Here is a 93,667-nt window from a genome sequence, read left to right as displayed (position 1 = left end):
TTCCTCCCCAAGCTCGCTTGGGGAGGGGGACCGCTCGCGTCAGCGAGTGGTGGTGGGGCGGATCGGTCGCCAACCTTTCCGTCTTCGCGGAAAGGCCCCTCCCCCACGCCCTGCGGGCGCGGTCCCCCTCCCCATCGGAGATGGGGAGGATTGGGGCACACTTCTTCGCTGAAGGCTACGACGCCATTCCTCCCCAAGCTCGCTTGGGGAGGGGGACCGCTCGCGTCAGCGAGTGGTGGTGGGGCGGATCGGTCGCCAACCTTTCCGTCTTCGCGGAAAGGCCCCTCCACCACGCCCTGCGGGCGCGGTCCCCCTCCCCATCTGCGATGGGGAGGATTGGGAAGTCACGCCTCTTCGGTTTCTTCCTCGTCGGCCAGTTCTTCTTCCAGCGCGGTCAGGATCGCCTTGTTGAAGGCGGGGATGTCATCCGGCTTGCGGCTGGTGATCAGGTTGCCGTCGATCACGACCTCCTCATCGACCACGTCGGCACCCGCATTGGACAGGTCGGTGCGGATCGAGGGATAGCTGGTCAGGCGGCGCCCATCGATCACGTCGGCTTCGGCGAGCAGCCAGGGGCCGTGGCAGATGGCGGCGACGATCTTGTCGTCTTCCATGAACTCGGTGACGATCTCCACCGCACGCTCGTTGAGACGCAGCTTGTCGGGATTGCAGGTGCCGCCCGGGATGACCAGCGCATCATAGTCGTCGGTATCGACCTCATCGACGGTCAGGTCGGGGGTCGCCGTCTCGGCCTTGTTGATATCGCCTTCCATGCCCTGGATGGGATCGGATTTGAGCGAGGCGAGCGTCACCTTCGCGCCCGCTTCCTCCAGCGCCTGGCGGGGCTTGAACAGCTCGACGGTCTCGAAGCCGTCGGCGGCGAGCATCAGGACGCGTGCCTGGGAAAGATCGGCCATGGGGATAACTCCTGTCGGGGGGATGCCTGGGGGATGGCTCGTCCAAAACCCGCGACCGCATCGGCCGTTCCGGAACGAAGCGACCAGCGACGCATTTGCAAAGGTGACCCGAGGGAGTGCGATGGCGACCCGTTTAGTCTATTGCGATGACACCAAGCCCGGCATCACCCGAACCAGGCTTCGCGGCCACTGGGCGTATTGGAATGCCAGGGGCGACCGGATCACCGACCGCGAGGAGATCGATCGCCTGAACCGCATCGGCCTGCCCCCCGCCTATAAGGACGCGTGGTTCTGCCCCCGCGCGAACGGCCATATCCAGGCGGTCGGCTGGGACGAGAAGGGCCGCAAGCAGTATCGCTATCACCCCGATTTCCGCGAAGCGCAGGAAGCAGCGAAATATGAGCGCTGCGCCGCCTTCGGCCACGCCCTCCCCGCCTTGCGCAAACGTGTCGAAGCCGATCTGAAGAAGCGCGGCCTGTGCAAGGAACGCGCGGTCGCCGCCGTCGTCCGGTTGCTCGACAACGGCCATATCCGCGTCGGCAACGAGGCCTATGCCGTCACCAACAAGAGTTTCGGCGCGACGACGCTGCGCAAGCGCCATGGCCAGGTGAAGGGCACGACGCTTCGGCTGCGCTATCGCGGCAAGTCGGGCAAGATGCGCGACATGACCCTGACCGACCGGTCGCTGGCCAGCTTCGTCAAGCGCTGCCAGGATCTGGACGAACAGCATCTCTTCGCCTGGGTGGACGAGAATGGCGAGGCCAACCCGGTCACCTCCTCCGACGTGAACTGCTATATCCGCGAGGCGACCGGGTGCGATTTCACCGCCAAGCATTTCCGCACCTGGGCCGCCAGCGTCGCCGCGTTCGAGGCGCTGGCGCTCGCGGAGGCGGACCTCAGCCTGAAGGCGATGCTGGAGCCCGTCGTCGAAAAGCTGGGCAACACCCCCGCCATCGCGCGCAAATCCTATGTCCACCCCTCGCTGATCGCGCTGGTGAAGGAGGGGCAGGCCGATTTCCGGCAGACGCTTCGCCTGCCGCGCGCCCGTGCCGGGCTGTCCCGCGTGGAGTGCGGGCTGATCGCGTTTCTCGAGGCCGGAACCCCGGCCAGCAAGGCGGCCTGACCGCCCATCCATTCAGGAGTCCCCATGGCGACGAGCAATACCTCGCCCAAGGCACCGATCTTCGACGGCTCGCGCGTACCGGATCAGGTGGGAAACATCATCAACGCGACCTATGACTGGGTCCAGGTCTACTGGCTGAAAGTGCTGATCGCGATCGGCTTCGGCGCGATCATCGTGCTGGCGCTGCTGTGGGTCCGCAGGCTTGGCGACAAGCTTTGCAGCCGTCCGGGCTTCGCGGGCGGCTGGGGCGTAATCCTGGGCCATGCGATCGCGCGGACCAACATGTTCTTCATCGTCACGCTCGCCGCGCAACTCGTCTCGGGCTATGCGGGCACGCCGGGCGAAGTCGCCAAGACGATCAGCTTCTTCTTCACCATCGCCAGCGCGTTCCAGGCGGCGATCTGGGCACGCGAGCTGATCCTCGGCACGATCGAACACCGCACCCAGTCCGAACATTATTCGGGCGAGGCGCTGCTGTCCGCGATGGGGCTGATCCGCCTGCTGGTGACGGCGGTGCTGTTCGCGGTGGCGCTGGTCGTGGTGCTCGACAATCTGGGCGTCAACGTCACCGGGCTGGTCGCCGGCCTGGGCGTCGGCGGCATCGCGATCGGCCTGGCCGCGCAGGGCATATTCGGCGACCTGTTCGCCGCCCTCGCCATCATCTTCGACCGGCCGTTCCGGCGCGGGGACAAGATCAGCTATGGCACGACAAGCGGCGTGATCGAGGCGATCGGGCTGAAGTCGACCCGCATCCGGGCGTTCACCGGCGAGTTGCGGATCATCTCCAACCGCCAGTTGCTCGACAAGGAGATCCAGAACACGACGGTGCGCGACCATGTCCGCCTGTCGTTCACGATCGGCGTCGCCTATGAAACCCCGCCCGATACGCTGGCGCGGGTGCCCCAGCTATTGACCGAGATCGTCGAGGGCGAAGGCGGCAAGGTCGCGCGCGCCGGGTTCGAGACGTTCGGCGCGTCGAGCCTGGACTTCGCACTCCAGTTCGACGTGCCCGGCGACGACTGGGCGACCGCGCACGACCTGCGAAACCGGGTGCTGGTCACGCTGATGAAGCGCTTTGCGGCGGAGGGGATCTCGATCCCCTATCCGACGCAGACCACCTACACCGCCGCGCCGGACGGGTCGCTGGTCATGCCCTATCCGCAGGTCCAGCCAGTGGAGGTGCATCACACCGCCGGGGGCTGATCCTCGGCAGGCCTTTCGGGCGGAGCGTCCTCGAACGTTTCAACCGGCTGCTCTTCCTTCCGGCCGAGCAGCCGCTTGCCCCAGCGGACCACGGCCAATCCGGCGAAAACGATCAGCGCGATGAACTTCTTGCCGAAACCCAGCACGATGGCGAGCAGCCCCAGCTTCTTGGCCGCTGCGACGCCGACACCCGCCGCGACCAGCCCCGCCAGGCCATATTCGGCGGTCTTGTCGGTCGAGGCGTTGTAATCGGCATAGGTCTCCCCCTTGTCGAAACTCGCCGCCCGCCCGAAATCGGCCGCCGCGGCGCGGACCTCGGCCAGATGGCTCATGTCGGACACCATGTTGAGGCTCAGCACGCCGCGCCGCCCCAGCAGTCGCACATCGTAATTCAGCGAGTCCGGCCCCGTGCTGCCGTCAAATTTCAGTTGCCGCGCCCAGACCAGCGAGTGGTCCCTGGCGTCATAGGATGGCGGCTGTGCCCAGCCGACGATCTGGACCGTCTGGAAGCCCTGCTTCTTGCGCTCGTCGTTCCGTTCGGCCGTGCCCTCTCGCAGGTCGGACAGAACCTTCTCGTAATCCTGCTCGTGGGCATCCTTGTCGCTGACATAGCCGGAGTCTTCATAGGTCACGACCGCGCCCCAGACACTGTCGGACGCCGTGGTTCCGGTGGGCAGGACGAGACCCAGCACATCGCTGACCGCCATGTCCGGATTGCCCCAGATCCGGGTCAGCACCTTCTTCGCATCTTCGGCAGGCAGGAAATAATAACGGTTGCCCAGATGCAGCGTCGCCTTGGCCGGGCCGATCACGACATCGCCGGTCTGCTTGCTCAGCGCCTGCTCGATGGCGCGGACCTGCGCCTCCGCGTTGTTCGCTGCCGACACCGGATCGGCGGCAATGGCCCTACCCGACCAGCACCCGACAGCAAGCATCAGCGCCACCGCAATGGCGCCCGTTCCCCGCAAATTCATCATTCCCCCCTCGCCCGCCCTCCCGTGGCGGACGAGGGAGGATAATCGTCAGATTCCGCCTTCGTCCAGCGACAACAACGTCGCGTTGCCGCCCGCCGAGGTCGTGTCCACCGACACCGCGCGCTCCGCGCAGAAGCGATAGAGGTAATGCGGCCCGCCCGCCTTGGGCCCGGTGCCCGACAGGCCTTCGCCGCCGAACGGCTGGCTGCCCACCACCGCGCCGATCATCGAGCGGTTGATATAGAGGTTGCCGACCGCCGCCTCGCTCTCGGCGACTTCGCCCGCGCGGGCGATCCGGCTGTGCAGGCCCATGGTCAGGCCGTAGCCCTTGGCGTTCACCTTCGCGATCGTCTCGGACAGGGTGCCCGCGTCCCACGTCGCGACGTGCAGGATCGGGCCGAACCATTCCTGGGTCAGGTCTTCCACGCGATCGAGCCGGATCAACGTCGGCGGCACGAACAGCCCATCGGCTGGCGCGTCGAGCGTCTTGATGGTCTTGCCCGCCATCGACGCGCGATAGGCCATCAGCTTGTCATAGGCCGCCCGGTCGATCACCGGACCGACATCCGTGGCCGGGTTGCCGGTCGGCCCCAGCACCAGCGTCTCCATCGCGCCCTTCAGCATCGCGATGACATTGTCGGCCACATCCGCCTGCACCAGCAGGAGGCGCAACGCCGAACAGCGCTGCCCCGCCGAGCGGAAGGACGAGGTGACGACGTCCGCCACCACCTGCTCGGGCAGCGCGGTCGAGTCGACGATCATCGCGTTGATGCCGCCGGTCTCGGCGATCAGCGGCACGATCGGGCGGTCGTCGTCGGCCACCAGCGTGCGCGCGATCCGCTTGGCGGTGGCGGTCGAGCCGGTGAAGGCGACGCCCGCGATCCGGTGATCCTCGGTCAGCGTCTGGCCAATATCGGGCCCGCCGACCGCGAGCAGCAGCGCGTCGCGCGGTACGCCCGCGCGGTAGGCCAGCTCGATCGCCGCCTGCGCGATCGCGGGCGTCTGTGGCGCGGGCTTGGCGACGACGGTGTTGCCGGTGACGAGCGCCGCCACCGTCTGGCCCAGGAAGATCGCCAGTGGGAAGTTCCACGGCGCGACCGTCGCCCAGACGCCGCGCCCTTCGAGGTGCAGCGTGTTGCGCTCGCCCGTGGGTCCGGGCAGTTCGACCGACCCCAGCCGCGCGCGCGCCTGCTGTGCGTAGTAGCGGCAGAAATCGGCGGCCTCGCGAACCTCGCCGATCGCGTCGGGGATGGTCTTGAACGCCTCCTGCACCAGGATCGCCATCAGCCGTTCGCGGTCCGCCTCCAGCAGGTCGGCCAGCTTTTCCAGCACGCCCGCGCGGGTGTCGAGCGGCGTCGCGTTCCATGCCGGGAACGCCGCATGGGCGCGCGCGACCAGCGCGGCGACGTCGGCCGTGGCGGCGACCGGCTTCACGGCGGGGCTGTTCACCGCCTTCACCGTGGCGTCCAGCGTCGCGATGTCGCTCAGGTCGATACCGGTCGAGTTGCGATGGCCCGGCGCGAACAGCTCGACGGGCAGCGGGATGCTGGGGTGCCGCGCGCCACCCACGGCCGCGATCTTGGCGACCGGATCGGCCAGGATCTCCGCCTCGGTCAGCCGCGCATCGGCGAGCTGGTGGACGAAGCTGGAATTGGCACCATTCTCCAGCAGGCGGCGAACCAGATAGGCGAGCAGATCGCGATGCCCGCCCACCGGCGCATAGATGCGGCACTTATGGCCATGCTCGCGCACCAGCCGCTCGTACAGGCCATCGCCCATGCCGTGCAGCCGCTGGAACTCGAAGTCGTGGCTGTTGCCCGCCCATTCGAGAATGGTCGCGACGGTCAGCGCGTTGTGGCTGGCGAAGGCGGGGCGGATATTTTCCGCCGCCAGCATATCCTTGGCGACCGCCAGATAGGACACGTCGGTCGCAGCCTTCCGGGTGAAGAGCGGATAGTCGGCCAGCCCCTCGACCTGGGTGCGCTTGATCTCGCTGTCCCAATAGGCGCCCTTGACCAGTCGCACGTTCATGATCCGGTCGAGCCCGTTGGCCCAGGCAATGACCGCCCGTGCGCGCTTGCCATAAGCCTGCACCGCCATGCCGAACCCGTCCCAGCCCTTGAGGGCGGGAAGCGCCGCGACACCGCCGATGATGTCCAGGCTCATCTCCAGCCGCTCGGACTCCTCGGCGTCGACAGTGAGGGCAATACCCTTGTCCGCCGCCTGCCGGGCGAGTTGCGCCACCATGTCGGTCAGCGCGGGTACGCATTCATAGGCGCGCGGCAATTCGTAGCGCGGATGGAGCGCCGACAGCTTGACCGACACCGAATGCCCCGCCGCCGGGTCCGATCCCACCGCGTCGATCGCCTTCACATAGGCCTGGAAATAGCGCTCGGCATCCTCATGCGTGCGCGCCGCCTCGCCCAGCATGTCGAAGCTGGCGGTGAAGCCCTTGTTCTCGGGCTTCTTCATGCGACGCATCGCTTCCTCGATGGTGCGGCCCATCACGAAGATCTCGCCCATCATCCGCATCGCGGCGCCGACCGCCTGTCGGACGAACGGTTCGCCCGCGCGCGACAGCAGCCGCTTGAGCGGCCCCGCCTCACCCTCACCCACCAGCGCGCGGCCGACGACCAGGCCCCATGTGGCCGAATTGACCAGCTTCGAGGCCGAGCGCCCGGTATGCGCGCGCCAGTCCGCCTCGCCCAGCTTGTCGGCGATCAGCAGGTCGGCCGTCTCGGGATCGGGCACCCGCAGAAACGCCTCGGCCAGACTGAGCAGCGCGACGCCCTCGGACGAATTGAGGCGATATTCCTGGAGGAACTGGTTCACCCAGCCGCGATTCTGCGCCGCCCGCAGGTCGGCGAGCAGGCCGGACGCATGGCCCATGATCCGCTCGCGCATCTCCGGCGTGGCGGCGGCGCGGTCGAGCAGCGGCTTCAGGACATCGGGCTCGGGCGCGCGATACAGCGATTTCATGGTCTTGCGCGCGTCGGCGGTAACGGCAGAGGTCATAGGTCTTAGGTCCGGTCGGGCGACCCGGCGCGATTGAGGCGCACCGTGAGCCGCATGGCGATGCTGTGATGGCCCGCGCTTAGCGGGAAATGAAGCGAAAGGGTATCGTTTGATACGATATGGCGCGCGGTTCGGGCTGACCGTCGCAATTGAAAATTCGGTGATGCTGGGGTATATCTCGGGAAGGCGAAGGACATCCGCCTTTCTGTAGAGCCCCGGTCGCTGCTACGGCCGGGGCTCAAATCCTTTGGGGCTCAGGCTGCTACCCGAGCCCCGCCGGGCACCTTACCTGTTGCGAACGTCGATAATCTTCACGACCAAGGTCGCGAAGGCGATGACTACGCCCAGGATCAGGCACAGATCGGCAACGGACATCCGTGGTCCTTTCTGTGAGTGACGGCGAAATTGCCGTCGTGGCTCTTGTTCCAACATGTGCGGCGTTTGTCAGCGGGAAAGTCTCGGCTCATTTCCCGCAACCATCCCTGCCCTCACGTCGTTCTCCAGCCAAACCCCTGAAAGGAGAGCCACGATGGCCGAGGACAGCCCGCAGGAAATCGCCGCCAAGTTTCTCGACAAGCTGAAGAGCAGCCCGTTCGTCATGATCGGCCTGAACGATGGCCAGCATTCCGAACCGATGACCGCGCAGATCGATGACGATCAGCCCAACACGCTGTTCTTCTTTGCTGGTCGCGACAACCGCATCGCCGGTGGTGGTCAGGCGATGGCGCAGTTCGTCGGCAAGGGGCATGACTTCTTCGCGTGCCTGGCGGGCCATGTGTCCAAGGACAACGACCCGCAGCAGATCGACAAGCTGTGGAGCAATCAGGTCGAGGCCTGGTTCCCGCAGGGCAAGTCGGACCCGAACCTGACGCTGCTCCGCTTCGACATCAACTCGGCGGAGCTGTGGGAAACCGACATCTCGCTGTCGGGTCGCGTGAAGATGCTGTTCGGCGGGACCATCCGCCCGGACGAGTCGTCGAGCCATGCGGTGGTCGGGTCGGTCGCGTAACTCATATGACCGGAATGCGAAACGCCCGGAGGCCATGGCTTCCGGGCGTTTTCCTATTTCCCGGCCCTTCTGCCACCTCCGCTCAGGCTGAACGAAGGCGGGAAGCCAGCCCCCTTATCCGTTCGTCTTGATCCACTCCTCGACCACCGGAGCGATCCGGTTGCGCCATTTGGAGCCGTTGAAGATGCCGTAATGGCCAACATTCTCGGCCATATAATAGCGCTTCTTATCGTCCGACAGCGAGGTCGCCAGCGTCAGTGCGGCGCGGGTCTGGCCCAGGCCGGAGATATCGTCCCGCTCGCCCTCGATCGCCAATATGCCGATATCGGTGATCGCGGCGGGATCGACGCGCTTGCCATGGTGCAGCATCTCGCCCTTGGGCAACGCATGGCGCTGGAACACCAGTTCGACCGTCTGGAGATAGAATTCCGAGGTCATGTCGCACACCGCGCGATATTCGTCATAGAAGCGCTTGGTCGCCTCGGCACTCTCGTCGTCGCCCTCGACCAGATGCTTGAACATCTCCCAATGCGAAATCATGTGGTTGCCCAGGTTCATCGACATGAACCCGGCAAGCTGCAGGAAGCCCGGATAGACCCGCCGCCCCGCGCCCGGATAGGTCATCGGGACGGTGGCGATCGCATTCTGCTCGAACCAGGCGTGCGGCCGTTCGGTCGCGAGCAGGTTGACCGACGTCGGTGCCTCGCGCGTGTCGACCGGGCCGCCCATCAGCGTCAGGGTGCGCGGCGTGCAGGGATGCTTGTCGGCACTCATCACGCAGGCGGCGACATAGCAGGGCACCGAAGGCTGGCACACCGCCAGCATATGTGTGCCGCCATGTTCCTTATTCGGCCCGATCTCGGTCAGGAAGTCGATGACGTAATCGACATAATCGTCGAAATCGAACCGCCCTTCCGACACGGGCACCAGCTTCGCATCGCGCCAGTCGGTGATATAGACCTCGCAGCTCGGCAGCATCCGCTCGACGGTGCCGCGCAACAGGGTCGCGTAATGGCCCGACATCGGCGCGACGATCAGCAGCTTCGGGCTGTCCTCGACACCCCCGCGGCGAAAGCGCTTCAGCTGGCCGAAGGGCTTGCGCGCGACGATCTCCTCATGAACCGCCACGTCGCGTCCGTCGATGCGGGTCGTGGTCAGGCCGAAGGCGGGCTTGCCGCGCGGTGCGGAGGCATGGGCGAAGACCTCCAGCGCCGATCCCATGATCGCGCCGCCACCGAAATAGGCGAAGGGATTGGCCGGGTTCTGAAGCAGCCCCGCGCCGAAATTGGCCAGGGCGCTCGCCCCCGCCAGCATCGAGCGTTGCATTTCATAGGCGTCGTACAGCATCGTCGAGTTCCTATCGCTCCGCGAACGGGAGCCAAGATTGCAGCTTGTGTATCACGAAACCGTTTGCACAAGATGACCAGAATATGGCGATCGCGTAACAGTGTCCCCGGTCGCCTCGACGGTTCAACGCTTCGAAGGGCACGAACGATGCGTCCCCGGCCAGCGCGCCGTTGAGCCCGTGCACGCACGCTGCTAGGCCCACGCGATCATGGCCAAATCCGCCGCTACCCCCACGCCCGCCATTCCGCCCAGCCGCCGTCTGAGCAATCTCAAGATGGTATGGCGGTTCACCCTGCGATACCCGACGCATCTGGCGGCGGCCGCGCTGTCGCTGCTGGTCGCGGCGGCGGCGACGTTGTTCATCCCGCGCACCTTTCAGAAGGTGATCGATCACGGCTTCGCTCGCTCCGCCGACACCGGCAACATCGCCCCCTATTTTCAGGGGCTGCTGGCGGTGGTGCTGGCGCTCGCCATCGCGACCGCGTTCCGATTCTACTTCGTCTCCTGGCTCGGCGAGCGCACCGTTGCCGATATCCGAGTCGCGGTGCAGGCCAATCTTCTCCGGCTCGCGCCACGCTATTTCGAAGAGAACCGCCCCTCGGAAATCGCCAGCCGCCTGACCGCCGACACCGCGATCATCGAGCAGGTGGTCGGCTCCACCGTCTCGATCGCACTGCGCAACGTGGTGATCGGGATCGGCGGCACCATCTATCTGTTCGCGCTGTCGCCCAAGCTGACCCTGTCGCTGCTGGTCTGCATCCCGCTCATCGTCCTGCCGATCGTCCTGCTGGGCAAGAAGGTGCGCGGCTATTCGCGCGACAGCCAGGACCGGCTCGCGGACATCGGATCGACCGCCGTCGAGACGCTGGGCGCGATGAAGGTGGTGCAGGCGTTCGGACAGGAACGTCGCGAGGCCGAACGGTTCGAACTCGCGGTCAGCAACGGCTTCGCCACCTCGCGCAAGCGCTTCCTGCTGCGCGCGGTGATGACGGCGATGGTCATCGGGCTGTTCTTCGGCGGGCTGACCCTCCTGCTGTGGGAAGCGGTGGCCGACGTCGCGAGCGGCCGCCTGTCGGGCGGTTCACTGACCGCGTTCGTGGTGACGGGCATTCTCGTCGCGGGCTCGTTCCAGGCACTGACCGAGGTATGGGGCGATATCCTGCGCGCATCGGGTGCGGCACAGCGACTGGCCGAACTGCTCGCCGAACAGCCCGAGATCGCGCCGCCCCCCGCCCCCGCCGTGCTGCCGGTCGTGCCGATCGGCGCGCTCCGGTTCGAAGGCGTCACATTCCACTACCCGACCCGACCCGAGGTCGCGGCGCTGAACGACTTCTCGCTCGACATCCGACCCGGCGAAACCGTCGCGGTGGTTGGCCCGTCGGGCGCCGGCAAGTCGACGCTGTTCCAGTTGGCGGAGCGATTCTACGACCCGCAAGCGGGGCAGATCTCGCTCGACGGCGTGTCACTGCGCGATGCCGATCCGGCGGCGATCCGCGCGCGTATCGCCATGGTCCCGCAGGAGACGGTGATCTTCGGCGCGTCGGCGCGCGACAATCTCCGCTATGGCCGGTGGGAGGCGGGCGACGACGAACTCTGGGCCGCCGCGGAGGCCGCCAACGCCGCCGACTTCCTGCGCGCTTTGCCGCAGGGACTCGATACCTTTCTCGGCGAAGGCGGGGCGCGGCTGTCGGGTGGACAGCGGCAGCGGATCACCATCGCCCGCGCGCTGCTTCGCGACGCGCCGATCCTGCTGCTCGACGAAGCGACCAGCGCGCTGGATGCCGAGAGCGAGCAACTGGTGCAACAGGCTCTCGAGCGGCTGATGGCGCACCGGACGACACTGGTGATCGCCCACCGGCTGGCGACGGTCCGTGCGGCGGAGCGGATCGTGGTGATGGACGGCGGGCGTATCGTCGAACAGGGACGGCATGGCGAATTGATCGGGCGCGGCGGGCTCTATGCGCGGCTGGCGAGCCTTCAGTTTCACGACTGATGGGGCCGGTTTAGTACCACTCGGGTGTGCGAGCGTGCGATCGTGGGGGGCGGAACATGCCCTTCGACTTCGCTCGGGCCGAACGGATGTTTGGAGTGGGGCACGGCGAGCGCACCTCCTGTCACGACTTCGGTTCGGGCCGACCGAAGTCGAAGCGCACGGGCGAATCTCGCAACATGTTGAAATCCCCTTGCTTCCATAATCAGCAAACCCGCTTGCGACCCGCCCCCCGCTCCCCTAGGCTCCGACAATACCATTGTAATACCGGGGAGTGCCGACGATGCCGCGAGCAACAAAATGGAGGAACGGGCTGGTCGCCGCCGTCATGCTGGCCGGAGCCTCCCCCGCCGCGATCGCCCAGACGGCCACGCTCCCGGCCGTCTTCCCCGCCCCCACCGCGATGACGCTGGGCGAGGGCGAAATGTCGCTGGGGCGCTCGGCCGTCCTGATCGCCGCGCCCGGCACCGATCCCGCGACGGTCGCGCTCGTCCGCTCGATCCTCAACCGGGCAGGCGTCAGCGACATCACGACCGCCAGTCGCCTCCCCGCGTCGCTCGACCGCCCGACGATCGTCCTGGGTCCGGACAGCGCCGTGCCGGTCCGCGACGCCCTCACCCGCAGCGGAGCCAGCGCCGATGACCAGGCAGAGGGCTATACGCTCGCCACGGTCGTGTCGGGCAATGGCGGGCTTATCACGCTTGCGGGGCATGATGCGGATGGCCTGTTCCACGCCGCGCAGACCCTTCGCCAGCTCGTCGCGCGCCCGCGGATTCCCGCACTCGTCATTCGCGACCACCCGGCCATGCCGATCCGTGGCACGATCGAGGGCTTTTACGGCAAGCCGTGGACGACGGAGGACCGCACCAGGCACCTCGATTTCCTGGGCCGGATGAAGGCCAACACCTATGTCTACAGCCCCAAGGACGATCCCTATGCCCGCGACAAGTGGCGGGAGCCCTATCCGGCGGCGACGCTGTCGGCACTCGGCACGCTGGTCGCGACCGCGCGCGCCAATCACGTGGACTTCGTCTACGCGATCTCGCCCGGCCCCTCGATCTGCTTCTCTGATCCGGCGGACGAACGGACGCTGCTCCGCAAGTTCGACGCCTTGCGCGGGATCGGCGTGCGCAGCTTCTATGTCGCGCTGGACGACATCGAATATCAGAAATGGAATTGCGACGCCGACAAGGCCGCCTTCGGCCCATCGGGGGCGCAGGCCGCCGGGATCGCCCAGTCCAAGCTGCTGAACGCGGTGCAGGCCGATCTGGCCAGGCGTGACCCCGCCGCGAGGCCGCTGATCATGGTGCCGACCGAATATTATGATGCGAAGGAAAGCCCCTATAAGGCCGCGCTCCGCGCCAATCTGGATCCGCGCATCGTCGTGCAGTGGACCGGCACCGACGTCGTGCCGCCCGCCATTTCGGTCCCCGATGCCAAGGTGGCGACCAAGGCGTTCGGGCGCAAGACGCTGCTCTGGGACAATTACCCGGTCAACGACTATGCCAGTTCGGCCGGACGCCTGCTGCTCGCCCCCTATGCGAAGCGCGAGGCGGGGCTTTCGACCGAGCTGACCGGCATCCTGTCCAACCCGATGAACCAGGAGGCGCCGAGCCGCGTCGCGGTGACGGGCGTGCTGGCCTTTGGCTGGAACGACAAGGGCTATGACGCGGACCGCACCTGGCATTTCGCCGCGCGTGATCTGGCGGGGAACGACGCGCGGGCGACGGCGGCGCTGCTCGAGCTGTTCGATACCCAGCATCTCGCCCCCACGTTCGGCAGCCAGCCCTGGCAGGAGCAGGCGCCCCGCTTGAAGGCGCTGCTCGATCATGTCCGCGAAGCGCTGGCGGGTGGCGACGCGGCGGAACGGCGTGCCGCGATCAACGAGCTGACCCGCAAGGCGGATGCGATCGCCGACGCGCCCGATACGATCCGCGCGGGCGTGGTCGATCCCGGTTTCGCCGAACAGGCGCGCCCGTGGCTCGACGCGATGCAGCTCTGGGGTCGCTCGCTGCGACTGACCGCCGCCGGGCTCGACGCCGCCGATCGGGGCAATGGGGCCGCGACGCGCTATTTCGGGGATGCCAGGCGGATCGCCGCGCAGGCCGCCGCCGTGCAGAGCATTCCTGGCGCGGTCCGCTTCGACGGACCGATCAAGATCGCCGATGGCGTGCTCGACCGGTTCATCGCCGACGCCCCCGGCCTGATCGCGGTCAGGGCGAAACCGTAACCGTCCGGCTGGCGCGGCGGCCGTCGGGGGTGCGGGTCCTGAGGTCCACCGCCCCCGTCACCGCGACCGGCCCGTCATAGCGACGCCAGGCGGTGCCGCCGGTCCGATATTCGATCGGCGTACCGGGGAATTCGGCATTGGCCTCCAGCCTGCCGCCGCTGATCCGCGCACCCGGCGGGGCGAGGCGATAGGTCACGCCCGCCCGGTCGAGCAGCCGCATCTGAACGCCCATCCGCCCGGCGAAATCATCCCAGCCGGACAGCAACCTGGCACGATCCACCCGCGCGTCGCCGGGCGTATAGCCCGCGCCCGCGACATAGGCGGGCTCCCAGTCCGGCTTGGCCCAGGCGCGCTCCGCCAAAGCCAGCAGGCGGGGGAAGAGCATGTAATCGACCTGGCTGTCCCGGCGCACCGTCTCGCTCCACAGTTGCGCCTGGATGCCCGCGATCGCCCGGCCGGGTTGCAGCGGAACGGTGTCGGCGATCGGCTTGGGCTGTGCGAGGATATTGGGGATCAGCGCGGCATTGGCCGCGAGATTGCCCGGCATGAAGCCGAACACCTGGAAACTGTCCACCCCGCGCGAGGCCCAGTCATAGCCGGTCTCATTGGGGTCGGCGGCATAGGGCATGTCGAAATAGCCCAGGTCGGGGATCGACAGCACCGTCTTCCAGCCCCGATTGGCCTGACCGTGCGCCTCGGCCACGCCGCCGCCGTGCAGGCCGCTCCAGATATTGGTCTGGACCTTGGGCGGCATCCGCGCGGGGTCGGTATGGCCCAGCCCGTCGCTCCATCCGGCGACCGCGATGCCCCGCTTGGCGAGATCGCCCGCCACCCGCTCGATGAAGCGCGCGCCCAGTTGCTTGGGCTGGAGCCCCTCACGCGCCATCGTCACCTTGCAGGCGGGCGAGCCGGTCCATGCGCCCGCCGTCTCGTCCGCGCCGATATGATAGGTGGTCAGCGGCACCCCCGCCGCCTTGTGAAGCGCGGCGATATCGTCGATCACCCGGTCGATGAAGCGATAGGTGCTGTCGATACAGACGTTCAGCGTGTTGTCGGTATAATGCTGAACGCTGGAATAGCGGGTGGTGTCGTCCGGCTCGACCAATCGGTAACGCTCCGCCCCCGCCTTGTCGCCCCTGGCCATCAAGCGCTGATAGCGGACCTCCATCGACCGGATCGCCGCGCGCGAATGGCCGGGCATGTCGAAGGACGGGATCACGGCGATCTGTCGTGCGGCGGCGGCGCGCAGGATCTCGCTGTAATCGGCGGCGGTCAGATAGCCGTTGGTGGCCGCGTCCCGCGCCGGGTCCGCACCGAGTTGCGGCAACAGGCAGGTCCGTTCGGACAGGTCGGCGCAGCGATAGGCCCCCACCTCGGTCAGTTCGGGCAAGCTGGCGATCTGCAGCCGCCATCCCTCGTCATCGCCGAGATGCAGATGCAGCGTGTTGAGCTTGTAGGCCGCCATCTGCTCGACGAGCTTCAGGATTTCGGCCTTGCTGTGGAAATTGCGCGCGAGGTCGATGTGCAGCCCGCGAAAGCCGTAGCGCGGCGCATCCTCGACGGTGAGCGGCCGCAGACTCGTCCCCTCGGCCGCGATCTGTTGGGCGAGCGAGCGCAGCGCATAGGAGGCGCCCGCCGCATCGCCGGCGTCGACCGACACGCCGTCCCCGGCGACGGTCAGGCGATAGCCCTCGGCCGCGATGCCGGGCGTCTGGCGGATCGTCACCGGCACCCCACCCTGCCCCACCGGCAGGGCGGCGAGCGCGGGGGCGATGGCCGCACGGTCGATTCCGCGCGTCGTGATCCGCACGCCCTTCGACAGGTCGAGCGGCGCGCCGGAGGGTCGGGCCACCTTCAAAGGCCTGGGCAGGATCGCCACGTCGACCGGCGTCGCCGCCCCACGCTCCGCATACAGGGCAAAGGCGCGTTCGGGGGTCCGCCAGACGGTCTGGTCGTCGGGCGCGCCGCGGGCGAGCGCCGCCTCGTCCGTCATCGGCCCGACAAAGGGCAGCGTCTCCAGCCCCGTTTCGGCATCGGTCCCCGTGCGGGTGGCGGCAATGACGCGTGGCTCCAGCCCCGGCGCGGCCAGCATCGCATTGGGCATCATGTGGTTGCGCGAGAAGAAGGCGCCGACCGCCACGACCTTGATGTGATAGGTCTGGCCCGGCGTCAGGGTCCGGCCGGGCTTCACCGTCAGGATGTTGAGATCGCCATTGACCGTCCGGTTGTCGAACAGGTCGCTGTCGATCGCCAGCACCGGATTGACCAGGCTGTAGCGGATCTCGAACGGCACGCCGGAAGGCACGCTCGGGATGGTGATCGCGATGTCGGCCTCGAAACAGCGCGGCGATGCGGCTGGACATGATGCGGGACGGTTGGTCAGGATCGTGTAGCGATAGCCCATACCCGCCGCCATCCGATCCAGATCGGCCTGTGCGCCCGCCGCCGGAACTGCGGCCAGCAGCGCGGGTAAAGCCCATAACGTCATCATCTTGCACCCGTCCCGCCAAGCTCACTGGTCCTATATTGGACCATGGCTGGGATTATGGCGCAACCCGGTATGATCGTCGCCCCGGCGCAGGCGGGGGCCTTTGCGATCGGCGATATGACGCTGGAGATCGCGGCATTCGCCGGGATGACGGATGTCGCCGCGATGCAGGGGTGACGCAGACCTCCCCACCTCCTATCTCCAGGCCATGAAAAAGCCCAAGCCGGGTCTGCCGACCCGTGAGCAAATCCTGTCCTTCATCGAACAGTCGGAGCAACCGGCAGGCAAGCGCGAGATCGCCCGCGCCTTCGGCCTGTCCGCGCAGGAGAAGATCGGGCTGAAGGCGCTGCTGAAGGACATGGCGGACGAAGGGCTGATCGACAGCGCGCCGGGCCGCGCCTTCCACAAGATGGGGGGCCTGCCCAAGGTGACGGTGCTGCGCATCGTCGATGTCGATGACGGCGGCAACGTCTGGGCCGAACCGGAGCGCTGGGAGGCGGAAGGCGCGCCCATCCCGCGCATCCGGGTGCGCGAACGCAAGCGTGGCAGCCTCGGCATCGGCCAGCGGGTGCTCGCGCGGACCGAGGAAGCGGGCGGCGGCTGGATCGCGCATGTCATGAAGACGATCGCGCCCGCCTCCGAACAGATACTCGGCGTGCTACGCGAGGAAGCGGGCCGTTTCTGGCTGACCGGCGTCGACAAGAAGGACCGGCGCGAGATGCTGGTGTCCGACACCGGCGGTGCGGAAGCGGGCGATCTGGTGATGGCGGAGAAGGCGGGCCGCCCGCCGCGCATCACCGCGCGCGTGACCGAGCGGCTGGGCGATCCCTTCGCCCCGCGCAGCTTCTCGCTGATCGCGATCCACAAGTTCGAGATTCCCGACCGCTTCCAGCCCGAGACGCTGGAAGAGGCCGAACGGGTCGCGCGCCAGCCGCTGGGCGACGACCGCGAGGATTTGCGCGACTTGCCGATCGTCGCGATCGACCCCGTCGACGCGCGCGACCATGACGACGCGGTCTGGGCCGCACCCGACGACGATCCCGCCAATCCGGACGGGTGGCGCGCCATCATCGCCATCGCCGATGTCAGCTTCTATGTCCGCCCCGGCTCGGCGATCGACAAGGATGCGCGGCGGCGCGGCAACTCGGTCTATTTCCCCGACCGGGTGGTGCCGATGCTGCCCGAGATCCTGTCCGCGGATGTCTGTTCGCTGAAGGAGGGCGAGGACCGTGCCGCGCTCGCCTGCCATCTTCAGGTGGCGAAGGACGGCAAGCTCAAGGGCTTTCGCTTCACCCGCGCGGTCGTGCGGCTGGCGGCGAATATCGCCTATGAGGACGCGCAAGCCGCGATCGACGGCGAACGCACCCATCCGCTGACCGAGACGGCGCTGCGCCCGCTCTGGGATTGCTGGGCCGCGCTCGCCAAGGCGCGGGATGCGCGCGAGCCGCTCGACCTGGATCTGCCCGAACGACGGGTGGTGCTCGACCAGAATGGCCGCATCCTGTCGGTCGCGCCGCGCGCGCGGCTGGATGCGCACCGGCTGATCGAGGATTACATGATCGCCGCCAATGTCGCCGCCGCCAAGGCGCTGGAGGCGAAGAAGGCCCCCGTCATGTACCGCGTCCACGAAGTGCCCAGCCGCACCAAGCTGGTCGCGCTGAAGGACTATCTCGAAACCTTCGATATCCCCTTCGCCATGGGACAGGTGATCCGCCCGGCGACCTTCAACCGGATCATCGACCAGATCGGCGAGGCCGACTTCCGTCCGCAGGTGATGGAGCAGATCCTCCGCTCGCAGACGCAAGCCTATTATGCGCCGGTCAATCAGGGGCATTTCGGCCTGTCGCTCGGTTCCTATGCCCATTTCACCTCGCCGATCCGGCGCTATGCCGATCTGGTCGTCCACCGTGCTTTGGTGGGGGCGTACAGTCTGGGCGATGGCGGCCTGCTGCCCGAAGGCGATGAGATGGAGCGGCTGGGTACGTCGATCAGCCAGATGGAGCGCCGCGCGATGGAGGCGGAGCGCGAGACGATCGACCGCTATGTCGCGGCGTACCTCTCCGAGCATGTCGGGCAGGTGGTCGAGACGCGGATCACCGGCGTCACCAATTTCGGCTTCTTCGCCACCGTCGATGGCGTGGGCGGCGACGGGCTGATGCCGATCCGCGACCTGGGCGGCGACTATTTCCATTATGACGAGGGCTCGCAGCAGTTGCTCGGCGAGAAGACGCGGGAAATCTACCGGCTGGGCCAGCGCCTGCCGTTGCGGCTGGCCGAAGCGAACCCGGTATCGGGCGCGCTTCGCTTCGAACTGCCCGACGGCAAGGGCGCCGCGCCCGAACCCCGCCGCGTGCTGAAACGACGCGGGCGGCCCGCGAATATCCGCCATAACGGCAAACGGCGGTAGGGAACGCGCCTGCCGCAGGCAGGACGGCCCCTTTTCCTACCCCCTCCCGCAGGCGGGAGGGACGCCCCCTTCTTGCTCCCCTCCCGCAGGCGGGAGGCACGCCCCCTTCTTGCTCCCCTCCCGCAGGCGGGAGGGACGCCTCCTTCTTGCTCCCTTCCCGCAGGCGGGAGGGGTTGGGGGAGGGCAGGGCCGCAAGCGATGGTCTCGGTGAGACTCCCAACCCTCCCCCATCCCCTCCCGCCTGCGGGAGGGGCGTGCTAGTGGCGAGTTCGCAGGTCCCCTCCTACCGATCGTGGGAGGAAGGGAACTTGATCAATACGCCCGACCGATCAACACCCGCTCCACCGCCGCGCGGCCGGTGAACACGCAGGGACCGTCGTCACAGCCCGTCTGGCCCATCGGCGCGTTGCGGATGGTCAGCTTCAGGCCTTTCAGCTTCTCGACCACCTGCTCCAGTTCCGCGCCCGTGGGCTTGGCCCAGCGGACATCGACCCAGCCGGGGTTCTTCTGCCCTTCCGCGAAATGCGTCTCGACGCCCGCCCAGTCGTCGACCGGCACGATCTGCGCCTTCAAGCGCTCGGTCGACTGGCGATGGAGTTCGCCCTGAATGTCGGCCAGAAGATCGGCGACACCCGACACGAAATCGCCGCGCGGTTGCACGACCGAGTCGAGCTTGCCGTCCTCGCGGTACAGCCGGTCGCGGCGGATCACCGAGACATTGCCACCCGCCATGTCGCGCCCGCCGACCTCGATGACGACCGGCGCGCCCTTCTTGACCCAGCCCCAGCGCTTGGTCGCGGCCTTCTGCGCGCGTGCATCGACCATCGCGCGGATCGGCTCGCCCAGAGCCGACTGCGCCACCAGTTCCCCTTGCAGGTCGCGGCAATAGGCGAGCAGCGCCTCGTCCTCGGGCTGGTCGCGCAGCATGGGCACGATCACCACCTGCCACGGTGCGACCCGGGGCGGCACGCGCATCCCGTCATCGTCGCCGTGGACCATGATCATGCCGCCGATCATCCGGGTCGACACGCCCCAGCTCGTCGTCTGTGCGAAGTCCAGTCCGCCTTCGGCATTCTGGAAGCGGATATTCTGCGCCTTCGCGAAATTGTCGCCCAGGAAATGGCTGGTCCCCGCCTGCAGCGCCTTGCCGTCCTGCATCATCGCCTCGATCGAATAGGTTTCGACCGCGCCGGGGAAGCGCTCGTTCTCGGGCTTCTCGCCCGCGATGACGTGCATGGCGAGGCAGTCCTCGGCGAAGCTGCGATAGACCTCCAGCATCTGGAGCGTCTCGCCCCGCGCCTCGTCGACCGTGGCGTGCGCGGTATGCCCCTCCTGCCACAGGAATTCCGCGGTACGCAGGAACATGCGGGTCCGCATTTCCCAGCGGACGACATTGGCCCACTGGTTGATCAGCACCGGCAGGTCGCGCCACGACTGGACCCAGCGGGCAAAGGCCGTGCCGATCACCGTTTCAGAGGTCGGGCGCACGACCAGCGGCTCTTCCAGCTTCGCCTCGGGATCGGGAACCAGCCCGCCCTTGCCATCGCCGATCAGCCGGTGATGCGTGACGACCGCCATCTCCTTGGCGAAGCCGTCGACATGCTCGGCCTCCTTCTCGAAATAGCTCAAGGGAATGAACAGCGGGAAATAGCAATTCTCGTGGCCCGTCGCCTTGATGCGGTCGTCGAGCAGCCGCTGGATGCGCTCCCAGATGCCATAGCCCCAGGGGCGGATGACCATGCAGCCACGGACCCCGGATTCCTCGGCCAGATCGCCCTCGGCGATGACGGACTGATACCAGGCGGAGAAATCCGCGTCGCGGGTGACGGACAGAGCGTGCTTCATGCCCGCCCGATAGCGGCAAAGGGGGCGGTTCGCCAAGGGGCTCACCATGTCCGGGGTTACGTCGCGGCCGACCAGCGTTTAGGGACGCCCGCATGACCGGCGACCGCGTGCTCAAGGGCATCGGCCTGCGCCTGATCGCCATCTTCTTCCTGTCGACCATGTCGGCGCTCATCAAGCTGGCCGAATCGCGCGGGGCGACCCTGTTCGAAACCATGTTCTGGAGACAGGCCTGCGCGCTGCCCGTCGTGCTGGCCTTCGTGCTGGCGGGGCCGGGGCTGGGGTCGCTGCGGACGACGCGGTTCAGGGGGCATCTGGCGCGATCGATGGTGGGGCTGGTCGGCATGGTCTTCACCTTCGGCGCGGTGCTGCTGCTGCCGCTGGCGGAGGCGACGACGTTCCAGTTCACCGTGCCGATCTTCGCGACCCTGCTCGGCGCGCTGGTGCTTCGCGAGCGGACCGGCATCCAGCGCTGGAGCGCGGTGCTGATCGGCTTCGCGGGCGTGCTGGTCGTCGTGCGGCCGGGGGCGAACGACATGTCGCTGTTCGGGGCGGGCGTCGGCCTGCTGGCGGCGATGTTCGTCGCGATCGTGGCGATCCTGCTGCGCCAGTTGCGCGAGGAACCGGCGGGAACGACCGTGTTCTATTTCACGACGCTGACCCTGCCCTGCATCGCGCTGCCCTATGCCTTTCACATCCAGGGTCATGACTGGGCCACCTGGGCGATATTGGTGTCGATCGGCCTGGTCGGTGGCCTCGGCCAGATCGCGCTCACGGCGGCGTCACGGCTGGCACCGGTCGCGGCGGTCGTGCCGATGGACTATTCGGGACTGATCTGGGCGACCGTCTATGGCTGGCTGATCTTCGGGGTGCTGCCCGCGACCAGTACCTGGCTGGGCGCGCCGATCATCATCGCCAGCGGCCTGTTCATCGTCTGGCGCGAACAGCGACTGGGCAAGCAGCAGACCATGACCACCGCGCCGGAGGATTGATCCTCCTTGGCACGGGGGGATGGGGTCAGCGAACCTCCCACCCGGTCGGCGCATTCTCCTGCCACCCCGTCCGGTGGAGCAGCGGCGTGTCGTCGTCCCATTCGGCATGGCCCAGGCACAGATAGGCCGAGAACACCCAATCCTCCGGCGCCGCGAAGATGCGCGCCATCTCGGCGGGATCGAGGATCGACACCATTCCCATACCCAGATTGACCGCCCGCGCCGCCAGCCACAGGCTATGGATCGCCATCGCGGTCGACTGGCGCAGTGTCTCGGGCATGGTGCGACGACCCAGGCCATGACCCTCGGCAGGATCGATATGGGTGAAGACCGCCAGTTGCACCGGCGCGGCATCGAGCCCGGCGAGCTTGAGCGCGCGATAGGCTGCCGCCTGCTCGCCCGCATAGTCCGCCGCCGCAGCCTCGTCGCAACACCGGAAATTCGCACGGACCGCGGCACGCAGGGCGGCATCCTCCACCCGGATGACCCGCCACGGCCGCGCATTGCCGACCGAGGGCGCGAGCGCCATCAGATCGGCCAGCCGCGCCAGCACCGCCTCATCGACCGGATCGGTCCGGAAGTGGCGGACGTCCCGTCGCCAGCGCAGGATGGCCTCGAGCGTGGCGGCCACCTCAGCGTCGAAGCGCATGTCTGTCCCCTCCCCGGCTCGGACCATCCCGCCCCGCTTGCGCGTTGCAGGCCCGCGCTTCAATCGATTTATCTGTCATCAAACGAGGAGACCAAGGGCCTGTGAGCGAACGGAAACTGATGTTGCTCGGCTGGATCGCGACGGCAACGGCGGTCGCGATGTACCTGTCCTATATCGACCAGATCCAGCTCAATCTGGCGGGACAAAAGGGGTCGGTGATCCAGCCGCTGGCGACGATGATCAACTGTTCGCTCTGGGTGGCCTATGGCTTCCTTCGCGAAAAGCGGGACTGGCCGATCGTGTTCGCCAACGCGCCGGGGGTGATACTGGGCGGGATTTCGCTGTTCACGGCGCTCTGAGCGAGAACACCCTCCACCCTCCCATGCCTCTGGCGGATGGGAAGGGGGGAGGTGTCGCCGATCAGGCCGCCTTGTCCTTCCACACCAGCACGGGCTTGCGCGCGGCCAGCGTTTCGTCGAGCCGCGCGCGCGGCGCGAAGTGCGGCGCGGTCTTGAGCGACGCGTCGCCCGCCTTGGCCCGCTCCGCCACCGACGCCAGCGCGCCGATGAACTGGTCGAGCGCCGCCTTGGACTCGGTTTCGGTCGGCTCGACCAGCATCGCGCCGTGGACGACCAGCGGGAAATACATGGTCATCGGGTGGAAACCCTCGTCGATCAGCGCCTTGGCGACGTCGATCGTCGAGAAGCCCTCGGCCAGTCCCTCGTCCGAGAAGATGGCTTCGTGCATACACGGCCCGCTCTTGGCGAAGGGGGCGTCGAGGGTGTTCTCGAGGCTGCGCAGGACGTAGTTCGCGTTGAGCACCGCATCCTCCGCGACCTGGCGCAGGCCGTCCGCACCGTGGCTGAGGATATAGGTCAGCGCGCGGGTGAACATGCCCATCTGGCCGTGGAAGGCGACCATCCGGCCGAAGCTGTCGGCGTGATGGTCGTCGGCATTCTCTTCCTCGACCAGCCGGAAGCCCTCGCCCGTCTTCTCGACGAAGGGCAGCGGCGCGAACGGCGTCAGCGCCTCGGAGAACACGACCGGCCCCGAACCCGGCCCGCCGCCGCCATGCGGGGTCGAGAAGGTCTTGTGCAGGTTGATGTGCATCGCATCGACGCCCAGATCGCCCGGACGCACGCGGCCCACGATCGCGTTGAAGTTCGCGCCGTCGCAATAGACGTATCCGCCAGCGGCATGGACCGCGTCGGAAATGTCCTTCAGATCGCGCTCGAACAGGCCGCAGGTGTTCGGGTTGGTGATCATCACGCCCGCCACGTCCGGCCCCAGACGGCCTTTCAGCGCCGCCGTGTCGACGCGCCCATCAGCGGTCGCGGGAATATCCTCGACCGAGAAGCCCGCGAACGCCGCCGTCGCCGGGTTGGTGCCGTGCGCCGATTCGGGCACCAGGATCACCTTGCGATGGCCCTCGCCGCGCTTCTCCAGCGCCGCCTTGATCGCCAGGATACCGCACAGCTCGCCATGCGCGCCCGCCTTGGGGCTCATCGCGACCGAGGTCATGCCGGTCAGCGTGACCAGCCAGTGCGCCAGCTGGTGAATGACCTCCAGCGCGCCCTGTACCGTGTCGACGGGTGCGAGCGGGTGAATGTCACTGAAACCGCCGAGGCGCGCCATCTTCTCGTTCAGGCGCGGATTGTGCTTCATCGTGCACGAGCCGAGCGGGAAGAGCCCCAGGTCGATCGCGTAATTCTGCCTCGACAGACGGGTATAGTGGCGCACCGTCTCCGGCTCCGACAGGCCAGGCAGGCCGATGGGGCTCTTGCGCGACAGGTCGCCCAGTCGCGAACCCGCGACATCGCCGTCCGCAAAGTCGACACCCGTGGTGTCGGTATCGCCGATCTCGAAGATCAGCTTTTCTTCCAGCATCAGCGCGCGGTTGCCGGTGAAGGTCGCCTGCGCTTCGCCCGTGTTGGCTTCGGGGCTCGTGGGCTTCCAGCCGCTCTGGTTGATCGTCATGCCAGCACCTCCTCAAGCGCTTGGGCAAGCGTCTCGATATCCTCCGCCGTCACCGTCTCGGTGACCGCCACCACCAGTCCGTTCGCGAGAGCCTCCTCGCCCGGATAGAGCCGCCCGAGCGACACGCCCGCCAGTACGCCGCGCTCGGCGAGCGTCCGCACGATGGGCCGCGCCTCGCGACCCAGATCCAGCGTGAACTCGTTGAAGAACGTGTCGTTGACCAGCTTGACGCCCGGCACCTTCGCCAGACGATCGGCCGCGCGGCAGGCGTTCGCGTGGTTGATCCCCGCCATGCGGCGCAGGCCCGCCTCGCCCAGCAGCGTCATGTGGATCGAGAAGGCGAGCGCACACAGACCGGAGTTGGTACAGATGTTCGACGTCGCCTTTTCGCGGCGGATATGCTGCTCGCGCGTCGACAGCGTCAGCACGAAGCCGCGCTTGCCGTCCGCGTCCACCGTCTCGCCACAGAAGCGGCCCGGCATCTGGCGGATATACTTATCCTTGCAGCCCATCAGGCCCACATAAGGGCCACCGAACTGAAGCCCGACGCCCAGCGACTGGCCTTCGCCGACGACGATATCGGCGTCCATCTCGCCCGGCGAGCGGATCGCGCCCAGCGCGACCGGCTCGGTCACGACCGCGATCAGCAGCGCCTTCTTGGCGTGGCAGGCCTCCGCCAGCGGGGTCAGGTCGGCGATGCGGCCGAGAATGTCCGGATACTGGACCACGACACAGGACGTGTCGGCGTCGATCGCCGCGATCATCTGGTCGATATCGGTCTCGGCGGTCAGGACGGGCGCGGCCGTCTCCAGCGTGTCGCCGGTATATTTGGCCATCGTCCTGGCGACCGAAACATAATGCGGGTGCAGGCCCGACGACAGGATCGCCTTGGCCTTCTTGGTGATGCGCCGCGCCATGCCGATCGCTTCCCAGCAGGCGGTCGAGCCGTCGTACATGGAGGCGTTGGCGACATCGGTGCCGAGCAGACGCGCGACCTGCGTCTGGAACTCGAACAGCATCTGCAATGTGCCCTGCGCGATTTCCGGCTGATAGGGCGTGTAGGCGGTCAGGAACTCGCCGCGCTGGATCAGGTGATCGACGCTGGCGGGGACATGATGGCGATACGCGCCGCAGCCCAGGAAGAAGGGCACGTCGCCCGCGACCATGTTCTTGCGGGCGAGCGCGGTCATGTGCCGCTCGACCGCCAGTTCGGACGCGTGGTTGGGCAGCCCCTCGATGGGGCCGGACAGGCGCGCGGATTCGGGCACGTCGACGAACAGGTCGTCGACCGAGCCCGCGCCGATGACCGAGAGCATCTCGGCCCGATCGGAAGAGGTAAGGGGCAGGTAGCGCATGCGTTCCATTTCTCCGCCCTCCTCTTCGCCCCCGCCGCCGAGCGGAGGGCTTCTTCTTCTCCCCTCCCGCAGGCGGGAGGGGCCGGGGGAGGGCACCCGGCTTCGGCAGGCGATGGCGCTGGAGGAGAGCGAGTCCCCTCCCCCGACCCCTCCCGCCTGCGGGAGGGGAGGAAGAAGGCCCCTACCCTATGCAGGGAGGGGCATCAGATCACAGCTTGGCGACGAACGCGGCGTAGGCGGTTTCGTCCATCAGGGCGTCCAGCTCCGACGCGTCCGACAGCGTGATCTTGAAGAACCAGCCCTCGCCCTCCGGATCGCTGTTCACCAGCGCGGGTTCGTCGGCGAGCTGGGCATTGCCCTCGACCACGGCGCCCGACACCGGCGCGTACACGTCCGACGCGGCCTTGACCGACTCGACCACCGCGGCCTCGTCGCCCTTGGACAGCGCGCGGCCTTCCTCGGGCACGTCGACGAACACGATATCGCCCAGCGCGCCCTGCGCGTAATCGGAGATGCCGACCGTGCCGACATCACCGTCGACGTCGATCCACTCATGATCTTCGGTGAAATAGCGGCTCATGGTCACTTGGCTCCTGAACGAACGTAACGATGGGGGACGAACGGCATCGCCGTGACGGTGGCGTCATGCGTCTTGCCGCGTTGAAGCAGTTTGAGGGTCGTGCCGGGCGTCGCCAGCCCGGTCGGCACATAAGCCATGGCGATCGGCGCGCCCATCGAGGGGGCGAAGCCGCCGCTGGTCACGCGGCCGATGACCGATCCGTCCTCGGCGACCACCGACGCGCCCTCGCGCACCGGCTGGCGGCCCGCGACGGTCAGGCCGACGCGCTTGACGGCGGGGCCGTTCTCGCGCTCGGCGAGGATACGCCCGGCGCCCAGGAAGTCGGCCGCCTCGCGACGCTTCTTGGCGAGCGCGAAGCCCAGATCGGCCATCACCGGCGTCGTCTCTGGGTCGAGGTCATGGCCATAGAGCGGCAGCCCCGCCTCCAGGCGCAGCGAGTCGCGCGCGCCCAGACCGATCGGCTTCACTTCCGCCTGCTCGCAAAGCAGGTCGGCGAAGGCGGCCGCATGTTCGGCCGGGATCGAGATTTCGTAACCATCCTCGCCGGTATAGCCCGAGCGGCTGGTCCACAGCGGCACGTCGTTCCAGCTGAAGTCGGCGGCGGTCATGAACACCAGTGCCTCGACGCCCGGCACGATCCGCGACAGCGCGTCGACCGCCTTCGGCCCCTGGAGCGCCAGCAGCGCCTGCTCGTCGAGCAGGTTCAGCGTCGCATCGTCGGGGATGAAGTCGAGCAGATAGGCGATATCGTCATATTTGGTCGCGCCGTTGACGACCATGTAAAGCTCCTCGGCGCCGTCGAGCGTGCGCTTCGTCACCATCAGGTCGTCGAGGATGCCGCCCTCTTCGTTGAGCAGCAGCGAATAGCGGTTCTTGCGATCGCCAAGGCCGGTGATATCGCCCGGCAGGACCTTTTCCAGCGCGGCGATGACCGGGCCCAGGCCGTTCTCGCCGGTGAAGACCACCTGCCCCATATGGCTGACGTCGAACAGCCCGGCCGACTCGCGGGTCCAGAGATGCTCGGCCATGATGCCTTCATACTGGACGGGCATGTGATAGCCCGCGAACGGGACCATCCGCCCCCCGCGCGCCCGGTGCCAGGCGTCCAGCGGCAGCGTCTGGATGATCTCCTGACCCTCGGGGGCGTCTTCTACATTCAGGTCTGCGGTGTCGCTCACGGGGCCGGTCTCCGTCAAAAGGGTGTCGGCTAGGGACGTGCGTCTCCTACCCGATACGATCCCCCTCTGTCACGGAACCTGAGAGCTTTCGCCGGAAATTCCGGCTTACCCCTTCGGTGGCGCGACGACCCGGGGCCGACGCGCGCTTTCCAGAGTGTCGATGGCGATCGCGGTCCCGTTTGCCTGAGAGATTCCGGGGTGGTTGCTCCTTCGGCGGCCGGGTTTCGTCACCTGAAAGATGAACCCGACGCTCTCCCGCGCGCGCCTATGCCGGATATGTCCGACATCGACACCGCGCCCTCTGCCGGGCAGGTGGTTTCAAGTCAATCGGGGAACGGCCAGGCGGGGCGCAAAGATGTGGAAAGCTGGGGGCCATGCCCCTCCACCACCGCTTCGCGGCGGTCCCCCTCCCCATCTTAGATGGGGAGGAACAGGCCGAAGATCACCGAGTCGCGTTGTAGCGCAACTGCGCGTCGGTCAGCTGGAAACCGACCAGTGCCTCGAAGCTGGCGCTCGCCACGGCCTGGCGCACTGCGGGGTTGGTCAGCGGATCGACCGCCGCATCCTCATCGCCCGCCTTGCGCCGGCGGGTCAGCTTTTCGCGCACGTCGTCGGGCAGCGTCGCGGCCGCGCGCGAGATCGTCGTGGAGGCTTCGCCCGCCACCTGCCCGCGCGCCTGGCCGGCGTCGAAATGCACGTTGACGCGGCTGACCCGCTTGGCGACGACGTTCGTCCCGCCGCGCACGATCGCGATATAATAGGGCAGAACGACGTCGCGCGCCGCCGTCGTGTCGGTGCGCCGCGCCTCGACATCGAAGGTCACGGTGGTGACGATGTCCGCGCCCGAATCCGCGCAATTGCCCCGGACATTGGTCATGTTGGCGATCAGGTCGATCGAGCGTTCGTCGGTGGCACCCGGCGTCTTGAACAGCGTGATGTCGCCCGTGCCCGCCGCGACTCCGACCACCGGGCAGGCCGAGCGCACGGCGGTGATGCCGCCCGACGCGTCGATCTCACCGGTGCGGGCGCAACCGCCGAGAACGAGCGCAAGGGCTACGGGAACGAGGAGCGATGCTTTCACAGGTCGAAACGCCTATTCTGGATGCCGAAGCAGGATGCCGGTTTGGCCGCCAGCATAGGAACCGGGTTGGACGCGCGCAAGCAATGGCGTAGAGCCGCCTCATGACCGATACGCTGAAGCCGCCGCTCGACCTGTTGATCGCCGCCCCGCGCGGCTTCTGCGCCGGTGTCGACCGCGCCATCCGCATCGTGGAGCTGGCGATCGAGAAGCATGGCGCGCCGGTCTATGTCCGGCACGAGATCGTCCACAACAAGTTCGTGGTCGACAGCCTGAAGGCCAAGGGCGCGATCTTCGTCGAGGAACTGAACGAGGTGCCGCCCAACGCGCATGTCGTCTTCTCCGCGCACGGCGTACCCAAGTCGGTGCCCGCCGACGCCGAGAGCCGGGGCCTGGAATATCTGGACGCCACCTGCCCGCTCGTCTCCAAGGTACATCGCCAGGCCGAACGGCTGGTCGAGATGGGGCGCCACATCGTCTTCATCGGCCATGCCGGACACCCCGAGGTCATCGGCACCTTCGGACAAGTGCCCAAGGGCGCGATGTCGCTGGTCGAGACGGTCGAGGATGTGGACGCCTTCACGCCCGCCGACGCCGACAATCTCGCCTTCCTGACCCAGACCACGCTGTCGGTCGACGACACCGCCGCGATCGTCGAGGCGCTGCACCGGCGTTTCCCCAATATCCTGGCGCCGCGCGGCGAGGACATCTGCTACGCCACCTCCAATCGCCAGGCGGCGGTCAAGGCGATCGCGGCGGAATGCGACGCGGTGCTGGTGATCGGCGCACCCAATTCCTCCAACTCGCTTCGCCTGGTCGAAGTGGCCGAACGCGCGGGCAAGCGCGCGCAGCTGATCCAGCGCGCCGCCGATCTCGACTGGGCCTTCCTCGACGGCGTCAGGACGCTCGGCCTGACCGCCGGAGCCTCCGCGCCCGAGCTGCTGGTCCGCGAACTGGTCGAGCGCCTGTCGGAGCGTTTCGCGGTCAGCGAGCGCGAGGAGGAAACCACGCGCGAGACCATCGCCTTCAAGCTGCCCCGCGGGCTGGAAGCGGCCGCCTGAACCATGGCGGTCTATACGCAGGTTTCGGCCGAGGCGCTGTCCGCGTTTCTGGCGCGCTATGACGTGGGCGAGCTGATCTCCGCCAAGGGGATCGCGGAGGGCGTCGAGAACAGCAACTATCTGGTCGACACCACGACCGCGCGGTTCATCCTGACGCTGTACGAAAAGCGGGTGGCGGCGGGCGACCTGCCCTTCTTCCTCGCGCTGCTCGATCACCTGGCCGCCAAGGGCTTGCCCGTGCCGCCCGCGATCAAGGATCGGGACGGGGTCGAGATTCAGACGCTGGCGGGACGCCCCGCCTGCCTGATCCAGTTCCTGACCGGCGTATCGCTCTCGCATCCCACCCCGGCGCAGGCGCTGGCGGCGGCGGAGGCGATGGGCGCGATGCACCGCGCGGTCGCGGACTTTGCGCAGAGCCGCGCCAACTCGATGGGGCACGCGAGCTGGCGCCCGCTGTTCGCGCAATGCGGGCGCGACCTCGATCGCATCCAGCCCGGCCTGCACGATGCGATGGGCGAGGCGCTCGACTCGGTGCTGGACGGCTGGGACGCGCAGGCGCTCGACACGTGCGTCGTCCATGCCGACCTGTTCCCCGACAATGTGCTGGTGCTCGGCGACCGCGTGACGGGGCTGATCGACTTCTACTTCGCCTGCACCGATTTCCGCGTCTACGACCTCGCGGTCATGCACTCGGCGTGGAGCTTCGATGCGAGCGGGAAGGCCTATGCGCCCGAGATCGGCGCGGCGCTGATCGCGGGATATGGCCGACACTTCCCCTTGTCCGATGCCGAACGCGCAAGCTTTGCCCGCCTCGCCATGGGCGCGTGCCTGCGCTTCGCGCTGTCGCGGGCCTGGGACTGGCTCAACACGCCTGCGGACGCGCTGGTGACGCGCAAGGATCCGCTGGCCTATTGGCGGCGCTATCTGGCCTATCGCGACGGGAAGGCGGGGCTGTGACTCCGGTCGAGATCGCCACCGACGGCGCATGCAAGGGCAATCCCGGCCCCGGCGGCTGGGGCGCGCTGATCCGCTCGGGCACCCACGAAAAGGAATTGTCGGGCGGCGAGCCGCTGACCACCAACAACCGCATGGAGCTGATGGCCGCGATCGAGGCGCTGAACGCGTTGAAACGTCCTTGCGCGGTGACCCTGTCGACCGACAGCCGCTATGTCATGGACGGGCTGACCAAGTGGATCCATGGCTGGAAGCGCAACGGCTGGCGCACGGCGGACAAGAAGCCGGTCAAGAACGCCGAACTCTGGCAGGCGTTGGTCGCGGCGGCGGAGCGGCACCAGATCGAATGGAAATGGGTCAAGGGCCATGCGGGCCACCCGGACAATGAACGCGCCGACAAGCTGGCGAGCGACGCGGCGGAGACGTTCAGGCGGTAAGCGGGGGCCTGGGCGGATAACGACCGGGCCAGACGGCCCGATCGGGGTGAGGAAGGGGACGTGTTTTGCCGATCAATGCAGTCATCGCCCTTGCGCTCGTCGCCTCCGGCGACACGCCCGTGCCACAGCCTTCGGCCCAGCTTCAGACCCTTGTCCTGTCATCCGGCTACCAGGCCAATATCCAGCGCCTTTTCGCCGCGCTGCCAGCCGATGTGTTCCAGCGCTGTCCCGCGCTGGTCGCTCCGGCATCGACCGTATCCGTCCTGTCACCACCCGCGTTCGCAGCCGATGGCTATCCCATATCCGGCGCATGGAAGCAGAGTTTTCCGGTTCGAGGGTGCGGCAACGACACGACCATCAACATCTTCTTCGAAGGCCAGCCGAACGAGAAGATCGTAAGCATCGTCGCCGTTCCGGGAGACACCCACGCGAACCTGACGTTGCAAGCCGATGCGCTGCGCTATGTCCGTGTCGCCGCCCAGGCCGCCGCGCCGGGTTGTGCGACGCCTCACGTGCGGCATACGCGCTATGACGGGGTCACCGACACCGCGCGCCGGGCCTGGCGCGAGACGTGGTATGTCGCGGCCTGCGGTCGGAATGTCGAGGTGCCGGTGACCTTCATCCCCGACGCGACGGGCACGACCGTTACCGCGGGCGTGCCCAGGCCGGTCGGCTGACCCATCAGGACCGGGCCGGGAAACGCCCCACGTCGTAGCGTCCGGGATCGATCGCCTCGGGAACGCCCCCCTCCCCCAGCAACAGCGCCGCCGCCATCGCCGCCGCCGCAGGAGCGGTCTGGATACCGAAACCGCCCTGCCCCGCGCACCAGAAGAAGCCCGGCACCCTCGGATCGTAGCCATAGACCGGCACACGGTCGGGCGCGAAGCTGCGCAAGCCTGCCCAGCGACGCTCGACCGCGTCGACGCGCCAGTCGACGACCTGCTCCAGCCGGTCGATCGCCACCGCCACGTCCCATTCCTCGGGCGCGATATCGCAAGGAACGCTCGGCGTCTCGTCATGCGGGGTCAGCCACAGCCGTCCCCCCGTCTCCGGCTTGAAATAGAAGCCGCCCGCTATGTCCACGACATGCGGCAGGCGTGCCGGAGCGGGCGGATCGGTGCGCAACTGGACCATGGTGCGGCGATAGGGGGTGATACCGACCGGCGCGACGCAGGCCATTTCGGCGACCCGATCCGCCCAGGCTCCGGCGGCGTTGACCAGCAAGGATGCCGCGACAGGCCCGGCCCGGGTCGCCAGCCGCCATGCGCCGTCGCGTCGCTCGGCCGTCAGCAGTGCGGCGTCGGTCAGCACGACCGCGCCCGCCGCCTTCGCCGCCGCCAGATAATCGGCATGAAGCGCGGCGACGTCGATATAGGCGCAACTCGGCTCCCACACGCCCAGGCACCATTGGGGGCGCAGGTCGGGGACGTGCGTGGCGGGATCAACAGGGGACAGGGCCACGCCGGTCCCTGCGAAATCGGCCAGCAGCCGCTCGATCCGCGCGCCGTCTTCCGCCCGCCCGATATGCAGCGAGCCGAGCGGCGTCAGATAGCCGCCGTCACGAAGCGCCGGGCCAGAGGCGGTGGTCAGCGGCTGTACCGCCGGTCCGCCATAGGTTTCCGACCAGAAAGCCGCCGACCGTCCCGTGGCGTGTCGGCCGGGCATGTCCTCCGCCTCGATCAGCACGACCCGCGCGCGCGACCCGATCGCCGCGGCAAGGCTGGCGCCCGCCATGCCCGCGCCGATGATCGCGATATCGTAGGTCACGCGGCGGCCCGCGCCAGAAAGTCATCGATCGCCGCCAGCGCGCGGAGGCGGACCGGGTCGACCTCGCGCAGCAGCTCGTGCGCCGCCTCCGGCCCGAATCGCTCGACCTGCGCCCCGATCCGCGCGGCGACCCGCAAGGCACAGCGCGGATCGACCAGCCGGTCGGCCTCGGCCACCAGCATCAGCGTCGGCACCGACATACGGTCGAGCCGTGGATCGCGGAGCAGCGCGCGCGTCGACCGCGCCGCCGATCGCAACCAGCCCCAACTCGGCGGCCCGAGCGCCAGATCGGGCGACTGGCCATACCAATAGGCCTCGTCCTCGAACCGTTCGACATCATGGGTCAGGTTGCGCTGGCGGGTGTGGACGCCCGGCTCCTGGCCCGCGCGCCAGATCGATCGCTCGCCCCGACCGAGCAGGTTCATCGCCCCGATGATCCCCGCGCCCAGCAGTGCGCCGGTCGGCAGGCGCAGGCCCAGCATCGGTGCGACCAGGATCAAAGCGTCGGGCGCGACCATGTCCTCGACCACCGCACGCAGCGCAAGATGCCCGCCCATCGAATGGCCGAGCAGGACATGCGGCCGACCGCCCCCGTCCTCGCCGTGCCATTCGTCCCAGAAGGCGCGCAAATCGGCGACCAGAGTCGAAAAGTCGCCGCCATGCCCGACATGGCGGTCGACGAGCAGCCGCCCCGATCCCCCCTGCCCGCGCCAGTCGAAGGCGGTGACGCTCCAGCCGCTGGCGACCAGATGCGCGAAGACCTCCAGATATTTCTCGACGACATCGGCACGTCCGGTCTGGAACAGCAGTCGCCCGACGGGTCGCGCCGCCGCCCAGTCGAATCGGCGATGGTCCCAGCCATCGGGGGCGGTCCACCGCGTCACCCGCGCCTCGGCGGGGAAGGTTCGGCGAAGGGAAAGGCTGTCGATCATCCGCGTCCCGGTTACGGTTTCGAAAGCCCTGCCGTCTAGGGCGTTGTCGCATGGAATGGACCATTGTCCGCATCGCCCTGCTCGTCGCGCTCTTCCTGCTGCTGCTATCGGCGGGGATCGAGGACGCGCGGACCCGCGAGATCGCCGATCGCAAGAACATCGCCATCGCGCTGCTCGCCCCGCTCTGGTGGTGGGCGGCGGGGCTGGCCGTCTGGCCCGACATGGCGTTGATGCTGGGCGTCGCGATCGCCGTGTTCTTCCTGTTCGCGCAGGCGTTTCGCATCGGGATGATGGGCGGCGGCGACGTGAAGATGATCGCGGCGATCGCGCTGTGGCTGCCCTTGCCGTCGCTGTTCCGGATGCTGCTGACCATGTCGATCGCGGGCGGGGCGATCACGCTGCTGATGCTCGTCGATCATCGCCTGCGTCGCGCCGGGGGGCCCGAGGAAGCGGCCGCGATCGAAGTACCTTACGGCGTCGCCATCGCCATCGCCACGCTGCTGATCCTGCGGGAACCGATATTTAACCCCTTCCAGCATACTTAACCACGGATACAGGCCGGGCAATGGGCCCGGCGCCGAGGCCGAAGAACGCAGGATGGACAGTCGTAAAGTCTTGTTGCTGGTGGGGGCTCTGCTGATCGCAGGGATGACCGCCCTATTCGCCCGGACGATCACGTCCGGCAACAGCGGGCCGCCAGCGCAGGCCGCCGTCATCATGACCCCCGTCAAGTCCGACACCGAGGTGCTGGTGGCCACCCGCACCCTGCCGGTCGGCACCATCATCGATGCGACGGCGCTGAAATTCCAGCCCTGGCCCAAGGACATGGTCGCCGGTGCCTATTATGTGAAGGGTCAGGCCGACCTCACCAAGCTGCAAGGCACGGTGTTGCGCTATGCGATCACCGCCGGTCAGCCGCTGACCCAGGGCGCGGTGGTGAGTCCGGGCGACCGTGGCTTCCTGGCCGCGGCGCTGACCCCCGGAATGCGCGCGGTGACCGTTCCCGTCTCGGTACAGACGGCGGTGGCGGGCTTCGTATTTCCGGGCGACCGGATCGACGTGGTCCTGACCCAGGATGTCGCGGGCGGCGGCGACGGACCGCCGTTGAAGGTGTCGGAAACGATCATGCGCAACGTCCGGGTGCTGGCGACCGACCAGCGCACCGATGGCCAGGCCGCCGCCGACGGCAAGACTCCCGTCCATACCTTCACCACCGTCACCGTCGAGGCAACACCGAAAATGGCCGAGCAGCTCGCCGTGGCGCAGACGGTCGGCACCCTGTCCCTGTCGCTGCGGTCGCTCGCCGAGCGGCCGGACGCGGCGGATGGCGAGCCGGGCGCGATCTCCCAGCCGATGATCGACCGTGCCTCCTATGTCACCGGCGGCGACGTTTCCCGCTATCAGCGACGGACCGTGCCGGGGCGTCAGTCGACCCCCGGTGCCGATCAGGGCGCCATGCCCGGCGCACCGGGCGGCATGACCGTCCCCGGCGTCGCGGCGACCGGCATGGGCCAGCCGGTCCTCGCCCAGGGGCCCGCGGTCCGGATCATGCGCGGCAGCGGCGGCGGGGGCGCGGCTGGCGCTGCGCCCAGTGCGGAGAAGAACTGACATGGCGACGCGCTTCACCCTCTCGCGCACGATGCGGGATTCGGCCTTCGCGCTGGTCCTCGCGCCGCTGCTGCTCGCGCCGACTCCGGCCCGTGCCGCCGGCGATCCGGGCGACTCGACGGTCGCCAGCGATGGATCGGGCGCGCTGGAGCTCAATACCGGCCGCGCCCGGCTGATCACGCTCAGCCGCCCGATGACCGATCTGTTCGTCGCCGACGACAGCATCGCCGACGTGCAGGTCCGCTCGCCGACGCAGCTTTACATCTACGGCAAGAAGCCCGGCGAGACGACAATCTCCGCCACCGGGCGGGGCGGCGGCGTCGTCTATACGACGACCGTTCGGGTCGGCAACAATATCGGCTCGATCGGGCGGATGCTGAAGCTCGCCATGCCCGAGGCGACGATCACCGCCACGCCGATGAACGGGCTGATCCTGCTGACCGGCACCGTCGCCGCACCCGACGACGCGGCGGAGGCCGAGCGGCTGGTCCAGGCCTATGTCGGCAAGGACACCAAGATCATCAGCCGGTTGAAGACGGCGACGCCGCTTCAGGTGAATTTGCAGGTCCGCATCGCAGAGGTGAACCGCAACTTCGTCAAGACGATCGGCGTCAACCTCCTCAACCGCGACAATAGCGGCGGGTTCACCTTCGGCCTCGCATCGGGCCGTACGCCCGGCACCATCACCACCGTGCCGGATGCGGCGGGCAATCCGGTCACCAACTATGGCTTCGTCGCCGGATCGCAGCGGACCACGCTGGGCCTGGCGGGCCGGGTGCTGGGCATGGACCTGCTCGGCGCGATCGATCTGGGCGAGACGCTGGGGCAGGTTTCGACGCTGGCCAATCCCAATCTGACCGCCTTGTCGGGCGAAACCGCGACCTTCCTGGCGGGCGGCGAAATTCCCATTCCGCTCTCCACCGGATTCGGCGCGGTCTCGGTCGAATACAAGCAATATGGCGTCAGCCTGTCCTACACCCCGACCGTCCTCGCCGATGGCCGCATCTCGCTGCGCGTCCGGCCGGAGGTGTCGCAGATCACCTCCGTCGGCGCCGTGACGGTCGGCGGCACGTCGATCCCCGCGCTCACCACCCGGCGTGCCGAAACCACGCTGGAGCTGGGTTCGGGCCAGAGCATGATGATCGGCGGCCTGCTGTCCAACTCGCGCGACAATTCGATCGAGAAGACGCCCTGGCTCGGCGACCTGCCGCTGATCGGGTCGCTGTTCCGGTCCAACGCGTTCAAGCGGAACGAGACCGAGCTGGTGATCATCATCACCCCCTATCTGGTCAAGCCGGTCAATTCCCCGTCGCAGATCGCCTTGCCGATCGATGGCCAGCGCGCGCCCAACGATGCCGAGCGTGTCCTGCTGGGCCAGGTGGGGGCCGCGACCAACCAGCCGCGCCCGGTGCCCAGCATGGCGCCGCCCGTTCAGGGCAACCCGGCGGCCGCCCCCTCGGCGACGCCCTCCCCCGTGCCCGCGCGATCGCCCGTCCCGGCGCGCAAGGGCACGCCCACGCCCGGTTTCTCCGAATGACCGCCCGTCCAAGGAATTCCCGCCCCATGCGCCGCTCCCGCCTGTCCCTGATCCCTTTCGGCCTCGCGCTGATGACCGGCGGGTGCATGGGCACCGGTCAGCCGCAACTGGAGAGCAGCCACCAGCCGGTGGTCACGCCGACCGAATATGCGCTCGACCTCGCCGTGTCGGGCGGCCGTCTTGCCGCCGACGAAGACCGGCGGCTCGATGGCTGGGCCCGCAACCTGCGGCTCGGCTATGGCGACCGGGTCGCGATCGAGGATCCGGCGGGTGATGCGCCCGGCGCCTGGCGCGACGTGGCGGCGGTGATGGAGCGATACGGCCTGCTGATCGGCCAGCCCGCCGACATCGCGCGCGCGCCGCTGGCGCCGTCGACCGTCCGCGTCGTCGTGACCCGGTTGCGGGCGTCGGTTCCCGGATGCCCCGACGCAAGCAGCGACGCCGCCCCCGCCGATTGGTCGGGGCAGAGTTCGTCCAACTATGGCTGCGCGGTCAATCGCAACCTGGCCGCTATGGTCGCCAACCCGAACGATCTCGTCCACGGCGTCGATGGTCCCGCGACCGCCGATCCGGCGATCGGAAGCCGGGCGGTCAACGCGCTGCGCGCGGCGGCGCCGACCGGCAATGGCGGCACCGCGCTGCGCAATCCCAACGCCGCGGGCGGCGGAGGCGCGCCCGGTGGCGGCCTGGGCGGCAGCAGCGGGGTGACGCAGTGAACGCCCCCTGGACGCCCCATGTGATGACCCAGCGCGACCCCATCCAGGCCTATGTCTGCGACGACTGGACCGCCGAGGCGATCCGTCCGATCATCGTCGAGCAGGGATGGTCGCCCGACCGCGTGGTGAAGGGCGGGCTTCGCGGCGCGATCCAGACGCTGTCGGTCAGCGCGAGCCCGCAGATCCTGCTTGTCGACCTCAGCGACACGCCCGATCCCGGCACCGAGATCAACAATCTGGCCGAGGTGTGCGAGCCGGGCACGGTCGTCATCGCGGTCGGCCAGGTCAACGACGTCCGGCTGTATCGCACGCTGATCGCCAGCGGGCTGCACGATTATCTGCTCAAGCCGATCAACGCCGATGCCATGCGCGACGCGATCGCCCAGGCACGCACGATCCTGCATTCCCCCCGCACGGTCGAGGCCACCCCCGAAAAGGCACCGTGCAGCGTCGCCGTGGTCGGCGTGCGCGGCGGCGTCGGCGCATCGACCGTGGCGACCTCGCTCGGCTGGCTGATGGCGGAGCGGCTCGACCGGACGACGGCGATCCTCGACCTAGACGTCCATTTCGGCACCGCCGCGCTCGCACTCGACCTGGAGCCGGGACGCGGGCTGGTCGACGCGATCGACAATCCGGGGCGTATCGACGGGTTGTTCCTCGAACGCGCGATGGTCAAGGCGACGCCCAAGCTCGCCATCCTGTCGGCCGAGGCGCCGATCAGCGCACCGATCGTCAATGACGGCCTCGCCTTCGCGCAATTGCAGGACGAGATGCGGCTCAATTTCGAGACGACGATCGTCGACCTGCCACGCAACCTGCTGATCCAGCAGCCGATGCTGGTCGCCAATGCGCAGAATCTGGTGCTCGTCACCGAATGCACCCTGGCCGCCGCGCGCGATACGATCCGGATCCTGTCGTGGCTGAAGACCCATGCGCCGCAGACATCGGTCCTCACCGTCGCCAACCGCGTCCTGCCGAGCGGCCAGAGCGAGATCGCGCAAAGCGACTTCGAGGGAACGATCGAACGCCCGCTCGACGTGCTGGTCCCCTATGACCAGAAGCTGGTGATGCAGGCCGCCAAGCTGGGCAAGCCGATCGCCGAGCTCGGCCGCACCTCGCGCACCATCGCGCCGCTGGTCGAACTGTCGCAGCGTATCTGCGCATCGTCGGAGGGCGACCTGCTCATGCCGAGCCGTCGGGGTCTGCTCGACCGCTTCGACCTGAAGGCGCTGCTCGCCAAGCGGACGCGGACGAACTGACGCCATGGGCATGACGGCGACCCTGATACTGGCCATGGGCGTCTTCCTGACGCTCGTCCTGGGGATGGCGGCCTTTTCGTCGCCCGCCACGTCGCGCGGCCAGGCCCGGCGGCTGTCGGGCCTCAGGAACCGCGTCGCGCTCGATCTCGATCGCCCGGCCCAGGCGTCGGCGACCACGTCTCGCGGCATCGCGCTGGCGGCCGATACCCGGATGGACAAGGCGTTCGCGCGACTGCTCCCCAATCCGGCGCAGCTCGGCAAGCGGCTCGACCGTACGGGACGCGACTGGACGGTCGGGCAATATGGGATGGCCAGCGCGGGGCTCGCCCTGGCCAGCACGCTGGTGCTGACGATGCTCGGCCTGTCGCTGATCCTGGCGCTGATCGTCGCTTTGGTGCTGGGGCTGTGGATCCCGCACATGGTCGTCAACCGGCTGATCACCCGCCGGGTCAACCGGTTCGTGGCACGCTTTCCCGACGCGATCGAGCTTCTGGTGCGCGGCCTCCGCTCGGGCCTGCCGATCGGCGAGACGATGACGGTCGTCGCGAACGAGGTCCCCGGCCCGGTCGGCGAGGAGTTCCGCGCCGTATCCGACCGGATGCGGATCGGCCGGACGATGGACGCCGCGTTACAGGATACCGCCGACCGGCTGGCCATTCCCGAATTCCAGTTCTTCGTCATCGCCATCGCCATCCAGCGCGAGACGGGCGGCAATCTGGCCGAGACCCTGTCCAACCTGGCCGACGTGCTGCGCAAGCGCGCGCAGATGAAGCTCAAGATCCGGGCGATGGCGTCCGAGCCCAAGGCATCCGCCTATATCGTCGGCTCGCTGCCCTTCTTCGTGTTCGGCATCATCTGGATGATCAACAAGCCCTATATGGCGAAGTTCTTTACCGATCCGCGCCTGATCCTGATCGGGCTGGGCGCCTTCGTCTGGCTCGGCCTGGGCGCGTTCATCATGTCCCGCATGATCAGTTTCGAGATCTGAATGACCGGTCCCGCCCCCACGATCCTCGGCCTCGATTCCGGCTCCGTCGCCGCACTGCTCTGGGGCGTGTGCGTCTTCGCCCTGATGGTCGTCGGCTATCTGCTGGTCGGCAGCCGCGATCCGATGACGCGGCGGGTGCGCGCGCTGAACGAGCGGCGCGAGGAACTCAAGGCCGGGATCACCCCGCCCGCCAAGCGACGCCAGCAATGGGTCGATCGCACCGACACGCTGGAACGGATGCGCTCGGTCCTCAGCACCTTCAAGATGCTGCAGGACGAACAGGTCAAGGCGGTCCAGATCAAGCTGATGCAGGCGGGCATAAGGTCCAAGGAGATGGCCGTCGCGGTGATCTTCGGCCGGCTGGCGCTTCCCATCGTGCTGGGCGGCGGCATGGCGCTGTGGGTCTATGGCACCGACGGCTTTGCCGACTGGAGCTGGTTCAGCTGCTACCTCCTCGTCGCGGGCACGCTGGTGCTGTCGTACAAGGCGCCCGACATCGCGCTGACCAACCAGATCAACAAGCGGACCGCCGCGATCCGCAAGGGCCTGCCAGACGCGCTCGACCTGATGGTCATCTGCGCCGAGGCGGGGCTGACCGTCGACGCCGCCTTCGCCCGCGTGGCACGCGAACTGCGCCGCGCCTATCCCGAGCTGGGGGACGAATTCCAGCTTACCTCGGTCGAGCTGGGCTTCCTGACCGATCGGCGCCAGGCGCTGGAAAACCTTTCCGTCCGGGTGAATCTGGAGGCGCTGCGCAGCGTGGTCACAACGATGATCCAGACCGAGAAATACGGCACGCCGCTCGCCAGCGCGCTGCGCGTCCTGTCCGCCGAATTCCGCAACGAGCGTATGATGCGCGCCGAGGAAAAGGCCGCGCGGCTGCCCGCGATCATGACGGTGCCGCTGATCCTGTTCATCCTGCCGACGCTGTTCGTCGTCATCCTCGGCCCCGCCGCCTGCTCGATCAAGGATACGCTCACCTTCGGCCAGTAGCGCAACCCGTTACGCCGCCAGTCGTTGACCGGTCGTAACAGACAGGGATCGACGCGATGTTGTTCACTTCGACGACGCAATTCGCCGTGCTGGGGCTGGTCCTCATCGCCGGGTGGCTTTTCGGGCTGGCAAGCCATCCGGGCGGTGGCAAGTGGCGCAACCGCTACGCCACCGAGCGCGACGCCCATGCCGCACAGGTCAAGGACACCGAGGCCAAGCTGTCCGCCGCGCAGGCGCGCATCACCGAGCTGGAACGCGAAAACCACCGGCTGGCCAGCGCGCAGCCGGTCGCGGCCGCGCCGGTGGTGGATCGGGTCGCGCCCGCAACCGCCTATCGTCCCGTGGCGGCGAGTGCCGCACGTCCGGCCTATCCGGTGGGTGAGCGTCGTGGGTGGTTCGATTTCGGCAACCGGGTGACGACGCACGGGTGATTTCTGGATGGGGTGGTGGGCTCGGTGAGACACCTTGCCCTCCCCCAGCCCCTCCCGCCTGCGGGAGGGGAGAGGCCTGGGGCCGGATTCCTACGCTGACCGCAAACGGCGCGGCCTGTTGCTGCACGAAACCTCCGCACCAGGCACGCCCCTCCCGCAAGCGGGAGGGGATGGGGGAGGGAAAGCCACAGGCGACACCGGCCATGGCTCACCCCCAGGCGTTACCGCGCCTTCAAAGCCGCCTGCGCCGCCGCGAGCCGCGCGATCGGCACGCGGTACGGACTGGCCGAGACATAATCGAGCCCGACCTGCTCGCAAAAGGCGATCGAAGCCGGGTCGCCGCCATGCTCGCCGCAAATGCCCAGCTTGATCCCGGGCCGCGTCGCGCGACCCCGTTCGGCGGCCAGGCTGACCAGTTCGCCGACACCGTCCACGTCCAGGCTGACGAACGGATCCTTGGCGTAGATGCCCTTCTCCACATAGGCGCCGAGGAACCGCGCCGCATCGTCGCGGCTGACGCCCAGGGTGGTCTGGGTCAGGTCGTTGGTGCCGAAGGAGAAGAACTCGCCCACCTCGGCGATCTCGCCCGCCTTCAGCGCGGCGCGCGGCAGCTCGATCATCGTACCGACCAGATAGTCGACCGTCCTGCCGCGCTCGGCGAAGACCGCCTGCGCGGCCTTGTCGACCACCGTCTTCATCAGCTCCAGCTCGCGCCGCGTGGCGACCAGCGGGATCATGACCTCGGGAATCGGCGCCTCGCCCGACTTCTCGGCGACGTCCAGCGCCGCCTCGAAGATGGCGCGCGCCTGGATCTCGTAGATTTCCGGGTACGTCACGCCCAGGCGGCAGCCACGATGACCGAGCATCGGGTTGAGCTCGTGCAGTTCGTTCGCCCGGCGCTTCAGCGTCTCCACGTCCACGCCCGCCGCGGTGGCGACCTCGGCGAACTCGGCCTCCTGCTGCGGCAGGAATTCGTGCAGCGGCGGGTCGAGCAGGCGTACCGTCACCGGCAGGCCCGCCATCACCTCGAAGATCGCGGTGAAGTCGGCGCGCTGTTCGGGCAGCAGCTTGGCGAGCGCGGCGCGGCGGCCCGCCTCGTCCGACGCGAGGATCATCTGGCGAACCGCCGTGATCCGCGCGGCGTCGAAGAACATATGCTCGGTCCGGCAGAGCCCGACGCCCTCCGCGCCGAACTCGCGCGCGGTGCGGCAGTCGAGCGGGGTTTCGGCGTTCGCCCGGACCTTCAGGCGACGGACCTGATCGGCCCATTCCATCAGCGTGCCGAAATCACCCGCCAGCTCGGGCTGTACGGTCGCGACCGCGCCGACCATCACCTCGCCGGTCGAACCGTCGAGCGTCAGGATATCGCCCTCGCGAACCTCGCGGCTGCCCACGCGGAGCAGCTTGGCCTTGCTGTCGATCGACAGGCTGCCAGCGCCGGAGACGCAAGGCCGCCCCATGCCGCGCGCAACGACCGCCGCATGGCTGGTCATGCCGCCACGCGCGGTCAGGATGCCCTTGGCCGCGTGCATCCCGTGAATGTCCTCCGGCGACGTCTCGACCCGGACGAGGATCACCGCCTCGCCCGCCGCCGCCGCGCGCTCGGCGGCATCGGCGTCGAACACCACCTTGCCCGACGCCGCGCCGGGCGAGGCGGGCAGGCCCTTGGTCAGCACGTCGCGCTTGGCATCGGGGTCGAGCGTCGGGTGCAGAAGCTGGTCGAGTGCCGCCGGATCGACCCGCGCGATCGCTTCCTCGCGGGTGATGAGGCCCTCATTCGCCATATCGACCGCGATCTTGAGCGCCGCCTTGGCGGTGCGCTTGCCCGAGCGGGTCTGGAGCATCCAGAGCTTGGCCTGTTCGACCGTGAACTCGATGTCCTGCATGTCGCGGTAGTGGTTTTCCAGCCGGTCGAAGACGGCGGCCAGCTCGGCATAGACCTCGGGCATCGCCTCTTCCATCGAGGCGGGCTTGGCCCCGGCTTCCTCGCGCGCCGCTCTGGTCAGGTATTGCGGCGTACGGATGCCCGCGACCACGTCCTCGCCCTGCGCGTTGATGAGGAACTCGCCATAATAGGCATGGTTACCGGTCGAGGGATCGCGGGTGAACGCCACGCCCGTCGCCGAGGTGTCGCCCATATTGCCGAAGACCATCGCCTGCACGTTGACGGCGGTGCCCCAGTCGGCGGGAATGTCGTTCAGGCGGCGATAGACCTTGGCGCGCTCCGACTGCCACGAACCGAACACCGCGCCGACCGCGCCCCAGAGCTGGTCCTGCACGTCTTGCGGGAACGGCTTGCCCCATTGCTCCTCGACCAGGCCCTTGTAGACGGTGACCAGCGCCTTCCAGTCGCCGGCCGACATCTCGGTGTCGAGGGTGAAGCCGTTATCCTCCTTGGCGATCTCCAGCGCTTCCTCGAACGCGCCGTGATCCAGCTCGAGGACGACATCGGCATACATCTGGATGAAGCGGCGATAGCTGTCCCAGGCGAAACGCTCGTCGCCCGCCTTCTTCGCCAGCCCCTCGACGGTCGCGTCGTTGAGACCCAGGTTGAGCACCGTATCCATCATGCCCGGCATCGACACCCGCGCGCCCGAGCGGACCGAGACCAGCAGCGGATTTTCCGGATCGCCGAAGCGCTTCTCCGTCACCGTTTCGATATGTGCGATGCCGTCAGCGACCTCGTCGCGCAGATCCTGCGGGAACTGCTCGCCATCCTCGTAATAGCGGGTGCACATCGCGGTCGAGATGGTGAAGCCCGGCGGAACCGGCAGCCCGATCGAGGCCATCTCGGCCAGGTTCGCCCCCTTGCCGCCGAGCAGGTTCTTGTCCCCCTTGCCGCCGTCCGAAACGCCGCCGCCGAAACGGTACACATAGGTCATCGGTTCGATCCTTTACTGGTCGTCACGTCCGACGCCCTGGGGACACAGGCGTCGGGTTTAATAAGGCGGTTTCGCCGGAGAGGAAGACAGGAACGTCAAATTCCGTTTCCCGATCCGGGGCTTAGGTCATCCCTCGATCCTCGAGAAATCGGCCACCGTGTGGACGGCGGCCCGGACGCGGGCGAGCAGCGCAAGGCGCGCGGTCCGCTTGGCCGGATCCGCGTCGTTGACGGTCACATCGTCGAAGAACCGGTCGATCGGCGCACGCAGCGACGCGAGCGCGGCCATCGCGGCCTCGAAATCCTCGGCCTTCACCGCGTCCGCCGCCTTGGGCTCGGCGACGTCGAGCGCGGCGATCAGATCGGCCTCGGCGGCCTCGAGCGTGTAGGTCGGCGCGGTCCAGCCTTGGTAGCCCTCGACGCCTTCCTTCTTCAGGATGTTCGCGGCGCGCTTGTAGCCTGCGAGAAGGTTGGCGCCGTCGTCGGTGGTGACGAAGGCTTGCAGCGCGCGGACGCGGGCGAGCAGGCGGACGAGATCGTCCTCGCCGCCGAGCGCGAACACCGCGTCGATCAGGTCGTGCCGGACGCCCGCTTCGCGTTGCTGGACCTTGAGGCGGTCGATGAGGAACTGCATCACCTCATCGACCTGAGCCGGGTTAGGGCCCTCTATACGCGCCAACATTGCCGCGTTTACCGCCCTGAACAGATGTGCGCGAAGCCCATTACGGCTCAGCAATTCCAGAATCCCCAACCCCGCACGCCGAAGCGCAAAGGGATCTTTCGACCCGGTAGGCTTCAGCCCGACCGAGAAGAACTGTGCCAGCGTATCCAGCTTATCCGCCAGCGCCACGGCCACCGTCACCGGCGCGGTGGGGACATCGTCCCCCTGCCCGACCGGCTTGTAGTGATCACGAACCGCCTCGGCCACGCGCGGGTCTTCGCCCTGCGCGGCGGCATAGTAACCGCCCATCAGGCCCTGCAATTCGGGGAACTCGCCGACCATGCCGGTGACGAGATCGGCCTTCGCCAGGTACGCGGCGCGTTCCGCCAGATCGGCAAGCTCGCCCCCTCCGCTTGGGGGGGGGGATGGGGGGGGGACGTCTCCACGGGCGACGTCGCCTGGGGCACTGCCCTCCCCTGGCCCCTCCCGCCTGCGGGAGGGGAATTCGGTGACGATACCTTCCTCGACCAGCCAGCGGGCAAGCTTGGCCACCCGCTCGACCTTGTCGGCGACGGTGCCGAGCTTTTCGTGGAAGACGATCTTTTCCAGCTTGGGCCGCAGATCGTCGAGCCTGGTCTTCCGGTCGGTCTCGTAGAAGAAACGCGCGTCGGACAGCCGAGCGGCGAGCACCTTGGCATTGCCCTCGACGATCTTCGCGCCGCCGTCGCTCGCCTCGATATTCGCGGTGCAGACGAAGGCGTTCGCCAGCTTGCCGTCGGCGGAACGGCAGACGAAATATTTCTGGTTCACGCGCGCGGTCAGCTGGATGACCTCGGGCGGCACGTCGAGATACGCCGCGTCGAAGCGACCGAGCAGCGGCACCGGCCATTCGGTCAGCCCGGCATTCTCGGCGACCAGCCCCTCGTCCTCGACCAGTTCCAGCCCGGCCTCGGCGGCCAGTGCCGATGCGCGCGCGCGGATGATCGCGGCGCGCTCGTCCTGGTCGACCAGCACCTTGGCGGCGCGCAGTTGCTCGACATAGGTGTCGGCGCCGGTCAGCGCGATCTCGGCGGGCGCGTGGAAGCGGTGGCCGCGCGTGACGTTGCCGCTGGTGATCCCGGCGATTGCGAACGGCACCACCTCGCCACCGAACAGCGCGACGATGGCGTGCAGCGGGCGGACCCAGCGCATCGACTCGGTCGAGGCGGACTCCGCGCCCCAGCGCATCGACTTGGGCCAGGGGAAGGCGCGGACGATGGCGGGGATCGCCTCGGCCAGCACCTCGGCGGTCGCGCGGCCCGGCTTTTCGGTGATCGCGAAGAGCACGCCGTCACGCTCGGTCAGTTGTTCGCGGGTCAGCCCGGTCTTGCGCAGGAAACCCTCCAGCGCCTGCAGCGGGGCCGAGGCGCGCGGACCCTTGACCTCTTCGGACACCGCCTCGGTCGCGGTGGGCAGCCCCTTGGCGATCAGCGCGAGGCGACGCGGCCCCGCATAGGTGACGATCTCACCCGCCGACAGCCCGGTCTTGGCGAGTTCGGCGGCGAACAGCCTGGCGAGGGTCTCTCGCGCGCCCGGCTGCATCCGGGCGGGGATTTCTTCGGAGCGGAGTTCGAGCAGAAAATCGGTCATGGTCACTCTCAATTCCTCCCCATCAACGATGGGGAGGGGGACCGGCCCAAAACTTGGAGGGGCCGGTGGAGGGGGCGGCGGGCACCCGCCGCTGGCGCGGCGGCCCCTCCACCATTGCCGACGCAATGGTCCCCCTCCCCGCGCGTTGCGCCGGGAGGAAGGGGGTGCAGGGTCACGCCGCCCATCCGTTCTTGTCCATCCAGGCGCCGCATGCGCCCTTCGCCAGATCGCGGACGCGGCCCATATAGGCCTGGCGCTCCGCCACCGAGATCACGCCGCGCGCCTGGAGCAGGTTGAAGGTATGGCTGGCCTTGATCGCCTGTTCATAGGCGGGGATGGGCAGCTTCCTCTCAAGGCACCGTTCGCACTCGGCCGCCGCCTTGCGGAACGCGTCGAACAGCATGTCGGTGTCGGCGACCTCGAAGTTCCAAGTCGACATCTGCTTCTCGTTTTCGAGGAACACGTCGCCATAGGACACGCCCTGATCGTTGAAGCGCAGGTCGTAGACGTTGTCGACGTCCTGGATATACATCGCCAGCCGCTCCAGCCCGTAGGTCAGCTCGCCCGCGACCGGCTTCATGTCGTATCCGCCCATCTGCTGGAAATAGGTGAACTGCGTCACCTCCATCCCGTCGCACCAGACTTCCCAGCCCAGTCCCCAGGCGCCCAGCGTCGGGCTTTCCCAGTCATCCTCGACGAAGCGGATGTCGTGCTTGGCCATGTCCACGCCGATCGCCGCCAGGCTGCCCAGATACAGGTCCTGCAGGTCGGCGGGCGAGGGCTTCAGGATCACCTGATACTGGTAATAATGCTGGAGCCGGTTGGGGTTCTCGCCATAGCGGCCGTCGGTCGGGCGGCGGCAGGGCTGGACGAAGGCGGCGTTCCAGCTGTCCGGGCCCAGCGCGCGCAGCGTGGTCGCCGGGTGAAAGGTGCCCGCCCCCATCTCCATGTCATAGGGTTGCAGGATCACGCATCCCCGCTCGCTCCAATAGTCATGGAGGGTGAGGATCATGCGCTGGAAGGACAGTGGTCCTTCCGGGGGTCCGTTCCGGGTCTGCATAATGGGCGCAGGCTTTGGCGGATGCCCCCTTCGCGGTCAAGGCGAGCGCAGCGTCTTCATCGGCTCCAAGTCAGCGACGCATGATATTTTGTCAGGTGTTATTGACATGGTCGCGACTCACTGTCATTTTGTCATGGTCACCTGACATAAGGTCATGGAGTGATGACAAGGGAGGCCAGCCATGCCAGAGGAGGTCGAGATGAGAAATCGCCTCAAGGTGCTGCGCGCCGAACGCAACTGGAGCCAGGCCGAGCTGGCCGGGCGGCTGGACGTGTCGCGACAGGCCGTCAACGCCATCGAGACGGGAAAATACGACCCGTCGCTGCCGCTCGCGTTCCGCATCGGCCGCCTGTTCGAAATGCCGATCGAGGAGATTTTCGATGACGAGCATGACGGTGAGTAAGGGCGCCGGTTGGGGCGAGGCGCGGTTCGCCGAGCGCACGGCGCGAAAGAACCGGCGGCGCGTGGCGCTGGCGGGCGTGACCGCGGCCGTGATGATGGGCCTTCCCTTTATCGACGGTGTCATCGATGGCGTGCGCGGCGGTCAGCGCCATCCGACACCGGACTGGATCGTCGATGCGTCGCTGATCCCGGTCCTGTCGCTGGCGATCATCGTGTCGTGGCGCAACTGGCGCGACGCGGACGAGGTGCAGCGGCTGCTGGCCGTGCAGACCTGGGCGGTGATCGGATTCAGCGGTTTCCTGCTGCAGGCGGCGGTCACGATCGCGGCCAAATATGTCCCGCTGTCCAATCCGGGCTATGTCGCCTGGCTGATCTCGGCGGCGACCGGCCTGGGCTTCTACGTCATCCAGCGGGTGCGCGCATGAGCCGCCGTCTGGTCCATGCGGCGATCGGCGCAGGCATCACCCTGTCGCTGCTCGGCTGGGGCGCCGGGCAGATCGGTCAGGTCGCGCTCCGGGCGATCGATCCCGCCGGCCCCGTCGCAGCGCAGCTGTCCCATGCGCCCCATGTCTCCATCCACCTGTCCATCGAGGTGCGACCATGAGTACCCAGCCGTCCACCAAGGGCCCCAGCGAGCGGGCCAATCATCGACTGCTCGGCGTCTCCGCCGCTGTCGGCGGCGTAATGGGCATGGCCATGTCGCTCATGGCGTTCGGCGCCACGCCGCCAGGGGTGAAACATGGTCCCTTCGACATGTGGACCACGCCGTTGCCGACATGGTTCGCGGTCCTGATGGCGATGATCTGCGGCCTGGTGGTCCCGTTCATCTCGTGGCGCTGGCACCGCGTGGTGGATGAGCATGAAAGCCGCGCCTATCGCGACGGCGCTCTTGCCGCCTTCTATGTCGTCAGCCTGGGCGTACCCGTCTGGTGGTTCCTGTGGCGTGGCGGGCTGGTGCCCCCGGTGCAGTTCGAATGGGTCTATGGCGCGCTGATGCTGAGTTGCGGCATCGTCTGGGCGTGGCGCAAATATCGCTGATCCCCTTGCCTCTCCGCCCTTTTCTTTCCGAAAGCCTGATCCCATGAAGACGATCATGAAAGCCGCCCTCACCTCGCTCGCGCTGATGCTGGCGCTACCGGCCTGCGCGCAGACCAAACCCGCCCAGAATCCGAACGACGCCGATCCCGCGCTGTGGGTGGTCAAGGATGCCGACACCACCATCTATCTGTTCGGCACCATCCATGTCCTGAAGCCGGGCCTGACCTGGTTCGACGAGGCGGTGAAGACCGCGTTCGACAAGTCCGACCAGCTCGTCCTGGAAATGGTCCAGCCGGACCAGGCGACGATGCAGCAGATCGTGTTGAAGAACGGCATCATCACCGCTGGCCCGACACTGACCGAGCAACTGCCCGCCGACAAGCGTGGCGCCTATCTGAAGGCGCTGACCGACGCGGGGCTGCCGCCGCAGGCGTTCGACCGGATGAAGCCGTGGCTGGCGGGCGTCACCCTGTCGATCGCGCCGATCCAGAAGCTGGGTTATGACCCCAAGAACGGACCGGAAACCGTACTCGCCGATGCGGCCAAGGCGGCGGGCAAGCCGGTCGCGGGCCTGGAAACCGCCGAACAGCAGATCGGCTATTTCAACGGGCTGTCGCAAAAGGCGCAGATCGACTTCCTGACCTCGACCGTCGACGACCTGCCCAAGGCGGGCGAGGAAATGGCCGAGATGGTCGACGAATGGGTCAAGGGCGATCCCGACGCGCTGGCCCGCACGATGAACGACAGCCTGAAGGACTCGCCCGAGGTCACCAAGACCCTGCTGACCGACCGCAACGCCCGCTGGGCGACGTGGATCAAGCAGCGGATGGCCAAGCCCGGCACCATCTTCATCGCGGTCGGAGCGGGCCATCTGGCGGGCAACGACAGTGTCCAGGCGCAGCTCGCCAAGCAGGGGATCAAGGCGCAGCGGATCGCCTATTGAATCCGGCGTCCCCCGCGCCGCCATCCCTCAGGATCGGCGGCGCGGATCGCCTATTCCTCCGCCGTCAGATCGTCGTCCGACGGCTCATAGCCCAATATGTCCCCCGGCTCGCATTCCAGATAGCGGCAGATGGCGGCCAGCGTCGAAAAGCGCACGCCCTTCACCTTGCCCGACTTCAGCAGCGACAGGTTCGATTCGGTGATCCCGATCGCCTCGGCCAGGTCCTTCGACTTCACCTTGCGCCGTACCAGCATGAGATCGAGATTGACGGTGACGGGCATCAGACGATCTCGGCCAGGTCGCCCCGCGCGCGCAACCCCGCCGCCAGCGCCCAGATCGCGGCCCAGGCGGCACCGGCGAACAGCAGGTTGTCGATAATTTCGGTAAAGTCGATCGAATGGGAAAATGTCTCGATATCCGCAACCGCCGTTAGATAGACCGCATCACGCAGCACCTGCGCTACGGGTTCGGCGACGGCCATCACGATCCCGGCGGCGGTTGCCCGCTGCAACCATCGTATCCCGCTCCAGTCGCGATGCTCCTGACGGCTGCTAAACCGCCAGAGCGCCATGCCGACGGAAAAGAACAAAATGGCGAAGGGCAAGACGTTGAGCGTCTGGATGCCGAACAACCGCCACCACCAATAGGGGTCCGCCATGGCGGCGGTCATTCGTTCCGGGGCCCGGGGCAAGCTGGCGATGACGTGTCGGACCTCCGGCGACAATTGATCGAGCGGCTGGGGCTTGGGGCGGCATCCGTCATCGCAGTCGATCATGAAGGCCTGCCACTGCGGACCCACCAGCATCGTCGGTAGCGTCGCCGCCCCCGCCCCCGCGATCAGGAAGCACAGCAGCGCGAACACCCGCACCACCCGCGCGCGCCCACGGCTTATGAAATATCTGCCCAGCATCACATTCTTTCTGTTTTACAGAAATTCATAATCATCATACATCAACCTCGATAGGGAATCGATGGGGAGCCCCTATGACCAAAGGACGTTTCCGATGCGCCTCCTGTTTGCCGCCGCCCTGCTGATCTGCCTGCCCGCGACCGCCTTCGCGCAGGACAAGCCCGCCTTTGCTGGCCCTTATGCGGGACCGGAGGCCGGGGTCCTGATCCATGGCTTCCGCCTTGGCGATGACGTCAACAGCCGCAAATATGTGGGGGCGGGGCTGGCCGGGGGTGGCTTTGCCGGTATCATGCTGCCCGTCAGCGACCGCTTGCGCCTGGGGGGCGAAGTGGCGGTCCAAGCCGGGGGCGGCACCGTGCGCAGCCAGGAAATTTTCGCCTTCTACGAACAGAAGGCGCGCTGGGGCTATAGCGTGACCGCGCGGGCGGGCTATGTCCTCGGCGAACGCACCATGGTATTCGCCGAGGCGGGCTATGGCGGCTATCGTTACGACGTCCGGCTGTCGCGAAACGTCATCGACGACGACGGCAACGGTCCCAGCGGGCTGGTCGGCGGAATCGGCATCGAACGGCAGATCGGCCGCAATGTCGGTGTCCGTCTGCGCGCACAGGGCGGAAGCAAGCACGGCCGCATCCTGATCGGCCTGCCCATCCGCTTTTGAGGTGGCGGGGGCGCATGGCTTGTCTTTTGCAGACTTTGCCGCTATGCGCCGCCGCTTCCGGTCATGGTCATCCCTGGAGGCGTGGTCGGGAAAACCATATCCATTTTGTTTCGGAGTAACTGGAATGAGCGACACCCTTACGCTCGCCGCCGAGACGCGCGATCAGGTTGGCAAGGGAGCCTCCCGTTCGCTGCGTCGTGAAGGCCGCGTCCCCGCCGTGATCTATGGCCGTAACCAGGCCGCCGCGTCGATCCATCTCGAAGAGAAGGCCCTCGTCAAGGCTCTGATGACCGGTCACTTCTTCACCTCGGTCATCATGGTGGACGGCCAGCGCACGCTGGCGAAGGACGTCGCGTTCCATCCGGTTTCCGACCGCCCGCTGCATGTCGACTTCCTGCGCATCGGCGAGCATGAGACCGTCACCGTCGCCGTTCCGGTCGTCTTCACCGACGAAGAGGAAAGCCGTGGCATCAAGCAGGGCGGTGTCCTGAACATCACCCGCCACGAGATCGAGATCGTCGTCGACGCCGCTGACATTCCCGCCGAGATCGCCATCTCGCTGAAGGGTCTGGAAGTCGGTGACGCGATCCACATCTCGGACGTGAAGCTGCCCAAGGGCGCCACCCCGGCGATCGACGACCGCGACTTCGCGATCGCGACGATCGTTCCGCCGACGGTTCCGACCGCCGCGGACGAAGCCGCCGACGCCGAGGCCCAGGCCGAAGGTTCGGAAGAGGCCTGATCGGGCCTCGCTCCCTCGCACGAGCGAGCGGACGAAATCAGGGCAGGTGGCGGCAACGCCCCTGCCCTTTTTCGTGCCCTACTGATTCCTCCCGAGCTTGCTTGGCGAGGGGGACCATCGCGCCAGCGTGGGCATGGGAGCGCCGTCGCAGACGGCGGCTGACGCCGCCGCCCCTCCACCACCCGGCTGCGCCGGTCGGTCCCCCGCCCCATCGATGATGGGGAGGATTTAAACGGAAAAGGGCCGCCGTACCCGATGGTACGGCGGCCCCGCTTCTCCCCGCTCGGGGATGCTGTCGGGACGGAGGGATGTCCCGACTAGGCGTTTAGCCCTGGCCCTGGCTCAGAAACCCGGTCAGTTCGGACTTGGACACCGACTTGTTCTTGTCCGTGTCGGCCTGGGCGAAGGCGGTGCCGACCCATTTCTTGGTCGCGGGCGCCTCGGCCTTGGTCGACGGGTCGGTCTGCGACTTCAGCGCGACCATCCACTGCGAGAATTCGGCCTTGCTGAGCTGCCCGTCGCCATTCTTGTCATAGGTCGGGAACTGCGTGTCCACGACTTGGGCGATCTGGCTGCCGGTCGCCTGGACCTGGCCCTGCTCCGGAGTCGCGGCGGCCGGGTCGGTCGCGGGTTGCGCCGCCTGTGCCGGATCCGCTGTGGTTGCGGGCGCAGCCTGTGCCGGGGCGGGTGAGGTTTGGGCAGGCGCCGTCGTGGTCTGCGCAAACACCGGGGCCGACACCATCATGGCACCGGCAAGAAAAGCGTATTTCATCATCTCGTCTCTCCCTTACTCTGGTCGAACGATGACTATGAAGATCGGAAAAGCATCTTCGTTGTTAGAGATACGTTCCCAATCTGCATTTTGCCATATGGGTATGATGCTCCAGGATTTGAAGGCTCGGCTCGTCCCTGCTAACGGCACGACACACCGTGATTCCGAGAGGGAGTGCACGGTGAGCTGTGCCGTTTCCACGACCTGAAGGTGCCCCATGATTCCGCGCTATTCCCGTGCCCCCATGACCCGGATCTGGGATCCGCAGACCCGCTTCCGCATCTGGTTCGAGATCGAGGCGCACGCCACCGACGCGCTCGCCGAACTGGGCGTCGTGCCCAGGCAAGCCGCCGCGCGCATCTGGGAAGCCGACAAGGCCGCCGGGGATTTCGACATCGACCGTATCGATTCGATCGAGGCGGAGACGAAGCACGACGTCATCGCCTTCCTGACCCATGTCGCCGAGCGCACCGGTCCGGAAGCGCGCTTCCTGCATCAGGGCATGACCTCGTCCGACGTACTCGACACCTGCCTGGCGGTGCAGCTCGCGCGCGCCTCCGACATCCTTCTCGAGGATCTTGACGCGCTGCTCGCCGTCATCAAGCGCCGCGCGCTGGAGCACAAGCTGACGCCGACCATCGGGCGCAGCCATGGCATCCATGCGGAGCCGGTGACGTTCGGCCTGAAACTGGCCCAGGCCTATGCCGAGTTCGACCGCAACCGTGCCCGCCTGGTCGCGGCGCGCGCCGATATCGCCACCTGCGCCATCTCGGGCGCGGTCGGCACCTTCGCCAATATCGACCCGCGCGTCGAAGCCCATGTCGCCGAGAAGATGGGCCTGACCGTCGAGCCCGTCTCGACCCAGGTCATCCCGCGCGATCGCCATGCGATGTTCTTCGCCACGCTGGGCGTCATCGCCAGCTCGATCGAGCGCCTGGCGACCGAGGTGCGCCACCTGCAACGTACCGAGGTGCTGGAAGCGGAGGAATATTTCTCGCCCGGCCAGAAGGGTTCGTCGGCGATGCCGCACAAGCGCAATCCGGTGCTGACCGAGAACCTGACCGGCCTGGCCCGTATGGTACGCGGTTACGTGACCCCGGCGCTGGAGAATGTCGCGCTATGGCATGAGCGCGACATCAGCCATTCCTCGGTCGAGCGCTATATCGGCCCCGACGCAACCATCACGCTCGACTTCGCGCTGGCCCGCCTGACGGGCGTGATCGACAAGCTGGTCGTCTATCCGGCACGGATGGAGAAGAACCTCAACAAGATGGGCGGCCTGGTCCATTCGCAGCGCGTCCTGCTGGCCCTGACCCAGGCGGGCGTAAGCCGCGAAGACAGCTATCGGCTGGTCCAGCGCAATGCGATGAAGGTGTGGGAGTCGGACGGCGAACTGTCGCTGATGGAGTTGCTCAAGGCCGATGCGGACGTGACCGCCGCGCTGTCGCCGGAAGAGATCGAGGCGCGGTTCGACCTCGATTATCATTACAAGAATGTCGACACGATCTTCGCGCGGGTGTTCGGCGACGCGTGATGGATGGGGGGAGTCCCATCGGCGCCGTTAGTGCCGCTGGGGACTCCCCTCCCCCAACTCCTCCCGCCCGCGGGAGAGGAGCTATGTGGGGAAGCGGTTGTCCACCTTCTCTCCCCTCCCGCAGGCGGGAGGGGTTGGGGGAGGGAACGCCCGACGTCACCGGGCCGGAAGGCTGATGCGGCTCACCCCACCCAACCGGCCAACCAGTCCGCCACCGCCTGCGGCGTCATCGCCCGCGCATCGGCCAGCGCCGTCTCACGGCCCGCATTGACCAGCGTGTTGGTCTTCGGATCGACGATCAGCACGGCGGGCACCCCCTGCAAACGGCCCTTAATGCCGTAGGACGCCGGGATATCCATATTCTGGTCGAACCGGCCGACATCGACCGTCACCACCTCGAAATGCTTCGCGACGAAGGGGCGCATCTGGGGCGTTTCCATCACCCCTGCCAGCAGGCGGCAGTCCAGGCACCAGTTACCGCCCAGATCGATCAGCACGCGCTTGTGCGCCTTCACCGCCCGCGCCCGCGCCGCCGCGATCTCCGCCTTGGCGTTCCCCGCATGGTAGGGAAGCGGCAGCGGCTTGGCCAAGGCCTCGAAGCTCGCGACGCCGATGCGCGGGGCGGACACGGGCGCGGCGGCGGGGAGCGTAACGGACGCGGCGATCAGGGACAGGGCAAGCAGCCGGGGGATCATATCGTCTTCCTTCCATCGGACACCGCCAATGGACCTGCAAAACCCGCTTTTGGCAAGCAAGCGATGCCCCGCGCATCGCAACTTTGCCTTGCTCTTGCGGGCAGCGTTTTCAAATGCAACTCATGCTGCCTCTGCAAAAGGGGACGGGGCAATGCGGATAGCATGGTGGATCGTGGTGGCGAGCATGGCCCTCGGCCCGGCGCAACTGTCGGCACAGGCTCCGGCATCGCAGGACAATCGCGAATTGACCGCGATGTTCGATGCGGATCAGGCGATCCGGGCCACCATCGATCCGGCCAAGCCGATCGACATGATGGCGATCCGACGCATGATCGCAGAGGACGCCGCACGCCGGGTCGAAGCCCGGACCATGCTGGCACAAGGGCGGATCATCACCGCCGAGGATTATTACCACGCCGCCTTCATCTTCCAGCATGGCTCGGACGCCGCGGACTATCTGCTCGCCCATTCTCTGGCGATCGCGGCGGTGGCGCGTGGCAAGGCCGAATCGAGCTGGATCGCGGCGGCCACGCTCGACCGCTATCTGATGAAGATCGGACAGCCGCAAATCTATGGCACGCAATATAGCCAGTCGAAGGAAACCGGGCCGACTATGGATCCCTATGATCGCACGTTGATCCCGGACAGCCTGCGACAGGCACTGGGGGTGCCGGTACAGTCGGAGCAGGTCAGGAAGCTGGATCGGATGAAGGCCGCCAGCACCAAGCCCTGAACGGGAGGGCGTGTCACCGGCGCCCTTCCCGACACTCCACGGTCCGGGTGCGAATCACTCCCCCGCGAACACGCTCTTCAACTTGGCGAAGAAGCCCTGGCTTTCGGGACACTCGTCGCCCGTCTCGGTCTCGCGGAACAGTTCGAGCAGTTCGCGCTGGCGGGTGGACAGGCGGGTGGGCGTCTCCACCTCGATCTGGATGACCAGGTCGCCGGTGCCGCGCCCCTGGAGCACGGGCATACCCGCGCCGCGCTGGCGGAGCTGCTTGCCCGACTGGATGCCCGCCGGAATCTTGATGTCGTGCGTGCGACCGTCGAGACCGGGTATCGACAGCGAGCCGCCAAGCGCCGCCGTGGTGAAGCTGATCGGCGCGCGCGCGAACAGCGTCGTGCCCTCGCGCTCGAAGATCGCGTGCCGCTTCACGTGCAGGAAGATGTAGAGGTCACCCGCAGGTGCGCCGCGCGCGCCCGCCTCGCCTTCGCCGGACAGGCGGATGCGGGTGCCCTCGTCGACGCCCGCAGGCACGTTGACCGACAGCGTCTTGGTCTTCTCGACCCGGCCGTCGCCCCGACAGTCGGGGCAGGGATCGGCGATGATCTGCCCTGCACCCTGACAGACCGGGCAGGTCCGCTCGACCACGAAAAAGCCCTGCTGCGCGCGCACCTTGCCATGGCCGCCGCACTGCTGGCAGGTCTTGGCGCTGGTCCCCGCCTTGGCGCCCGAGCCATCGCAGGTGTCACAGGCCGCCGAAACATCGACGGTGATCTCGGTCTGCTTGCCATGGAACGCTTCCTCGAGCGTGATTTCCATGTCGTAGCGCAGGTCCGCGCCGCGCCGGGGCGCCTGTCGCCCACCGCCGCCACGCCCGCCGCCCATGAATTCGCCGAAGACGCTTTCGAAAATGTCGGAAAAGGCGCCGAAATCCTGTGCCCCGCCGCCACCACCGCCGCCCATGCCCTGCTGGAAGGCGGCATGGCCGTAGCGGTCATAGGCCGCGCGCTTCTGGGGATCCTTCAGGCAGTCATAGGCTTCGCTGATCGCCTTGAACTTGGCCTCCGAGTCCTTGCAGCCCGCGTTGCGGTCCGGGTGGTACTGCATGGCCAGCTTGCGGTAGCGCGACTTGATCGTCGCATCGTCCGCCGTGCGCTCGCATTCGAGCAGCTCATAATAATCGATCGTCGTGCTCATGCCCGGTCTCGCCCCGTCCGCCCGTGCGCGCCTCGCTGGCCGACCGCGCCATCAGGCCGGACGGAGCGACACCGCGAAGCGCTTCGTCATGGGCCCCGGCCATATTCGCCGGGGCGGTATTCCAACACCAAAGGCCATGGCCCGACCCACCCGAAGGCAGGCCAGGCCAAGCGCCTTACTTGGACTCGTCGACTTCCGAGAATTCGGCGTCGACAACATCGTCCTGCTTCGGCGCACCAGCGTCGGCAGCGGGCGAGGCCTCGGCCTGCTGCTGCTTTTCGTAGATCGCCTGGCCCAGCTTCATCGCGACCTGGGCAAGGGCCTGCGCCTTTTCGTTCATCGTGTCGGGATCACCACCCTCGACCGCGGTCTTGGTTTCCGCCACGGCCGCCTCGATCTCCGACTTCAGCGACGCGTCGACCTTGTCGCCATTGTCGGCCAGCTGACGCTCGGTGGTGTGGATCAGCGACTCGGCGTTGTTCTTCGCCTCGGCGCCCGCACGACGCTTCTTGTCCTCCTCGGCGAACTTCTCCGCGTCGCGGACCATCTGGTCGATGTCGTTGTCCGACAGGCCGCCCGACGCCTGGATGCGGATCTGCTGCTCCTTGCCGGTGCCCTTGTCCTTGGCCGAGACGTTGACGATGCCGTTGGCGTCGATGTCGAACGTGACCTCGATCTGCGGCACGCCGCGCGGCGCCGGGGGAATGCCGACGAGGTCGAACTGGCCCAGGATCTTGTTGTCCGCCGCCATCTCGCGCTCGCCCTGGAAGACCCGGATCGTCACCGCATTCTGGTTGTCGTCGGCGGTCGAATAGACCTGGCTCTTCTTGGTCGGGATCGTCGTGTTGCGGTCGATCATCTTGGTCATGATGCCGCCCAGCGTCTCGATACCCAGCGACAGCGGGGTGACGTCGAGCAGCAGCACGTCCTTGACGTCGCCCTGCAACACGCCCGCCTGGATCGCCGCGCCCATGGCGACGACCTCGTCCGGGTTCACGCCGGTGTGCGGTTCCTTGCCGAAGAAGTTCTTCACCACCTCACGGACGCGCGGCATACGGGTCATGCCGCCCACCAGCACCACGTCGGCGATCTCGTCGGCCTTCATGCCCGCATCGGCCAGCGCCTTCTTGCAGGGCTCCAGCGTGCGCTGGATCAGATCCTCGACCAGACGCTCCAGGTCGGCGCGCGTGATCGTCTTCACCAGATGCTTCGGGCCGTTCTGGTCGGCGGTGATGAAGGGCAGGTTGACCTCGGTCGACTGGGCCGAGGACAGCTCGATCTTCGCCTTTTCGGCCGCTTCCTTCAGGCGCTGGAGCGCCAGCTTGTCCTTGGTGAGGTCGATGCCCTCGTCCTTCTGGAAACCCGACGCCAGGAAGTCGACGATCTTGTTGTCGAAGTCCTCGCCGCCCAGGAAGGTGTCGCCATTGGTCGCCTTCACCTCGAACACGCCGTCGCCGATCTCGAGGATCGAGATGTCGAAGGTGCCGCCGCCAAGGTCATAGACCGCGATCGTCTTGCCGTCCTGCTTCTCCAGGCCGTACGCCAGAGCGGCCGCCGTCGGCTCGTTGATGATGCGCAGCACTTCGAGGCCGGCGATCTGGCCGGCGTCCTTGGTCGCCTGGCGCTGCGCGTCGTTGAAATAGGCCGGAACCGTGATGACCGCCTGGGTCACCGTCTCGCCGAGATAGGATTCGGCGGTTTCCTTCATCTTCTGCAGCGTGAAGGCCGAGATCTGCGACGGGCTGTAATCCTTGCCGCCCGCATTGACCCACGCGTCCCCGTTCGGACCACGCGCGATCGCATAGGGAACCAGCTCGGTGTCCTTCTTGGTGACGGGATCGTCGAAGCGGCGGCCGATCAGGCGCTTCACCGCGAAGATGGTGTTGTCGGGATTGGTCACCGCCTGACGCTTGGCGGGCTGGCCGATCAGGCGCTCGCCATCCTTGGCGAAGGCGACGATCGACGGCGTGGTGCGCGCGCCTTCCGCGTTTTCGATGACCTTGGGCTTGCCACCCTCCATGACAGCGACGCAGCTGTTGGTGGTGCCGAGGTCGATGCCGATCACTTTTGCCATAAGTCTCTAAATGCCCCTCAAGAACATAGTCCGGAAGTCAGATGCCGGGGTCGTCCGGTCCCGAAAGCGGCGACCCGAAAACCCCGTTCACTCGCCGGATATAGGTGGGCGATCCGTTGCCGCAAGATTGGATGGAACCTAGGGTCGTTTCGGGATTTGCCGAAACGGGAGGGATTGTCATGCGCCGCGCCATTTTTCCGGGCCTTTGCGCGCTCGCCGGGGCACTCGCCCTGACGGGCTGCTCGTCGAGGCCGGAGCTGTCGAGCGAAGAGGGCTGGGTCCGCCTCGCCGCCGTACCGGGACGCCCGGCGGCCGCCTATTTCGTCATCCACGGCGGTCCGACCCCGCTGAACCTGATCTCGGTCGGCAGCGACGTCGCCATCACTTCCGAGATGCACGAGGGCGGCATGGCGATGCGCAAGGTGGACAGCGTGCCGATCCCCGCCGGTGCGACCGTCAGCTTTCAGCCCGGCGGGCGGCATGTCATGCTCTACGACATGAATCCGGGGGTGAAGCCGGGGCGCATCCTGTCACTGCTGCTGACCTTCTCCGACGGCACGCGGCTGCGCCAGGGCGCACGGGTGATCGGCGCGGGCAATCCGGCGCCCGACGCGTCGTGACCAGGCGTTCGCTCACCGATGCCGAGGAAACGCTGGCGCGTTCGGTCTTCGGGGACGCCATCGACTATGACCGGGTGCGGCTGTCGCCCACCAAATGGGCCTTTTTCCAACCGCGCGATACGGTGATGGCGCCGACGGGCTGCATCCACTTCCATCCGAAGGGCGGCTTGTGGCGCGAGGATTTCGGCGGCTGCCCGCTCCACGAACAGGGGCTGTTCGTGCATGAGATGGTGCATATCTGGCAACACCAGCAGGGCATTTTCCTGCCGCTCAAACGCCATCCCTTTTGCCGTTACAGCTACGCCATGAAGCCGGGACAGGCGTTCCGCCGCTACGGCCTCGAACAGCAGGCGGAGATCGTCCGTCACGCGTTCCTGTTGAAACGCGGCGCTGTCGTCGCGGGCGCGCCGCCGCTGGCGCAATATGAGACGTTAGTGCCGTTTCGGGGGACAGGCTGAGGCCGTCTCGCTTGCGGCCGGGCCCTCCCCCATCCCCTGCCGCCTGCGGGAGGGGCGTGCCCGCCGCGATGTCACGCGCACCTCCGATGCGATGCCCCGCGCCCACCACAAGCACGCCCCTCCCGCAAGCGGGAGGGGATGGGGGAGGGAAAGCGGCGCGCCCCCGCCCCTCGCAACGGCATCCCACTACAAACACCGGGAAAAACCCGGATGGCCCCGCCATGGTTAATCCTCCCATAGCCATGTGATCGCGCGCGCCGGTCGCGTGCTCGTCTGGGGATGGGAGTAACCATGACGGTCATCAACACGAACGGCGCCGCGCTACGCGCCATGGCTGCCACCCAACGCTCAAGCCATGAGTTGGGTGAGGCCATGGCGCGGCTTTCGACGGGGCAGCGGATCAACACCGCCAAGGACGACGCCGCCGGGCTGGCGATCAGCAGCGCGATGACCGCGCAGATTCGCGGCATGTCGCAGGGCATCCGCAACGCCATGGACGGCGTCTCGCTGGTCCAGACCGCCGACGGCGTGCTCGGCGAGGTGTCCAACATGATCCAGCGCGTGCGCGAACTGGCGGTACAGGCGGGGTCGGGAACCTATAGCGCCAACGACCGCGCCGCCCTGCAGCTGGAGGTCACCGCACTGGCGACGCAGATCGAACAGACGATGCGCAACGCCTCGTTCAACGGCGTGGCGCTGTTCAACAACAACGCCCCCATCTACGACAGGGACAACACACTGGTCGATGCCAGCATCACGCTGAACATCCAGGCCGGGCCGAATGTCGACGACACCATCCCCGTCGCCATCCCGCCGATCGCGACCCATTATATCCGCGACGATATCGGCTATTACTGGTCATCGGGCTACAATGCGCGCCTGACCCCGCCGCAGCCCTATGACCCGTCGACCAACAATGTCCGGTCGCATCTGGTGACGTTCGACGACTATATGGCGGGCGGCAGGATCGCGGGTGCGGATATCGACCGCGCCGATATCGGGCGCATCGTCTATGAACGGCCGGGCGATCAATGGTATGATCCCAATGGCGCGACCTACAACAGCGGTTACAGCTTCGACGATTATCTCAAGCGCCGCGAATTCGCGCTGCCCGATGAACTGAACGTCACCAATCGCTATCGCACCGACAATACGCTGAAGCGCGCCGACGAACTGCTCGGCACGGTGGCGCGCGTGCGGGGACAGCTCGGCGCGACGGGCAACCGGCTGGAATCAGCGGTTAGCACCCTGACCAGCGGATCGACGAACCTGTCGGAGGCGCGTTCGCGCATCGCCGATACCGATTATTCGGAGGAGACGGTCAAGCTCGCCCGCGCGCAGATCCTGTCCCAGGCATCGACCGCGATGCTGTCCCAGGCCAATCGCAGCCAGCAGGACGTGCTGAAACTGCTCGGCCAATAGAAAAGGGCGGCCCCGAAGGACCGCCCTTTCCATTTTCGCGTCGCAAGAGCCGGATCAGTCCGGCTTCTTCGCAACCGCCACCAGCGCGGGACGCAGCAGACGGTCCTTGATCATGTAACCCGATTGCATCTCCTGCACGATCGTGCCCGGTTCCTGGTCGGAGGGCATCTCGATCATCGCCTGATGCTTGTTGGGGTCCAGCGCCTGACCCATCGCCTCGATCTTGGTGATGCCGTGGCGGCCCAGCACGCTATCCAGTTCGCGACCCGTGGCGTCGAGACCGGTGACCAGCCCCTTCCACTTGTCGTCGGTGCGCAGGTCGGCGGGGATCGCCGCCAGCGCACGCTGGAGATTGTCGGCGACCGACAGCACGTCGCGCGCGAACGAGGTCGCGGCATAGTTGCGCGCATCGGCCGCTTCCTTCTCGGCGCGGCGGCGGACATTCTGGTTCTCGGCCTGGGCGTAGAGATATTGCTGCTTCGCCTCGGCCAGCTGGTTCTCCAGCTCGGCCAGACGGTCCTGACCGGCCACTTCGGGCGCGGCCTCCGCGGTTTCCTCGCGCAGATCGGTCTCGGTTTCGTTCGTCCTGTTGTCGCTCATCATAATCCCTGTCAGCCCATCATTCGGGCAAGCGTTGCCGCCGTGAAATCCACCATGGGCACGACGCGGGCATAGTTCAACCGCGTCGGCCCGATTACGCCGACCACACCGACCACCTGGCCGTCCAGGCCGCGAAAGGGTCGGGCGATCACCGACGAACCGGACAGCGCGAACAATTTGTTCTCCGCGCCGATGAAGATGCGGGTCGAATCGCCCGCCCGCGCCGAATCGAGCAGGTGCGCGATCTCCTGCTTGCCCTCCAGATCGTCGAGCAGATCGCGGACCCGTTCCAGATCGGCGGCGGCGGCGGCGTCGATCAGCCGCCCCTGCCCCCGCACGATCAGGATCGGGCGGCGCTCGCCATCCTCGCTCCAGATCGCCAGCCCCTGTTCGACCAGCGCCCGCGCGGCCCCGTCGAGCGCATCGCGCCCGGCCGCGAGTTCCCGCTCCAGCCGCTCGCGCGCCTGCCCCAGCGTGAGCCCGGCGAGCGTCGCGGACAAATAATTGCCCGCCTCGACCAACGCCGAGGGCGTCATGCCGGATGGCAGTTCGAGCACCCGATTCTCCACCGCGCCGTCCTCCGCCACCAGCACGGCGAGCGCCTGGGCCGGGGAAATCGGCACGAAGCCGATCGAGCGAAGTTTCATCTCGCGCTTGGGCACCATGACGAGGCCCGCGCAGGCCGACAGGCCCGACAGCACCGCCGTCGTCGCCGCCAGCGCCTCCTCGACCGGGCCCGAGCGCGCCGCGCGCGCCTCGATCGCGGCGCGTTCCTGTGCGCTGGGCTCCATCGCATGCATCATGCCATCGACGAACAGCCGCAACCCCATATCGGTCGGCATCCGCCCGGCGCTGGTGTGCGGCGCCGCCAGCAGCCCGCGCTCCTCCAATTCCTGCAGGACGTTGCGGATCGAGGCGGGCGAGAGGTTGATCCCCGACAGCGCGATCGTCTTCGACCCCACCGGCTGCCCGCTGGTCAGATAGCTGTCGACCACCACACGAAAGATATCGCGCGCCCGGTCGGTCAGTTCGGTGATCGGTGGGGTGACCATTCGGCAAATGTAGGCATCACCCCGCACCGGCTCAAGCGATCGGGAGACAACCGACTTCTTCTCTGCGTCCTCTGCGCCTCTGCGCGCAAAAAGAAGATTGGCTCACGCGGAGACGCGGAGGGGACGCGGAGAAGAAGAGTGTCTTCGGATCGCCGCCTTGGTCTCTGGCGCTAATCGCGGGGGGCGGTTAGGGCTGGGTCAAGGAACAAGGAGAAGACTATGCGCCCGTCCGGCCGGATGCCCGACCAGATGCGTCCCATCACCATCGAGCCGAACTTCACCCGCCACGCCGAAGGATCGGTACTGATCGGGTTCGGCGATACCAAAGTGCTCGTCACCGCCAGCGTCGAGGAGCGCGTGCCCCCCTTCCTGCGCGGCAAGGGCGAGGGCTGGGTGACGGCCGAGTACGGGATGCTCCCCCGCGCCACCCACACGCGCGGCAGCCGTGAGGCCGCCAAGGGCAAGCAATCGGGCCGCACCCAGGAGATCCAGCGGCTGATCGGCCGATCCTTACGCGCCGTCTGCGACCTGAAGGCGCTGGGCGAGCGGCAGATCACGCTCGACTGCGACGTGATCCAGGCCGATGGCGGCACCCGCACCGCCGCCATCTCGGGTGCCTGGGTCGCGCTGCGCATCGCGGTGAACAAGCTGCTGGCCGAAGGCAGGCTGACCGCCGACCCGATCCGCAACAAGGTCGCCGCCGTGTCGTGCGGCATCCACCAGGGCACGCCCGTCCTCGACCTCGATTATATCGAGGATTCGGCCGCCGATGCCGACGCCAATTTCGTGCTGATCGAGAACGGCCACATCGCCGAGGTCCAGGCGACCGCCGAGCACGCCACCTATGACGAAGAGGCGCTGCTCCGCCTGCTCCGCCTCGCGCGGATGGGCTGCACCGAGATCTATGCCGCGCAAGAGCGGGCGGTTCGCGCATGAGCGGCGAAGGAAACGGGCGCCAGGCGATCCGCAAGCTCCAGCCCGGCAAGCTGGTGCTGGCCAGCCACAACAAGGGCAAGATCGTCGAATTCCGCGAACTGCTCGCGCCCTATGGCATGGAGGTGATCGCGGCGGGCGACCTCGACCTGCCCGAGCCCGAGGAGACGGGCACGACCTTCGTCGCGAATGCCGAGCTGAAGGCGCTGGCCGCCGCCGACCTGTCGGGTCTGCCCGCGCTCGCCGACGATAGCGGCTTGTGCGTCGAGGCGCTCGGCGGCGATCCGGGCCTGTTCTCGGCGCGTTGGGCGGGGCCGGACAAGGACTTCGCCATGGCGATGCGCGCGGTCGAGGATCGGCTGACCGAAGAACCCGACATGGCGCGGTCGGCGCATTTCATCTGCGCGCTCGCGATCGGCTGGCCCGATGGTCATGTCGAATGGTTCGAGGGGCGCGTCGACGGGACGATCGTGTGGCCGCCACGCGGCGAGAAGGGCCATGGCTATGACCCGATCTTCCAGCCGATCGGCGGCAACGAGACCTTCGCCGAAATGGATCAGGACGAAAAGAACCGCATCAGCCACCGCGCCGATGCGTTCGGACAGCTGGTGAAGGCGGTGTTCTGATTGCCCATCCCTCCCCAAGCGCGCTTGGGGAGGGGACACGCGGTTACCGCTTGGCCAGCCGCTTCTGGTTCGCCGTCACCGCCTTGTGAACCGGCGTCATCGCCTGGACCGGCATCGACGCACCGATCAGCATGGCGCGCGCCATCGTCTCCCAGGCGTCCAGAATGCCGCCACGCGGATCATGGTGCGACAGTTTCGACAGCGCGGCGGAATCGCGGTTCCAAAGCTTGGCCGACTGGTCGAAGGCCTTGACTTTCTCGCTGACCATCAGCGTCATTTCCGCCGCCGACGACGTGCCGTTCGCCATCGCACCCATCCGGGTGGCGATCACGCTCTGCGCGCTCAGCATCGCCTCGCTCGCCATCATCGCGAAGCGCGCGGGGGCGGTCCAGAAGGCGAGCCAGGCCATCGGATCATAGGGATTCGCCATCGGTCATTACCTTCCCGCCGTTCCGCGCGAGTCAGAATGCCCGCTCGCCGACGACGTTGCCGGTCGGGCTATAGCGACAAACGAGGAAGTCGTCGCGCTTGTTGCTCGCCATCGCGCAGCCGACCGCCGTCGACCGCGCCCAGACGATCTGGGTATAGTGCGCCACGTCGCCGAACTGCCCCGTGCGGCTCGCCTGCGGGATGGGCAGGTTGACGAAGTCGCGCTTCTCCGCGACCCAATGCCCCATCATCTCGTCGTAGCGATAGGCGCCGCGCGTTCCGGTCCAGAGGTTTTCGCCTTGCCGGGTCGGGCCCATCGGCTGCTCGGCATGTTGGAAGCGTCCGGTCCGCGCCATCTCCTGCGCGTAGGCCCGCGCGCTCGCCGCCAGCCCTTCGTCCCAGTCCAGCGGCGGCAACCCCACCTCGGCACGCGCCGCGCGGTGGCCGTCCAGCATCGCCTGGCGGAGCAGCCCCGCCCCGCGCGCGGCGGGCGTATCGGACGTCCGCTCCTCCACGACCCGCGCCGGGGCCCGCTCGGCCGAGCCGCCCTGCGCCGAAACCATGGGACCGCATCCCGCCAGCAGCGCGGCGAGAACGGGCAGCGATAAGAGATGGCGAAGTGCGACCATCGCCGCCATATCGTGGCGCATCATGTCCTCCGCAATATCGCCCGTTTCGTCTTCGGCTTCGTCCCCGGCCCGCGCCCCGGCCCTCACCCCGCTGGCGCTCTATGTCCACTGGCCCTTCTGCGTCTCCAAATGCCCCTATTGCGACTTCAACAGCCATGTCCGCGAATCGGTCGATCAGGCGGCCTGGGCAAACGCCCTCCTCGCCGACCTTGCGCATGAGGCGGAGGCGTTGCCCGGACGGCGGCTGACCTCGATCTTCTTCGGTGGCGGCACGCCGTCGCTGATGCCGCCCGCCACCGTCGCCGCGATCCTCGATGCCGCCGAGCGCCATTGGGGCTTTGCCGAGGGGATCGAGATCACGCTGGAGGCCAATCCCTCCTCGGTCGAGGCGGCGCGCTTCGCCGACCTCGCCGCCGCCGGGGTCAATCGCGCGTCGCTGGGCGTGCAGGCGCTGGACGATCAGGCGCTGCATTTCCTCGGCCGCGCGCACGGCGTCGACGAGGCGTTGCGCGCGCTCCAGACGGCCCAGGCGCTGTTCGGCCGGGTCAGCTTCGACCTGATCTACGCCCGTCCCGGCCAGCCATTGGCCGATTGGGAGGCCGAACTGACCCGTGCGCTCGGCTATGGCACCGAACATCTGTCGCTCTACCAGCTGACGATCGAACCCGGCACGCGCTTTCATACCGAGGCGGCCGCCGGGCGGCTCGTCATTCCCGACGGCGACGCCGCCGCCGACCTGTTCGAGACGACGCGGGCGATCACCGCGACCGCCGGTCTGCCCGCCTACGAGACATCCAACCACGCCCGGATCGGTGCCGAGAGCCGCCACAACCTGACCTATTGGCGCTATGGCGACTATGCCGGGATCGGCCCCGGCGCTCATGGCCGACGAGAGGGCGTGGCGACGGCACGGCGCAAGAAGCCCGAGAACTGGATGGCGGCGGTGGACCGCAACGGCCACGGCATCGAAGTCGAGGAAAGCCTTCCCCCCGTCACCCGCGCGACCGAAGCGCTGGTCATGGGCCTTCGCTTGGCCGAAGGCGTCGACCTGAGGCGCGTCACCGCGCTCGCCGATGGCCGCGACATGGTCGACCGTGCGGCGATCGCGACGATGGCGCGGCAAGGATTGGTGCGGTTGGACGATGAGCGGCTGATCGTCACCGACGCGGGCGCGCTGCTACTCGATGCGATCCTGCGCGAAGTGGTGGCGGACCCGTCTTCGTAACCCCCTTCCCTCTGCCCCTTTTCGGGGAAGAGGGAAGGATGCCGCGCCTACCCTCCGAAGCCGGTCGGGGCGGGGGATACGGTGATCGCGGTCCCGTCACGGATCTCCTGAACCTCCAGCGCGCGTTCGGCGACGCCATCGCGACCGAAGCGGAACGCGCCGTCGATCCCCGAGAATCCGTCCGACGCGCGCAGCCGTGCCTCGGGGAAGGCCGCGTTCATCCGCCAGTCGCGCGCGATGCGCACGGTCAGCAGGACCGCGTCGTAGCCCAGGCTCGACAGGCGGTAGGGCGCCGCGCGGAACCGCGCCCGATATTTCGTCGCATATTGGCGGTAGAGCGTATTCGACACGCTGGCGAACCAGGCGCCGTTGAGCGGCGCGCGCGCGGCGATCCCCGATTCGGAATTCCACAATTCGGTGCCGAGCAACCGCGTCGTCGCGCCCGATCCACGCTTCAGCATCGGCGCCGCCGCGGCCGCCGCCGCACCGCCATCGGCGATCAGCACCGCGTCATAGGGCGCCTTCGCGCTCAGCCGCTGCGCCGCCGCCGCGATGCCGTCCGCGACCCGGCCATAGGGCTGGAGCGAGACGACCTGCCCCCCCGCCCCCTCGACCGCGCGAAGGAACGCGGTCGAGGCGCGCTCGCCATACAGGCCGTTGGGCACAAGTCCGGCAAAGGTCGTCACGCCGCGCCCGCGCGCATAATCGACCACCCGGTCGATCGACTGAGCGGGGGTATAGCCCATCAGATAGGTGCCGTTCCCGGCCACGCCCGCGTCGTTGGAGAAGCTGATCACCGGCACCTTGGCGGCGCGCGCGACGGGCGCCACCGCGCGCACATCCTCCGACAGCAGCGGACCGAGGATCAGCTGCGCGCCCTCCGCGATCGCCTTTTGCGCCGCCGCCGCCGCGCCGGGCGTGGTGTCGTAGTTGGTGATTCGGATCGTGTCCGCCTGCGCATCGAGCAACGCCATCATCGTCGCGTTGGCGATCGACTGGCCGACCCCCGCATTGCTGCCCGACAGCGGTACGAGCAGCGCGATGCGATGCCGCGCGGTGTCGCGGGGCAGACCGGGCTCGACGTCGGTCGAAGGACGCTGCGTGGTGGGTTCGGGCCGCGACTGCGGCTGTTCCACCGGCGCGCGCGGGACGATCGTCTGGCACGCCGCCAGCACCAGCGTCGCCGCCAGCGCCACCGCGCGGCCAAGCCGCCTCACCCCCAATTTGGAAGCGCCCGGAATGACGACCCCCGGTTGTACGAACAGCCCTGCCTCTGTCATGACGATCCCCGTGACCCAATCCGAACACACTCTCGAACCCGGGCTGTACATCGTCGCGACCCCGATCGGCAATCTCGGCGATCTGTCGCCGCGTGCCGCCAACATATTGGCAATGGCCGATGTCATCGCGGTGGAGGACAGCCGGGTGACCGCCGGGCTGCTCCGCCATATCGGCGTCAAGCGGCCGATGCAGCCCTATCACGACCATAATGCCGAGCATGTCCGCCCCGGCCTGATCGCGCGCATGGCGACTCAGGCGGTGGCGCTGGTGTCCGACGCGGGCACCCCGCTGATCTCCGATCCCGGTTACAAGCTGGTGCGCGATGCGCGCGCGGCGGGTCATATGGTGGTGACGATCCCCGGCCCCTGCGCCGCGATCGCCGCGCTGACCCTGGCGGGCTTGCCGACCGACCGCTTCCTGTTCCTAGGCTTCCTGCCGACCAAGGAAAAGGCGCGCGCCGACGCGATCGCGGAAATCGCCGCGATTCGCGCCACGCTCGTCCTCTACGAATCGGGGCCGCGCCTGTCCGCGACGCTGACCGCGCTGGCCCGAGGATTGGGCGACCGCGAGGCGGCGGTGACGCGTGAGATCACCAAGAAGTTCGAGGAGGCGGTGACCGGCACCCTCTCCACCCTCGCCGAACGCTATGCCGAGGGTGGCCCGAGGGGCGAGATCGCGATCGTCGTCGCGCCGCCCGGCGAGGCGCCGCCCGCCTCCGATCAGGATGCCGACGCCGCGCTGGCCGAGGCGCTCACCCGCCTGCCGGTCGGACGCGCCGCAAGCGAGGTCGCCAGGGCGCTGGGCCTCGACCGCAAGGCGCTCTACACCCGCGCGCTGGCGATGAAGGACGCGAATTCAGGGAATTAGGTCGTGCCGTTAGCAATTCGGCAAACCTTCGACGCCACATTCCGGCGCGGGGAGTGGGACGATGTACGCGTTTGAATTTCGAGACGACCTGAATCTTCTTGATATCCGCTGGACCGGCCTGTTCACGCCCGATGTCGCGCGCCGCTATGCCCGTGAATTGGTCGATGCGTTTCGCCGCAGCGGCTTTCGTCCCGGCTATCGCCTGCGCATCGACATGTCGGCGATCGGCGTCCAGCCGAAGGATGCGATCATGACCGTGCACGAGGCGCTGAACGGTTTTCCCCGCGCCAGCCGCATCGCGATGATCAACGGCAGCGCGGTCGGGCGGCAGCAGATCCGGCGGCTGATGACCCAGCCCTATCTGCGCGTGTTCGATCCGGCGGAAGACAGCCTGGCCTGGCTGACCGCGCCGGAGGAAGCATTCGCCTGACGCCGGGCGATGGGCTATCGTCCGCTGCCATGTCGCTCCCGCCTGCCCGCCCCCGTCGCGCCGACACGCTTCGCAATCGTCGTGCTGCCGAGGAAACGGGCCGACGCGGCGAGCGGCTGGCCGCATGGTGGCTGCGGCTCAAGGGCTGGAGCATTCTCGACCGCCGCGTCCGAACGCCTGCGGGCGAGGTCGACCTGATCGCGCGACGTGGATCGCTGGTCGCCTTCGTCGAGGTCAAGACGCGCAAATCGGCCGTCGAACTGGATTTCGCGATCGACGAACGACGGCTCGCGCGGGTCGCGGCGGCGGCGGAGGCGCTGATGCCGCGCTATGCCGGGCCGGGCGACGATATCCGCGTCGACGTGATCCTGCTCGCACCCGGCACCCGGCCACGCCATATCGAAAATGCCTGGATCGGGTGACAGCGGCCGGGCGAACGACTAATTCCGCGCGCAAAGACCCGTCCGAAGGAAGGAAATCCCATGTCCAAGCCGCTGACCGTCGCCGTCCAGATGGACCCGATGGACCAGATCAACATCGCGGGCGATTCGAGCTTCGCGCTGATGCTCTCGGCGCAGGCGCGCGGGCACAGGCTCTTCCACTATGATGCGGGCGACCTGAACTGGTCCGACGGGCATCTCTGGACCAAAGCGCATCCGGTCACCGTGCAGCGGGTGGCGGGTGACCATTATGCGTTCGGCGAACCCGTCCGGCTCGATCTGGGTGACGAGGCCGATGTCGTTCTGATGCGGCAGGATCCGCCCTTCGACCTGGGCTATATCACCGCGACCCATCTGCTGGAGCGCGTCGCCGAGAAGACGCTGGTCGTCAACAATCCGCGCAGCGTGCGCAACGCACCCGAAAAGGTCTTCGTCCTCGACTATCCGCACTTCATGCCGCCGACGCTGGTCACCCGCTCGCTGGACGAGGCGCGCGCGTTCCTGGCCAAGCATGGCGAGATCGTGATCAAGCCGCTCCATGGCAATGGCGGCAAGGCGATCTTCAAGGTCGGGCGCGACGGCGCCAACCTGTCCGCGCTGATCGAGGTGTTCAACACCGCCTATCGCGAACCGCATATGGTGCAGGCCTTCCTCCCCGCCGTCGCCAAGGGTGACAAGCGGATCGTGCTGATCGACGGCGAGGTCGCGGGCGCGATCAACCGCCTGCCGGGAGAGGGCGAGATTCGCTCCAACCTGGCGGTCGGCGGATCGGCGGAAAAGACCGAACTGACCGCGCGCGAACGCGAGATTTGCGCGGAGCTCGGTCCCGAACTCAAGCGGCGCGGGCTGTTGTTCGTCGGGATCGACGTGATCGGCGGCGAGTGGCTGACCGAGATCAACGTCACCTCCCCGACCGGCATCGTCGCGATCGAGAAATTCGACGGCACCGATGTCGCCGGCCTGATCTGGGACGCGATCGAGGCACGCATCGCCGCCAAGGGGTAAGCTGTTCCTCCCCGGTACGGGGCGGACAGACTTTTCGGAACCCATCCCACTCCCCATGCTTTTCCTGCCCAGAGCAACGAAGGGCATGAGCATGGGTGCAACGACAATCGGCGCGCTGGTCGGCGCTGCGATCGACGGCATGTCGGGCGATGACGGCGTCGGCGACGGCGCGATCGTCGGTGCGGTGACCGCCAATGTCCTGAAACTCGTGCTGCCGCTCGCCATCACCTACGCGGTGGGCTGGGCGGTGCTGCGCGGCGCGGGCGAGTTGAAGGACCGGGTTTTTGGAGAGGTGCAATGATCGGACGGATTGTAGGCGCGCTGGTCGGGCGCGAAGTGAGTCGGCGCGACGGCAATAGCGGCCTCAAGGGCGCGGCGCTGGGTGCGCTGGCGGTCGGCGGAATGCGCCGCCTGGGGCCGCTCGGCCTGCTGCTCGGCGGCGGCTATGCGGCCAAGAAGGCCTATGACCGGCACAAGGCGGGCAAGGTCGCGGGCAGCCGCTACTGACCGACGTTTGACAGCATCGGCGTAACGCAGCGCGTCAGGCATGTCTTGACGCGCTGCGACTGCGTGCGTCAAAGGCAGACATGCCCAACTCGCCCGCCCATTCCGACGATCTCCACAAGCTGAAGCGCCGCGGCATGCTGTTCGTGCTGTCCTCGCCATCGGGTGCGGGCAAGTCCACGATCGCGCGCAAGCTGCTGGCCGACGACGCCGGATTGCAGATGTCGGTTTCGGCGACGACGCGCGGCATCCGCCCCGGCGAGGTCGACGGCAAGGACTATCACTTCGTCGATCTCGAGGAATTTCGCCGCATGGTGGCGAATGACCAATTCCTCGAATGGGCGCATGTCTTCGACAATCGCTACGGCACCCCGCGCGCGCAGGTCGAGGCGATGCTGGCCGCGGGCAAGGACGTGCTGTTCGATATCGACTGGCAGGGCGCGCAACAGCTTTTCCAGATCGCGGGCGGCGACGTGGTCCGCGTCTTCATCTTCCCTCCCTCAATGGAGGAACTGCGCCAGCGCCTCGAGCGCCGCGCGACCGATTCGGCGGCGGTGATCGACGCCCGCATGGCACGCGCGACCAACGAGGTCAGTCACTGGGACGGCTACGACTATGTCCTGGTCAACGATGATGTCGAGCAATGCTTCCAGGGCGTGAAGACGATCCTCCAGGCCGAACGCCTCAAGCGGTCGCGCCAGACCGGGCTCATCGGATTCATTCGGAAACTGACGACGAAGTAACGAGCCAGCCCGGCCGCTGTCCCGCGTTTTCGGCGCGCGCCATCCCGTGCGCTTCGCCTTCGCCCAGCGCCAACGCACGGCATGTCCTAGCCCCGATCGACATTCACCTATGCCTGTCCTTCCCCCGCCCCTCGTAGTGGGGAGAGGGGAGAATAAGCGGAATGTCGATCCGGCCTAATTCTGGAGCGCTCGCAAAAACCGGATCGCGGCGTCGAACTCACGCCGTTTCGCCTCGCGCGCCTCCACGGCAAGATAATCCTCGCCCCATTGTTCGGCCTGGAAATCCTCGTCGACATGCGCCGTGGTCCAGATCGCGTCGGCCTCCGCCGCCCCCTCCAGCAAAGCCAGCGCCAGCACCAGCGACCCGGTGATCGTCACCACCGGCGACAGTGCCGCGAGCCGGAACGGGTCGAGCGCCACGACCGCCTGCGCCAGCCTCGCCACGGTCGCGTCGGGCTGGGGCTGATGCATGATTCCCGTCACAAGGGTGAAATGCACATCATATCGGTCGCGCGCCCACTCGAGTAGCGGGTTCCACGCCGCATCCTGCCGCGCCACCAGCTCGGGCGGCGAATCGGCGCGGTAATAGAGAAGGTCGCTCTCGGCATAGCGCGCCAGCCCGTCCGCGAAGGGCGCGGGATCCGCCGCGATCCGATCGATCGCGGCATTGGCGAGCCCGGTCAGCGGCATGGCGCGTGGATCGACCGTCTCCCCGACCGAGCGCCACTCCTCCGCCACCGCCTCGGCCAGGGCAACCGTCGGAAGCGACAGCGGCGTGCGTCCGGGTGTGCGGACCGGGCGATCGTCGAGCCGCACCACCCGGTCGGCGTCCACCGTCACCGCCTGCCAGAACCGCTTCATTCGCCGCCACTCCGCCAGCGATGCGCCAGCCCGGCGGGGACGATCGCGATCATCGCCAGCGCCGACAGGACGATCGCCATCCCCAGCACCTTGTGCGGCCAATGCACCCCGCGCGAGGCGAGCACGATGCCGAACACCGCGCCCGCCACACCGATCAGCCGAACGAGGACGATGACCAGCCAGCGCCGCCGCGCGCATCCGACATCCTCGCTCATGGCCGCGCCAGAAGCCTGGGCAGGTCCGATACCTCGTCGGCGACGACCGCCGCGCCTGCCTTCACCAGTTCGTGCACGTCATGATATCCCCAGGCGACACCGACCGGGAAGGCGCCCGCCGCCTTGCCCATCGCCATGTCGAAACTCGTATCCCCGATCATCGCCACGTCCCCGGCCGCCACGCCGGTTTCCGCCATAGCGGCGAGGACCATCGACGGGTCGGGCTTGGACGGGTGACGATCGGCGGTCTGCAGCGTGACGAAATGATGGGACAGACCATGCTCGGCGAGCACCCGCGCCAGCCCGCGATCCGACTTGCCGGTCGCCACACCCATCAGCCAGCCATCCGCCGCCAACCGATCGAGAAGTGCCGCGATCCCCTCGAACAGCGGTTCGGGCTCCATCGCGCCCTCGGTCCGCAGGCGGAAGAAGGCGGCCTTGTAATCGGCCGCCAGACGGCGATGCATGTCCTCGGGCTCGGCGGGGGCCAGGACGCGCATCGCCTCGACCAGGCTCAAGCCGACGATGCGGCGGATCGCCGAAGCCGGGGGCGGGGTCAGGCCGGCGAGATCGAACGCTTCGATCGCGGCGAGGCATATATTGGCCTGGCTGTCGACAAGGGTGCCGTCGCAATCGAACAGGGCAAGGCGCGGTCGCGTCATCGCCCCCTCCTATCGGCACCGGCGGCGTGGGGGAAGCATGACGTTTTGCATGAACGACAGCTAACAGGCGCATTCAGCATCGGAACATCGCGAATCACCCATAAGGGCTCCAACGACGACGGGATCGCCCCGCCGCCGCCGGTTAAAAGATCAAGGGAGATTGTGATGTTCAAGAAGCTCTCGCTCGCTGCCGCTGCCCTTGCTGTCGGCGCCACGGCCATGGTTCCGACCGCCGCTTCGGCGCAGCGTTATTACGACCGCTACGACCGCGCCTATGGCGGCGCCTATTCGGACGGTTACAATCGCGGCCCCGGCTATGACCGTGGCTATTACGACCGTCGCGGCGGCTATGATCGCGGCTATTACAACCGTGGTCCGCAGCGCTGCAACAGCGGCACGACGGGCACCATCGTCGGCGCGATCGCGGGTGGCCTGCTGGGCCGCACCATCGATACCCGTGGTGACCGTACCCTCGGCACGATCCTGGGCGGTGGCGCCGGTGCGCTGGCCGGTCATGCGATCGAGAAGTCGAACAACCCCGGCTATTGCCGCTAATCCGAAGCTTCGAGGGGGCGCCGCCCCCTCCCCGACTTCGTCACGGAGCCCCGTCGGCCGAAAGGTCGGCGGGGTTTGCCGTGTCCGCCAGCGGCCGGATGCGGCGTCAGCGCTCGCCGCGACCCCGCCGTTCGCCGCGCCGTTCCTTGCGATATTGCTTGGCGTGCGCCTTGGCGCGCTGCTTGAGCACCTCCTTGGGCGGGGGGCCGCGATCCTCGTCCTGGGGCAGGATGTCGCCGCGAATCTCGTCGAAGCCGAGCTGGTTCATTGATTCGGCGAAATGGCTCGGCAGCTCGGCGGTCTGGTCGATGCGCCCGCCATCGGGATGATCGACGCGGATGCGGCGCGCATGAAGGTGCATCTTGCGGCTGATCCCGCCGGTCAGGAACGCCGCCGCGCCGCCATATTTGCCGTCGCCGACGATCGGATGGCCGATCGCCGCCATGTGGACGCGAAGCTGGTGGGTGCGACCGGTGAACGGCTGCAACTCGACCCAGCAGCAGCGATTGCCCGCGCGCTCGATCACGCGGTAGCGCGAGCGCGCCGACTGGCCGTTTTCCTCGTCGACATGCATCTTCTCGCCGCCGGTGCCCGGCTGCTTGGCGATCGGCAGTTCGATCGTGCCGTCGTCGATCGAGGGAACGCCGACCACCAGCGCCCAATAGATCTTGCGCGCGGTGCGCCCCGAAAACGCCTTGGCGAAGAAGGCCGCCGAACGCGCGTTGCGCGCGACCAGGAGCGCACCCGACGTGTCCTTGTCGAGCCGGTGGACCAGCTTGGGCCGTCCCTCCGCCTCGAACTGCAGGGCGTCGAGCAGGCCGTCGACATGCGTCGTCGTCTTGGTCCCGCCCTGCGTCGCCAGGCCCGGCGGCTTGTTGAGGACCAGCGCGTCGCGGTCCTTGTGGATCACCAGTTCGCGCGCGAACGCGATCTCGTCCTCGGTCAGCGAATTGCGCGGACGGCTGGGCTTGGCGCTTTCGGCGGGCGCGGGCTCGGCGGGGGGTACGCGCAACACCTGCCCCGCCTGGATCCGGTCGCCCGGCGTGGCGCGCGCGCCGTCGACGCGCAATTGCCCGGTGCGGGCCCATTTGGCGACGAGGGTGAAGCTGGTGTCGGGCAGATGCCGCTTGAACCAGCGGTCGAGCCGGATACCGTCGTCGTCATAGCCGACCGTGAATTGGCGGACAAAGTCCGTCATGCGAAAATCCTCGTCATCCATAGCCCCGCCCATAGCGCGGCCAGCGAACCCAAAAGCGACAGCGCGACATAGGCCAGCGCGGTGCCGCTCTGCCCGCGCTCGATCAGCGTGATCGTGTCCAGCGAAAAGGCGGAGAAGGTCGTATAGCCCCCCAGTACGCCGACGCCGATGAACAGCCGCCACCCCTCATGCCCGCCAATCCGCGCGAGCACGCCCGCCAGCACGCCCATGGCGAGACAGCCGACCCAGTTGACCGCCAGCGTTCCGAACGGAAAGCCGGAGCCGAGTGCTTCGGTCAGCACGCGCCCCGTCAGATACCGTCCCCCCGAGCCCAGCGCGCCGCCCAGCATCACGAGTAGAAGCGGTGACATAATCCCGCTCCCCTAGCGTAAGCCGACGTTTCGCGCAAAGGACAAGCGATTCGAGTTGGACGGGCGTTGAAGCATCGGATTCCGCCCCCGAAAGGCTGGCGGTGGCGTCGCCCCCTACCCGCCCTTCACCACCAGATCGACATCGGTGCCGCCGCCCGAGCGCTGGGTCGCATAGACCATATAGGCGGCATCTCCGCGTGTGCCCCCCAGGACATGCTGCGCGCCGTCCATCTTGTGCTCGGCGGAATAGCCCGCTCCGCTGGCATGGGTGTAGTAATAATCGATGACCTTGCTCGCGGCGGCCGAGGTCCGCAGGCTGACGATGCGCAGACCGCAACCGGCCGCGTCGTTACCCGCCGCCTCCGCCACCTGCGCGGCGGGATAGGGTGCGAAGGCGCCCGGCAGACGCTGCGCCCATGCCGCCGAATAGCGCAGCCCAGACAGGCAGGCCGCGTTGCCCGCCTGCTGCCCGGCCTTGGCCGCGAGCGTGAACGCGCTCGCGGAGGCGCGGCATTCGGGGCAGTCGCGCGACGCGGGCGGCGCGGACTTCAGCGACCTGGCATCGACCGGATCGGGGGCGAGCGGCAGCGACGGGACCTTGTCACTCGCGGGCTGGTTCGGCGGGCGCAGCGCATTGGCGTTGGCGCTTTGGGTCAGGCCGGGGTCGACCATGATCTGTCCGCCCAACGCTTCGCGCAGTTGCGGATCGCGCGCCGGGCTGCCGTCGTTCATCGCGGCGAGTTCCTTGTCGAGCGCGTTGAGCTGCGCATCGTCGTCATTCGCGCCCCCGCAACCGGCAAGCATCAGACATCCGAGCGGGATCAGCATATGTCGGGATAGTGCCTTCATGCCCCCTTCCCTAGCATGGGGATGCAACCCGATCGTTAACCGTGTACCACCCGCCCCGGCCGCGCGTCCCGGTGCGGGATCGTCGCGTCGCCGCTTGTGCAACGCGCGCCGCGACGCCATCTTGCCCGCATGTTGAACCTGTTCTCGATCGTCATCGGTGTGGTCGCGCTTCTGCTCGGCATCGTACCGTTCCTGCCGTTCTTCGCCTGGGGCTATTGGTTCGTCATCCCCATCGCGATCGTCGGCGCGGCGGTGGGTGCGTTGTCATCGCGCAACAGCGGGCGCAACCTCAACCTGATCCTCATCCTGATCTTCGGCCTTCGACTGATGCTCGGCGGCGGCTTCATCTGAACGGCGAACGGCCCGGCGAGTCTCCCCGCCGGGCCGTCCCCTCGAACGTCGATGATTTAGCGGCAGCGAACCTGACCGCGATCGATCTGTTGCCCCAGCAGCGCGCCGCCGCCCGCACCGATCACCGTGCCCAGCAGGCGTGACCCGCCGCCCGCGATGACGTTGCCCAGCGCACCGCCTGCCAGTCCGCCGATCACCAGCCCGGTGGTCCCGTCATTGCGGCGGCAGTAGAAGCGGCCGTTCATACCGCGATAGATGCGGTCGTTGCGTCCCAATGCGCGCGGCTGATAATAGCGGCCGTCGCGATAATAGCGCTCGGCATAATAGCCGCGCTGACCCGGTTCGAAGCGATTATAGTCGTAGTTGCGCCAGGCCACGTTGCGCATGTCGCGGCGATAGTCCTTGCGCGCGTCGCGAATGTCCTCGCGATACTCCTTGCGCGCTTCACGGACGTCGCGACGCGAATCGGCGTTGCGGACATCGCGGCGATAGTCGCGGCGGGCATCCCGCACGTCTTCGCGATATTCCTGACGTGCCTCATAGCCATTACGCTGCGCTGCGGCAGGCATGGCGGTAAATGCGGTGGCGGCGATCGTCGCCGACAACAGAGCGATACGCATGACTATTCTCCCGTCTATGATGTGGGTTTAACGCCCATCTTGGTGGCGACGTTGCGTTAACTGAAAACTACCTTGCGTTCACGGACGGGACAGTTTCCCGGACTCCACGCACAGCAAAAGGGCGCCACCGAAACGGTGACGCCCTTCATGCCGCCGCGACGGTGCGCGTCGCGTGAGGTTAGCGGCAGCGACGATTGCTGGTGCTGCGCTCGACCTCGCGACCCGCCAGCGCGCCGACGGCGGCGCCGCCCAGCGTACCCAGCGTGCGGTCGCCGCGCGTGTCGATCGTCCGACCCAGCAGCGCACCCGCCACGCCACCGACGACCAGACCCGTGGTCCCGTCGGGCTTGCGGCAGCGGACGCGGCCGCGGTCATCGCGCCACTCGCGATACTTGTAGCGACGCTGCGCATCGGCGGCGGTCGCGGGCAGGACCAGCGAGGGGACGACCATCGCCGTGCACCCCAAAGCGAGCATCAATTTCCGCATGACAATGTTCCTTTCGAAATGATCTGGTGCCGTAACGTCCGTATTCTACTGTCCGTTGCATGAACGCGAGATAACGTGCCGTTCATTTCCGGGACGGCCTTTCCGAGAGGGGACGGGCGCTATAGGGTCCGGCGCGATGCTGCCCGAACCGACCGCCATGCTGCCTGCCGTGATGCCCTGGCTCGATCTGGCGGGACTGGCGGTATTCGCGGTGTCGGGCGCACTGGTCGCGGCCAGGCATCGCCAGACGATGGTGACCCTGGTCTTCTTCGCGCTGATCACCGGCGTCGGTGGCGGCACGCTGCGCGACCTCCTGATCGATGCGCCGGTCTTCTGGGTGCATGACCCCCGCGTCCCGGTCGTCTGCCTGATCGCCGCGATCACCGTATGGGCGACGCCCGAGCGCTGGTGGCGGGGCAGCACGCTCGACTGGTTCGACGCGGCGGGGCTGGCGGCCTATGCCGTCTATGGCGCGGCCAAGGCGAGCAGCTATGGTATCTCGCCCATCCCGGCGGCGATGCTTGGCGTGATGTCGGCCTGTGTCGGCGGGATCATCCGCGACGTGATCGCGGGCGAGCCATCGATCCTGATGCGCCCGGAACTTTACGTCACCGCCGCCGCGCTGTCCTCGACCAGCTATGTCGTGCTGATGCAATTGGGCGTGCCGCTGGCGGGTCCGATTTCGGCGCTGGCCGGATTCGTCCTGCGCGGCGCCGCGATCCATTACCGGATCGCCCTGCCCGCTTATCCGGCCAAGGGGTGGGAGGATCGGGGGTAAGTCCCTTGGGCTTCGACTATGCCCGGCCTGAACGGGAGTGAGGGCTTGGTCCCGAATTCCCGTTCAGCCTGAGCGAAGTCGACGGCCACGGGAATCACCGTCCCAGCATCAGCTCCGGTCGCACCACCCGGTCGAAGGTCGCCTCGTCGACCAGCCCGAGTTCGAGACCGGCCTCCTTCAAGGTCTGCCCCTTCTGATGCGCATGTTCGGCGATCCTGGCCGCATTGTCATAGCCGATCTCGGGCGCCAGCGCCGTCACCAGCATCAGTGACCGGTCGAGCAGGTCGGTGATCCGTTCGCGATTGACGGTCATGCCATCGACCGTCCGGGTCGCGAAGCTCTCCATGCCGACCGCCAGCAGGTGGATCGATCGCAGCACATTCGCACCGATCAACGGCTTGAAGACGTTGAGTTCGAGATGCCCCTGCAACCCGCCCACCGTCACGGCGGCGTTGTTGCCGATCACCTGTGCGGCGACCATGGTCAGCATCTCGCACTGGGTCGGATTGACCTTGCCCGGCATGATCGAGCTGCCCGGCTCGTTGGCAGGCAGTTCCAATTCGCCGAGCCCCGAGCGCGGGCCCGAGCCGAGCAGGCGGATATCATTGGCGATCTTGGTCAGCGCCACCGCCAGCACGTTGAGCGTCCCGTGCAGGTCGACCAGCCCGTCATTGCTCGCCAACGCCTCGAACTTGTTGGGCGCGGTGACGAAGTCGAGCCCGGTCGCCTCCGCGATCTCCGCCGCGATCGCCTCGGCGAAGCCGCTCGGCGCATTGAGCCCCGTGCCGACCGCCGTCCCGCCCTGCGCCAAGGGCAGGATGTTGCGATGGAGCGTCCCCTCGATCCGGTCGCGCGCATTGGCGAGCTGCTGGACATAGCCCGAAAATTCCTGGCCCAGCGTAAGCGGCGTCGCGTCCTGCAAATGGGTGCGGCCGATCTTGACGATCGAATCCCATTCGCGCGCCTTGGCCTCCAGCGCGGCGCGGAGCCGGTCGAGCGCGGGGAGGAGCTGCTTCGTCACGGCGAGCGCCGCCGCGACGTGGAGCGCGGTCGGGAAGGTGTCGTTGGAGGACTGGCCACGATTGACGTCGTCATTGGGGTGGACCGGCGACTTGCCGCCGCGTGCGCCGGTCAGCATCTCGTTGGCGCGGCCCGCGATCACCTCATTGGCGTTCATGTTGGACTGGGTGCCGGAGCCGGTCTGCCAGATCACCAGCGGGAACTGGTCGTCGTGGCGCCCGTCGATCACTTCCTGCGCCGCCGCCTCGATGGCATCGGCTTTTTCGGCGGCCAGGCCATGGCCACGATTGATCCGCGCGGCGGCCTTTTTGACGATCGCCAGGGCGTGGACGATGCCGACCGGCATCTGCTCGCGCGCGCCGAAAGGGAAGTTTTCCAGGCTGCGTTCGGTCTGCGCGCCCCAATAGGCGGCGGCGGGAACGGCGATCGGACCGATCGAATCGGTTTCGGTACGGGTTTCGGTCATGGGGACAGGGACTCACCGGGTGGGGATTGTGTTCCCGGTGAGTGTAAAGCGCGCCGCCTCCGTCGTCCCTTATTTCTTCCGCTTGAAATCCACCGCGACGACGTTGCTGCCGTCCTCGACGGGCTTGCCCACCGGCTCGTCATTCTCGGCCGAGCCATGCGGATCGGGATCGCCCTGGGGATCGTCCGCGACGTGGAAGCCCAGCTCGAACTGGACTTCGGGATCCTGGAAGCGGGTGATCGCCGAATAGGGGATGACCAGCTTCGAGGGCACCTGGTTGAAGCTTAGCCCCACCGAAAAGCGATTCTCGTCCACCGTCAGATCCCAGAATCGGTTCTGCAGGACGATGGTCATCTCGTCGGGGAAACGCTCGATCAGCCGCTGTGGAATGTCCACGCCCGGCGCCTGGGTCTTGAATGTGATATAGAAATGGTGGGTGCCGGGCAGGTGCCCCGTCTCCGCCACCGGGCCGAGCACACGCCCCACCACGGCGCGCAGGGCCTCCTGCACGATGTCGTCATAGGGGATGAGGCTGTCGGGCAATCCTTCGGTCATGCGCCATGGACTAGCGGCCTTTGATCGCGGGTCAAGATTGCATGGGACGGATAGGTGTTTAAGGGAGAGGCCATGCGCACCGCCTCCGTCCACCGCGCCACCGCGGAAACCGTCATCGACGTCACCGTCAATCTCGACGGCACCGGCGTCTATCAGAACGCCACCGGCATCGGGTTTCTCGACCATATGCTCGACCAGCTGTCGCGGCATTCGCTGATCGACCTGTCGGTCAAGGTCGAGGGCGACCTGCATATCGACGGCCACCACACGACCGAGGACAGCGCGCTGGCGATCGGTCAGGCCTTTGCCAAGGCGCTGGGCGACAAGCGCGGTATCTATCGCTATGGCGAGGCGCTGTCGCCGATGGACGAGGTGCTGACCCGCACCGCGCTCGACATTTCGGGTCGTCCCTGGCTGGTGTGGAAGGTGCCGTTCACCAACCCCATGCTGGGCACGCTCCAGACCGAGATGATCGAGCACTGGTTCCACAGCTTCGCGCTGGAAGCGGGGATCACGCTCCACGTCGAACTGCTCCACGGCCACAACAACCATCACATCGCCGAGAGCATCTTCAAGGGCCTCGCCCGCGCATTGCGGATGGCGGTCGAGATCGACCCGCGCAAGGCGGACGCCATCCCCTCCACCAAGGGCATGTTGTGACGCTGGCGCTGGTCGATATCGAATCGGGCAACCTCCACTCGGTCGAAAACGCCTTGCGCGCGGCGGGAGCGAGCGATGTGGTCATCACCGCCGACCCGGACGTGATCGCCCGGGCCGATCGGGTCGTCCTCCCCGGTGTCGGCGCGTTCGGCGCGTGCGCGGCGCATCTGCGCAGCGTCGACGGGCTCGAGGAGGCATTGCGCGATGCCGCCCTCACCCGCACGCGGCCTTTCTTGGGAATCTGCGTCGGTATGCAGCTCCTGGCCGAGACCAGCGAGGAGATGGGCGAGCATCGCGGGCTCGGCTGGATCCCCGGCCGGGTCTCGCGCCTCGCGCCCCGCGACCCGGCGGCGAAGGTGCCGCATATGGGCTGGAACGATGTCCGGCCCTCTCGCGAGCATCCCCTGATCGTGCCGGGCGAGGCCTATTTCCTGCACAGCTATGCCTTTACCGGCGAGCATGTGCTGGCGACGACCGACCATGACGGCCCCGTCACCGCCGCGATCGGCCGCGACACCGTGGTCGGCGCGCAATTCCATCCCGAGAAGAGCCAGCGCTACGGCCTCTCGTTCCTGACCCGTTTCCTGGAGTGGCATCCGTGAGCCTCATCGTCTTCCCCGCCATCGATCTGAAGGGCGGCCAGGTCGTCCGCCTGGCCGAGGGCGATATGGACCGCGCGACCGTCTATGGCGACGATCCAACGCATCAGGCCCTGCTCTTTGCCGAAGCGGGCGCGCAACATCTCCACGTCGTCGACCTGGACGGTGCGTTCGCGGGCCAATCGGTCAATGGCGAAGCGGTGCAGGCGATCGTCGAGGCCTTTCCCGGCCACGTCCAACTCGGCGGCGGCATCCGCAAGCCGGAGAATGTCGAGCGCTGGTTCGATCTGGGCGTGTCGCGCGTGGTGATCGGCACGGCGGCGCTGGAGGATCCGGATTTCGTCCGCGATATGGCGAAGGCCTATCCCGGCGGGATCGTCGTCGCGGTCGATGCCAGGGACGGCATGGTCGCGACTCGCGGATGGGCCGATGTGTCGGACGTCTCGGTCGAGGATCTGGCGCGGCGGTTCGAGGATGCGGGCGTTGCCGCGTTGCTGTTCACCGATGTGGGCCGCGACGGGATGCTCAAGGGCTGCAACGTGCCCGCGACCGTCGACCTCGCCCGTGCGGTGCGGATTCCGGTGATCGCCAGCGGCGGCGTCGCGGGGATCGGCGACATCCATATGCTCGCGCTTCATCATCAGGAGGGTGTCGAGGGCGTCATCACCGGCCGCGCGCTCTATGACGGGCGGCTCGACCTGGCGGCGGCGCTGTCGGTGGCGGCCGCCGCATGACCGTTCGCGCGCGCGTCATCCCCTGCCTCGACGTCGCCAATGGGCGCGTGGTCAAGGGCGTCAACTTCGTCGACCTGATCGACGCGGGCGATCCGGTCGAACAGGCGCGCGCCTATGACGCGGCGGGCGCGGACGAACTCTGCTTCCTCGACATCACCGCCAGCCTTGAGGCGCGCGGCACGATCCTGGACGTGGTGCGGCGGACGGCGGCGGTATGCTTCATGCCGCTGACCGTCGGCGGCGGGGTGCGCACGGCGGAGGATGCGCGCGCGCTGCTGCTGGCGGGCGCGGACAAGGTGGCGGTCAACTCCGCCGCGGTCAGCCGTCCGGAAACCGTCTCCGACATCGCCGAGCGATTCGGCAGCCAGTGCTGCGTCGCCAGCGTCGATGCGAGGCGGACGGCGGATGGCTGGGAGGTGTTCACCCATGGCGGACGGCGCGCGACCGGGATCGACGCGGTCGCCCATGCGCTGCGGCTGGCCGAGCTGGGCGCGGGCGAACTGCTGGTCACCTCGATGGATCGGGACGGGACCCGGGGTGGGTACGATCTGGAGCTGATCCGCACCATCGCCGACCGGACCAGCGTGCCGGTGGTGGCGTCGGGCGGCGTCGGTGGGCTGGACGATCTCGTCGCGGGCGTGCGCGACGGTCATGCCTCGGCGGTGCTGGCGGCGTCGATCTTCCATTTCGGCGATGCGTCGATCGCGGATGCCCACCGGGCGCTCGCCGCGGCGGGGGTGCCGGTTCGGACGCATTGATTTTCGCGCGAAGACGCGAAGGATCCGGGCAATGCGCGATCGGGAGACCGCGCCTTTTCGACGAGCGGGTAAACCGGCGTCCCAATACCCCCCCCCCCCCCCCCCCGCGCCTCCGCCCAAATCCAGAAGACTGTCGCGGCATCGCGGCTTCGCGTGAACCGAAATCCCCCGGATGACCCACAAGCGAGACGCTGCTAAACTCGCGCCATGCCGCTCACCGTCATGACCGCCGCCAATGGCCACAGCGATGTCGTCAACGTCCGCACCCATCCCGAGCTGTCGGACGTCGCGCTGTTCGTCGTGGCGATCGGTGCGATCTGGTTCCTGCGACGCGCGTTGCGCCGCCGCAACCGGAAGGATTGACGGGAGCGGCGTCTGGCGGCACCCACGCGGGCATGGACATGCTCGACCGCCTGGAAGCCACGATCCGCGCCCGCCGCGACGAGGGCGACGCCGCCGCTTCCTATGCCGCCAGCCTTTTCGCCAGGGGCCGCCCGAAGATCGCGCAGAAGCTGGGCGAGGAAGCGGTCGAGACGGTCATCGCCGCGATGGCACAGCCGGACAAGATCGTGTCGGAGGCCGCCGACCTGATGTTCCACCTCATCGTTCTGCTGACCGATGCCGGGCATTCGCTGGACGACGTCCGTGCCGAACTGGCGCGGCGCGAGGGCGTGTCGGGGCATGATGAAAAGGCCACGCGGCCGCGCTGAATTCCCGTTCGGAGAGTATCGACCATGCCGATCGACGCCACCCTGCCCTATGACGACCAGAATATCTTCGCGAAGATCCTGCGCGACGAAATTCCCTCGACCCGCGTCTATGAAGACCAATGGGCGATCGCCTTCCACGATATCGCGCCACATGCGCCGACGCATATCCTGGTAATCCCGCGCGGCCCCTATGTGTCGTGGGACGATTTCTCGGCGCGGGGCAGCGAGGCGGAGATCGCCGGCTTCGTCCGCGCGGTCGGCCATGTCGCGCGCGAGGCCGGGGCGGTCCGGCCGGGATATCGGCTGCTCGCGAATATCGGCCCGGACGCGGGTCAGGAAGTGCCGCATCTTCATGTCCATATCCTGGCGGGCAAGCCGCTGGGGCCGATGCTGGCGCGCTGATCCAGGCACGCCCCTCCCGCAGGCGAGAGGGGATGGGGGAGGGAAGGCAACGGGCGGCCGTCTCTGTGAGATACCCTGCCCTCCCCAAACCCCTCCCGCCTGCGGGAGGGGCTTACGAAGAAAAATGTTCAACTATCATCGCCCTTCCCCTCCCCTGACCGCATCCCGGCGTCTTAGGGATTGCGCGCAATAAAATTGCAGCTAACCTTCCACATCATTCACTGAACGCCGGGTGCGCGCCGTATCGGGGCCGCCCTTCCCTTGGGGGGATAGGAGATTCATGATTTTCGGGCGCGTTAAGCCTTTGGACGCCATATTGGCGACCGCCGAGAAGAAGGGGCTGCAACGATCGCTGGGCGCGTTCCAGCTCACCATGCTGGGTATCGGCGCGGTCATCGGCACGGGCATCTTCGTTCTGACCTCCGAAGCCGCGCAGAAGGCGGGGCCGGGGATGATGCTCAGCTTCATCGTCGCGGGCTTCATCTGCGCCGTCGCGGCGCTCTGCTATTCCGAGCTGGCCTCGATGGTGCCGGTCGCCGGATCGGCCTACACCTACACCTATGCCGTGACCGGCGAGATCCTCGCCTGGATGGTCGGCTGGGCCCTGATCCTCGAATATGCGGTCGGCGCGAGCGCGGTGGCGGTCGGCTGGTCCAACCATGCGGTCGGGCTGCTCAACGGCATCGGATTCCACGTCCCCGCCGCGATCAGCAACGCCGATGCGCTGATGGCGCATATGTATCTCGCCTTCGGTGCGGCGCCCAGCGCCGACCTGACCCAGGCGATGGCGGTCGGCGGCTGGGTGAACGTGCCCGCCGTCATCGTCGTGGCGTTCGTCACCTGGCTGCTCATCATCGGCACCACCGAGAGCGCTCGGGTCAACGCGATCCTGGTCGCGATCAAGATCACCGCGCTGACCGCCTTCGTCCTGCTGACCATCCCGGTCGCCAACGCGGACAATTTCCACCCCTTCCTGCCGACCGGTATCGGCAATCCGTTCAGCTCGTCGGGCCTCGGCGTGCTGGGTGCGGCGGCGTCGATCTTCTTCGCCTATGTCGGCTTCGACGCGGTGTCGACGGCGGCGGAGGAAACCAAGAACCCGCAGCGCAACGTGCCGATCGGCCTGATCGCCAGCCTGGCGATCTGCACCGTCTTCTACCTGCTGGTCGCCGGTGGCGCGATCGGTGCCATCGGCGCACAGCCGGTCGCCTCGCTGACGGGTCAGGTCCTGTCGCCGGGTACGCCCGAAATCGCGGGCCGCTGTGCCGCGATCGTCGCGTCGGGCGCCATCGAGCCGCTGGTCTGCTCGAAGGAGGCGCTGGTCCATGTGCTCGACACGATCAACTGGCCGATGATCGGCCGCCTGGTCGGCCTGGCCGCCGTGCTCGCGCTGCCGTCGGTCGTCCTGATGATGATGTTCGGCCAGACGCGCATCTTCTTCACCATGGCGCGCGACGGCCTGCTGCCCGCCAGGCTCGCCTCGGTCCATCCCCGCTTCCGCACCCCGCACGTCGTCACGCTGCTGACCGGGCTGGCCGCCGGGATCGCGGCGGCGATCCTGCCGGTCGGCAAGCTGGCCGATTATTCGAACGCGGGCACGCTGTTCGCGTTCTTCATGGTGGCGACCTCGGTGATGGTGCTGCGTCGGACCGATCCGTCACGGCATCGGCCGTTCCGCACGCCCGCCGTCTTTATCGTCGCACCGATGGCGATCATCGGCTGCGTCGTCCTGTATCTGTCGCTGCCGCTGACGGCCAAGCTGGTGCTGCCGATCTGGGGCGCGATCGGGCTGGTCATCTATTTCGGCTATAGCCGCAGCCGCAGCCATGTCGGTCGCGGGGTGATCGACGTGGTCGACGACGCCGCCATGCAGCCGGAAACCGCCAGGCCGCTCGATCGCTGATCGAAGGGACGGGCACGAAAAAGGGCCGGGGGAGCGATCCCCCGGCCCTTTTTGCGTTTCCCGGCTTCTTGCCCCCCCTCCCCAGGCAGCGCTTGGGGAGGACAGGGATCAGAGGCTGGCGGCCAGCGCCTTCAGGTCGACCTGGGGCCGCGCGCCGAAATGGCTGATGATCTCGGCCGCGCAGGCCGCGCCGAGGGTCAGCGAGGCCTTCAGGTCCTGGCCATGGGTCTGGCCATAGAGGAAGCCCGCCGCGAACAGGTCGCCCGCACCGGTGGTGTCGATCACCTTGTCGACGGGGTGCGCGGGCACGGTCACGCGTTCGTCGCCGCGCTGCGCCAGAGCGCCCTTTTCGGCGAGCGTCACCACCAGTGTCTCGACCTTGTCCTGGAGCGCGGCGATCGCGGCCTCGACATCCGCCGTCTCGGTCAGCGCGACGATCTCGGTCTCGTTGGCGAAGATCACATCGATCATCCCGCCATCGATCAGCGCGTGGAAATCGGCGCGGTGGCGGTCGATCACGAACTCGGCCGAGGCGGTGAAGGCGATCTTGCGGCCCGCTTCACGCGCGACCTGGATCGCGGCGCGCATCGCGGCACGCGGCTCCTCGGGATCCCAGAGATAGCCCTCGATATACAGATACGCCGCATCGGCGATCAGCGCGCGGTCGAGCGCCTCGGCGGGCAGGTAGTGCGACGCGCCCAGGAAGGTGTTCATCGTCCGCTGCCCGTCGGGGCTGACGAAGATCATGCAGCGCGCGGTCGTCGGCTGTCCCGGACGGACGGCCGTGTCGAAGCGAACGCCCGCCGCGCGGATGTCGTGCGCGAAGACCTCGCCGAGCTGGTCGTCGGCGACCTGGCCGATGAATGCGGTCTTGCCGCCCAGCGCGGCGATACCGGCGAGCGTGTTCGCCGCCGAGCCGCCCGAAATCTCGCGGCCCGGACCCATCTTGGCATAGAGCGCATCGGCTTCCTCGGGCGAGAAGACGAGCTGCATCGCCCCCTTCGTCATACCCTGTTCGGCGATGAAATCGTCTTCGGCGGGGCTGAGGATGTCGACGATCGCATTGCCGATCGCCACCACGTCATAAGTGGGGTTGGTCAAGTAACGGGCTCCGGAACATTCAGATGATATCGCCGCCCTAGTCAGCGCCCTTGCCCCGCGCAAGACATGCCACCGCGTCCCTGCACCACATTGACTTGGGGGCCCGCGCCGCGCCATCCCACCGGGATGTTCCGCGCCTTCTTTCTGTCGCTGTCCCAATTGGGCGATCCCGCGATCCGCCGGGTGCTCGTCCGTTCGCTGGCCGTGACCTTCGCGCTGTTCGCGATCGCTGGCATCGGCCTGTGGTGGGGGGTGCGCGCCGCACTGGCGGATTGGCTGGGCACGCAGGCGGGAGGCTGGTCGACCGCGCTGACCCTAGTGGCCGAGATATTGGCGCTATGGCTCGCCTTTCGCGCGGTCGCGGTCGCCGTCGTCGGCATCTTCGCCGACGATATCGTAGCAGCGGTGGAGGCCAGGCATTATCCCCAGGCGCTCGAAAGCGCGCGACCGGTGGCGCTGCCACGCAGCATGGCGATGGGGCTGGGATCGGGGTTGCGCGTGGTGGGGATCAACCTGCTGCTCCTGCCGGTCTATATCGTGCTGCTGGCGACGGGCGTCGGCACCGCGGCGGCGTTCCTGCTGGTGAATGCCTGGCTGTTGTCCCGCGACCTGGGCGACATGGTCGCGGCGCGGCATATGGACGGCGCCGCGATGCGTCGCTGGCGCAAGGCGACCGGACCCGCGCGGTTCCTGCTGGGGCTTGCCGCCGCCGCGCTTTTCGTGGTTCCCGGCCTCAACCTGCTGGCCCCCGTGCTGGGTGCGAGCATGGCCACCCATTTCTTCCACATGAGACGACAGGCATGATCCGGTCCCCCGCGCTACTGCTGCTTCTGCTCCTCATCCTCGTCGCGGGCTGTACCGTGCCGCAGACCGCCGCACCGGTGCGAAGCGGCGGCATGGCCCCGGTCGCTGTGCCCTATACCAAGGTCGGGCTGGAGCGCGTCCTGGGCCAGGATGCGGCCGGGCTCACCGCGCTGTTCGGCGCGCCCGACGCCGATGTCCGCGAGGGGGCCGCGCGCAAATTGCAGTTCCAGGGCAGCTTCTGTGTCCTCGATGCCTATCTCTACCCGAAGGACGGCGGCGAGCCGCGCGTCACCTATCTCGACGCGCGCGAGCCGGACGGCAGCGCGATCGACCGGGCAAGCTGCGTCGCGGCGCTGACCCGGCGCGACGGCGGCCGATGATGCGCCCGGACCTGGGGCTGGCGACCGCCACGATGCGGCGCCGAACGACAGTAACCGCGCCAGCATCCCTACTGAATTGGTTAACGAATTTTTACTTTTCGAGAATGTTCCCTGCGGTTGCGAAAAAATTGATGCGGTGCAGGAACAATTTTACGTTTGTGCGCGTATGCGCTAACGGGACGAAGAACACCACCGCGTCTTGGCGGTCGTTCGCCATGGGAGAATGATTATGATGAAGTTCCTGTCTGCTGTCGCCGCCACCGCTCTGGTCGCTGCTCCGGTCGCTGCTGCTCCGGCCAACCCGGCTTCGAGCCTGTCGGTGTCGAACTCGGTGCGCGCGTCGGCTCCGACCGCCAAGAGCAACAAGCTGGCCGGCGGCGGCATCCTGGCCGCGCTGATCGCCGCTGGCGTCGTTGCCATCGGTGTCGTCGCGATCGTCAAGGACGACAACGCGGACAGCAACTGATCGTCGGGGGCGGTGGAAACGCCGCCCCGACCATCACCGCATGGCGAACCATGCGGGGAAAGGGAGCCGGTTTCGGCTCCCTTTTCTTTTGCGCGGCGACCACAACGGCGTCACGCCCCCCATTCGGGCCCGTCCGGATCGGGATAGAAGCCGTCATCGGGCGAGACCGGCGCGGGCGCATCATCGGCACGAACCGGCGGCAGGGTCGGCGCGCCGCCGCCGAATCGCACCCGGATATAGGCGACCGATCCCTTCAGCCCCTGATAGATGGCGACGGCTTCCTCGCCGCGTCGCAACCGCGCACCGATCATCGACGCGCGTTCGGCGGAGAGATAGCCGAGCTGCACGTCCCGCTGGCTGAAGACCGCGACCGCCTGCGGGTCGTGCCGGTTGCGCGGGTCGGGCCGGAGCGTCACCGGGTCGCCGATCGCCGACGCCATCGCCTCGAAGCGTCGATTGCTTCGCGCCTTGTCCTCGTTGGGAAAGTCGATCCCCACCACCGCCAGCGTCAGTTCATCCATATGCTCTAGCTGGTGACGCCGCGCGCCTGCGTCCAGAGCCCTAACATTCCGCCGCGATACGGTTATGGTGCAATCATCCTGTCCCATTCAGACTTTTCCATTCGGCCTTTTCCATTCGGAGTGTCCATGTCCGTTGCCGCCCTGGCGATGCTGCTCGCCGCCCAAGCCCCTGCCTCCGCCACGTCGTCCGTGCCGACGATCGCGCCCATATTGACCAGCCCGGACGCCCGCGACGTGCACAGCTTCGCGCGACCGCTGGAGGCGCGGGTCACGCATGTCTCGCTCAATCTCTATGCCGATTTCGAGACCCATGTGATGCGCGGGATCGCCACCCTGTCGGTCGACGCGAGGCCCGATGCCAGAACGCTGGTCGTCGATGACAACGGCCTGCGGATCGTCTCGGTGACCGACGGCCAAAACCGCCCCCTGCCCTATTCGGTCGGCGGCGGCGATGCGGTGCATGGCACCCCGCTGTCCATCACGCTGAACGGTAACAAGACCGTGCGGATCGCCTATGCGTCCGCGCCCGGCGCCAAGGCGCTGCAATGGCTGTCGCCCGAACAGACGGCGGGAAAGAAGCAGCCCTATCTGTTCAGCCAGGGCGAAGCGATCCTCAACCGTAGCTGGATCCCGACCCAGGACTCGCCGGGCATCCGCCAGACCTGGGATGCCACGATCAACGCCCCCTGCGCGCTGACCGTCGTGATGAGCGGCGAGCGGACGGGCGAGACGCCCTGCACCGATGGCCGCCACACCGCCAGCTACCATATGGACAAGCCCGTCGCCCCCTATCTGATCGCGCTCGCGATCGGCGACCTGAAGTTCAAGGCGCTGAGCGCGCATACCGGCATCTGGACCGAGCCCGCGATGCTCGACAAATCGGCGTGGGAGTTCGCCGGGCTCGACACCTTTGTCACCGCCGCCGAGGGCCTGTACGGACCCTATCGCTGGGGTCGCTACGACGTGCTGGTCCTGCCGCCGAGCTTCCCGTTCGGCGGTATGGAGAACCCCACCCTCACCTTCGCGACGCCGACCGTGCTGGCGGGCGACCGCAGCCTCGTCAGCCTGATCGCGCATGAGCTGGCCCATAGCTGGTCGGGCAATCTGGTCACCAACGCGACCTGGGACGATTTCTGGCTGAACGAAGGCTTCACCAGCTATTTCGAGAACCGGATCATGGAGGCGATGTATGGCAAGCGCCGTGCCGCCATGGAGGCCGATCTCGCATGGACCGACATGCAGAATGCGGTGAAGGAAGCCGGCGGCCCGCAGTCCGCCGACACCAAGCTGCACCTCGACCTCGATGCCGCGCGCGACCCCGACGACGGCATGACGCAGATCGCCTATGACAAGGGCGCGACGTTCCTGCGCACCATCGAATCGGTCGTCGGCCGGGCGCGCTGGGATGCCTATCTGCGCGGTTATTTCGATCGCCATGCCTTCCAGCCGCAGACCAGCGCGGGGTTCCTCCGCGACCTGAAGGCCAATCTGCTCAAGCCCGGCGAGGCGGAGAAGATCGGCGTCGATGCGTGGGTCTATCAGCCCGGCATCCCCGCCAACGCGGTCCATGTCCGCTCCGATGCCTTCCCCGCGATCGACGCGGCGGCCAAGGCATTCGCCGCCGGGGGCCCGGTCTCGGCGGTGCCAGACAAGGTCACCACGCAGGAATATGTCCGCTTCCTCGACCAGCTTCCCCGCAAGCTGTCGGTCGAACGGCTCGGCGCGCTCGACCGACGCTTCCACTGGAACGAGACGGGCAACAGCGAAATCCGCTTCGCATGGCTGCGCCTGGCGCTCGCCAACCGCTACGCACCGGCCGAAGCGTCGGCCGAGCGGTTCCTGACCTCGCAGGGGCGCCGCAAGTTCGTCGCGCCGCTTTTCCAGCAGCTTCAGGGACAGGGCGAATGGGGCAAGGCGCTGGCCAAGCGAATCTATGACAAGGCCCGTCCGGGCTATCATGCCGTGACCCAGGTCACGGTCGATCGCCTGCTCGGACGCTGAACCGAGGCCAATCGGCGGTGAAACGAGGAACGAAATTTTCGTTTCGCCGCCGATTTTTCAGGTCACCGCCGCCCGAACACCGTTCACCGGATATGGTTCCGGCCGCGCTTTCCAACGGATAAAGCCCCGGTTAATCGAAGCTCACACCGACATTCCGACCGGGGGGTCCTGTGAAGTTCAAGGCGTTTGCAGTGCGATTCGCGCTGATGGCATCGTGCGGCCTGATGATGGCCACCCCTGCTGCCGCGCAGTTCTGGCAGTGTGCCCCTTATGCCCGTGAAGTGTCGGGCATCGACCTTCATGGCAACGCCAACACCTGGTGGGGCCAGGCCGAGGGCCGCTACGAGCGTGGCCACACCCCCCAGACCGGTTCGGTCCTCGCGTTCGAATCCACCCGCCGGATGCGCGTCGGCCATGTCGCCATGGTCAGCCGGGTCGTCAGCGACCGCGAAGTCCTGCTGACCCACGCCAACTGGTCGCGTCGCGGCGGTATCGAGCGCGACGTCCGCGCGGTCGACGTCTCGCCCAACAACGACTGGTCGATGGTCAAGGTGTGGTACGGCCCGAACGGCGACCTGGGCACCTCGGCCTATCCGACCAAGGGCTTCATCTACTCGGGTCACAAGAGCAACGTCGCCGACCTGCCGACCACCCAGATCGCCTCGCGCACCGATGGCCGCGTCAGCGGTATCCTGACCTTCGCGGCACCGGTCGAGTAATTTCCCGGAGCAGGCGCGGGACGTGCGCGTCCCCTTCGCTTCGTGCGAGCGACGGTGAGGGCCGATAATCCCCGCCCCGTTCAGCGTGAACGAAGTCGGGGCCCACGCGCCCGAGCCGCGATCACGCCGCCCGGAACGTCATCGCCACACCGTTCATGCAGTATCGCTTGCCGGTAGGCTTCGGCCCGTCATCGAACACATGACCGAGGTGCCCGCCGCACCGGCTGCAATGCACCTCGACCCGCTCCATCATCAGCGACCGGTCGCTCCTCGTGCCGACCGCGCGGGGCAAAGGCGCCCAGAAGCTCGGCCAGCCGGTCCCGCTCTCGAACTTGGTCTTTGACGAAAAGACCGGCTGCGCGCAGCCCTTGCAGGCGAAGATGCCGCTGCGATGCTCATCGTTGAGCGGGCTGGAATAGGGCCGCTCGGTTCCTTCCTGCCGCAGGACGTCATACGCCGCCGGGCCCAGCTTCTGGCGCCAGGCCGCATCGCTCATCGCGACGGGATAGCGCTCCGCCGCCTCGGCCTGGCGGCCACAGGCGGAGAGCCCCACGCCCACGGCACCCAGTCCGATGAGCGACAGAAAAGCGCGGCGATCAGAGGACGATGCGGTCATAAACCCAAGATAGGAATGGAGCCCGCACCCGATAAGGGCTCCGCATCGATCCTGCCGAACTTTGCGCGCTATCCGCCCTTG

Annotated in this window: 100 protein-coding genes and 1 riboswitch (1 of these 101 running past the window's edge); of the genes, 58 read left to right on the top strand and 42 right to left on the bottom strand. The window is 67.5% G+C overall.

The features are described 5' to 3' along the window. Positions 1-344: 344 nt before the first annotated feature. On the bottom strand, positions 345-917 hold the full coding sequence (locus LRP66_RS04690; RefSeq protein WP_230481348.1) for a type 1 glutamine amidotransferase domain-containing protein: 573 nt from the start codon (positions 915-917) through the stop codon (positions 345-347). Between the two features lie 121 nt (positions 918-1,038). Here LRP66_RS04690 and LRP66_RS04685 point away from each other — a divergent pair, with 121 nt between their 5' ends. Together LRP66_RS04685 and LRP66_RS04680 are read left to right on the top strand one after the other, a co-directional pair. After that, a complete protein-coding gene (locus LRP66_RS04685) occupies positions 1,039-2,040 on the top strand; it encodes a DNA topoisomerase IB (RefSeq protein ID WP_230481347.1) in 1,002 nt (333 codons plus the stop codon). A 24-nt stretch (positions 2,041-2,064) separates the two neighbouring features. Beyond that, complete coding sequence (locus tag LRP66_RS04680; protein ID WP_230481346.1) at positions 2,065-3,243, top strand: mechanosensitive ion channel family protein; 1,179 nt, start codon at positions 2,065-2,067, stop codon at positions 3,241-3,243. Here the strand turns inward: LRP66_RS04680 and LRP66_RS04675 are convergent. Next, positions 3,225-4,217, bottom strand: coding sequence for a DUF2167 domain-containing protein (locus LRP66_RS04675; RefSeq protein ID WP_230481345.1), 993 nt, complete (start codon positions 4,215-4,217; stop codon positions 3,225-3,227). The two genes, LRP66_RS04680 and LRP66_RS04675, sit on opposite strands and share 19 nt — an antisense overlap. 48 nt (positions 4,218-4,265) lie before the next feature. Further along, positions 4,266-7,196 (bottom strand): L-glutamate gamma-semialdehyde dehydrogenase, encoded by a 2,931-nt coding sequence (locus LRP66_RS04670; protein WP_443026657.1) that lies wholly within the window; start codon positions 7,194-7,196, stop codon positions 4,266-4,268. Between the two features lie 565 nt (positions 7,197-7,761). On the opposite strand from LRP66_RS04670, the gene LRP66_RS04665 reads away from it, so the two are divergent. After that, positions 7,762-8,241, top strand: a complete 480-nt coding sequence (locus LRP66_RS04665) for a pyridoxamine 5'-phosphate oxidase family protein (protein WP_230481343.1) — start codon at positions 7,762-7,764, stop codon at positions 8,239-8,241. Between the two features lie 114 nt (positions 8,242-8,355). On the opposite strand, the gene LRP66_RS04660 is transcribed toward LRP66_RS04665, so the two are convergent. Further along, complete coding sequence (locus LRP66_RS04660; protein ID WP_230481342.1) at positions 8,356-9,588, bottom strand: polyhydroxyalkanoate depolymerase; 1,233 nt, start codon at positions 9,586-9,588, stop codon at positions 8,356-8,358. A 208-nt stretch (positions 9,589-9,796) separates the two neighbouring features. Between LRP66_RS04660 and LRP66_RS04655 the strand changes: the two genes are divergently transcribed. Further along, a complete protein-coding gene (locus LRP66_RS04655) occupies positions 9,797-11,581 on the top strand; it encodes an ABC transporter transmembrane domain-containing protein (RefSeq protein ID WP_230481341.1) in 1,785 nt (594 codons plus the stop codon). 280 nt (positions 11,582-11,861) lie between these two features. Then, the gene (locus LRP66_RS04650; protein ID WP_230481340.1) at positions 11,862-13,808 is read left to right on the top strand and encodes a beta-N-acetylhexosaminidase family protein; all 1,947 of its coding nucleotides are present in this window, start codon (positions 11,862-11,864) and stop codon (positions 13,806-13,808) included. Here LRP66_RS04650 and LRP66_RS04645 read toward each other — a convergent pair. Next, on the bottom strand, positions 13,792-16,299 hold the full coding sequence (locus LRP66_RS04645; protein WP_230481339.1) for a family 20 glycosylhydrolase: 2,508 nt from the start codon (positions 16,297-16,299) through the stop codon (positions 13,792-13,794). The genes LRP66_RS04650 and LRP66_RS04645 overlap by 17 nt on opposite strands. A gap of 205 nt (positions 16,300-16,504) precedes the next feature. On the opposite strand from LRP66_RS04645, the gene rnr reads away from it, so the two are divergent. After that, positions 16,505-18,703, top strand: a complete 2,199-nt coding sequence (gene rnr / locus LRP66_RS04640) for a ribonuclease R (RefSeq protein ID WP_230481338.1) — start codon at positions 16,505-16,507, stop codon at positions 18,701-18,703. Positions 18,704-19,015: 312 nt separating this feature from the next. Here rnr and proS read toward each other — a convergent pair whose 3' ends face one another. After that, on the bottom strand, positions 19,016-20,548 hold the full coding sequence (gene proS / locus LRP66_RS04635) for a proline--tRNA ligase (RefSeq protein ID WP_230481337.1): 1,533 nt from the start codon (positions 20,546-20,548) through the stop codon (positions 19,016-19,018). Positions 20,549-20,640: 92 nt separating this feature from the next. Between proS and LRP66_RS04630 the strand changes: the two genes are divergently transcribed. Next, positions 20,641-21,537, top strand: a complete 897-nt coding sequence (locus tag LRP66_RS04630) for a DMT family transporter (RefSeq protein WP_230481336.1) — start codon at positions 20,641-20,643, stop codon at positions 21,535-21,537. A 25-nt stretch (positions 21,538-21,562) separates the two neighbouring features. Here the strand turns inward: LRP66_RS04630 and bluB are convergent, their stop codons facing one another. After that, the gene (gene bluB, locus LRP66_RS04625; protein ID WP_230481335.1) at positions 21,563-22,186 is read right to left on the bottom strand and encodes a 5,6-dimethylbenzimidazole synthase; all 624 of its coding nucleotides are present in this window, start codon (positions 22,184-22,186) and stop codon (positions 21,563-21,565) included. A 119-nt stretch (positions 22,187-22,305) separates the two neighbouring features. Here bluB and LRP66_RS04620 point away from each other — a divergent pair, with 119 nt between their 5' ends. After that, positions 22,306-22,545, top strand: a complete 240-nt coding sequence (locus LRP66_RS04620; protein WP_443026656.1) for a SemiSWEET family transporter — start codon at positions 22,306-22,308, stop codon at positions 22,543-22,545. Between the two features lie 61 nt (positions 22,546-22,606). Here the strand turns inward: LRP66_RS04620 and gcvPB are convergent, their stop codons facing one another. From gcvPB to LRP66_RS04595, 5 genes are all read right to left on the bottom strand, one after another. Then, entirely contained in the window at positions 22,607-24,163 is a 1,557-nt protein-coding gene (gene gcvPB / locus LRP66_RS04615) for an aminomethyl-transferring glycine dehydrogenase subunit GcvPB (RefSeq protein WP_230481333.1), read from the bottom strand. Beyond that, a complete protein-coding gene (gcvPA, locus tag LRP66_RS04610; RefSeq protein ID WP_230481332.1) occupies positions 24,160-25,518 on the bottom strand; it encodes an aminomethyl-transferring glycine dehydrogenase subunit GcvPA in 1,359 nt (452 codons plus the stop codon). The genes gcvPB and gcvPA overlap by 4 nt, the downstream gene beginning before the upstream one ends. A 208-nt stretch (positions 25,519-25,726) precedes the next feature. Then, a complete protein-coding gene (gene gcvH / locus LRP66_RS04605; RefSeq protein WP_230481331.1) occupies positions 25,727-26,098 on the bottom strand; it encodes a glycine cleavage system protein GcvH in 372 nt (123 codons plus the stop codon). Positions 26,099-26,100: 2 nt separating this feature from the next. Next, on the bottom strand, positions 26,101-27,276 hold the full coding sequence (gene gcvT, locus LRP66_RS04600) for a glycine cleavage system aminomethyltransferase GcvT (protein ID WP_230481330.1): 1,176 nt from the start codon (positions 27,274-27,276) through the stop codon (positions 26,101-26,103). 160 nt (positions 27,277-27,436) lie between these two features. Further along, positions 27,437-27,544: riboswitch (glycine riboswitch) on the bottom strand. A 174-nt stretch (positions 27,545-27,718) separates the two neighbouring features. Further along, complete coding sequence (locus tag LRP66_RS04595) at positions 27,719-28,357, bottom strand: hypothetical protein (protein ID WP_230481329.1); 639 nt, start codon at positions 28,355-28,357, stop codon at positions 27,719-27,721. 101 nt (positions 28,358-28,458) lie between these two features. Here LRP66_RS04595 and ispH point away from each other — a divergent pair, with 101 nt between their 5' ends. From ispH to LRP66_RS04575, 4 genes are all read left to right on the top strand, one after another. After that, the gene (ispH, locus tag LRP66_RS04590) at positions 28,459-29,415 is read left to right on the top strand and encodes a 4-hydroxy-3-methylbut-2-enyl diphosphate reductase (RefSeq protein WP_230481328.1); all 957 of its coding nucleotides are present in this window, start codon (positions 28,459-28,461) and stop codon (positions 29,413-29,415) included. 3 nt (positions 29,416-29,418) lie between these two features. Continuing rightward, on the top strand, positions 29,419-30,372 hold the full coding sequence (gene thrB, locus LRP66_RS04585; protein WP_230481327.1) for a homoserine kinase: 954 nt from the start codon (positions 29,419-29,421) through the stop codon (positions 30,370-30,372). Beyond that, positions 30,369-30,806 carry a ribonuclease HI gene (rnhA, locus tag LRP66_RS04580; RefSeq protein ID WP_230481326.1) on the top strand — a complete coding sequence of 146 codons (438 nt, stop codon included), beginning with the start codon at positions 30,369-30,371 and terminating at the stop codon, positions 30,804-30,806. The genes thrB and rnhA overlap by 4 nt, the downstream gene beginning before the upstream one ends. Positions 30,807-30,871: 65 nt before the next feature. Beyond that, the gene (locus LRP66_RS04575) at positions 30,872-31,483 is read left to right on the top strand and encodes a hypothetical protein (protein ID WP_230481325.1); all 612 of its coding nucleotides are present in this window, start codon (positions 30,872-30,874) and stop codon (positions 31,481-31,483) included. Positions 31,484-31,487: 4 nt separating this feature from the next. Here the strand turns inward: LRP66_RS04575 and LRP66_RS04570 are convergent, their stop codons facing one another. Next, the gene (locus LRP66_RS04570; protein ID WP_230481324.1) at positions 31,488-32,573 is read right to left on the bottom strand and encodes an NAD(P)/FAD-dependent oxidoreductase; all 1,086 of its coding nucleotides are present in this window, start codon (positions 32,571-32,573) and stop codon (positions 31,488-31,490) included. Beyond that, on the bottom strand, positions 32,570-33,505 hold the full coding sequence (locus LRP66_RS04565) for an alpha/beta fold hydrolase (RefSeq protein WP_230481323.1): 936 nt from the start codon (positions 33,503-33,505) through the stop codon (positions 32,570-32,572). The genes LRP66_RS04570 and LRP66_RS04565 overlap by 4 nt, the downstream gene beginning before the upstream one ends. A 50-nt stretch (positions 33,506-33,555) precedes the next feature. On the opposite strand from LRP66_RS04565, the gene LRP66_RS04560 reads away from it, so the two are divergent. From LRP66_RS04560 to LRP66_RS04525, 8 genes are read left to right on the top strand one after another with little or no spacing between them, the layout of a single operon-like run. Further along, on the top strand, positions 33,556-34,050 hold the full coding sequence (locus tag LRP66_RS04560) for an A24 family peptidase (RefSeq protein ID WP_230481322.1): 495 nt from the start codon (positions 33,556-33,558) through the stop codon (positions 34,048-34,050). Positions 34,051-34,102: 52 nt separating this feature from the next. Beyond that, positions 34,103-35,113 (top strand): Flp pilus assembly protein CpaB, encoded by a 1,011-nt coding sequence (cpaB, locus tag LRP66_RS04555; RefSeq protein WP_230481321.1) that lies wholly within the window; start codon positions 34,103-34,105, stop codon positions 35,111-35,113. 1 nt (position 35,114) lies between these two features. After that, positions 35,115-36,650: a type II and III secretion system protein family protein gene (locus LRP66_RS04550; protein WP_230481320.1), complete on the top strand. Its 1,536-nt coding sequence runs from the start codon at positions 35,115-35,117 to the stop codon at positions 36,648-36,650. A 26-nt stretch (positions 36,651-36,676) separates the two neighbouring features. Beyond that, the gene (locus tag LRP66_RS04545) at positions 36,677-37,366 is read left to right on the top strand and encodes a CpaD family pilus assembly protein (RefSeq protein ID WP_230481319.1); all 690 of its coding nucleotides are present in this window, start codon (positions 36,677-36,679) and stop codon (positions 37,364-37,366) included. Beyond that, on the top strand, positions 37,363-38,625 hold the full coding sequence (locus tag LRP66_RS04540) for an AAA family ATPase (protein WP_230481318.1): 1,263 nt from the start codon (positions 37,363-37,365) through the stop codon (positions 38,623-38,625). Before LRP66_RS04545 ends, LRP66_RS04540 begins: the two co-directional genes overlap by 4 nt. 4 nt (positions 38,626-38,629) lie before the next feature. Then, complete coding sequence (locus LRP66_RS04535; protein ID WP_230481317.1) at positions 38,630-39,613, top strand: type II secretion system F family protein; 984 nt, start codon at positions 38,630-38,632, stop codon at positions 39,611-39,613. Then, positions 39,614-40,606 carry a type II secretion system F family protein gene (locus tag LRP66_RS04530; protein ID WP_230481316.1) on the top strand — a complete coding sequence of 331 codons (993 nt, stop codon included), beginning with the start codon at positions 39,614-39,616 and terminating at the stop codon, positions 40,604-40,606. 56 nt (positions 40,607-40,662) lie between these two features. Then, positions 40,663-41,037, top strand: a complete 375-nt coding sequence (locus LRP66_RS04525; protein WP_230481315.1) for a hypothetical protein — start codon at positions 40,663-40,665, stop codon at positions 41,035-41,037. A gap of 221 nt (positions 41,038-41,258) precedes the next feature. Here LRP66_RS04525 and ppdK read toward each other — a convergent pair whose 3' ends face one another. The 3 genes from ppdK to LRP66_RS04510 form a co-directional block, all read right to left on the bottom strand. Next, positions 41,259-43,919, bottom strand: coding sequence for a pyruvate, phosphate dikinase (ppdK, locus tag LRP66_RS04520; protein ID WP_230481314.1), 2,661 nt, complete (start codon positions 43,917-43,919; stop codon positions 41,259-41,261). A gap of 126 nt (positions 43,920-44,045) precedes the next feature. Next, the gene (gene glyS / locus LRP66_RS04515; protein ID WP_230481313.1) at positions 44,046-46,208 is read right to left on the bottom strand and encodes a glycine--tRNA ligase subunit beta; all 2,163 of its coding nucleotides are present in this window, start codon (positions 46,206-46,208) and stop codon (positions 44,046-44,048) included. Between the two features lie 172 nt (positions 46,209-46,380). Further along, positions 46,381-47,268, bottom strand: a complete 888-nt coding sequence (locus LRP66_RS04510; RefSeq protein WP_230481312.1) for a glycine--tRNA ligase subunit alpha — start codon at positions 47,266-47,268, stop codon at positions 46,381-46,383. A gap of 199 nt (positions 47,269-47,467) precedes the next feature. On the opposite strand from LRP66_RS04510, the gene LRP66_RS04505 reads away from it, so the two are divergent. From LRP66_RS04505 to LRP66_RS04485, 5 genes are read left to right on the top strand one after another with little or no spacing between them, the layout of a single operon-like run. Then, entirely contained in the window at positions 47,468-47,671 is a 204-nt protein-coding gene (locus tag LRP66_RS04505) for a helix-turn-helix transcriptional regulator (protein ID WP_230481311.1), read from the top strand. Then, complete coding sequence (locus tag LRP66_RS04500; RefSeq protein ID WP_230481310.1) at positions 47,649-48,095, top strand: hypothetical protein; 447 nt, start codon at positions 47,649-47,651, stop codon at positions 48,093-48,095. The genes LRP66_RS04505 and LRP66_RS04500 overlap by 23 nt, the downstream gene beginning before the upstream one ends. Further along, positions 48,092-48,274: a hypothetical protein gene (locus tag LRP66_RS04495; protein WP_230481309.1), complete on the top strand. Its 183-nt coding sequence runs from the start codon at positions 48,092-48,094 to the stop codon at positions 48,272-48,274. The genes LRP66_RS04500 and LRP66_RS04495 overlap by 4 nt, the downstream gene beginning before the upstream one ends. After that, the gene (locus LRP66_RS04490) at positions 48,271-48,708 is read left to right on the top strand and encodes a hypothetical protein (RefSeq protein WP_230481308.1); all 438 of its coding nucleotides are present in this window, start codon (positions 48,271-48,273) and stop codon (positions 48,706-48,708) included. Before LRP66_RS04495 ends, LRP66_RS04490 begins: the two co-directional genes overlap by 4 nt. Before the next feature lie 43 nt (positions 48,709-48,751). After that, positions 48,752-49,651 carry a TraB/GumN family protein gene (locus tag LRP66_RS04485; RefSeq protein WP_230481307.1) on the top strand — a complete coding sequence of 300 codons (900 nt, stop codon included), beginning with the start codon at positions 48,752-48,754 and terminating at the stop codon, positions 49,649-49,651. Positions 49,652-49,701: 50 nt separating this feature from the next. On the opposite strand, the gene LRP66_RS04480 is transcribed toward LRP66_RS04485, so the two are convergent. Then, positions 49,702-49,932, bottom strand: a complete 231-nt coding sequence (locus tag LRP66_RS04480) for a helix-turn-helix domain-containing protein (RefSeq protein WP_230481306.1) — start codon at positions 49,930-49,932, stop codon at positions 49,702-49,704. Next, on the bottom strand, positions 49,932-50,561 hold the full coding sequence (locus LRP66_RS04475; protein WP_230481305.1) for a hypothetical protein: 630 nt from the start codon (positions 50,559-50,561) through the stop codon (positions 49,932-49,934). Before LRP66_RS04475 ends, LRP66_RS04480 begins: the two co-directional genes overlap by 1 nt. A gap of 94 nt (positions 50,562-50,655) precedes the next feature. Between LRP66_RS04475 and LRP66_RS04470 the strand changes: the two genes are divergently transcribed. Beyond that, a complete protein-coding gene (locus LRP66_RS04470) occupies positions 50,656-51,222 on the top strand; it encodes an outer membrane protein (RefSeq protein ID WP_230481304.1) in 567 nt (188 codons plus the stop codon). 124 nt (positions 51,223-51,346) lie between these two features. After that, positions 51,347-51,964: a 50S ribosomal protein L25/general stress protein Ctc gene (locus LRP66_RS04465; RefSeq protein ID WP_230481303.1), complete on the top strand. Its 618-nt coding sequence runs from the start codon at positions 51,347-51,349 to the stop codon at positions 51,962-51,964. A 325-nt stretch (positions 51,965-52,289) separates the two neighbouring features. On the opposite strand, the gene LRP66_RS04460 is transcribed toward LRP66_RS04465, so the two are convergent. Further along, positions 52,290-52,739 carry an EF-hand domain-containing protein gene (locus LRP66_RS04460; RefSeq protein WP_230481302.1) on the bottom strand — a complete coding sequence of 150 codons (450 nt, stop codon included), beginning with the start codon at positions 52,737-52,739 and terminating at the stop codon, positions 52,290-52,292. A gap of 214 nt (positions 52,740-52,953) precedes the next feature. Here LRP66_RS04460 and purB point away from each other — a divergent pair, with 214 nt between their 5' ends. Further along, positions 52,954-54,270, top strand: coding sequence for an adenylosuccinate lyase (gene purB / locus LRP66_RS04455; protein WP_230481301.1), 1,317 nt, complete (start codon positions 52,954-52,956; stop codon positions 54,268-54,270). A 182-nt stretch (positions 54,271-54,452) separates the two neighbouring features. On the opposite strand, the gene LRP66_RS04450 is transcribed toward purB, so the two are convergent. After that, on the bottom strand, positions 54,453-54,965 hold the full coding sequence (locus LRP66_RS04450; RefSeq protein WP_230481300.1) for a thioredoxin family protein: 513 nt from the start codon (positions 54,963-54,965) through the stop codon (positions 54,453-54,455). A gap of 151 nt (positions 54,966-55,116) precedes the next feature. Here LRP66_RS04450 and LRP66_RS04445 point away from each other — a divergent pair, with 151 nt between their 5' ends. After that, positions 55,117-55,698, top strand: coding sequence for a DUF6624 domain-containing protein (locus LRP66_RS04445; RefSeq protein ID WP_230481299.1), 582 nt, complete (start codon positions 55,117-55,119; stop codon positions 55,696-55,698). Between the two features lie 54 nt (positions 55,699-55,752). Here the strand turns inward: LRP66_RS04445 and dnaJ are convergent, their stop codons facing one another. Then, positions 55,753-56,886: a molecular chaperone DnaJ gene (dnaJ, locus tag LRP66_RS04440; protein WP_230481298.1), complete on the bottom strand. Its 1,134-nt coding sequence runs from the start codon at positions 56,884-56,886 to the stop codon at positions 55,753-55,755. Positions 56,887-57,061: 175 nt separating this feature from the next. Beyond that, a complete protein-coding gene (gene dnaK, locus LRP66_RS04435) occupies positions 57,062-58,960 on the bottom strand; it encodes a molecular chaperone DnaK (protein WP_230481297.1) in 1,899 nt (632 codons plus the stop codon). Positions 58,961-59,139: 179 nt separating this feature from the next. Here dnaK and LRP66_RS04430 point away from each other — a divergent pair, with 179 nt between their 5' ends. The 3 genes from LRP66_RS04430 to LRP66_RS04420 all read left to right on the top strand — a co-directional run bounded on the left by LRP66_RS04430 (position 59,140) and on the right by LRP66_RS04420 (position 61,460). Further along, complete coding sequence (locus tag LRP66_RS04430; RefSeq protein ID WP_230481296.1) at positions 59,140-59,580, top strand: copper chaperone PCu(A)C; 441 nt, start codon at positions 59,140-59,142, stop codon at positions 59,578-59,580. Then, on the top strand, positions 59,577-60,038 hold the full coding sequence (locus tag LRP66_RS04425; protein ID WP_230481295.1) for a vgr related protein: 462 nt from the start codon (positions 59,577-59,579) through the stop codon (positions 60,036-60,038). The genes LRP66_RS04430 and LRP66_RS04425 overlap by 4 nt, the downstream gene beginning before the upstream one ends. Before the next feature lie 291 nt (positions 60,039-60,329). After that, positions 60,330-61,460, top strand: coding sequence for a flagellin N-terminal helical domain-containing protein (locus tag LRP66_RS04420; protein ID WP_230481294.1), 1,131 nt, complete (start codon positions 60,330-60,332; stop codon positions 61,458-61,460). Positions 61,461-61,514: 54 nt separating this feature from the next. Here LRP66_RS04420 and grpE read toward each other — a convergent pair whose 3' ends face one another. Together grpE and hrcA are read right to left on the bottom strand one after the other, a co-directional pair. Then, positions 61,515-62,060 carry a nucleotide exchange factor GrpE gene (gene grpE / locus LRP66_RS04415; protein ID WP_230481293.1) on the bottom strand — a complete coding sequence of 182 codons (546 nt, stop codon included), beginning with the start codon at positions 62,058-62,060 and terminating at the stop codon, positions 61,515-61,517. A gap of 11 nt (positions 62,061-62,071) precedes the next feature. Beyond that, entirely contained in the window at positions 62,072-63,112 is a 1,041-nt protein-coding gene (gene hrcA, locus LRP66_RS04410; protein ID WP_230481292.1) for a heat-inducible transcriptional repressor HrcA, read from the bottom strand. Between the two features lie 219 nt (positions 63,113-63,331). Between hrcA and rph the strand changes: the two genes are divergently transcribed. Both rph and rdgB read left to right on the top strand, forming a co-directional pair. Beyond that, complete coding sequence (rph, locus tag LRP66_RS04405) at positions 63,332-64,048, top strand: ribonuclease PH (RefSeq protein ID WP_230481291.1); 717 nt, start codon at positions 63,332-63,334, stop codon at positions 64,046-64,048. Beyond that, on the top strand, positions 64,045-64,671 hold the full coding sequence (gene rdgB / locus LRP66_RS04400) for an RdgB/HAM1 family non-canonical purine NTP pyrophosphatase (protein WP_230481290.1): 627 nt from the start codon (positions 64,045-64,047) through the stop codon (positions 64,669-64,671). The genes rph and rdgB overlap by 4 nt, the downstream gene beginning before the upstream one ends. A gap of 43 nt (positions 64,672-64,714) precedes the next feature. Here the strand turns inward: rdgB and LRP66_RS04395 are convergent, their stop codons facing one another. Beyond that, a complete protein-coding gene (locus LRP66_RS04395) occupies positions 64,715-65,101 on the bottom strand; it encodes a hypothetical protein (RefSeq protein WP_230481289.1) in 387 nt (128 codons plus the stop codon). A 31-nt stretch (positions 65,102-65,132) separates the two neighbouring features. After that, positions 65,133-65,753: a CAP domain-containing protein gene (locus LRP66_RS04390; protein WP_329959236.1), complete on the bottom strand. Its 621-nt coding sequence runs from the start codon at positions 65,751-65,753 to the stop codon at positions 65,133-65,135. Between LRP66_RS04390 and hemW the strand changes: the two genes are divergently transcribed. After that, the gene (gene hemW, locus LRP66_RS04385; RefSeq protein WP_230481288.1) at positions 65,752-66,954 is read left to right on the top strand and encodes a radical SAM family heme chaperone HemW; all 1,203 of its coding nucleotides are present in this window, start codon (positions 65,752-65,754) and stop codon (positions 66,952-66,954) included. The genes LRP66_RS04390 and hemW overlap by 2 nt on opposite strands. A 47-nt stretch (positions 66,955-67,001) precedes the next feature. Here hemW and LRP66_RS04380 read toward each other — a convergent pair whose 3' ends face one another. After that, positions 67,002-68,234, bottom strand: a complete 1,233-nt coding sequence (locus LRP66_RS04380) for a penicillin-binding protein activator (protein ID WP_230481287.1) — start codon at positions 68,232-68,234, stop codon at positions 67,002-67,004. Between LRP66_RS04380 and rsmI the strand changes: the two genes are divergently transcribed. The 7 genes from rsmI (at position 68,233) to gmk (ending at position 72,224) form a co-directional block, all read left to right on the top strand. Next, positions 68,233-69,102: a 16S rRNA (cytidine(1402)-2'-O)-methyltransferase gene (gene rsmI, locus LRP66_RS04375; RefSeq protein ID WP_230481286.1), complete on the top strand. Its 870-nt coding sequence runs from the start codon at positions 68,233-68,235 to the stop codon at positions 69,100-69,102. The genes LRP66_RS04380 and rsmI overlap by 2 nt on opposite strands. Positions 69,103-69,163: 61 nt before the next feature. Beyond that, positions 69,164-69,532 carry an STAS/SEC14 domain-containing protein gene (locus LRP66_RS04370; protein ID WP_230481285.1) on the top strand — a complete coding sequence of 123 codons (369 nt, stop codon included), beginning with the start codon at positions 69,164-69,166 and terminating at the stop codon, positions 69,530-69,532. A 29-nt stretch (positions 69,533-69,561) separates the two neighbouring features. Further along, a complete protein-coding gene (locus LRP66_RS04365; RefSeq protein ID WP_230481284.1) occupies positions 69,562-69,954 on the top strand; it encodes a YraN family protein in 393 nt (130 codons plus the stop codon). A gap of 60 nt (positions 69,955-70,014) precedes the next feature. After that, a complete protein-coding gene (gene gshB, locus LRP66_RS04360; protein ID WP_230481283.1) occupies positions 70,015-70,977 on the top strand; it encodes a glutathione synthase in 963 nt (320 codons plus the stop codon). Between the two features lie 91 nt (positions 70,978-71,068). Beyond that, positions 71,069-71,278, top strand: coding sequence for a hypothetical protein (locus tag LRP66_RS04355; protein ID WP_230481282.1), 210 nt, complete (start codon positions 71,069-71,071; stop codon positions 71,276-71,278). After that, a complete protein-coding gene (locus LRP66_RS04350) occupies positions 71,275-71,484 on the top strand; it encodes a hypothetical protein (protein ID WP_230481281.1) in 210 nt (69 codons plus the stop codon). The genes LRP66_RS04355 and LRP66_RS04350 overlap by 4 nt, the downstream gene beginning before the upstream one ends. Positions 71,485-71,564: 80 nt before the next feature. Then, the gene (gene gmk, locus LRP66_RS04345; protein ID WP_230481280.1) at positions 71,565-72,224 is read left to right on the top strand and encodes a guanylate kinase; all 660 of its coding nucleotides are present in this window, start codon (positions 71,565-71,567) and stop codon (positions 72,222-72,224) included. A gap of 174 nt (positions 72,225-72,398) precedes the next feature. Here the strand turns inward: gmk and LRP66_RS04340 are convergent, their stop codons facing one another. Genes LRP66_RS04340 through LRP66_RS04330 form a run of 3 tightly spaced genes read right to left on the bottom strand, consistent with a single transcriptional unit; the run spans position 72,399 to position 73,962 of the window. After that, positions 72,399-73,085 carry an ATP12 family chaperone protein gene (locus LRP66_RS04340; RefSeq protein WP_230481279.1) on the bottom strand — a complete coding sequence of 229 codons (687 nt, stop codon included), beginning with the start codon at positions 73,083-73,085 and terminating at the stop codon, positions 72,399-72,401. Next, positions 73,082-73,300 carry a hypothetical protein gene (locus tag LRP66_RS04335; RefSeq protein WP_230481278.1) on the bottom strand — a complete coding sequence of 73 codons (219 nt, stop codon included), beginning with the start codon at positions 73,298-73,300 and terminating at the stop codon, positions 73,082-73,084. The genes LRP66_RS04340 and LRP66_RS04335 overlap by 4 nt, the downstream gene beginning before the upstream one ends. After that, positions 73,297-73,962, bottom strand: coding sequence for an HAD-IA family hydrolase (locus tag LRP66_RS04330; RefSeq protein ID WP_230481277.1), 666 nt, complete (start codon positions 73,960-73,962; stop codon positions 73,297-73,299). The genes LRP66_RS04335 and LRP66_RS04330 overlap by 4 nt, the downstream gene beginning before the upstream one ends. A 165-nt stretch (positions 73,963-74,127) precedes the next feature. On the opposite strand from LRP66_RS04330, the gene LRP66_RS04325 reads away from it, so the two are divergent. Then, positions 74,128-74,517, top strand: coding sequence for a glycine zipper 2TM domain-containing protein (locus LRP66_RS04325; protein WP_230481276.1), 390 nt, complete (start codon positions 74,128-74,130; stop codon positions 74,515-74,517). 106 nt (positions 74,518-74,623) lie between these two features. Here LRP66_RS04325 and LRP66_RS04320 read toward each other — a convergent pair whose 3' ends face one another. The 3 genes from LRP66_RS04320 to LRP66_RS04310 form a co-directional block, all read right to left on the bottom strand. Then, positions 74,624-75,715 carry an RluA family pseudouridine synthase gene (locus LRP66_RS04320; protein WP_230481275.1) on the bottom strand — a complete coding sequence of 364 codons (1,092 nt, stop codon included), beginning with the start codon at positions 75,713-75,715 and terminating at the stop codon, positions 74,624-74,626. Further along, on the bottom strand, positions 75,712-76,086 hold the full coding sequence (gene crcB, locus LRP66_RS04315; RefSeq protein ID WP_230481274.1) for a fluoride efflux transporter CrcB: 375 nt from the start codon (positions 76,084-76,086) through the stop codon (positions 75,712-75,714). The genes LRP66_RS04320 and crcB overlap by 4 nt, the downstream gene beginning before the upstream one ends. A gap of 114 nt (positions 76,087-76,200) precedes the next feature. Then, positions 76,201-76,935 (bottom strand): hypothetical protein, encoded by a 735-nt coding sequence (locus LRP66_RS04310; RefSeq protein ID WP_230481273.1) that lies wholly within the window; start codon positions 76,933-76,935, stop codon positions 76,201-76,203. Between the two features lie 129 nt (positions 76,936-77,064). Here LRP66_RS04310 and LRP66_RS04305 point away from each other — a divergent pair, with 129 nt between their 5' ends. Further along, a complete protein-coding gene (locus LRP66_RS04305) occupies positions 77,065-77,286 on the top strand; it encodes a hypothetical protein (protein ID WP_230481272.1) in 222 nt (73 codons plus the stop codon). A gap of 56 nt (positions 77,287-77,342) precedes the next feature. Here the strand turns inward: LRP66_RS04305 and LRP66_RS04300 are convergent, their stop codons facing one another. Both LRP66_RS04300 and LRP66_RS04295 read right to left on the bottom strand, forming a co-directional pair. Next, positions 77,343-77,906 carry a glycine zipper 2TM domain-containing protein gene (locus LRP66_RS04300; protein WP_230481271.1) on the bottom strand — a complete coding sequence of 188 codons (564 nt, stop codon included), beginning with the start codon at positions 77,904-77,906 and terminating at the stop codon, positions 77,343-77,345. A gap of 178 nt (positions 77,907-78,084) precedes the next feature. Beyond that, the gene (locus LRP66_RS04295) at positions 78,085-78,393 is read right to left on the bottom strand and encodes a glycine zipper 2TM domain-containing protein (RefSeq protein WP_230481270.1); all 309 of its coding nucleotides are present in this window, start codon (positions 78,391-78,393) and stop codon (positions 78,085-78,087) included. A 136-nt stretch (positions 78,394-78,529) separates the two neighbouring features. On the opposite strand from LRP66_RS04295, the gene LRP66_RS04290 reads away from it, so the two are divergent. After that, complete coding sequence (locus tag LRP66_RS04290; protein WP_230481269.1) at positions 78,530-79,171, top strand: trimeric intracellular cation channel family protein; 642 nt, start codon at positions 78,530-78,532, stop codon at positions 79,169-79,171. Between the two features lie 94 nt (positions 79,172-79,265). Here LRP66_RS04290 and fumC read toward each other — a convergent pair whose 3' ends face one another. Together fumC and LRP66_RS04280 are read right to left on the bottom strand one after the other, a co-directional pair. Beyond that, positions 79,266-80,657 carry a class II fumarate hydratase gene (gene fumC, locus LRP66_RS04285; RefSeq protein WP_230481268.1) on the bottom strand — a complete coding sequence of 464 codons (1,392 nt, stop codon included), beginning with the start codon at positions 80,655-80,657 and terminating at the stop codon, positions 79,266-79,268. Between the two features lie 69 nt (positions 80,658-80,726). Then, positions 80,727-81,212, bottom strand: a complete 486-nt coding sequence (locus LRP66_RS04280; RefSeq protein ID WP_230481267.1) for an SspB family protein — start codon at positions 81,210-81,212, stop codon at positions 80,727-80,729. A gap of 72 nt (positions 81,213-81,284) precedes the next feature. Here LRP66_RS04280 and hisB point away from each other — a divergent pair, with 72 nt between their 5' ends. From hisB to LRP66_RS04240, 8 genes are all read left to right on the top strand, one after another. After that, positions 81,285-81,872 (top strand): imidazoleglycerol-phosphate dehydratase HisB, encoded by a 588-nt coding sequence (hisB, locus tag LRP66_RS04275; protein ID WP_230481266.1) that lies wholly within the window; start codon positions 81,285-81,287, stop codon positions 81,870-81,872. Beyond that, a complete protein-coding gene (gene hisH / locus LRP66_RS04270; RefSeq protein WP_230481265.1) occupies positions 81,869-82,474 on the top strand; it encodes an imidazole glycerol phosphate synthase subunit HisH in 606 nt (201 codons plus the stop codon). Before hisB ends, hisH begins: the two co-directional genes overlap by 4 nt. Continuing rightward, the gene (gene hisA / locus LRP66_RS04265; protein WP_230481264.1) at positions 82,471-83,205 is read left to right on the top strand and encodes a 1-(5-phosphoribosyl)-5-[(5-phosphoribosylamino)methylideneamino]imidazole-4-carboxamide isomerase; all 735 of its coding nucleotides are present in this window, start codon (positions 82,471-82,473) and stop codon (positions 83,203-83,205) included. The genes hisH and hisA overlap by 4 nt, the downstream gene beginning before the upstream one ends. After that, entirely contained in the window at positions 83,202-83,963 is a 762-nt protein-coding gene (gene hisF / locus LRP66_RS04260; protein WP_230481263.1) for an imidazole glycerol phosphate synthase subunit HisF, read from the top strand. Before hisA ends, hisF begins: the two co-directional genes overlap by 4 nt. A 207-nt stretch (positions 83,964-84,170) precedes the next feature. Beyond that, positions 84,171-84,326: a hypothetical protein gene (locus LRP66_RS04255; protein WP_230481262.1), complete on the top strand. Its 156-nt coding sequence runs from the start codon at positions 84,171-84,173 to the stop codon at positions 84,324-84,326. Between the two features lie 32 nt (positions 84,327-84,358). Further along, a complete protein-coding gene (locus LRP66_RS04250) occupies positions 84,359-84,673 on the top strand; it encodes a phosphoribosyl-ATP diphosphatase (protein ID WP_230481454.1) in 315 nt (104 codons plus the stop codon). Positions 84,674-84,697: 24 nt separating this feature from the next. Then, entirely contained in the window at positions 84,698-85,075 is a 378-nt protein-coding gene (locus tag LRP66_RS04245) for a histidine triad nucleotide-binding protein (RefSeq protein ID WP_230481261.1), read from the top strand. A 280-nt stretch (positions 85,076-85,355) separates the two neighbouring features. Further along, positions 85,356-86,978: an amino acid permease gene (locus LRP66_RS04240; protein WP_230481260.1), complete on the top strand. Its 1,623-nt coding sequence runs from the start codon at positions 85,356-85,358 to the stop codon at positions 86,976-86,978. Positions 86,979-87,086: 108 nt separating this feature from the next. On the opposite strand, the gene LRP66_RS04235 is transcribed toward LRP66_RS04240, so the two are convergent. Next, positions 87,087-88,079: an adenosine kinase gene (locus LRP66_RS04235; protein WP_230481259.1), complete on the bottom strand. Its 993-nt coding sequence runs from the start codon at positions 88,077-88,079 to the stop codon at positions 87,087-87,089. Positions 88,080-88,205: 126 nt separating this feature from the next. Between LRP66_RS04235 and LRP66_RS04230 the strand changes: the two genes are divergently transcribed. The 3 genes from LRP66_RS04230 (at position 88,206) to LRP66_RS04220 (ending at position 89,729) form a co-directional block, all read left to right on the top strand. After that, positions 88,206-88,883 carry an EI24 domain-containing protein gene (locus LRP66_RS04230; protein WP_230481258.1) on the top strand — a complete coding sequence of 226 codons (678 nt, stop codon included), beginning with the start codon at positions 88,206-88,208 and terminating at the stop codon, positions 88,881-88,883. After that, on the top strand, positions 88,880-89,263 hold the full coding sequence (locus tag LRP66_RS04225; protein WP_230481257.1) for a hypothetical protein: 384 nt from the start codon (positions 88,880-88,882) through the stop codon (positions 89,261-89,263). The genes LRP66_RS04230 and LRP66_RS04225 overlap by 4 nt, the downstream gene beginning before the upstream one ends. Before the next feature lie 229 nt (positions 89,264-89,492). Next, positions 89,493-89,729 carry a hypothetical protein gene (locus LRP66_RS04220; protein ID WP_230481256.1) on the top strand — a complete coding sequence of 79 codons (237 nt, stop codon included), beginning with the start codon at positions 89,493-89,495 and terminating at the stop codon, positions 89,727-89,729. A 110-nt stretch (positions 89,730-89,839) separates the two neighbouring features. Here the strand turns inward: LRP66_RS04220 and LRP66_RS04215 are convergent, their stop codons facing one another. Beyond that, on the bottom strand, positions 89,840-90,250 hold the full coding sequence (locus LRP66_RS04215; RefSeq protein ID WP_230481255.1) for an HIRAN domain-containing protein: 411 nt from the start codon (positions 90,248-90,250) through the stop codon (positions 89,840-89,842). Positions 90,251-90,376: 126 nt separating this feature from the next. On the opposite strand from LRP66_RS04215, the gene LRP66_RS04210 reads away from it, so the two are divergent. Together LRP66_RS04210 and LRP66_RS04205 are read left to right on the top strand one after the other, a co-directional pair. Further along, positions 90,377-92,251 carry a M1 family metallopeptidase gene (locus tag LRP66_RS04210; RefSeq protein WP_230481254.1) on the top strand — a complete coding sequence of 625 codons (1,875 nt, stop codon included), beginning with the start codon at positions 90,377-90,379 and terminating at the stop codon, positions 92,249-92,251. Positions 92,252-92,457: 206 nt separating this feature from the next. Beyond that, positions 92,458-92,970, top strand: a complete 513-nt coding sequence (locus LRP66_RS04205; protein ID WP_230481453.1) for a CHAP domain-containing protein — start codon at positions 92,458-92,460, stop codon at positions 92,968-92,970. Positions 92,971-93,091: 121 nt separating this feature from the next. Here LRP66_RS04205 and msrB read toward each other — a convergent pair whose 3' ends face one another. Beyond that, positions 93,092-93,586, bottom strand: coding sequence for a peptide-methionine (R)-S-oxide reductase MsrB (gene msrB / locus LRP66_RS04200; RefSeq protein ID WP_230481253.1), 495 nt, complete (start codon positions 93,584-93,586; stop codon positions 93,092-93,094). 68 nt (positions 93,587-93,654) lie between these two features. Beyond that, positions 93,655-93,667, bottom strand: the 3' end of a protein-coding gene (locus LRP66_RS04195; protein WP_230481252.1) for an ABC transporter permease. 1,214 nt of this gene lie beyond the right edge of the window; only the last 13 of its 1,227 coding nucleotides appear in the window; its start codon lies beyond the right edge, outside the window; its stop codon occupies positions 93,655-93,657.

This window comes from Sphingomonas sp. Leaf21, from assembly GCF_916858675.1.
Lineage (GTDB): Bacteria > Pseudomonadota > Alphaproteobacteria > Sphingomonadales > Sphingomonadaceae > Sphingomonas.
Note: the sequence above shows the minus strand (reverse complement) of the source record. Positions and strands in the feature narration are given on the sequence as shown.

Coding starts and splice junctions, on each gene's coding strand:
- LRP66_RS04680 (WP_230481346.1), top strand. CDS start 2,065: ATGGCGACGAGCAATACCTCGCCCAAGGCACCGATCTTCGACGGCTCG.
- LRP66_RS04685 (WP_230481347.1), top strand. CDS start 1,039: ATGGCGACCCGTTTAGTCTATTGCGATGACACCAAGCCCGGCATCACC.
- LRP66_RS04325 (WP_230481276.1), top strand. CDS start 74,128: ATGTTCAAGAAGCTCTCGCTCGCTGCCGCTGCCCTTGCTGTCGGCGCC.
- LRP66_RS04655 (WP_230481341.1), top strand. CDS start 9,797: ATGGCCAAATCCGCCGCTACCCCCACGCCCGCCATTCCGCCCAGCCGC.
- LRP66_RS04510 (WP_230481312.1), bottom strand. CDS start 47,268: ATGCAGACCCGGAACGGACCCCCGGAAGGACCACTGTCCTTCCAGCGC.
- LRP66_RS04220 (WP_230481256.1), top strand. CDS start 89,493: ATGATGAAGTTCCTGTCTGCTGTCGCCGCCACCGCTCTGGTCGCTGCT.
- msrB (WP_230481253.1), bottom strand. CDS start 93,586: ATGACCGCATCGTCCTCTGATCGCCGCGCTTTTCTGTCGCTCATCGGA.
- LRP66_RS04630 (WP_230481336.1), top strand. CDS start 20,641: ATGACCGGCGACCGCGTGCTCAAGGGCATCGGCCTGCGCCTGATCGCC.
- rnr (WP_230481338.1), top strand. CDS start 16,505: ATGAAAAAGCCCAAGCCGGGTCTGCCGACCCGTGAGCAAATCCTGTCC.
- hrcA (WP_230481292.1), bottom strand. CDS start 63,112: ATGGTCACCCCACCGATCACCGAACTGACCGACCGGGCGCGCGATATC.
- LRP66_RS04340 (WP_230481279.1), bottom strand. CDS start 73,085: ATGAAGCGGTTCTGGCAGGCGGTGACGGTGGACGCCGACCGGGTGGTG.
- LRP66_RS04350 (WP_230481281.1), top strand. CDS start 71,275: ATGATCGGACGGATTGTAGGCGCGCTGGTCGGGCGCGAAGTGAGTCGG.
- LRP66_RS04215 (WP_230481255.1), bottom strand. CDS start 90,250: ATGGATGAACTGACGCTGGCGGTGGTGGGGATCGACTTTCCCAACGAG.
- LRP66_RS04690 (WP_230481348.1), bottom strand. CDS start 917: ATGGCCGATCTTTCCCAGGCACGCGTCCTGATGCTCGCCGCCGACGGC.
- LRP66_RS04475 (WP_230481305.1), bottom strand. CDS start 50,561: ATGCTGGGCAGATATTTCATAAGCCGTGGGCGCGCGCGGGTGGTGCGG.
- glyS (WP_230481313.1), bottom strand. CDS start 46,208: ATGACCGATTTTCTGCTCGAACTCCGCTCCGAAGAAATCCCCGCCCGG.
- bluB (WP_230481335.1), bottom strand. CDS start 22,186: ATGCGCTTCGACGCTGAGGTGGCCGCCACGCTCGAGGCCATCCTGCGC.
- LRP66_RS04230 (WP_230481258.1), top strand. CDS start 88,206: ATGTTCCGCGCCTTCTTTCTGTCGCTGTCCCAATTGGGCGATCCCGCG.
- LRP66_RS04665 (WP_230481343.1), top strand. CDS start 7,762: ATGGCCGAGGACAGCCCGCAGGAAATCGCCGCCAAGTTTCTCGACAAG.
- ppdK (WP_230481314.1), bottom strand. CDS start 43,919: ATGACCTATGTGTACCGTTTCGGCGGCGGCGTTTCGGACGGCGGCAAG.
- LRP66_RS04450 (WP_230481300.1), bottom strand. CDS start 54,965: ATGATCCCCCGGCTGCTTGCCCTGTCCCTGATCGCCGCGTCCGTTACG.
- rsmI (WP_230481286.1), top strand. CDS start 68,233: ATGACGATCCCCGTGACCCAATCCGAACACACTCTCGAACCCGGGCTG.
- gshB (WP_230481283.1), top strand. CDS start 70,015: ATGTCCAAGCCGCTGACCGTCGCCGTCCAGATGGACCCGATGGACCAG.
- LRP66_RS04295 (WP_230481270.1), bottom strand. CDS start 78,393: ATGCGGAAATTGATGCTCGCTTTGGGGTGCACGGCGATGGTCGTCCCC.
- LRP66_RS04430 (WP_230481296.1), top strand. CDS start 59,140: ATGCGCCGCGCCATTTTTCCGGGCCTTTGCGCGCTCGCCGGGGCACTC.
- fumC (WP_230481268.1), bottom strand. CDS start 80,657: ATGACCGAAACCCGTACCGAAACCGATTCGATCGGTCCGATCGCCGTT.
- LRP66_RS04290 (WP_230481269.1), top strand. CDS start 78,530: ATGCTGCCCGAACCGACCGCCATGCTGCCTGCCGTGATGCCCTGGCTC.
- gcvPA (WP_230481332.1), bottom strand. CDS start 25,518: ATGCGCTACCTGCCCCTTACCTCTTCCGATCGGGCCGAGATGCTCTCG.
- LRP66_RS04310 (WP_230481273.1), bottom strand. CDS start 76,935: ATGAAGGCACTATCCCGACATATGCTGATCCCGCTCGGATGTCTGATG.
- LRP66_RS04250 (WP_230481454.1), top strand. CDS start 84,359: ATGGACATGCTCGACCGCCTGGAAGCCACGATCCGCGCCCGCCGCGAC.
- LRP66_RS04560 (WP_230481322.1), top strand. CDS start 33,556: ATGGAATGGACCATTGTCCGCATCGCCCTGCTCGTCGCGCTCTTCCTG.
- LRP66_RS04485 (WP_230481307.1), top strand. CDS start 48,752: ATGAAGACGATCATGAAAGCCGCCCTCACCTCGCTCGCGCTGATGCTG.
- LRP66_RS04470 (WP_230481304.1), top strand. CDS start 50,656: ATGCGCCTCCTGTTTGCCGCCGCCCTGCTGATCTGCCTGCCCGCGACC.
- LRP66_RS04670 (WP_443026657.1), bottom strand. CDS start 7,196: ATGAAATCGCTGTATCGCGCGCCCGAGCCCGATGTCCTGAAGCCGCTG.
- gcvH (WP_230481331.1), bottom strand. CDS start 26,098: ATGAGCCGCTATTTCACCGAAGATCATGAGTGGATCGACGTCGACGGT.
- LRP66_RS04505 (WP_230481311.1), top strand. CDS start 47,468: ATGAGAAATCGCCTCAAGGTGCTGCGCGCCGAACGCAACTGGAGCCAG.
- LRP66_RS04365 (WP_230481284.1), top strand. CDS start 69,562: ATGTCGCTCCCGCCTGCCCGCCCCCGTCGCGCCGACACGCTTCGCAAT.
- LRP66_RS04550 (WP_230481320.1), top strand. CDS start 35,115: ATGGCGACGCGCTTCACCCTCTCGCGCACGATGCGGGATTCGGCCTTC.
- ispH (WP_230481328.1), top strand. CDS start 28,459: ATGACCGATACGCTGAAGCCGCCGCTCGACCTGTTGATCGCCGCCCCG.
- gcvPB (WP_230481333.1), bottom strand. CDS start 24,163: ATGACGATCAACCAGAGCGGCTGGAAGCCCACGAGCCCCGAAGCCAAC.
- hisF (WP_230481263.1), top strand. CDS start 83,202: ATGACCGTTCGCGCGCGCGTCATCCCCTGCCTCGACGTCGCCAATGGG.
- LRP66_RS04205 (WP_230481453.1), top strand. CDS start 92,458: ATGGCATCGTGCGGCCTGATGATGGCCACCCCTGCTGCCGCGCAGTTC.
- LRP66_RS04355 (WP_230481282.1), top strand. CDS start 71,069: ATGGGTGCAACGACAATCGGCGCGCTGGTCGGCGCTGCGATCGACGGC.
- rdgB (WP_230481290.1), top strand. CDS start 64,045: ATGAGCGGCGAAGGAAACGGGCGCCAGGCGATCCGCAAGCTCCAGCCC.
- LRP66_RS04255 (WP_230481262.1), top strand. CDS start 84,171: ATGCCGCTCACCGTCATGACCGCCGCCAATGGCCACAGCGATGTCGTC.
- LRP66_RS04535 (WP_230481317.1), top strand. CDS start 38,630: ATGGGCATGACGGCGACCCTGATACTGGCCATGGGCGTCTTCCTGACG.
- LRP66_RS04525 (WP_230481315.1), top strand. CDS start 40,663: ATGTTGTTCACTTCGACGACGCAATTCGCCGTGCTGGGGCTGGTCCTC.
- LRP66_RS04500 (WP_230481310.1), top strand. CDS start 47,649: ATGACGAGCATGACGGTGAGTAAGGGCGCCGGTTGGGGCGAGGCGCGG.
- LRP66_RS04490 (WP_230481308.1), top strand. CDS start 48,271: ATGAGTACCCAGCCGTCCACCAAGGGCCCCAGCGAGCGGGCCAATCAT.
- LRP66_RS04480 (WP_230481306.1), bottom strand. CDS start 49,932: ATGCCCGTCACCGTCAATCTCGATCTCATGCTGGTACGGCGCAAGGTG.
- hisB (WP_230481266.1), top strand. CDS start 81,285: ATGCGCACCGCCTCCGTCCACCGCGCCACCGCGGAAACCGTCATCGAC.
- LRP66_RS04650 (WP_230481340.1), top strand. CDS start 11,862: ATGCCGCGAGCAACAAAATGGAGGAACGGGCTGGTCGCCGCCGTCATG.
- dnaJ (WP_230481298.1), bottom strand. CDS start 56,886: ATGAGCACGACGATCGATTATTATGAGCTGCTCGAATGCGAGCGCACG.
- LRP66_RS04495 (WP_230481309.1), top strand. CDS start 48,092: ATGAGCCGCCGTCTGGTCCATGCGGCGATCGGCGCAGGCATCACCCTG.
- LRP66_RS04465 (WP_230481303.1), top strand. CDS start 51,347: ATGAGCGACACCCTTACGCTCGCCGCCGAGACGCGCGATCAGGTTGGC.
- LRP66_RS04530 (WP_230481316.1), top strand. CDS start 39,614: ATGACCGGTCCCGCCCCCACGATCCTCGGCCTCGATTCCGGCTCCGTC.
- purB (WP_230481301.1), top strand. CDS start 52,954: ATGATTCCGCGCTATTCCCGTGCCCCCATGACCCGGATCTGGGATCCG.
- LRP66_RS04390 (WP_329959236.1), bottom strand. CDS start 65,753: ATGATGCGCCACGATATGGCGGCGATGGTCGCACTTCGCCATCTCTTA.
- LRP66_RS04210 (WP_230481254.1), top strand. CDS start 90,377: ATGTCCGTTGCCGCCCTGGCGATGCTGCTCGCCGCCCAAGCCCCTGCC.
- LRP66_RS04660 (WP_230481342.1), bottom strand. CDS start 9,588: ATGCTGTACGACGCCTATGAAATGCAACGCTCGATGCTGGCGGGGGCG.
- proS (WP_230481337.1), bottom strand. CDS start 20,548: ATGAAGCACGCTCTGTCCGTCACCCGCGACGCGGATTTCTCCGCCTGG.
- LRP66_RS04225 (WP_230481257.1), top strand. CDS start 88,880: ATGATCCGGTCCCCCGCGCTACTGCTGCTTCTGCTCCTCATCCTCGTC.
- rph (WP_230481291.1), top strand. CDS start 63,332: ATGCGCCCGTCCGGCCGGATGCCCGACCAGATGCGTCCCATCACCATC.
- LRP66_RS04240 (WP_230481260.1), top strand. CDS start 85,356: ATGATTTTCGGGCGCGTTAAGCCTTTGGACGCCATATTGGCGACCGCC.
- LRP66_RS04280 (WP_230481267.1), bottom strand. CDS start 81,212: ATGACCGAAGGATTGCCCGACAGCCTCATCCCCTATGACGACATCGTG.
- LRP66_RS04335 (WP_230481278.1), bottom strand. CDS start 73,300: ATGAGCGAGGATGTCGGATGCGCGCGGCGGCGCTGGCTGGTCATCGTC.
- LRP66_RS04370 (WP_230481285.1), top strand. CDS start 69,164: ATGTACGCGTTTGAATTTCGAGACGACCTGAATCTTCTTGATATCCGC.
- crcB (WP_230481274.1), bottom strand. CDS start 76,086: ATGTCACCGCTTCTACTCGTGATGCTGGGCGGCGCGCTGGGCTCGGGG.
- LRP66_RS04545 (WP_230481319.1), top strand. CDS start 36,677: ATGCGCCGCTCCCGCCTGTCCCTGATCCCTTTCGGCCTCGCGCTGATG.
- grpE (WP_230481293.1), bottom strand. CDS start 62,060: ATGAGCGACAACAGGACGAACGAAACCGAGACCGATCTGCGCGAGGAA.
- LRP66_RS04330 (WP_230481277.1), bottom strand. CDS start 73,962: ATGACGCGACCGCGCCTTGCCCTGTTCGATTGCGACGGCACCCTTGTC.
- dnaK (WP_230481297.1), bottom strand. CDS start 58,960: ATGGCAAAAGTGATCGGCATCGACCTCGGCACCACCAACAGCTGCGTC.
- LRP66_RS04305 (WP_230481272.1), top strand. CDS start 77,065: ATGTTGAACCTGTTCTCGATCGTCATCGGTGTGGTCGCGCTTCTGCTC.
- LRP66_RS04620 (WP_443026656.1), top strand. CDS start 22,306: ATGTTGCTCGGCTGGATCGCGACGGCAACGGCGGTCGCGATGTACCTG.
- cpaB (WP_230481321.1), top strand. CDS start 34,103: ATGGACAGTCGTAAAGTCTTGTTGCTGGTGGGGGCTCTGCTGATCGCA.
- LRP66_RS04645 (WP_230481339.1), bottom strand. CDS start 16,299: ATGATGACGTTATGGGCTTTACCCGCGCTGCTGGCCGCAGTTCCGGCG.
- LRP66_RS04460 (WP_230481302.1), bottom strand. CDS start 52,739: ATGATGAAATACGCTTTTCTTGCCGGTGCCATGATGGTGTCGGCCCCG.
- LRP66_RS04420 (WP_230481294.1), top strand. CDS start 60,330: ATGACGGTCATCAACACGAACGGCGCCGCGCTACGCGCCATGGCTGCC.
- LRP66_RS04320 (WP_230481275.1), bottom strand. CDS start 75,715: ATGACGGACTTTGTCCGCCAATTCACGGTCGGCTATGACGACGACGGT.
- LRP66_RS04675 (WP_230481345.1), bottom strand. CDS start 4,217: ATGAATTTGCGGGGAACGGGCGCCATTGCGGTGGCGCTGATGCTTGCT.
- hemW (WP_230481288.1), top strand. CDS start 65,752: ATGTCCTCCGCAATATCGCCCGTTTCGTCTTCGGCTTCGTCCCCGGCC.
- LRP66_RS04565 (WP_230481323.1), bottom strand. CDS start 33,505: ATGATCGACAGCCTTTCCCTTCGCCGAACCTTCCCCGCCGAGGCGCGG.
- LRP66_RS04395 (WP_230481289.1), bottom strand. CDS start 65,101: ATGGCGAATCCCTATGATCCGATGGCCTGGCTCGCCTTCTGGACCGCC.
- LRP66_RS04245 (WP_230481261.1), top strand. CDS start 84,698: ATGCCGATCGACGCCACCCTGCCCTATGACGACCAGAATATCTTCGCG.
- LRP66_RS04380 (WP_230481287.1), bottom strand. CDS start 68,234: ATGACAGAGGCAGGGCTGTTCGTACAACCGGGGGTCGTCATTCCGGGC.
- gmk (WP_230481280.1), top strand. CDS start 71,565: ATGCCCAACTCGCCCGCCCATTCCGACGATCTCCACAAGCTGAAGCGC.
- LRP66_RS04300 (WP_230481271.1), bottom strand. CDS start 77,906: ATGCGTATCGCTCTGTTGTCGGCGACGATCGCCGCCACCGCATTTACC.
- thrB (WP_230481327.1), top strand. CDS start 29,419: ATGGCGGTCTATACGCAGGTTTCGGCCGAGGCGCTGTCCGCGTTTCTG.
- LRP66_RS04445 (WP_230481299.1), top strand. CDS start 55,117: ATGCGGATAGCATGGTGGATCGTGGTGGCGAGCATGGCCCTCGGCCCG.